This is a genomic window from Wenyingzhuangia gracilariae, from assembly GCF_056387575.1.
Genome location: NZ_CM150748.1, coordinates 1,845,485 through 1,937,500 on the forward strand (window position 1 = coordinate 1,845,485; position 92,016 = coordinate 1,937,500).

91 protein-coding genes and 2 rRNA genes (2 of these 93 only partly in view) are annotated in these 92,016 nt (G+C 32.1%); 37 read left to right on the plus strand and 56 right to left on the minus strand.

The features are described from left to right. The 8 genes from ACY2IJ_RS08050 to ACY2IJ_RS08085 form a co-directional block, all read right to left on the minus strand. Window positions 1–497: the beginning of a glycoside hydrolase family protein gene (locus tag ACY2IJ_RS08050; protein WP_476723848.1), read on the minus strand. 940 nt of this gene lie to the left of the window's left edge; 497 of the gene's 1,437 nt are visible here — the first part of the coding sequence; its start codon is at window positions 495–497; its stop codon lies off the left edge, out of view. A gap of 332 nt (window positions 498–829) precedes the next feature. Next, on the minus strand, window positions 830–1,597 hold the full coding sequence (gene trpA, locus ACY2IJ_RS08055) for a tryptophan synthase subunit alpha (protein WP_476723849.1): 768 nt from the start codon (window positions 1,595–1,597) through the stop codon (window positions 830–832). Then, complete coding sequence (gene trpB, locus ACY2IJ_RS08060; protein ID WP_476723850.1) at window positions 1,590–2,795, minus strand: tryptophan synthase subunit beta; 1,206 nt, start codon at window positions 2,793–2,795, stop codon at window positions 1,590–1,592. Before trpB ends, trpA begins: the two co-directional genes overlap by 8 nt. A 404-nt stretch (window positions 2,796–3,199) precedes the next feature. Then, complete coding sequence (locus tag ACY2IJ_RS08065) at window positions 3,200–3,829, minus strand: phosphoribosylanthranilate isomerase (RefSeq protein WP_476723851.1); 630 nt, start codon at window positions 3,827–3,829, stop codon at window positions 3,200–3,202. Between the two features lie 90 nt (window positions 3,830–3,919). After that, on the minus strand, window positions 3,920–4,702 hold the full coding sequence (gene trpC, locus ACY2IJ_RS08070) for an indole-3-glycerol phosphate synthase TrpC (protein WP_476723852.1): 783 nt from the start codon (window positions 4,700–4,702) through the stop codon (window positions 3,920–3,922). Window positions 4,703–4,790: 88 nt separating this feature from the next. Then, window positions 4,791–5,780: an anthranilate phosphoribosyltransferase gene (gene trpD, locus ACY2IJ_RS08075; protein WP_476723853.1), complete on the minus strand. Its 990-nt coding sequence runs from the start codon at window positions 5,778–5,780 to the stop codon at window positions 4,791–4,793. 24 nt (window positions 5,781–5,804) lie between these two features. Beyond that, window positions 5,805–6,392, minus strand: a complete 588-nt coding sequence (locus tag ACY2IJ_RS08080) for an anthranilate synthase component II (RefSeq protein WP_476723854.1) — start codon at window positions 6,390–6,392, stop codon at window positions 5,805–5,807. Between the two features lie 88 nt (window positions 6,393–6,480). Beyond that, complete coding sequence (locus ACY2IJ_RS08085) at window positions 6,481–7,875, minus strand: anthranilate synthase component I family protein (RefSeq protein ID WP_476723855.1); 1,395 nt, start codon at window positions 7,873–7,875, stop codon at window positions 6,481–6,483. A gap of 291 nt (window positions 7,876–8,166) precedes the next feature. Here ACY2IJ_RS08085 and ACY2IJ_RS08090 point away from each other — a divergent pair, with 291 nt between their 5' ends. After that, complete coding sequence (locus ACY2IJ_RS08090) at window positions 8,167–8,553, plus strand: DUF805 domain-containing protein (protein ID WP_476723856.1); 387 nt, start codon at window positions 8,167–8,169, stop codon at window positions 8,551–8,553. Window positions 8,554–8,620: 67 nt separating this feature from the next. Here the strand turns inward: ACY2IJ_RS08090 and ACY2IJ_RS08095 are convergent, their stop codons facing one another. Then, window positions 8,621–9,370, minus strand: a complete 750-nt coding sequence (locus ACY2IJ_RS08095; RefSeq protein WP_476723857.1) for an RDD family protein — start codon at window positions 9,368–9,370, stop codon at window positions 8,621–8,623. Window positions 9,371–9,393: 23 nt separating this feature from the next. Between ACY2IJ_RS08095 and ACY2IJ_RS08100 the strand changes: the two genes are divergently transcribed. From ACY2IJ_RS08100 to lpdA, 12 genes are all read left to right on the plus strand, one after another. Continuing rightward, a complete protein-coding gene (locus ACY2IJ_RS08100) occupies window positions 9,394–10,371 on the plus strand; it encodes a stage II sporulation protein M (protein WP_476723858.1) in 978 nt (325 codons plus the stop codon). Further along, a complete protein-coding gene (locus ACY2IJ_RS08105; protein WP_476723859.1) occupies window positions 10,368–11,060 on the plus strand; it encodes a hypothetical protein in 693 nt (230 codons plus the stop codon). The genes ACY2IJ_RS08100 and ACY2IJ_RS08105 overlap by 4 nt, the downstream gene beginning before the upstream one ends. Next, window positions 11,060–12,301 (plus strand): DUF4350 domain-containing protein, encoded by a 1,242-nt coding sequence (locus ACY2IJ_RS08110; protein ID WP_476723860.1) that lies wholly within the window; start codon window positions 11,060–11,062, stop codon window positions 12,299–12,301. The genes ACY2IJ_RS08105 and ACY2IJ_RS08110 overlap by 1 nt, the downstream gene beginning before the upstream one ends. Continuing rightward, the gene (locus tag ACY2IJ_RS08115) at window positions 12,289–13,263 is read left to right on the plus strand and encodes an AAA family ATPase (protein ID WP_476723861.1); all 975 of its coding nucleotides are present in this window, start codon (window positions 12,289–12,291) and stop codon (window positions 13,261–13,263) included. The genes ACY2IJ_RS08110 and ACY2IJ_RS08115 overlap by 13 nt, the downstream gene beginning before the upstream one ends. Before the next feature lie 4 nt (window positions 13,264–13,267). After that, window positions 13,268–14,629: a DUF58 domain-containing protein gene (locus ACY2IJ_RS08120; RefSeq protein ID WP_476723862.1), complete on the plus strand. Its 1,362-nt coding sequence runs from the start codon at window positions 13,268–13,270 to the stop codon at window positions 14,627–14,629. A 6-nt stretch (window positions 14,630–14,635) separates the two neighbouring features. Continuing rightward, on the plus strand, window positions 14,636–16,681 hold the full coding sequence (locus ACY2IJ_RS08125; protein ID WP_476723863.1) for a M3 family metallopeptidase: 2,046 nt from the start codon (window positions 14,636–14,638) through the stop codon (window positions 16,679–16,681). Window positions 16,682–16,796: 115 nt separating this feature from the next. Beyond that, window positions 16,797–17,483, plus strand: a complete 687-nt coding sequence (locus tag ACY2IJ_RS08130; RefSeq protein ID WP_476723864.1) for a response regulator transcription factor — start codon at window positions 16,797–16,799, stop codon at window positions 17,481–17,483. After that, on the plus strand, window positions 17,470–18,756 hold the full coding sequence (gene porY / locus ACY2IJ_RS08135) for a PorY family sensor histidine kinase (RefSeq protein WP_476723865.1): 1,287 nt from the start codon (window positions 17,470–17,472) through the stop codon (window positions 18,754–18,756). Before ACY2IJ_RS08130 ends, porY begins: the two co-directional genes overlap by 14 nt. Before the next feature lie 65 nt (window positions 18,757–18,821). Continuing rightward, window positions 18,822–19,598, plus strand: coding sequence for a DUF2490 domain-containing protein (locus ACY2IJ_RS08140; RefSeq protein WP_476723866.1), 777 nt, complete (start codon window positions 18,822–18,824; stop codon window positions 19,596–19,598). A gap of 69 nt (window positions 19,599–19,667) precedes the next feature. Continuing rightward, complete coding sequence (locus tag ACY2IJ_RS08145) at window positions 19,668–20,099, plus strand: DUF6146 family protein (protein ID WP_476723867.1); 432 nt, start codon at window positions 19,668–19,670, stop codon at window positions 20,097–20,099. Beyond that, window positions 20,092–20,754, plus strand: a complete 663-nt coding sequence (locus ACY2IJ_RS08150) for a CPBP family intramembrane glutamic endopeptidase (RefSeq protein WP_476723868.1) — start codon at window positions 20,092–20,094, stop codon at window positions 20,752–20,754. The genes ACY2IJ_RS08145 and ACY2IJ_RS08150 overlap by 8 nt, the downstream gene beginning before the upstream one ends. A gap of 112 nt (window positions 20,755–20,866) precedes the next feature. Next, entirely contained in the window at window positions 20,867–22,270 is a 1,404-nt protein-coding gene (gene lpdA / locus ACY2IJ_RS08155; protein ID WP_476723869.1) for a dihydrolipoyl dehydrogenase, read from the plus strand. A 75-nt stretch (window positions 22,271–22,345) separates the two neighbouring features. Here the strand turns inward: lpdA and ACY2IJ_RS08160 are convergent, their stop codons facing one another. After that, window positions 22,346–22,897 carry a YbhB/YbcL family Raf kinase inhibitor-like protein gene (locus ACY2IJ_RS08160; protein ID WP_476723870.1) on the minus strand — a complete coding sequence of 184 codons (552 nt, stop codon included), beginning with the start codon at window positions 22,895–22,897 and terminating at the stop codon, window positions 22,346–22,348. Between the two features lie 133 nt (window positions 22,898–23,030). Here ACY2IJ_RS08160 and ACY2IJ_RS08165 point away from each other — a divergent pair, with 133 nt between their 5' ends. The 3 genes from ACY2IJ_RS08165 to ACY2IJ_RS08175 all read left to right on the plus strand — a co-directional run bounded on the left by ACY2IJ_RS08165 (window position 23,031) and on the right by ACY2IJ_RS08175 (window position 24,521). Beyond that, window positions 23,031–24,029 carry a Gfo/Idh/MocA family protein gene (locus ACY2IJ_RS08165; RefSeq protein ID WP_476723871.1) on the plus strand — a complete coding sequence of 333 codons (999 nt, stop codon included), beginning with the start codon at window positions 23,031–23,033 and terminating at the stop codon, window positions 24,027–24,029. Beyond that, a complete protein-coding gene (locus tag ACY2IJ_RS08170) occupies window positions 24,029–24,250 on the plus strand; it encodes a CDGSH iron-sulfur domain-containing protein (protein WP_476723872.1) in 222 nt (73 codons plus the stop codon). The genes ACY2IJ_RS08165 and ACY2IJ_RS08170 overlap by 1 nt, the downstream gene beginning before the upstream one ends. Window positions 24,251–24,311: 61 nt before the next feature. After that, complete coding sequence (locus ACY2IJ_RS08175) at window positions 24,312–24,521, plus strand: CDGSH iron-sulfur domain-containing protein (RefSeq protein WP_476723873.1); 210 nt, start codon at window positions 24,312–24,314, stop codon at window positions 24,519–24,521. Window positions 24,522–24,580: 59 nt separating this feature from the next. On the opposite strand, the gene ACY2IJ_RS08180 is transcribed toward ACY2IJ_RS08175, so the two are convergent. The 6 genes from ACY2IJ_RS08180 to argH form a co-directional block, all read right to left on the minus strand. After that, window positions 24,581–25,684, minus strand: a complete 1,104-nt coding sequence (locus ACY2IJ_RS08180) for a hypothetical protein (protein ID WP_476723874.1) — start codon at window positions 25,682–25,684, stop codon at window positions 24,581–24,583. Between the two features lie 33 nt (window positions 25,685–25,717). Then, window positions 25,718–26,611, minus strand: a complete 894-nt coding sequence (locus ACY2IJ_RS08185) for a hypothetical protein (protein ID WP_476723875.1) — start codon at window positions 26,609–26,611, stop codon at window positions 25,718–25,720. Window positions 26,612–26,679: 68 nt separating this feature from the next. Then, window positions 26,680–27,321 (minus strand): response regulator, encoded by a 642-nt coding sequence (locus tag ACY2IJ_RS08190; protein ID WP_476723876.1) that lies wholly within the window; start codon window positions 27,319–27,321, stop codon window positions 26,680–26,682. Then, window positions 27,318–28,643: a sensor histidine kinase gene (locus tag ACY2IJ_RS08195; RefSeq protein WP_476723877.1), complete on the minus strand. Its 1,326-nt coding sequence runs from the start codon at window positions 28,641–28,643 to the stop codon at window positions 27,318–27,320. The genes ACY2IJ_RS08190 and ACY2IJ_RS08195 overlap by 4 nt, the downstream gene beginning before the upstream one ends. 96 nt (window positions 28,644–28,739) lie before the next feature. Beyond that, window positions 28,740–29,768: a helix-turn-helix domain-containing protein gene (locus ACY2IJ_RS08200; RefSeq protein WP_476723878.1), complete on the minus strand. Its 1,029-nt coding sequence runs from the start codon at window positions 29,766–29,768 to the stop codon at window positions 28,740–28,742. A 154-nt stretch (window positions 29,769–29,922) separates the two neighbouring features. Beyond that, entirely contained in the window at window positions 29,923–31,203 is a 1,281-nt protein-coding gene (gene argH, locus ACY2IJ_RS08205; RefSeq protein ID WP_476723879.1) for an argininosuccinate lyase, read from the minus strand. Window positions 31,204–31,340: 137 nt separating this feature from the next. Between argH and ACY2IJ_RS08210 the strand changes: the two genes are divergently transcribed. Then, complete coding sequence (locus tag ACY2IJ_RS08210) at window positions 31,341–31,775, plus strand: RrF2 family transcriptional regulator (protein WP_476723880.1); 435 nt, start codon at window positions 31,341–31,343, stop codon at window positions 31,773–31,775. A gap of 50 nt (window positions 31,776–31,825) precedes the next feature. Then, the gene (gene ric, locus ACY2IJ_RS08215; protein WP_476723881.1) at window positions 31,826–32,545 is read left to right on the plus strand and encodes an iron-sulfur cluster repair di-iron protein; all 720 of its coding nucleotides are present in this window, start codon (window positions 31,826–31,828) and stop codon (window positions 32,543–32,545) included. 83 nt (window positions 32,546–32,628) lie between these two features. Here the strand turns inward: ric and ACY2IJ_RS08220 are convergent, their stop codons facing one another. After that, window positions 32,629–33,690 carry a M20 family metallo-hydrolase gene (locus tag ACY2IJ_RS08220; protein ID WP_476723882.1) on the minus strand — a complete coding sequence of 354 codons (1,062 nt, stop codon included), beginning with the start codon at window positions 33,688–33,690 and terminating at the stop codon, window positions 32,629–32,631. Window positions 33,691–33,913: 223 nt separating this feature from the next. After that, entirely contained in the window at window positions 33,914–34,693 is a 780-nt protein-coding gene (gene argB / locus ACY2IJ_RS08225; RefSeq protein WP_476723883.1) for an acetylglutamate kinase, read from the minus strand. 195 nt (window positions 34,694–34,888) lie between these two features. On the opposite strand from argB, the gene ACY2IJ_RS08230 reads away from it, so the two are divergent. The 3 genes from ACY2IJ_RS08230 to ACY2IJ_RS08240 all read left to right on the plus strand — a co-directional run bounded on the left by ACY2IJ_RS08230 (window position 34,889) and on the right by ACY2IJ_RS08240 (window position 37,440). Beyond that, window positions 34,889–36,301, plus strand: a complete 1,413-nt coding sequence (locus ACY2IJ_RS08230; protein WP_476723884.1) for a hypothetical protein — start codon at window positions 34,889–34,891, stop codon at window positions 36,299–36,301. Window positions 36,302–36,313: 12 nt separating this feature from the next. Beyond that, window positions 36,314–36,847, plus strand: coding sequence for a hypothetical protein (locus ACY2IJ_RS08235; protein ID WP_476723885.1), 534 nt, complete (start codon window positions 36,314–36,316; stop codon window positions 36,845–36,847). Between the two features lie 128 nt (window positions 36,848–36,975). Then, the gene (locus ACY2IJ_RS08240; RefSeq protein WP_476723886.1) at window positions 36,976–37,440 is read left to right on the plus strand and encodes a hypothetical protein; all 465 of its coding nucleotides are present in this window, start codon (window positions 36,976–36,978) and stop codon (window positions 37,438–37,440) included. A gap of 74 nt (window positions 37,441–37,514) precedes the next feature. Here the strand turns inward: ACY2IJ_RS08240 and ACY2IJ_RS08245 are convergent, their stop codons facing one another. From ACY2IJ_RS08245 to ACY2IJ_RS08280, 8 genes are all read right to left on the minus strand, one after another. Further along, window positions 37,515–38,474, minus strand: a complete 960-nt coding sequence (locus tag ACY2IJ_RS08245) for an N-acetylornithine carbamoyltransferase (RefSeq protein WP_476723887.1) — start codon at window positions 38,472–38,474, stop codon at window positions 37,515–37,517. A gap of 107 nt (window positions 38,475–38,581) precedes the next feature. After that, the gene (locus ACY2IJ_RS08250) at window positions 38,582–39,709 is read right to left on the minus strand and encodes an aspartate aminotransferase family protein (RefSeq protein ID WP_476723888.1); all 1,128 of its coding nucleotides are present in this window, start codon (window positions 39,707–39,709) and stop codon (window positions 38,582–38,584) included. Window positions 39,710–39,784: 75 nt separating this feature from the next. Then, the gene (argC, locus tag ACY2IJ_RS08255; RefSeq protein WP_476723889.1) at window positions 39,785–40,762 is read right to left on the minus strand and encodes an N-acetyl-gamma-glutamyl-phosphate reductase; all 978 of its coding nucleotides are present in this window, start codon (window positions 40,760–40,762) and stop codon (window positions 39,785–39,787) included. A gap of 125 nt (window positions 40,763–40,887) precedes the next feature. Then, window positions 40,888–42,084, minus strand: coding sequence for an argininosuccinate synthase (gene argG / locus ACY2IJ_RS08260; protein ID WP_476723890.1), 1,197 nt, complete (start codon window positions 42,082–42,084; stop codon window positions 40,888–40,890). A gap of 194 nt (window positions 42,085–42,278) precedes the next feature. Further along, entirely contained in the window at window positions 42,279–42,893 is a 615-nt protein-coding gene (locus ACY2IJ_RS08265) for a GNAT family N-acetyltransferase (protein WP_476723891.1), read from the minus strand. 439 nt (window positions 42,894–43,332) lie between these two features. Beyond that, on the minus strand, window positions 43,333–44,946 hold the full coding sequence (locus ACY2IJ_RS08270; RefSeq protein WP_476723892.1) for a mechanosensitive ion channel family protein: 1,614 nt from the start codon (window positions 44,944–44,946) through the stop codon (window positions 43,333–43,335). A 260-nt stretch (window positions 44,947–45,206) separates the two neighbouring features. Further along, window positions 45,207–47,243, minus strand: coding sequence for a YgiQ family radical SAM protein (locus ACY2IJ_RS08275; RefSeq protein ID WP_476723893.1), 2,037 nt, complete (start codon window positions 47,241–47,243; stop codon window positions 45,207–45,209). Window positions 47,244–47,370: 127 nt separating this feature from the next. Then, window positions 47,371–48,594, minus strand: coding sequence for a hypothetical protein (locus tag ACY2IJ_RS08280; protein WP_476723894.1), 1,224 nt, complete (start codon window positions 48,592–48,594; stop codon window positions 47,371–47,373). A gap of 149 nt (window positions 48,595–48,743) precedes the next feature. On the opposite strand from ACY2IJ_RS08280, the gene ACY2IJ_RS08285 reads away from it, so the two are divergent. Continuing rightward, on the plus strand, window positions 48,744–49,190 hold the full coding sequence (locus tag ACY2IJ_RS08285; RefSeq protein ID WP_476723895.1) for a hypothetical protein: 447 nt from the start codon (window positions 48,744–48,746) through the stop codon (window positions 49,188–49,190). A gap of 54 nt (window positions 49,191–49,244) precedes the next feature. Here ACY2IJ_RS08285 and ACY2IJ_RS08290 read toward each other — a convergent pair whose 3' ends face one another. The 4 genes from ACY2IJ_RS08290 to ACY2IJ_RS08305 form a co-directional block, all read right to left on the minus strand. Continuing rightward, window positions 49,245–50,201: a hypothetical protein gene (locus tag ACY2IJ_RS08290; protein WP_476723896.1), complete on the minus strand. Its 957-nt coding sequence runs from the start codon at window positions 50,199–50,201 to the stop codon at window positions 49,245–49,247. 230 nt (window positions 50,202–50,431) lie between these two features. Beyond that, window positions 50,432–51,466, minus strand: coding sequence for a glucosaminidase domain-containing protein (locus ACY2IJ_RS08295; RefSeq protein WP_476723897.1), 1,035 nt, complete (start codon window positions 51,464–51,466; stop codon window positions 50,432–50,434). After that, the gene (locus tag ACY2IJ_RS08300; RefSeq protein ID WP_476723898.1) at window positions 51,463–52,380 is read right to left on the minus strand and encodes a 1-aminocyclopropane-1-carboxylate deaminase/D-cysteine desulfhydrase; all 918 of its coding nucleotides are present in this window, start codon (window positions 52,378–52,380) and stop codon (window positions 51,463–51,465) included. The genes ACY2IJ_RS08295 and ACY2IJ_RS08300 overlap by 4 nt, the downstream gene beginning before the upstream one ends. 72 nt (window positions 52,381–52,452) lie before the next feature. Further along, window positions 52,453–54,372 carry an ABC-F family ATP-binding cassette domain-containing protein gene (locus tag ACY2IJ_RS08305; RefSeq protein WP_476723899.1) on the minus strand — a complete coding sequence of 640 codons (1,920 nt, stop codon included), beginning with the start codon at window positions 54,370–54,372 and terminating at the stop codon, window positions 52,453–52,455. Window positions 54,373–54,489: 117 nt separating this feature from the next. Between ACY2IJ_RS08305 and ACY2IJ_RS08310 the strand changes: the two genes are divergently transcribed. Next, the gene (locus ACY2IJ_RS08310) at window positions 54,490–54,879 is read left to right on the plus strand and encodes a DUF983 domain-containing protein (RefSeq protein WP_476723900.1); all 390 of its coding nucleotides are present in this window, start codon (window positions 54,490–54,492) and stop codon (window positions 54,877–54,879) included. Here ACY2IJ_RS08310 and ACY2IJ_RS08315 read toward each other — a convergent pair. After that, the gene (locus ACY2IJ_RS08315; protein ID WP_476723901.1) at window positions 54,874–55,266 is read right to left on the minus strand and encodes an SPOR domain-containing protein; all 393 of its coding nucleotides are present in this window, start codon (window positions 55,264–55,266) and stop codon (window positions 54,874–54,876) included. The two genes, ACY2IJ_RS08310 and ACY2IJ_RS08315, sit on opposite strands and share 6 nt — an antisense overlap. Before the next feature lie 32 nt (window positions 55,267–55,298). After that, complete coding sequence (locus ACY2IJ_RS08320) at window positions 55,299–56,339, minus strand: NAD(P)/FAD-dependent oxidoreductase (RefSeq protein WP_476723902.1); 1,041 nt, start codon at window positions 56,337–56,339, stop codon at window positions 55,299–55,301. 115 nt (window positions 56,340–56,454) lie between these two features. On the opposite strand from ACY2IJ_RS08320, the gene ACY2IJ_RS08325 reads away from it, so the two are divergent. Continuing rightward, the gene (locus ACY2IJ_RS08325) at window positions 56,455–57,501 is read left to right on the plus strand and encodes a LacI family DNA-binding transcriptional regulator (RefSeq protein WP_476723903.1); all 1,047 of its coding nucleotides are present in this window, start codon (window positions 56,455–56,457) and stop codon (window positions 57,499–57,501) included. Between the two features lie 88 nt (window positions 57,502–57,589). Continuing rightward, complete coding sequence (locus ACY2IJ_RS08330) at window positions 57,590–57,991, plus strand: acyl-CoA thioesterase (RefSeq protein ID WP_476723904.1); 402 nt, start codon at window positions 57,590–57,592, stop codon at window positions 57,989–57,991. Window positions 57,992–58,056: 65 nt separating this feature from the next. Here the strand turns inward: ACY2IJ_RS08330 and ACY2IJ_RS08335 are convergent, their stop codons facing one another. The 14 genes from ACY2IJ_RS08335 to mraZ all read right to left on the minus strand — a co-directional run bounded on the left by ACY2IJ_RS08335 (window position 58,057) and on the right by mraZ (window position 74,209). Beyond that, on the minus strand, window positions 58,057–58,506 hold the full coding sequence (locus ACY2IJ_RS08335) for a GatB/YqeY domain-containing protein (protein ID WP_476723905.1): 450 nt from the start codon (window positions 58,504–58,506) through the stop codon (window positions 58,057–58,059). 88 nt (window positions 58,507–58,594) lie between these two features. Then, on the minus strand, window positions 58,595–60,730 hold the full coding sequence (gene ftsZ / locus ACY2IJ_RS08340; RefSeq protein ID WP_476723906.1) for a cell division protein FtsZ: 2,136 nt from the start codon (window positions 60,728–60,730) through the stop codon (window positions 58,595–58,597). A 27-nt stretch (window positions 60,731–60,757) separates the two neighbouring features. Next, window positions 60,758–62,122 carry a cell division protein FtsA gene (gene ftsA, locus ACY2IJ_RS08345; RefSeq protein ID WP_476723907.1) on the minus strand — a complete coding sequence of 455 codons (1,365 nt, stop codon included), beginning with the start codon at window positions 62,120–62,122 and terminating at the stop codon, window positions 60,758–60,760. Window positions 62,123–62,128: 6 nt separating this feature from the next. After that, complete coding sequence (locus ACY2IJ_RS08350) at window positions 62,129–62,845, minus strand: cell division protein FtsQ/DivIB (protein WP_476723908.1); 717 nt, start codon at window positions 62,843–62,845, stop codon at window positions 62,129–62,131. Next, the gene (gene murC, locus ACY2IJ_RS08355; protein ID WP_476723909.1) at window positions 62,842–64,185 is read right to left on the minus strand and encodes a UDP-N-acetylmuramate--L-alanine ligase; all 1,344 of its coding nucleotides are present in this window, start codon (window positions 64,183–64,185) and stop codon (window positions 62,842–62,844) included. The genes ACY2IJ_RS08350 and murC overlap by 4 nt, the downstream gene beginning before the upstream one ends. Beyond that, complete coding sequence (gene murG / locus ACY2IJ_RS08360; RefSeq protein WP_476723910.1) at window positions 64,176–65,273, minus strand: undecaprenyldiphospho-muramoylpentapeptide beta-N-acetylglucosaminyltransferase; 1,098 nt, start codon at window positions 65,271–65,273, stop codon at window positions 64,176–64,178. Before murG ends, murC begins: the two co-directional genes overlap by 10 nt. Before the next feature lie 8 nt (window positions 65,274–65,281). Beyond that, the gene (locus tag ACY2IJ_RS08365; protein ID WP_476726547.1) at window positions 65,282–66,490 is read right to left on the minus strand and encodes an FtsW/RodA/SpoVE family cell cycle protein; all 1,209 of its coding nucleotides are present in this window, start codon (window positions 66,488–66,490) and stop codon (window positions 65,282–65,284) included. 10 nt (window positions 66,491–66,500) lie between these two features. After that, window positions 66,501–67,835, minus strand: a complete 1,335-nt coding sequence (gene murD, locus ACY2IJ_RS08370) for a UDP-N-acetylmuramoyl-L-alanine--D-glutamate ligase (RefSeq protein WP_476723911.1) — start codon at window positions 67,833–67,835, stop codon at window positions 66,501–66,503. Beyond that, entirely contained in the window at window positions 67,836–69,050 is a 1,215-nt protein-coding gene (mraY, locus tag ACY2IJ_RS08375; protein ID WP_476723912.1) for a phospho-N-acetylmuramoyl-pentapeptide-transferase, read from the minus strand. Further along, window positions 69,050–70,516, minus strand: a complete 1,467-nt coding sequence (locus ACY2IJ_RS08380) for a UDP-N-acetylmuramoyl-L-alanyl-D-glutamate--2,6-diaminopimelate ligase (protein WP_476723913.1) — start codon at window positions 70,514–70,516, stop codon at window positions 69,050–69,052. Before ACY2IJ_RS08380 ends, mraY begins: the two co-directional genes overlap by 1 nt. A 1-nt stretch (window position 70,517) precedes the next feature. Then, window positions 70,518–72,512, minus strand: coding sequence for a penicillin-binding protein (locus ACY2IJ_RS08385; protein ID WP_476723914.1), 1,995 nt, complete (start codon window positions 72,510–72,512; stop codon window positions 70,518–70,520). A 9-nt stretch (window positions 72,513–72,521) separates the two neighbouring features. After that, window positions 72,522–72,845, minus strand: a complete 324-nt coding sequence (locus ACY2IJ_RS08390) for an FtsL-like putative cell division protein (RefSeq protein WP_476723915.1) — start codon at window positions 72,843–72,845, stop codon at window positions 72,522–72,524. 1 nt (window position 72,846) lies between these two features. Continuing rightward, a complete protein-coding gene (gene rsmH / locus ACY2IJ_RS08395) occupies window positions 72,847–73,749 on the minus strand; it encodes a 16S rRNA (cytosine(1402)-N(4))-methyltransferase RsmH (protein ID WP_476723916.1) in 903 nt (300 codons plus the stop codon). Continuing rightward, window positions 73,736–74,209: a division/cell wall cluster transcriptional repressor MraZ gene (gene mraZ, locus ACY2IJ_RS08400; RefSeq protein ID WP_476723917.1), complete on the minus strand. Its 474-nt coding sequence runs from the start codon at window positions 74,207–74,209 to the stop codon at window positions 73,736–73,738. Before mraZ ends, rsmH begins: the two co-directional genes overlap by 14 nt. Before the next feature lie 221 nt (window positions 74,210–74,430). Between mraZ and ACY2IJ_RS08405 the strand changes: the two genes are divergently transcribed. Genes ACY2IJ_RS08405 through ACY2IJ_RS08415 form a run of 3 tightly spaced genes read left to right on the plus strand, consistent with a single transcriptional unit; the run spans window position 74,431 to window position 76,518 of the window. After that, on the plus strand, window positions 74,431–75,198 hold the full coding sequence (locus ACY2IJ_RS08405) for an alpha/beta fold hydrolase (RefSeq protein WP_476723918.1): 768 nt from the start codon (window positions 74,431–74,433) through the stop codon (window positions 75,196–75,198). Then, entirely contained in the window at window positions 75,198–75,812 is a 615-nt protein-coding gene (yihA, locus tag ACY2IJ_RS08410) for a ribosome biogenesis GTP-binding protein YihA/YsxC (RefSeq protein WP_476723919.1), read from the plus strand. Before ACY2IJ_RS08405 ends, yihA begins: the two co-directional genes overlap by 1 nt. A 16-nt stretch (window positions 75,813–75,828) precedes the next feature. Continuing rightward, complete coding sequence (locus ACY2IJ_RS08415; RefSeq protein ID WP_476723920.1) at window positions 75,829–76,518, plus strand: RluA family pseudouridine synthase; 690 nt, start codon at window positions 75,829–75,831, stop codon at window positions 76,516–76,518. A 3-nt stretch (window positions 76,519–76,521) separates the two neighbouring features. On the opposite strand, the gene ACY2IJ_RS08420 is transcribed toward ACY2IJ_RS08415, so the two are convergent. Together ACY2IJ_RS08420 and ACY2IJ_RS08425 are read right to left on the minus strand one after the other, a co-directional pair. Beyond that, window positions 76,522–76,926 carry a hypothetical protein gene (locus ACY2IJ_RS08420; protein ID WP_476723921.1) on the minus strand — a complete coding sequence of 135 codons (405 nt, stop codon included), beginning with the start codon at window positions 76,924–76,926 and terminating at the stop codon, window positions 76,522–76,524. A 71-nt stretch (window positions 76,927–76,997) separates the two neighbouring features. After that, window positions 76,998–77,411 (minus strand): BrxA/BrxB family bacilliredoxin, encoded by a 414-nt coding sequence (locus ACY2IJ_RS08425; protein ID WP_476723922.1) that lies wholly within the window; start codon window positions 77,409–77,411, stop codon window positions 76,998–77,000. Between the two features lie 214 nt (window positions 77,412–77,625). Here ACY2IJ_RS08425 and ACY2IJ_RS08430 point away from each other — a divergent pair, with 214 nt between their 5' ends. The 8 genes from ACY2IJ_RS08430 (at window position 77,626) to arsB (ending at window position 85,567) form a co-directional block, all read left to right on the plus strand. Beyond that, complete coding sequence (locus ACY2IJ_RS08430; protein ID WP_476723924.1) at window positions 77,626–78,369, plus strand: TerB family tellurite resistance protein; 744 nt, start codon at window positions 77,626–77,628, stop codon at window positions 78,367–78,369. Between the two features lie 107 nt (window positions 78,370–78,476). Beyond that, window positions 78,477–81,881 carry an isoleucine--tRNA ligase gene (gene ileS / locus ACY2IJ_RS08435; RefSeq protein WP_476723925.1) on the plus strand — a complete coding sequence of 1,135 codons (3,405 nt, stop codon included), beginning with the start codon at window positions 78,477–78,479 and terminating at the stop codon, window positions 81,879–81,881. A 5-nt stretch (window positions 81,882–81,886) separates the two neighbouring features. Then, entirely contained in the window at window positions 81,887–82,273 is a 387-nt protein-coding gene (locus tag ACY2IJ_RS08440; protein ID WP_476723926.1) for a TraR/DksA family transcriptional regulator, read from the plus strand. 78 nt (window positions 82,274–82,351) lie between these two features. Next, window positions 82,352–82,948 carry a lipoprotein signal peptidase gene (locus ACY2IJ_RS08445; RefSeq protein WP_476723927.1) on the plus strand — a complete coding sequence of 199 codons (597 nt, stop codon included), beginning with the start codon at window positions 82,352–82,354 and terminating at the stop codon, window positions 82,946–82,948. Window positions 82,949–83,022: 74 nt separating this feature from the next. Beyond that, on the plus strand, window positions 83,023–83,352 hold the full coding sequence (locus tag ACY2IJ_RS08450; protein ID WP_476723928.1) for an ArsR/SmtB family transcription factor: 330 nt from the start codon (window positions 83,023–83,025) through the stop codon (window positions 83,350–83,352). A gap of 45 nt (window positions 83,353–83,397) precedes the next feature. Beyond that, window positions 83,398–83,856: a DUF6428 family protein gene (locus ACY2IJ_RS08455; protein ID WP_476723929.1), complete on the plus strand. Its 459-nt coding sequence runs from the start codon at window positions 83,398–83,400 to the stop codon at window positions 83,854–83,856. 25 nt (window positions 83,857–83,881) lie between these two features. Further along, window positions 83,882–84,514: an arsenate-mycothiol transferase ArsC gene (locus ACY2IJ_RS08460; RefSeq protein ID WP_476723930.1), complete on the plus strand. Its 633-nt coding sequence runs from the start codon at window positions 83,882–83,884 to the stop codon at window positions 84,512–84,514. Between the two features lie 6 nt (window positions 84,515–84,520). Continuing rightward, window positions 84,521–85,567 (plus strand): ACR3 family arsenite efflux transporter, encoded by a 1,047-nt coding sequence (gene arsB, locus ACY2IJ_RS08465; protein WP_476726548.1) that lies wholly within the window; start codon window positions 84,521–84,523, stop codon window positions 85,565–85,567. Window positions 85,568–85,644: 77 nt separating this feature from the next. Here arsB and ACY2IJ_RS08470 read toward each other — a convergent pair whose 3' ends face one another. From ACY2IJ_RS08470 to ACY2IJ_RS08495, 6 genes are all read right to left on the minus strand, one after another. Beyond that, complete coding sequence (locus ACY2IJ_RS08470) at window positions 85,645–86,481, minus strand: IS3 family transposase (RefSeq protein WP_476726549.1); 837 nt, start codon at window positions 86,479–86,481, stop codon at window positions 85,645–85,647. Then, window positions 86,478–86,987 carry a transposase gene (locus ACY2IJ_RS08475; protein WP_476723931.1) on the minus strand — a complete coding sequence of 170 codons (510 nt, stop codon included), beginning with the start codon at window positions 86,985–86,987 and terminating at the stop codon, window positions 86,478–86,480. The genes ACY2IJ_RS08470 and ACY2IJ_RS08475 overlap by 4 nt, the downstream gene beginning before the upstream one ends. Window positions 86,988–87,052: 65 nt before the next feature. Then, window positions 87,053–87,805 carry a GDSL-type esterase/lipase family protein gene (locus tag ACY2IJ_RS08480; protein WP_476723932.1) on the minus strand — a complete coding sequence of 251 codons (753 nt, stop codon included), beginning with the start codon at window positions 87,803–87,805 and terminating at the stop codon, window positions 87,053–87,055. Window positions 87,806–87,809: 4 nt separating this feature from the next. After that, window positions 87,810–88,574, minus strand: coding sequence for an arginine deiminase-related protein (locus ACY2IJ_RS08485; RefSeq protein ID WP_476723933.1), 765 nt, complete (start codon window positions 88,572–88,574; stop codon window positions 87,810–87,812). Between the two features lie 43 nt (window positions 88,575–88,617). Beyond that, entirely contained in the window at window positions 88,618–89,040 is a 423-nt protein-coding gene (locus ACY2IJ_RS08490) for a LexA family protein (protein WP_476723934.1), read from the minus strand. Next, on the minus strand, window positions 89,037–90,305 hold the full coding sequence (locus tag ACY2IJ_RS08495) for a Y-family DNA polymerase (protein ID WP_476723935.1): 1,269 nt from the start codon (window positions 90,303–90,305) through the stop codon (window positions 89,037–89,039). Before ACY2IJ_RS08495 ends, ACY2IJ_RS08490 begins: the two co-directional genes overlap by 4 nt. Window positions 90,306–90,524: 219 nt before the next feature. Here ACY2IJ_RS08495 and ACY2IJ_RS08500 point away from each other — a divergent pair, with 219 nt between their 5' ends. Further along, complete coding sequence (locus tag ACY2IJ_RS08500; protein ID WP_476723936.1) at window positions 90,525–91,427, plus strand: DUF72 domain-containing protein; 903 nt, start codon at window positions 90,525–90,527, stop codon at window positions 91,425–91,427. Window positions 91,428–91,597: 170 nt separating this feature from the next. Here ACY2IJ_RS08500 and rrf read toward each other — a convergent pair. Both rrf and ACY2IJ_RS08510 read right to left on the minus strand, forming a co-directional pair. Continuing rightward, window positions 91,598–91,707, minus strand: a 5S ribosomal RNA gene (rrf, locus tag ACY2IJ_RS08505). 151 nt (window positions 91,708–91,858) lie between these two features. Further along, a 23S ribosomal RNA gene (locus ACY2IJ_RS08510) occupies window positions 91,859–92,016 on the minus strand; it runs 2,635 nt beyond the window's last position.

The window sequence follows — 92,016 nt, forward strand, 5'->3', positions numbered from 1 at the left end:
CCTATTAAGAAAATATCTTTTTCTCTTTGTCTTGCTTCAAGGCTAGTATCTCTCTGATCTCCTATAATAATTACATTAGGTTTAATCCTAATATGCACATTAGATTTTAAATTGACAGCTCCTAACGTATAAGTTCCTGATTTAATGATGACCCTACCTCCTCCTCCATTACTTGCTTGATCTATAGCACTCTGAATTCTTTGTGTAGCATTATATCTAGGAAATTGTTTCACTACAAACTTAGGCAGTCCATTAATAATTGCTTGCGAAGGCCCTTGATAACCTACCCCACTAGCTACAAACACATTAGAAGTAAAATTAGCAATTACTCCTGTAGCTGCCGCAGTAACTTTTTGTTCCCCTTTCCTAATATTTTCTATAGAAAATAATGGTTGAGTTTCCTCAGAAACAATTTTATGTTCTTCACATGAAATCAAACTAAAAACTACACTTAAAAAAAACAGAATCATTTTTGATTTTAAGAATTTGACACTCATGATTATTGCATTTAAATAATTAATAATAACGAATGTAAATAACTTTTAAATACAACAATCAATTATATCATAATACGACTGCTTAATATCAAAAAAAACCTGATTATAATTAACAAAAAACCATTAAACAACTCTTAAATATAGCAAATCATTAAAAAAAAGATTTATTTTGTTTTTTTAGTATTTCAGAAAAACTTATTGAAAATTTAAAATGGTTTCAATAAGTTTTTGTTTTGCGTTAGGGATTGCACATTTGTTTGAGCTCTTTTAGATGCTGAACTTGTTTCAGGATCTAAAAAGCGAGTGGTAAAAGCCCGACCGTAGGGAACGCTCTAACCAATAATATTTTTCACAAATTTATCAATGGTATTTACACCGTTGGTTCCTATGTGTTTTACAAATGCAGATCCTATAATAGCTCCGTTTACATGTTCGCAAACTGTATTAAAGGTTTCTTTACTAGAAATTCCAAAACCTGCAATTAACGTACTTTTTAGGTTGTATGATTTAATTCTGTTAAAATAAGCTATTTGCTTGTCCGAAATACTTCCTTTGGCTCCTGTAATGGATGATGAAGCTACTACATAAATAAAAGCATCGGTCATGGCATCAATTTTACGAATGCGTTCTTCTGATGTTTGTGGTGTGATTAAAAACACGTTAGACAATCCGTATTTAGCAAACAAAGCTTTGTATGTGTTTTCATATTCAATCATAGGCATATCTGGCAACACCAAAGTCTCTATTCCTACAGATTGACATTTTTCACAAAACTTTTCTGCTCCGTAACGCACCATTTGATTAAAATATCCCATAGCAATTAACGGAATGTTTACTTGATTTTTAATACTTGCTAGCTGATTGAAAATAAGATCTAAATTGATTCCATTTTTTAATGCTATAGAACTTGTTTCTTGAATGGTAGGTCCATCTGCCATAGGGTCTGAATAAGGCAAACCTACCTCTAAAAAATCTACTCCAGCAGCTTCTAATCCTTTAATTACAGTAACGGTATCGTTTAACTGTGGATATCCTGATGTGAAATAAACAGAACACAATCTGTTTGGTTTTTTCTTAAATAATTGGGTTAATTTACTCATCTCCTCTTGCTTGTCTTTTACCTAATTCTGTAATATATGTTTCCAAATCTTTGTCTCCCCTACCCGAAAGGTTGATGACAACAACTTGGTCTTTTTGTAAATTCATTTTTCCTAACACCGCCAAAGCATGTGAACTTTCTAAGGCAGGAATAATTCCTTCTAATTTGGTCAATTCAAAAGCAGCATCTAAGGCTTCTTGATCGGTTGCGTTTAAAAAGGTTCCTCTTTTACTTTCGTACAAATGCGCATGTAACGGTCCTACTCCCGGATAATCTAAACCTGCAGAAATAGAATATGGCTCTACAATTTGACCGTATTCATCTTGCATTAAAATGGTTTTAGAACCATGAATAACCCCTACTTGCCCCAATTGAGATGTGGCTGCACTTTCGCCAGAATTTACTCCCATACCCGCAGCTTCTACAGCTACTAATTGTACTTCTTTATCATCCATATAATGATAAAAAGCTCCGGCAGCATTAGAACCTCCACCTACACATGCAATAATGGTATCTGGGTTTTCTTTTCCTGTTTGTTCTTTTAACTGCCATTTAATTTCTTCTGAAATAATGGCTTGCAAACGAGCTACCATATCTGGATACGGATGTGGTCCTACTACAGATCCTATTAAATAATAGGTTTCTTCTGGGTGTTGAATCCAATCACGAATAGCTTCGTTGGTGGCATCTTTTAAGGTTTTACTTCCACTTGTGGCAGCTACTACTTTAGCTCCTAGCATTTGCATACGTGCTACATTGGGTGCCTGACGTTTGATGTCTACTTCTCCCATAAACACAATACATTCCAAGTTCATTAATGCACAAACTGTTGCTGTAGCTACTCCGTGTTGCCCTGCTCCTGTTTCTGCTATAATTCTTTTTTTACCTAAATGCTTTGCTATTAAAATTTGCCCTATGGTATTGTTTACCTTGTGAGCTCCTGTATGGTTTAAATCTTCTCTTTTTAAATAGATATGAGCTCCGTATTTGTCTGATAAATTAGGTGCGTAGTACAATGGTGTTGGCCTACCCACATATTGTTTTAACAAATACAAATACTCTTTTTGAAAAGCTTCAGAATTAATGATATCCAAATAACTACCTTCTAATTCCTTTACATTTGGATACAGTAATTCAGGAATATAAGCTCCTCCAAATTGTCCGTAATATCCGTTTTTATCTACTTGAAATTCTGACATAATTTATATAGTACTGAGTACTGAGTATTGAGTGTTGAGTACAGTAGCTACGCTCACTTTGTACTTTGTGCTAAATACTCTGCACTAATTATTGTTTCTATTTTATTTTTTTGGTCATCGAGCTGAATCGGAATGCAATAGTTCTCAACTCTGCTTGAACACCGTTTACATTTCTTTTTTACCTTTTTATTTCTTGACTTCTCGACTACGCTCGAAGACCTTGTATTTATATTTAGTGAACGAATCTGTTAAAATATTAAGTCGATTAAACAACTAAACGAATAACAAATTAATACTATTTTATTTTCTTGGTCATCGAGCGGAGTCGAGATACAATAGTTCTCGACTCCGCTTGAACACCGTTTACATTTCTTTATTACCTTTTTTATTTCTTGACTTCTCGACTACGCTCGAAGACCTTTTATTTCATTAAAAAAATGCTGCAACAAGGCCACATCTTTTACAGCAGGTTCCGTTTCAAATTTGCTATTAATGTCTAAAGCATAAATAGGCAACTCAGTTTTTAAAATTTCTTTTACTTTTTCTATTTCATCAACTCCTATACCTCCACTTAAAATAAAAGGTTTGGTTGATGGGTATTGTTTTAGCACCGACCAATCAAACGTATAACCATTCCCTCCTTTGTCTTTTCCCTTGGTATCAAACAGGAAGTAATTTACAAAAGGTTCGTAATTTTTTAGTACAGAAAAATCAAACTCGTCTTTAATTGAAAAGACTTTAAATAACTCAATATCTAAATCGTGACTGATTAGTTCTTGACAATAGGCTACCGATTCTGATCCGTGTAACTGCACTGCTTTAAAGCCGTGTTGTTTTACTTTTTCTAACACAAAACTTATAGGAGCATTTACAAACACTCCTGTTTTTTTGATGTTTTCATCGATATCAGGAATAATTCCTTCAAAATTACGTGGCGATTTTGGATAAAATATAAACCCCATATAGTCTGGTTGTAAGCCAGCTACTGCTTTTATATTCTGATCGTATTTCATTCCGCAAACTTTGATTTTCATATTTTTAAAGTACTGAGTACTGAGTATTAAGCATTGAGTACCGTAGTTACGCTATTTTTGTACTCTTTACTATTTACTTTGTACTATATTTTACATTTGTCCAATAAACTCTTTACAAGCCTGCCCTGGATTGTCTGTTTTCATAAAATTTTCTCCAATTAAGAATCCTTGAAAACCATATTGTTTCAATCCCATAATAATTTTAGGATCGCTAATTCCACTCTCTGAAACTTTTACACAATTGTCTGGAATTTTAGAAGCCAATTCTATAGAATGTTCTAAATCTACCTTAAACGTGTTTAAGTTTCTGTTGTTAATTCCGATGATTTTATCGTTTGCATCAATTTTATCTAATTCCTCTTGGGTATGAACTTCGTACAACACATCCATTCCTAAATCTGTTGCTAATTGACCGTATTGTTTTAACTCTTCTTTAGTTAAACAAGCCGCAATTAATAAAATAACATCGGCACCAATAGCTTTGGCCTCTACAATTTGAAAACCATCTACAATAAAATCTTTTCTAAGAATTGGTTTTACTTCATTAATACTTCTAGCTTTCATTAAATCTACCATGGTACCCCCAAAAAAGTGGGTATCTGTTAAAATAGATTGTGCAGCTACATTGGCATCTAAATATCCGTTAGTTACCTCTAAAATATCTGCCTTATCGTTTATAATTCCTTTAGAAGGAGATTGTCTTTTAAATTCTGCAATAATTCCTGTAGACCCAACCTCTAATAATGATCTTTTTAAAGAAAGTGGTGTTCTTTTAAAATTAGGACTTTCTACTAGTTTTTTAACCTGTACTTCTGCCTTTATTTTTGCAACTTCTTTCTTTTTGTAGGCTACAATTTTCTCTAATATTGTCATCTTATTACTTATTACTTAATTACAAATTTTTAACTAATTCGTATTGTTCTCGACTCCGCTTTGTTCTCGACTCCGCTCGAACACCTTTTTATAACTCTAATAAAGTTTTTAAACTTTGTTTGGCTTTTCCTCCCATTAAACTATCTTCTGCTTGCGCAAACGCTTCTTTAAAAGATTTGCTAGCATCAAAAGTTCTTAAAGCAAATGCTGCGTTTGTTAACACTACATTGTTTTGTGCCTGGGTTCCTTTTCCCTCTAAAATATGGGTAAAAATTTCAGCAGCTTCTGGCACTGTGTTTCCTCCATATATATCAGATTGTTGAATTTGGTCTAAATGAAAATCTCTAGGGTGTAATATTTGTTCGTTATTTTTGCTGTAAATTTTAAATGGCCCTGTTAACGAAATTTCATCATAACCATCTAAAGCGTGTACTACTGCAAAATTATCAGAAGTTTGACTTAAAATATTTTTATACAACCTACCTACCTGCAAGTTAAACACTCCTACCAACTGATTTTGAGGCATACTTGGATTTACCAAAGGCCCCAGCATGTTAAAGAATGTTTTTACCGCCATTTCTTTTCTTACAGGTCCAACAGCTGCCATTGCAGGATGAAATAAAGGAGCGTGTAAAAAGCAAATATTTGCTTTGTCTAACTGGTTTTTTAAAATACTTTCTTCTTTGGTAAATTGATATCCTAAATGCTCTAGCATATTAGAAGAACCCGATGCAGAAGACACCCCATAGTTACCATGTTTGGCCACTTTATGACCTGTACCTGCAACTATAAATGAAGTTAATGTAGAAATATTAAAGGTGTTTTTTCCGTCTCCTCCTGTTCCACACAAATCGATGGTATTGAATTCAGACAAATCAACTTTTAATGCCAATTCTAACAATGCTTCTCTAAAACCTGCCAACTCGTTAACAGTAATGGGTCTCATTAAAAACACTGTTAAGAAAGATGCTATTTGTGAATTATTAAACTCTCGATTGGCAATTCTAATTAAAATTTCTTTAGCTTCTTGCTGACTTAGCTTTTCGTATTCAAATAATCTTGCTAATATTTTCTTCATTTTATTCCTTGGGCCTTTTATGATCTATGATACCTTCTTTTTTGCATTTTCTATAAACTCACGAACCATTATTTCACCATCGGGTGTTAAAATAGATTCTGGATGAAATTGCACAGCACTAATATTAAAATCTTTGTGTTCTATAGCCATCACCCCTCCATCTTCATCTACACAAGTTACTTTTAAATTGCTAGGAATTGTTGCAGGATCTGCAATCCAAGAATGGTATCTAGCTGCTGAAAAGAATTGAGGCAACTGTTTAAAAATTACAGCATTTTCATCTACAACTTTCATTTCTGTTGCTACTCCATGGAATACATTGTCCATGTTGATAATTTTCCCTCCAAAAACCTCGGTAATAGCTTGCAATCCTAAACACACACCAAAAATTGGTTTTTTACCAGCATATTCTGCTATTACTTCTTTTAAAATTCCTGCTTCATCTGGCACTCCTGGTCCTGGAGACAACATAATTAAATCATACTCTCCAACAACCTCTAAAGGAATTTCATCATTTCTAAAAACATCTGGAGTTTCTCCAGTAATTTCTTCTACCATGTGCACTAGGTTGTAGGTAAAAGAATCGTAATTATCTAATATTAATATTTTCATATCTATTTAGTACTGAGTACTGAGTATAGAGTATTAAGCACTGTAGCTATGCTAACTTTGCACTTTGTACTTTTTACTCGGCACTAATTTATATTTTCTCTGCCAACACCAAAGCTTTCTTTAATGCTGCTAACTTATTATTTACTTCTTGCAATTCTCCCTCTTCGGTAGAATCCATTACAACTCCGGCTCCTGCTTGGTAATACAACGTATTGTTTTTACTTACAAAAGAACGAATGGCAATGGCTAGGTTTACTTCTCCAGACAAACCAATTACACCAACAGCCCCACCGTAAAAACCTCTGCTTTGAGATTCGTACGTATCTATTAACTGCATGGCTTTGTATTTTGGAGCTCCACTTAAAGTTCCTGCAGGAAAGGTATCACCCACAATTTTTAAAGGATCTCCTTTTATTTTTCCTACTACGGTAGATACTAAGTGAATTACATGACTAAAGTACTGCACTTCTTTAAATACTTCTACCGTAACATTATCGGCATGTTTACTCATATCGTTACGAGCTAAATCTACCAACATTACGTGTTCTGCCGTTTCTTTTTTATCGTTTGATAATTTTTCTCCTAACAAATGATCTTCTTTTGCATTCCCTGTTCTTCTGAACGTTCCTGCAATAGGGTTGATGGTTGCAATTCCTTTTTTAACTTTAATTTGTGCTTCTGGTGATGATCCCATCAAACGGAAACTACCATAATCAAAATAAAACAAATAAGGTGATGGGTTGATAGAACGCAAAGCTCTATACAAGTTAAAATCATCTCCTTTGTATTTTTGTTGAAACTGTCTAGACAATACAATTTGGAATACATCTCCGCGTTTACAATGTGCTTTTCCTTTTCTTACATATTCTTTAAATTCTTCATCTGTACAGCTTGATGTTTCTGTTGTTTCATCGTATGAAAAATCTTGTGTTTGATAGGTTGGATTGTTTACAATAGTGATGATTTCATCAATATTAGATTCCTCTCCTTCTGGCACATTTTCTATCACAATCATTTCATCATTAAAGTGATTGATCGCAATTACGTATCTAAAAAAACTATAGTGTAAAAACGGAATGGCAGATTCTGCTTGTTTTGCTTGTAATTTGATGTTCTCAAAGTACTGAACCGCATCATAAGTTGTATACCCATACAAACCGTTAAACGCTTTGTATTCTGCAGGAGAATCTGTCTGAATTAAATCAGAATAGTACTGAAATATTTCGTGAAAATTTCTTTGCAACGGTGCCGTACTCAACACTTCGTCTCTATAACTTAAACTTAAAGAATGATTTTCTGCTTTTATATGAACCAAAGGATCTATTCCTATAAAGGTATAACTATCTTCTTTTGAATGATAATCAGACCCTTCCAACAAAACGGTGTTGGCAAAACGATCTCTAAATCTTAAATATAATCCAACAGGTGTTACCGTATCGGCCATCTGCTCTTTAATAACTGTCTTAAATTGTAATTTGTTCATAAACTTTTTGCTTATACACTATAAAAAAAGGCTTATCGTGAGATAAGCCTTTATATATTTATTTGATTAAAATACACAATGATACTCACGCTTAATTAATTAAGAGTGTGCCACCACCAAGTATTTTTTGTATCTAATTTCATTGACACAAATTTAACATAGATTTTTGAATTTGCAAATTATTTATATTGTATTTACAAACTCCTTTTAAATTCTATAATTAAGTCGTAAATAGTTTTTTTTATGTTCTACGCATTTTTGTATTTTCACAAAAAATTAAACTATAGAAAAATGAATTGGTATTTAAAAGTTTTAAAACAGTATATAGATTTTAACGGAAGAGCAAGAAGGAAAGAATATTGGATGTTTACTTTAGTTAGCTCTCTTATTAGTTGGGCTATTCAAGGCATATTCGCTCTAATATTTGGTATGGAATTATCAACAAAACTAGGCTATGTATATTCTCTATTTGTCTTTGTACCTAGCATTGCTGTTGGAGCAAGAAGACTACACGACATCAACAAAAGTGGTTGGTTTCAACTTCTTTGGTTTTTACCTTTAATTGGTTGGATTTGGATTATTGTTCTCTTAGCTAAAAATGGAAATGAAGGTCCTAACCAATATGGACCCGATCCTAAAAACCCTACAGATGAGTTGAATGAAATTGGTGTTGCATAAGCAACTATTAATTTTACAAAAATTAAAAAAGCCTCTTTAAAAATTTTTAAAGAGGCTTTTATTTTTATTACATATTTTGTGTGTAATAATTGTAATCTTTAATAACCATATCTATAAAATCGGTACTTGTTTGGTCTTCTATGGGTTGTTGATTAATGACCGCTATAATTTTTTCTTTTAGCTTTAACAACAAAGCATGATCTGTATTTGCTTTTGCTCTAAGAAAATGTTCTTTAATAATTCTAACATCGTTGTCTGACAACTTAACTACCGATGCATAAGTTGGTTGGTAATTAGAAACTAAATTTTCTTCTAAAATGGTGTGGCTAATATTTATTTTATTTCGCAAGCTAACCACTGCCGTTCCAGATGCAATTCCTCCTAAACGTTGAGATTTTTTAGTGCTCCCAATAAACACCAAAGCAATAACTCCAGAAAACATATTTAGATCTACAATACGCATCACCCATCTTATAAAAAAATCGATGAATCCTGTTTGGTAACCATCAATTTTAAGCACCTTAAGCTTCATTAGCTTTTTCCCAATTGTTTGTCCGTTTAGCATCGTTTCTAATACCAACGTGTAAAAAATTACAGGAATTAAAAACACTATAACCACAGCAATTACCGACCATTGATCGTTAGTCTTTAAATACTTTCCCAAATTTAAAAGCCCAAAAAACAAATAAGCAAAAACAGCTATGTAAGCTGATTTGACTAATACATCTATAAACCAAGCTGCCATCCTATGATTCAACTCCGCAGTCTTAAAATCTAAGTTTACATTTTGGGTCGTGGTAATTTGTATTTCTGCCATTAAAGCTAGTAATTTGATACTCTATGAGAGAGATTGCATTTATTAAACAAAATAAAGAAAAATGGTTGCGTTTTGAAAGCGCAATCAAAGAAAAAAACATAGCGCATCCAGAAGAATTGTCTAAACTTTATCTGCACTTAATTAATGACTTAGCTTTTGCTCAAACATACTACAAAAAAAGCAAGTTGGTGGTGTATTTAAATCATTTAACCATTTTAGCTTTTCAAAAAATATACAAATCTAAAAAGGAGGACAAAAACAGACTTTTACAGTTTTTCTTAATTGATGTGCCTTTGTTGCTCTATACCTATAAAAAATATATTTATTATTCATTCATCATTTTTGGATTGTCTGTAGGAATTGGTCTTATTTCTGCTATTTATGATGATAGTTTTGTTCGTTTAATTCTTTCTAATGGGTATGTAAATCAAACTTTAGAAAACATTAAAAACGGAAATCCAACAGCCATTTACAAATCGGGTTCTAATTGGGGAAGCTTTATTGGAATTACTTTTAACAACCTGTATGTAGGTTTAAAAGCCTTTGCTTTTGGAATTACCGGAGGAATAGGAACGGCTTATGTACTGCTGCAGAACGGAATTATGTTAGGAGCTTTTCAATACTTTTTTGCAGAACAAGGTGTGTTACTGCAAAGTGTAAAAGGAATTTGGATTCATGGTGCCATGGAAATTTTTGCCATTGTGATAGAAGGAGCCGTAGGTCTAATTTTAGGAGCCAGTATTTTGTTTCCTAAATCTTTAAAAAGAATAGACTCTTTTAAAGAAGGAATGCGAAATGGAATTAAAATCATCATCAGCACCTTTCCTTTTACCATTGCTGCTGGTTTTTTAGAAGGATTTGTATCTAGGTACGGAAATAGCATGCCTACTATTTTGGCCTTTGCCATTATTATAGGAACCTTAAGTCTTATTTCTTACTATTTCTTAATCTATCCACATAAAATAGCTAAAAAAGTAACTTTAGATTCCTCTATGCTATGAGATTCATCAACAAACCCATCAACCTAATTTTGTTAATGTTTGTTAGCGTATCCAAAGCTACAAACGATAGCATTGCAAAGGTTTCTAGAAAAATTCCAGAAAACTACAAAGAAGCCTATACTTCATCAGATTATAATTATAAAGAACAAGAACCTTCTTTTTGGCTTGAATTTAAACTATGGTTGGCACAACTTATCTACAATCTTTATAAAAAATTAGGTTTAGGAGGTACAAGTATCTATTACACCAAACTTGTTTTTTACTTTTTAATAATTATAGCTGCCATTTATATAATTGCACGCATGATTTTTTACAAAGAAGGTACTTGGCTTTTTAGAAAAAAACAAAACAATACTTTAACGTATGAAAACGAAGTGGAAGAAATTGAATCTGCCAATTTTGATATTCTTGTAAAACAAGCACTGGCACAAACCAATTACAGATTGGCTGTTAAGTATTATTATTTATGGGTGTTGCAAAAATTATCGGAAAAAGAAATTATAGAACTTAGCAATCTTAAAACCAATGCCGATTATCAACTAGAAATAGAAGACACTTCTTATAACACTCGTTTTAAAAGTGTTTCTTATTACTACAATTATATTTGGTATGGTGAGTTTGTGATTGATCAAGAAGCGTATCAAAAAATTGAAATTAGCTACCAACAATTACTAAAAGACCTTGCCTAATGAAAAAGAAAGGATTTATTATTCTAGGAATTGTAATTGTATTGTTGGTCATTCTTATAGACAGTCTTAGCCCCAAAAAAATTATTTGGGATAAAACCTATAACGAGCAAAACAAAAACCCTTTTGATGTAAAAGTATTTTACGATCAATTAAACAAAGTATTTACTTCTCAAAAAATTGTTACGCTTAAAAACACGTTTTACGAATTTCAACAAGAAAACCCATCTATTAAAAAAGAACAAAACAACTTATACTTTAATATTGATGAGGCTTTTTTGCCCGATAAAGCCTCTAGAAACCAACTATTAAAATTTATTGGAAACGGAAACACAGCCTTTATTAGTGCCAATACTTTTGCTGATGAATTGTTAGATAGTCTACATCTTTTAAAAAGCTTTAAAAGCAAAGAGTTAAACAACGTAGATTCTTTATACATCAACCTACATCACTCTAAGTATTTTTTAAAAACTGAAAAGAAACTCAAATTTTATCAAGGATATTTTAAAGACAGTACACATCTTACATCTCTAGGAACTGTTAGTTACGCTCCTAAAAATGAACCCTTTAAAATTCTCACTAATTTTATTGAAGTTCCCTATAAAAAAGGACGATTCTATTTACACACACAACCCAAAATTTTTAGCAATTATTATTTGCTAGAAATGCCAAACACACAATACATAAATCAGTTACTTTCTATGTTTCCTGATGCAATTATTGCTAACAAAACAACTTTTAACACTCTGTATTTTGAGAGCAATTACAAAGGAAATCCAGACTTAGAAAATAGCCCTTTACGATTTATTAAAAAACAGAAAGAACTTTACTTTGCTTGGATATTAATACTTGTAGGAATTGGCTTGTTTTTATTGATAAACGCAAAAAGAAAACAAAGAATTATTCCTATAATTCCTAAAGTAAGAAACACCAGTTTAGACTTTGTAGAAACCATTTCTGTTTTATATGAAGAAGCCGATAATTTTCAGCCGATGATTCATCATAAAATAAATATTTTTTATAAAAACATTCGTCAAAAGTACAATCTGATTACCGACAACACCAACGAGAAACTGGCCAAACAACTAAGTTTAAAATCGGGTTACGATTTGCAAAAAACCAAAGAATTAATCCGTTTTATCAACACCCTTAAACATAGAGACAGTTCCTCTATAATTCTCTTAAAAAAATTAAATAAAGAAATAGAAGACTTTAACAAAAATACAAACGCATGGAAGAATTAGAATTTAGCAACCGAATAGATTTAACCGAACTACACCAAGGAATTAACACCATAAAACAAGAAATTTCTAAAGTTATAGTTGGTCAAAAACACATGGTTAATTTGTTATTAACCGCCTTGTTGTGCGAAGGACACGTGTTAATAGAAGGTGTGCCTGGAGTTGCCAAAACAGTAACAGCAAAACTGTTGGCCAAAACATTGTCTATAGACTATCAAAGAATTCAGTTTACTCCAGATTTAATGCCATCGGATGTGTTAGGAACTTCTATTTTTGATTTGAAAAAATCGGAATTTGAATTTAAAAAAGGACCTATTTTTTCTAACCTTATTTTAATTGATGAAATTAACAGAGCTCCTGCAAAAACACAAGCTGCTTTGTTTGAGGTAATGGAAGAACAACAAGTAACTATTGATGGAACTAAGTATGATTTAGAATCGCCATATTTTGTAGTTGCTACGCAAAACCCTGTAGACCAAGAAGGAACTTACCGATTACCCGAAGCTCAACTAGACCGATTTTTGTTTAAAATTACCGTAGACTACCCTAACTTAAACGATGAAATAGAAATCATCAACAGAGAGCACCAAGCAACACAACCTAAATTAGATTTTGTTTCGGAAAGCATTAGCAAAGAACAAATATTGGCTTATCAGCAACTTGCAAAACAAGTTATTGTAGAACCAAACCTAATTAAATACATTGCAGATATTGTGGTGAGTACTCGTAGCAACTCCTTTTTGTATTTAGGAGCCTCGCCAAGAGCCTCTATTGCCTTGTTAAAAGCATCCAAAGCATTTGCTGCCATTAACGGAAGAGATTTTGTAACTCCTGAAGATATTAAGCAAATTGCCGTTCCTGTATTGCAACACCGAGTAATTGTAACTCCAGAAAGAGAAATGGAAGGAATTACGGCTGCTCAAATTATTAACGATAGTATTCAATCTACCGAAATACCAAGTTAATTCTATGCAAGAAACCTCTTTTCTAAACAAACTAAAAAAGGCTTATCAAAGCATTTATCTAAACAATTTGTTCTTTTACCTATTGTCTGGATTTGTGGTTTTGTTTGTTCTTAGTTTTTTCATCAAAGAACTCTACCTCCTTAGCCAACTGCTATTTGTAGTTTTTATAGGAATTGTTTGTTTTGATATTTACTTAGTTTTTAGAATTCAAAACGGAATTGAAGCCACCAGAACACTGCCCGAAAAATTATCTAACGGAGATCAAAACACCATCAACATACAACTAAAAAACAACTATACTTTAGATGTTTTTATAGAAGTTATTGATGAACTTCCTGCTCAATTTCAAATTAGAAATTTTAACCTAAGCACCAAACTAACGGCACAAAGTTCTAAAACCCTTTCATACAATGTAGTTCCTACAGAAAGAGGAGCATACCATTTTGGACACACCCACATTTTTGTGCATTCTGTTTTAAATATGGTCACTAAAAAATATGTTTTAGGACAAGAAACAGTTACCAAAACCTATCCTTCTTTTTTAAAATTAAAGCAGTTCGATTTAAAAACCATCAACAGTTTATCTTCTGCATATGGAATTAAAAAAGTAAGACGAATTGGAAATTCTTTTGAATTTGAACAAATTAAGGAATACGTACAAGGCGATAATATTAAAGACATTAACTGGAAAGCAACGGCTAAAAAAAACCAGTTAATGGTCAATCAGTTTATAGATGAAAAAGCTCAGAACATTTACATGTTAATTGACAGAGGACGAACCATGAAAATGCCTTTTAACGGACTTAGCTTGTTAGATTATGCCATTAACACATCTTTAATTGTTAGCAATGTAGTTATTCAAAAACAAGACAAAGCAGGTTTGTTTTCATTTTCAAAAAACATCAATGACTATGTGTCAGCAGAAAGAAGAAATCATCAATTAGGTATGATTTTGGAAGCCTTGTACAATGTAAAAACAAATTACGAAGAAACCGATTTTGGAATTTTATACAGTGCCATTAAACAAAACATAAGACAACGTAGCCTGCTATTGCTATACACCAATTTTGATAGCATGGATGCATTGGAAAGGCAAATGAGTTATCTTAGAGCCATTAACAAAAGTCATATACTTATTGTTATTTTCTTTAAGAATACAGAAATTTTAGAACTTGCTAACAAAAAAGTAAGTACAGAACAAGAAGTCATCAAAAAAACGGTCGCAGAAAAATTTATTTACGACAAAGAATTAATGGTTTTAGAGTTAAGTAAATACGGAGTAAACTCTATTTTAACAACTCCCGAAAACTTAACCATAGACTCCATTAATAAGTATATAGAAATTAAATCTAAAGGATTAATATAAAAGAACATGAGCAACCCACTTTTACAAGCATTTAACACCCCTTACGGTACAGCTCCTTTTGAGCAAATAAAAAACGAACACTACAAACCTGCTTTTGAACAAGCCATTAAAAAGGCCAAAGAAGAAATTGATGAAATTACCAATAATAGCGAAGCCCCTACTTTTGAAAACACCATTAAAGCTTTAGATTTTTCTGGTCATACCTTAAGTAGAATTTCTTCTATTTTCTTCAATTTAAACTCGGCAGAAACCAACGATGAAATGCAAAAAATTGCACAAGAGGTTTCTCCAATTTTAACCGCTTTTTCTAATGATGTTAGTTTAAACGAGGAATTGTTTAAACGTGTAAAAGCTGTTTATGAACAACGTACTTCTTTAGACTTAACTATTGAGGAACAAACATTGTTAGAAAAAAAATACAAAGGTTTTTCACGCAATGGTGCCAATTTAAATAATGCCGATAAAGAAACGTTAAGAGCAATAGACACGGAGCTTTCCAAACTATCTTTAACCTTTGGTGAAAACGTATTGGCAGAAACCCAAAACTACGAACTACATATTAGTAATGAAAAAGACCTAAGTGGTTTGCCAGAGGGGGCTATTGAAGATGCTGCACAAACAGCCAAAGAAAAAAACAAAGAAGGTTGGGTGTTTACCTTAGACTTTCCTAGTTACATTCCTTTTTTAACCTATGCAGACAATAGAGAGCTACGTAAAGAACTAGCCATTGCTGCCGGAAAAAAAGGATTTCAAGACAACAAAAACAATAACGAAAAAATTGTTTTAAAAATTGTTGAATTGCGTGCCAAAAGAGCAGAATTGTTAGGTTATAAAAGCCATGCTCATTTTGTTTTAGAAGAACGTATGGCTGAATCTGCTGATAAAGTAACCGATTTCTTAGAAAACATGTTGCAAAAAGCAAAACCTAAAGCTTTAGAACAATACAATCAACTAAAAGACTTTGCTCGTAAAAAAGATGGAATTGAAGATTTTCAGAAATGGGATGGTGCTTATTACAGTGAAAAATTAAAACAAGAACTATTCGACTTTGATGAGGAAATTTTAAAACCTTATTTTCAATTAGAAAACGTAATTAACGGTTCTTTTGAAATTGCCAAACGCTTGTACGGATTGCAGTTTAAAGAGGTAAACAATATAGAAAAATATCATAAAGATGTTAAAACCTATGAAGTTACCGATGAGAAAGGCAATTTTATAGCGGTTTATTATGCTGATTTTCATCCTAGACCAGGAAAAAGAAACGGAGCTTGGAAAACAGGCTACAAAAGCCAATGGATTTTAGATGGCGAAAACTCTAGACCTCACATTTCTATTGTTTGCAATTTTACCAAACCTACAGCAAGCAAACCAAGTTTGTTAACTTTTAACGAAGTAACTACTTTGTTTCACGAGTTTGGACATGCTTTACACGGTATGCTAGCCAACACCACCTACCCTAGCTTATCTGGAACTTCGGTTTCTTGGGATTTTGTGGAATTACCAAGCCAAGTCATGGAAAACTGGTGTTTTGAACAAGAAGCTTTGGAATTATTTGCCAAACATTACAAAACAGGAGAAGTAATTCCGAACGAATTGATTCAGAAAATTAAAAAAGCATCAAACTTTTTAGAAGGGCTACAAACGTTAAGACAATTGAGTTTTGGTCTTTTAGACATGGCATGGCACAGCCAGAGGCTGTTTAGTAATGACAGCAACAACGTGAAAAGCGTGAAAGAATTTGAGACCGAGGCTTTTAAAAGCACGCAATTATATCCTGATGTAAAAGAAAACTGTATGAGTACTGCTTTTTCTCACATCTTTCAAGGTGGCTATTCGGCAGGATATTATTCATACAAATGGGCAGAAGTTTTAGATGCGGATGCTTTTGAATATTTTAAAGAAACAGGCATTTTTAATAGAGACACCGCTACAAAATTTAAAGACTTTGTACTTAGCCAAGGAGGGACACAAAAACCGATGGACTTGTACAAACAATTTAGAGGTCACGAACCCAAACCCGATGCTTTGCTAAAAAGAGCAGGATTGTTGTAAACATAATATCACACACTAAAAAAGCTGTTTATACTTGCTATATAATCAGCTTTTTAATTTTAATACAATGCTTAAATTCCCATTTCTTTCCAGATTCCAATATCAACTTTAAAGCATGAAAATTTTAATTATTGAAGACGAGCCTGAATTATTAGATAACATTAAGAATTCTTTAGAAAAAGAACAGTTTTTGGTAGAAACTGCATCGGATTACAATACGGCTATAAATAAGGTATTTGTTTATAATTACGATTGTATTTTATTAGATATTATGTTGCCTAATGGGAGTGGATTGGATATTTTATCTCTATTAAGAAAAACAGGAAAAGGCCAACATGTAATTATCATATCAGCAAAAGATTCTTTAGAGGACAAACTAACAGGGTTAGAATTAGGTGCTGATGATTATTTAACAAAGCCTTTTCATTTAGCAGAATTAAATGCCCGTATTAAAGTCGTACTTCGCAGAAACAATTTAGATGAAAAAAATATTCTTCAGTTTTACAACACACAGTTAAATCTAGATGAACGATTACTTACTATTGATGACAAAAACATCCCTTTAAACAGAAAAGAATTTGATATTCTTACTTATTTTTTCCTGAATAAAAATAGATTAATCACCAAAACTGCATTGGCAGAACATGTTTGGGGAGACCAAATAGACCAAGTAGATAATTTTGATTTTATTTATTATCAAATAAAAAATATCCGAAAAAAGCTACAAGAATCTAAAGCTCAAATAAAATTTGAAGCTGTTTATGGAGTAGGATATAAAATAGTAGAAAATGAAACTCCTTAATCAATCTCTTAAGTACCTTTCTGGCTCTATACTCATTATTATTACATTATGGGCGGTTGTATTTTACTTAAACATGTTGCAAGAGATAAAAAAAAGCATTGATGAAGGCTTAGAAAACTATAAAAGAATCATCATTCAGAATGCTAAAAAAGATCCCACTATCTTAACCAAAACTTACTTTGATGAAAGTTTTTTTACCATTCATAAAATAAACAAAAAAGAAGCTTTTACAATTAAAGACCAGTACAAAGACACGTTATTGTACATGCAAGATTTTGATGATGAAGCACCAGAATCTGAACCTGTTAGAATGCTAACAACTGCCTTTACAATTAACAACAATTACTATTTGTTAAACATTGCCAACTCTATGGTAGAGGAAGACGATTTAATTAAAGAATTATTGTATGACATTGTGGTACTCTACTTATTTTTGGTTTTAAGTATTATATTGATTAACAATATTATGCTTAAAAAACTATGGCATCCGTTTTATAGTTTTTTAAATCAGTTAAAAATTTACAAGCTAGGAAACACCCAAAAACTCCCCAAAATAACAACGGAAACAAAGGAGTTTATGGATTTGCAAAGAGCCGTAAATACTTTACTTGAACAAAATTTAGCTGTTTTTGAACAACAAAAACAATTTATAGGAAATGCCTCTCACGAGCTACAAACTCCTTTGGCAATTACCACCAACAAATTAGAATTACTTTTAGAAGATGAACAACTTAACAAACAACAAGCAAATACGGTTTCTGATGTTTTTAGAAGCATTCAAAAACTTGTTCAGCTAAATAAATCTTTATTGCTATTGTCTAAAATAGACAACAAACATTTTTTAAATAATAAAATCGTCAATATAAACAAAACTACATATGACATTCTAGCCCATTTACAGGATTTTTCTTCATATAAAAACATTTCTATTTCCTGTAAAGAAACTGCTCAATTATCTATAGAAATAGACATTGCCTTGGCCAATATTATTGTTTCAAATTTAATTAAAAATGCTATTATTCATAACACCAATAATGGCTCTATTGAAATCTTTATTGACACCAATTCTTTCACCATAAAAAACGCAGGTATAAACAAATCTTTAGATGCTAATCAAATTTTTAATCGCTTTCATAAATCTACTAACAAAACAGATGGTTCTGGCTTAGGATTGGCTATTGTAAAAGCAATTTCAGATTTATATGGTTTTTCAATTGTTTATTCCTTTAAAGAAAATTCACATTTCTTTAACATTAATTTCACTATTAGTTAACAATTCCCTATTCTTTCCATAATTCAATTATTTCTTTGTTGTATAATTTAAAAATTATACACAAAATGAAATATTTTAATTGTAAAACGACCACCATTCTTTTTCTATTTTGTTTAAAGCTAACTTGTTTTTCTCAAATCACCCCTCCTGGTTTAGGGGTGGATGTAAACACAGTTAGCTGGTTTGCATTGGGACTTAAACAAAACTTAAACAAGAGTAAAACAGTTTCTTCAGCAACTTATATAGGACACAGTTCCTCTAGTACTATTGATAATTCTAATCCTTTTGACAAGAGTGCTCTTTATGTTATAAATCAAGAAATTAGTCATCATTTTAAAGAGCATTGGAAATATTCTGGAGCTTTGAGTTATAGATGGCAAAATTTTTACCATTTAACCCTCCCTTATGATAGAGATAAATCTTTATCTAGGCAAGAAATAAGGACTTACGCCCGTTTTTCTTATTTAACAAAAATCCGTCAATTAGATTTTTCTTTGACCTATAGACCTGAATTTCGTTGGTTTTATAATAGTAATTTTACTCCCTATCATGAATCATTTCAATTTAGATCTAGGATTGCAGGAAAACTTAGTAAATCGTTAAGCCCTAAACAAAAGATAATTTTTACTACAGAATTATTATTTGCGACAAGTCGGGCTGAAAAATGGAGTTCGTTAGAATATCATGAAAGTAGATTTTCTTTATATTATTCGATGTTATTCCCTAAACAAAAAGCAACCTTTAATATAGGTTATATGAATAATTTATTAGGGACACAATTTTCTAAAGACACTCATTATTTAGCTATTGATATTATGTTAAACAACCTATTTCATATCTAAAAAAGCAAGAGCTGTTTATCCAATTGATAAACAGCTCTTTTTTTGTAATTTTAAAGAAAATCGTAGATTATGTTTTCTAAAATTTTAAAAACTCTTTGTGTATTTATATTTTTAATTACAGCATTTCATTGCAGTTCTTATCAATCAATTCATCAAAAAGAAATTCCCAAAGACATTAGTGTAACAGACACCATTAAAATTGTTCACAAAGCATCTAACTACGAAATTATTATTTTAGACCAAGGTTTTAACTTTTGGTTAATGAGCACTGCCAAACAAAGAGGATTTTATAGTCAATCTTATTTAGAAATAAAAAACAATCAGTTGGTAACTACGTGGAATGCACGTGTAAATCAACCCTTAATTTATTCTTCTGATTTGTATACCATGCAAATTAATTACGACTCTACTATAGATTATGGATACGAAGTAAATTATCTGTTGTATAATTACTTTGTTTATTTCCAACAAAAGTATCGTCAAAACTTATCTAATGGTTAGCAAACTTATTGCCTCTTACAAACAACCCAGTCGTACTCAAAAAAGAATTATAGAATTTTTATTCTTATTTGTTTTCTATCCTATTTTTTTAGGCATCAATTCTATTCCGTTAAACATTCGTTTAAGTTTTGCTCCTTTTATTTTTTGTTACCTAATTTTTTTAAGCTACAAGCACAGGGCAAGTTTGTTTAAAAAGCGACAACAAATCAAACCCAAAAACTTTTGGTTAAAAGCCACTTTTCGTTTAATAGTTGTAGCTATAATTACTATTTTATATGTTTTGTATATTGATAAAAACTTGCTTTTCAAATCTGTTTTAACACAAACTGATTTATGGTTAAAAATGATTTGTATCTACTTATTTTTTTCTGTAATTCCTCAAGAATTTATCTACAGAGTCTTTTATTTTAAACGATATCGATTTTTATTTAAAAACAAACACACTTTTTTTATAATCAATGCCTTGGTCTTTTCCATTGCCCATTTAATGTTTAATAGTGTTTTGGTATTGTTTATTACCTTTATTGGAGGTTATATTTTTGCGTATACCTATCAAAAAACAAAATCGTTCTTTTGGGTAAGCATAGAACATTTTATATACGGTAGCTGGTTGTTTACTGTGGGAATGGGTAAAATGATTGGTTTTCCTATTTAACTACGTATTAAAAAATCAACAAAAAGCACAAAAACGTTATTTGGTATATTTTGATTTAAACACTTAACCTTTATTATTTACTTTTGTTATACACAAGAAAAAACACACTTTCATGAACAAGTACGATGTAACCGTTATCGGTTCTGGACCCGGAGGATATGTAGCAGCTATACGTTGCGCACAATTAGGATTAAAAACTGCTATTATAGAAAAGTACAGCACTTTAGGTGGTACATGTTTAAACGTAGGATGTATTCCTTCTAAAGCTTTATTAGATTCATCTCACCATTATCACGATGCCTTGTCTCATTTTGACAAACATGGAATTGGTGTAGACAATGTTACTTTAGATTTTCCTAAAATGATTGAACGCAAAGGTCAAGTTGTTTCTCAAACTTGTGCTGGAATTGATTTTTTAATGGACAAAAATAAAATTGATGTTTATGAAGGTCGTGGAGAGTTTTTTGACACAACACACATCAACATTCATAAAAATGATGGTTCTGTAGAAAAAATTGAATCTGCAAAAACCATTATTGCTACAGGATCTAAACCAGGATCTCTTCCTTTTATTAATATTGATAAAGAAAGAGTCATTACATCTACCGAAGCTTTAAAATTAAAAGAAGTCCCAAAACACTTAATTGTAATTGGTGGTGGAGTCATTGGATTGGAATTAGGACAGGTTTACAAGCGTTTAGGAGCAGAAGTTTCTGTAATTGAATACATGCCTAAAATTGTTCCTGGAATGGATGGAATGTTGTCTAAAGAATTGCAAAAATCTTTAAAGAAACAAGGCTTAAAATTCTTTGTAAGTCACAAAGTAACCTCAGTAACCAATACTGGTGATGGAGTAAAAGTTACTGCAGACAATAAAAAAGGAGAAGAAGTAGTTTTTGAAGGAGATTACTCTTTAATTTCTGTAGGTCGTGTTCCTTTTACCAAAGGATTAGGACTAAACAATATTGGAATTAAAACTACCGAAAGAGGACAAATAGAAACCAACGAACACTTACAAACCAACATCGAAAATATTTATGCTATTGGTGATGTAGTAAAAGGTGCTATGTTGGCTCACAAAGCAGAAGAAGAAGGAACCATGGTTGCGGAATTGATTGCTGGTGAAAAACCACACATTAACTACAACTTAATTCCTGGTGTAGTATATACTTGGCCAGAAGTTGCTGCTGTTGGTAAAACAGAAGAACAATTAAAAGAAGAAGGTATTGCTTACAAATCTGGTTCTTTTAACATGAGAGCTTTGGGTAGAGCAAGAGCTTCTATGGATACCGATGGACAAATAAAAGTTTTAGCAGATGCTACTACCGATGAAATTTTAGGTGTTCATATGATTGGAGCAAGAGCTGCAGATATGATTGCAGAAGCTGTGGTGGCTATGGAATTTAGAGCATCGGCAGAAGATGTTGCTAGAATGTCTCATGCACACCCAACCTATACAGAAGCTATTAGAGAAGCTTGTTTGGCTGCTACTGGAGACAGAGCAATTCATGCTTAAAAATTAAGATAAAAACCTAAAAAATCCCTCTTGAAAATATCAAGAGGGATTTTTTTATACGAACAATTAGCGTAATTATCTTTTATAATACGTCACTATACTAGCTTTAGCCAAAGTGTTGTTCCACAAATAAAAACCAACTGTAGCAGGATTGGTATTGGCATTTAACCCTAACTTATCTGTTTTTAAGGCATGTACTGTAATTATGTATTGATGCATTCCATGTCCTTCTGGCGGACAAGGACCTCCATAACCAGGTTTTCCATAATCTGTAATACTTTGCACAGCACCTTTGGGAGCTAATTTTAATGCTATACTTCCAGCATTGCTTACCAACTCATTTACATTGGCAGGAATATCAAACACTACCCAATGCCACCATCCACTTCCCGTAGGAGCATCAGGATCGTACATGGTAACTGCAAAACTTTTAGTTCCTTGGGGAGCATTGCTCCAAGACAATTGTGGCGATTCATTTTTACCTGTACATCCAAATCCATTAAATTCTTCTGTAATGGTTGCTTGCCCTCCTAAAGTTTTACTGGTTAATGTAAATGTTTTTTGAGCAAATAATGTAGTTCCCAACATTAGGAAAAACAAGCTTAATTGATACGTTTTGTTCTTCATTTCATTTTATTTTTATCAAGTTTAAAGTTAACAATTCAAGCCTAAAGAATGGTGTTTGTTCTTATGTAAAACCACACCAATCCTATTTTTAATTTTATCTTTACTACAAACTTCATCTTTTAAAAAACATTCTATGAATACAAAAATAGCTTGGGGAGTATTAAGCACAGCAAATATTGCTATTAACAAAGTAATTCCGGCCATGCAATTAGGTACTTATTCCGAAATTAAAGCCATTGCATCTAGAAATATTAAAAAAGCTACCCAAATTGCACAATCTTTAAAAATTCCTACAGCATATGGTAGTTATGAAGAATTGTTAGCAGACTCTACTATTCAAGCTGTTTACATTCCGCTACCCAACCATATGCATGTAGAATGGATTTTAAAAGCCTTAAAAGCAGGCAAGCATGTGTTGTGTGAAAAACCTATTGGATTAAACGCAAATGAAGTTATCAATCTGATAAACGAAACTAAAAAACATCCCCAATTAAAAGTAATGGAAGCATTTATGTATCGTTTTCATCCGCGTTGGAATGTTGTAAAAGAACAAATTAAGAGTGGAGCAATAGGTCAATTAAAAAACATTCACAGTTGTTTTACTTATTACAATGTAGACCCAACAAACATTAGAAATATTGCAGAAATTGGAGGAGGGAGCTTGTTAGATGTAGGGTGTTATTGCATTTCTTTATCTAGATTTTTGTTTGAAGAGGAACCTATAAAAGTAAGTGCAAATATAAACTACGATCCTGTATTAAAAACAGACTATATGGTATCGGCTATATTACAATTCCCTAAAGGTACCGCTACATTTACCTGTTCTACCCAACTTTTAAAAAGAGAATATGCCGAAGTTCTTGGAACTAAAGGAGGAATAGAAATTCCACACTCTTTTATTCCAAACAAAGACAATAATAGCAAAATCACCTTAATAAACTCACTAGAAAACAAAGATCTTAATTTTGAAAAATGCAATCAATACACACTGCAAGGAGATGCATTTTCTAAAGCCATTTTGGACAACACAAAAGTACCCACTCCTTTACAAGATGCTTTAAATAATATGATTGTAATTGATCATTTATTTAAAAGTTCTAAAGAAAATAAATGGATCCATATTTCTAAATAATGAAAACACCAATTCCCACACCCAAAGCTTGTTATCTTATTAAAGATAAAACCTATGCATATTGTACTTGTAATCACAGCATAACCAAACCTTATTGTGATGGTAGCCATAAAGGAACACAACACAAACCTTTGCTGTTTAAAGTACCTAAAAATGAAAAAACATTCTTGTGTACTTGTGGCAGTACCCAAAACGCTCCTTACTGTGATGGATCACACTAATTTATAGTCTTTCTAAAGTTATTTCTGGTTAGTTTTAATACTTAACAAAAACAACTTATAAATGCCTGTAATAGAATTAAAAAAAGGAAAAACTTATAAATATTGTACTTGTGGACATTCTGCTGTTATGCCCTTTTGCGACAGCGCACACGCAACTAAAGGAGGTGGAAAACCTATTTTATTTACTGCTGAAAAAGATGGTGATGTTGCCTTATGTGGTTGTGGAAAAAGCAGCAACAAACCTTATTGTGATGGAAGTCACAACTCATAAATAAAAAAGCCTATGAAGAAAACTTCATAGGCTTTTTGTCCCCTTGTTCACCTAAAACATTAATTAACTTTATCTAAAATTTCCTCTGTATTTGCCTTTAAAAATGCACTACTTGCATTGTACAATCCTTCTGCGTATTTTTTACTGTCTACTTTTATCCAGGTTGCATTTTTAGAAAATCTGTTTTCCACAGTTACTAATGTCATTCCCCCTATTTGCTGATAGTTATTAGAAAAAGAAGTTGGCACTACCGTTTGTTGCCTTTGGTAAGCTCTTATCTTGTCTTTTTTCATCACTCCCTGAATCTCAATAGACTTTTTAATTCCTCCGTTGTATTGACCTATAGCACTTGCTGCTATTTTTGCTTTTCCGTAAACAACATCTACAGAAGAGGTAATATTTTTTGATGTCATAGCTCCTTTAATACCTATACTCCCAAAGACCCCTAATTTGGTTGGTTCTTTAGGTGATTGTACTGTGTAATTATTAGCCAATCTTAAATTTGTATTTATTTTTACTTTGGCTACTTTGTCTAAACTTCCTAAATTAAAACCTTTAGATGCAATTTCAGAAAACATAATATACACGTTAACATCTATCACCAAAGCATTGTCTAACTCTTTAGAAATAACGGGAGTTTTAAGACCTTTAAAAACTTGATTTAACTTTTTTGATACCTTAGATCTGTTTTTAAATAAATATGAATATCCATTAGGAACACAAGTTAGCACTCCTGGCAATTCAGATTCTCTTACAAAAGGTCCTGTTGCTTTTTCCCACCCCTCAAAAGTTTCTATTTTGCTTGCTTCATCAGCAGTAATTATTTCATAACCTTTAGATGTAAAATCATTTACAAATTCCTTATATAGTAAATCTGTTTTTTCCTGAATGTCATCTTTTTGAACACCATCTAATCCAACAGCGGCTCTTGCTGTAGCAGATCCTACTTTTTTACCTCTGGTTCCATTGTATCCGTTTTTATAATCAACGGCTTCTTTATAAACCTCGTAGTAAATATTAAACGATTTTATAAATACTTTTTTAGTTTCTTTTTTTGCTTTCTTTAATCCAAACTCTCTGGTTTTTAGTTTTACCTCTGAAATTTGTTGAGCATTTGCTAATGAAATAGTCAACATAGCAATTAATAGTAATCTTGTTTTCATGTTTTTAGTTTTAGTTGTTGCTTATTGTTGTTTTTACACCCCTATAATCTGACCTGTAAATGTAGTTTCTGTTCCATCTTCTGCTTTCATTACCAAGTCTTTAAACGTTACATCTATTTTAGATTCATCGTTACTATTAGTGGTTACCGTAACGGTTCCCGATTGTGCAAACCAATTTTTAGAATCGTGGCTATAAAAAACAATGGTTGCTTTTCCTTCTCCTGGAGTAACGTTAATTCCTTCAGATGCTAAAACTGTGTAAGTTCCTGTATTGATCGATTTCATTAAATCGAAATAAAAGGTTAAAGCAGCACTGCTTGATTGACATGGCTTGGAAATAATATGAACAGTAGATACCAAGGGTTTGCTTTGTGATACTGGTGCACATTCTATATTATCATCTGTAAAAAAGTAATAAGATTCTATTTTGTTTTCTCCAGGATTTTCTGTTACAATATCTGTTACTACAGTTATTAAAGAAGCATATAACGTATTGGTTGATGTTTTAAAAACATTGATTTCGTTTATAAAATTTTCTGCCGTTAAAGACAACGCATAAGACACATCGTTTTTAGCATCTTTCCAAACATATTCTTTTCCGCTTATAGTAAAAACAGGTAACTCAATTTCATCTCCATCATTTTTTGCTGGATTGGTGTCTATTAACAACATTCCAGAACTTGAAAATGTAAACGTTAATTTTTGATTGGTTACAAAAGGAGCATTTTCTATAGCCGTTTCTGTGTTAAACTGAACTACTTGGGTAGGATATTTAGATTTTAAAAGGTTTATAAACTCTGTTTGCGCTGTGGTTAATTCTTTGGTGTCTATGGAGTTGTCAGACTCATCAGATGAACAACTTGTTAACACACTTAAAAATAGACTTAAGAATAAAAATGGTTTTAAAAAAAATGGTTTTTTCATCATAATCGTTAATTTTAGAAACAAAGGAATGGCTTAAAACAACGTTTGTAAATACGGTATTTACCGTATTTTTAATACAAGCCCATTTCATAAGTAAACCTTATAAGACCTGCTACGTTATGTACATTTATTTTTTTCATTAAATTGGTTCTGTGCGTATCTACAGTTCTTGGGCTTATGCAAAGGTTTTCTCCTATTTCTTTATTGGTAAACCCTTTAGAAAGTTCTTTTAAAACCTCTATTTCTCTTTTAGACAACTCTTTTACTATTTTTTGATTTTGATTGGCTGTATTCAGTATTTTTGATTGACTAGATGTAGAATCTGTAAAATTTTGTTCAAAAATTTTATCTCCTTTTTGTACTTCTATAATTGCATCTATTAATACAGATGATGTGGTTGTTTTTAACAAATAACCATGTACTCCAAAATCGTACAACATTTTTACAATTGATTTTTCTTGATACATAGACAACATAATAACTTTAGTAGAAATGTTGTGTTTTAAAATATATTTTGCACAATCGATTCCATTTATTTCTGGCATTTCAATATCTAACAAAATAACATCAACCTTATTTTGCTCTAAAAAATCAATTGCTTCTTTTCCGTTACTAACAATGGCTACTACTTGTATTTCTGTTGTTGTTGCTAAGCTGTTTTTAATACCTTGTGCCATTAACGGATGATCATCGGCTACTAAAACTTTTATCATTTCCATGGAATTTTAACCGTTATTATTGTTCCTTTTCCAAGATTAGACTCTATTGAAACTTTTCCTTGTAACAAGGTTGCTCTTGTTTGAATATTGTCTAATCCTACTCCTTTTTTTAATTCTAAAACAGGAAAACCTACTCCATCATCTTCTACCTTTAGCAACACATTGGTTTTGTTTTTTAACAACAAAAAAGAAACTCTTTTGGCTTTGCTGTGTTTGATGATATTTTGAATAAGTTCTTGAGATATTCTGTATAAATTGTGTTCTATCTTAGAATCGAATCTATGATCTACATTAAAATCATTAAACTCAAAACCAATATCGGTATACTGAAAACTAGATTCTAGCAAATCCATCAGTGCAAATTTTAACCCTAGGTCTGTCAATGCTTTTGGCATCATTCTATGAGATACATTTCTTAAATCTTGGTTTATGTAGGACAATTCTGAAACAATGGTTGTTCGTTTTTCTTCGGATAAATCTTTTACATTATTTCTCATGCACAAAATAACCGTTCCTATTTTTTGCACAATACCATCATGTAATTCTTTGGCTATTCGTATTCTTTCTTCTTCTTGGCTGTTTAACATTTTTTGCAAATACAATTGCTCTCTTTTTTGGTTCTGTTCTAAGACCAATTTGTGCTTGTAACCTATGGCTAGTGAAAAACAAATGTTTTCTAAAATTAAACCTATGTAAAAAACTGTAAATCGTATTTCATTTGTTTCATTGCTCCCCAAAACATGATGCAACAAAACCCCTGTCATAGAGCTTATAAACAAAATAAAAGAACCCCAAATAATATAACTTTTACCTATAAACGAAAACTTAAACAAAGCTATATACCCAATAATTGTAGGCACAAAAATGGCAGGTATAAAAAACAGATGAAATGTGTTAAAAATATAGCTGTTATTCTGGGTTATTAAAGATAGAACTTGTGCTACAGTTCCCACAAAAACAATAAAAATTAAGGGATAGAAAATGTATTGAGTCCATTTTTTAGATTTGCTCCTAATTCCTACAAATTCAAACGCAAACACAAAATACATAGCATTGTAAAGAAACTTAGAATACACATCAAATTTTTCTAAACTACTTTGAATTGGAGCTATAATTTGCGCAGTAATATTGTTTTTGGCCAAACAGATGTAACCAAAAATGGTTAAAAACGTATATAATGAATAATACAAATAAGCCTTGTCTTTGTTCTGAAAAAACAAAAACAAATGATAAATGGATAATATAAAAAGTACTCCTAGAACAAATTCTAAAATACCATTTTCATTAGGATGACTAAGTAGCTCTACCAAATTCATAAAATACAATGAATGGTAAAAGTATTTTATGAAAAACAATCCTATTTACAAAAGTTAGAAAAAGATGTCTCAAAAAATAGGATTGAGACAGTTCAACTACGATAAATACTGAGAAGGAGTCTGTTGTGTCTCATTTTTAAAAGCTCTGTAAAAAGAAGCTCTACTTTTAAATCCAGAAAGTTCAGAGATAGCTTCTATAGTAATGGTATCTGATTTTTCTTTTAAAAGAACTTTAGACTCTTCTACTCTGTAATGATTTATCAATCTAGAAAAAGATTGTTGCATTTCTTTATTAATAATTGAAGAAACTAATTGCTGAGAGGTATTTAAATCTTTTGCCAAATCAAAAATGGTATAATCTGGATTTAAATACGTTTTATTACTTTTTAAAAACTCCATAATATCATTTGCGTGTAACTCTCGTTTGCTGATCTCTATTTTGGAGTCTGGTATGTTGTTTAAATCCAATAATTTTAAATCTTTTAAAAAAATAGCATAGGTGTCTTTGTTAAAAATTACTCGGTATTCAAAAGCAAAATAAACAATAAAAAAGTTGATGCAAATAATTACCAAAGGCAGTACAATATACTCTACCAAATACATTGGAATTGTCGCATATAAAATCAAACTTATAATGTTTAACACCCAAACTAGGGTAATAAAATTTTGAACAAAGCCTACTTTAAGCGTACTTCTTGTAGAAAACACATCTTTTATTTTATTCTTAAACTTAAAAACTCTAATAGCAGCTATTGTAAAATAAACTTGTTGCATTACAATAAACAACAAATTAATTACCAATTGTCCTAAAGGAAACTCTTCGTTTTTAAGGCCTTCTAGAAATTGAATCTTTAAGTTTTCAGGCAAACTAAAAAACTCTAAAAACTGATAAAAATTATAGCAAATAATCAATCCTGTTACCCAAAACAAGCCATAGGTTAGTTTTACTTTTTTACCACACATTAGGCTTGTATAGTAAAATACTAAGGGTGCAAACAACAGAGAGGTTCCTTGCACAAAAAAGAAAAGGCTTCCGTATAAAAAAGGAGCATTGGCACTACCCCCTAACAGATTAATTGTATTAGAAATAAAATTAAACCCTGGTATTAAAATAATAAGAGCCAAAAGTTTATTCAGTATATTCTCTTTCCTAAATAATAGAAAAAAGAAAAACAAAATTTGAATGCTTGCTATGCTATTTAAAAACTCCATGTATCAAAAAAAAGAGGAAGATAAACCATCTTCCTCTTTTTAACAAATGTTGTTTTTTATATTTATTTTAAAAACATGCTTCCATTTTTTCTTTGATCAAATCTAATCTTAAATTTCCTACGGAACCAATATGGGTGTGATTTACATTTAAATCTGGTTTAAATTCTCCATTCTGAATTTTAACACCTACAATTTTATAAGCATCTCTAAAAGGAGTTCCTGCTTGTACCAAAGCATTTACTTCTTCTACACTAAAAATGTATTTGTACTTATCATCTTCTACAATGTTTTCTGTGATAATGATGTTTTCTAAAGAGAACACCATCATATCTAGACAAGATTTTAAGGTAGATACCGATGGAATTAATCCTTCTTTTACCAATTGTAAATCACGGTGATATCCGCTTGGTAAATTGTTGGTAATTAACGTTAACTCGTATGGCAACGCTTGTAATTTGTTACACTTTCCACGAATCAATTCAAACACATCTGGATTTTTCTTGTGAGGCATAATACTAGAACCTGTTGTTAATTCATCAGGAAAGGTAACAAAACCAAAATTCTGACTCATATACAAACAGATATCCATACTCATTTTTGCCAAAGTTGCTGATAAACTTGCAATGGCAAAAGAAATAGATTTTTCTAATTTACCACGTCCCATTTGAGCCGCTACTGAGTTTACTTTTAAGTTCTCAAAACCTAATTCTTTAGTAGTCATTTCTCTATCAATAGGGAAAGAAGAACCGTATCCTGCTGCAGAACCTAAAGGATTTTGATCTGCAACTTTGTAAGCCGCATCTAAAAAGTACACATCATCAATTAAACTTTCAGCGTAGGCAGAAAACCACATTCCAAAAGAAGATGGCATAGCCACTTGTAAATGCGTGTAACCAGGTAATAGGTGATTTTTATATTTTTCAGCCAATTCAATCAATAAATCAAACAATTTTTTAGCCCAATCTTTTAATTCCAAAATGGCATCTTTAGAATACAAATGCACATCTAACAAAACCTGATCATTACGAGAACGTGCTGTGTGAATTTTCTTTCCTGCATCTCCTAACTTTTCAGTTAACAACCACTCTACTTTAGAGTGTACATCTTCAAAAGAATCTTCAATGGTAAACGTTCCATCTTCAACCGTTTTTAAAATGTTGTTTAACTCGGCTACCAAACCTTCTAATTCAGCATCTGTAATAGTCCCAATAGCATTTAACATTCTGGTCTGAGCAATGTTTCCAAGTACATCGTACTTCGCCAATTGCAAATCCAATTCTCTATCGTTTCCTACAGTAAAAATGTCAATCTTTTTGTCGGTTGCATAACCTTTGTCCCAAAGTTTCATCTTGATTCTTTTTGTGTGTGGGCAAAGATAGTTTTTTAGGTTGTAATGTTAAAAGTGAGAGGATTTAAAATTTATATCGGACAATTTAGTCCGTTATTTGTTTTATTCTTATATTTGTACAACACAAAAAGAGAAGTATGTTTTCTAAAGCTTGCGAATACGGTATTAAAGCTACGTTACACATTGCCAACCAAACTAATTTAGGAGCAAGATGTAGTGTAAAAGATATTGCACAAGCCATTACATCTCCCGAAGCTTTTACTGCTAAAATATTACAGTCTTTAGCCAAAGGTAAAATCATTACTTCTATAAAAGGAGCCAGCGGAGGTTATGTAATAGAGGCTGAAAAACAAAAGAATGTAACTCTATTAGAAATTGTAACTGCCATAGATGGTCCTAAAATATATAGTGGTTGTGGGTTGGGCTTGCATCAATGTAACGAAGACAAGCCTTGTCCTATCCATCATGAATTTAAAGCCATAAGAACCAATTTAAAAGAAATGTTAGAGAATACTAGTATCCTGAAATTGAGTTTAGGCTTAGCTGAAGGATTAACTCATTTAAAGATTTAAAAAATTTAAATATAAATCGGATAAAAACATCCAATTAAAACAAAATCATTATGATAACTGCACAACAAATTATAGGAGAATTGGTAGCTCAAAACTACCGAACAGCCTCCATTTTTAAAGCTCATAAAATTGATTTTTGCTGTAATGGAGACAGAACCATTGTACAGGCTTGTGAGAAAAAGAAACTGAATGTTCAAAAAATTCTAGAGGAACTAAACAATCTACCCAACTCTTATATTGATAACACTACAGATTTTCAATCTTGGGATCTTGATTTGTTAGCTGATTATATTCAGAAAAAACATCACCGATATGTAGTCGCTAAAATTCCAGAAATTAGTCAATACCTTAAAAAAGTAGCTACTGTACACGGACAACATCATCCTGAATTGTTAGAAATTAGAGATTTATTTTTAGCCTCTGCAGAAGAATTAACCGCTCACATGCAAAAGGAAGAAGCGATTGTATTTCCATTTGCTAAACAAATTGCCATGGTTCAAGGAAATCCTATTGAAAAACCTTTTTTTGACACTTTAGAAAACCCGATTGATTGTATGAAACACGAACACGACAATGAAGGGGAACGCTTTAGAAAAATAGCCGCTTTAAGTAATGATTATACACCACCTAAAGAAGCTTGTAATACATACAAAGTAGTATTTGCCATGCTAAAAGAATTTGAAGAAGATTTGCATATGCATATCCATTTAGAAAACAACATTCTATTTCCAAAAGCCATAGCCCTAGAAAAAGAAATTGAGTATGTTTAGACAAACACTCAATGATTAATTTTTACTATAAACACAAAAGCCCAAACATTAAATGTTTGGGCTTTTAAATAATTCCTAATTAATTATACTATACCTCTTAATAAATCAATATAAAAAGCAACTCCATCATACACTTCTTGTACGTAAATAAATTCATCTGCTGAATGAGAACGTAAAGAATCTCCTGGTCCTACTTTTACAGATTGGCAAGTTAACCTACATTGATCTGACAAAGTTGGAGAACCATAAGTCTTCTTCCCTAAAGCAATTCCAGATTTTACAATGTCGTGATTTGGATCTATAGATGATGAATTTAATCGTAAAGAACGTGGAATAACATCACACTCAGTATTTTCTGCTATAATTTCTGCAATTTCCGCATTGCTATATTGATCGGTTACTCTACAATCTACCACAAAAGTTAATTCCGAAGGCACCACATTATGTTGATTTCCTGCATTGATTTGAGAAACCGTCATTTTTACCTCTCCTAAAAATGGAGACACTTTTGGAAACTTATAAGAATTGATCCACTCTAAATCTTTTAATGCCTTAAATATTGGATTTTGATGATTCGGAATGTGTGCTGCATGCCCAGGAGTTCCCGTAACTTTTCCATCAAAAACCACCAAACCTTTTTCTGCAATAGCCAAATCTAACAAAGTAGGTTCTCCCACAATGGCCACATCTATTTTAGGCATGATGTTTTGCATGTAGGCAATTCCGTTCTCACCAGAAATTTCTTCCTCGGCAGTGGCTGCCAACACAAAATTGTATTTTAAATTTTCTTGATTGTAGAAATACACAAAAGCAGACATTAATCCTACCAAGCATCCTCCAGCATCATTAGAACCTAAACCATATAATTTATCCCCTTCTATTTTGGCCTCAAAAGGATCTCTTGTGTATGCTTGATTTGGTTTTACCGTATCGTGATGTGAGTTTAATAAAATTGTAGGTTTGCTCTCGTCAAAATATTTATTGGTTGCCCAAACATTATTCAAATCTCGTTTTACTTCAATTCCTCTTTCCTTTAACCATGCTGATAAAATTTCGGCTGTAGATTCTTCTTCTTTAGAAAAAGATTGGGTTTGAATTAAGGTTTGTAATAATTCTAGTGCTTCTTTTTGTAGTGTTTCTATCATACTATATTTTGCATCTCGACTCCGCTCGATGATCTTTTTCAATTAATTATTTTATATAAAAACAGATACCGTTCTTAATTTGCATATACTAAAACGAATCTCTAACAAACTGTTCGATGAATTCTACAGTTAGATGTTTTAATATATCGCTTATAAAATCCTATTTTCATCTCGACTCCCCTCAATGACCAACCTAGGTGTTCGAGCGGAGTCGAGAACTAGTTTACAAAGTCAACGTTGTAAACAATTGTTTTTTATTTTTAATTACCGTTGGGTTTCCTATAATTACTTCTGACACTCCTTGTCCTAAAGCATTGAAACAGTTTTCCATTTTAGGCAACATTCCATCTGCAATAATTCCATCCGCTTTTAACTGTGCATATTTTTCTGAGTTGATGTCTGTAATAACAGAATCATCATCATCTACAGAAGTTAACACTCCATTTTTCTCAAAAGTATACACCAAAGAAACATCATATAAATCTGACATTCCTACAGCGATGGTACTTGCAATCGTATCTGCATTGGTGTTTAACAACTGCCCTTTTCCATCGTGCGTAATGGCACAAAAAACAGGAGTCATTCCACCATTGATAAACGTAGCAATATTTTGTGCGTTGATGCCATCAACATCACCAGCAAAACCGTAATCTATATCTACCACCTTGCGTTTGTGAGCCTGAATAGAATTTCCATCTGCACCAGAAAGTCCTAAAGCATTACAATTTTTACTTTGCAACGTTGCTACGATGTTTTTGTTTAACAAACCTGCATACACCATGGTTACAATTTCAATAGTTGCTTCATCAGTCACTCTACGTCCGTTGATCATTTTGGCTTCTATACCTAAATCACCTGCCAATTGAGTAGCACGTTTTCCACCTCCGTGAACCAATATTTTATTTCCTTCTAAAGCAGCAAAATCCGTTAAAAAACTTTCCAATGCCTCTGCATTGTTAATTACGTTTCCTCCTACTTTTACGATGGTTAGTTTTTTTTTCATATTGATGGTAAAATTATTAATTGATTTATATATTCGTAGAAAAAAATTTTAACTAAAATTTAAAATTGTTATGAAAACAAAGAAACAAAGAAACAAAGAAACAAAGAAACAAAGAAACAAAGAACGTGGTATCTTATACATTTACTAATACTCAGTCATTTTTTATTTAGTACCTCCTGTTCTAAAAACAATGAATTGATAGAAGGTAAACCTACAAAAGTATCAAGTATAAAAAACTTACAATTTGTAGACAACAAAATTTCTTTTAATAATAAAAATGAATTCCTTAAAGAAATAGAATCTATAAAACTATTAACTCCAGAGAAATATTATAATCAATATGTAAAACCTAATATACAATCTGGCTTTATACCACTTAAGCCGTATTTTGAAAACGATGATGAAAGATTAAAATATCTTGAAAAATTCTATTTAAACAACGAAGATGAAATAGTCTTTGAAGAAACAATCATACTTGATCCAAATTTTCAAGTTTTACTAAATAAAAATAGAGAATTAATAATTGACAATAAACTATACCGTTACACATCTGAAGGTGTATATATACAACCAATAGTAGACCATAATAATTCTAGAAAATCTTTAATTAAAGAGGCTAAAAATAATGTAACTTTTATTAAACTTAATCTTCAAAATAATATAATTTCCGATTACAGCCAAATAGGCGAGATTAAGAATGAGACTAAGCATCCATTAACATCTATGAGAACTAGTAATGATAGTGAAATGACATTTGAAAACTCATCCAATTTAGATTATGACGAGGAAAGAAGAAATAGTTTATGGGAGAAAAAAATAGGAATTAATCACACAACATATGTTTACACACCAAACAATAGAAGAGTTAAAATAAAATATTGGGACAACAACTATCTTTTATTTAGCTCTACTGGAATGGAGGTTAGATTTCAGAAAAAAAGAAAAGTTTGGAGATGGACTTTTTGGGAAAAATCATACCCTTCAAAAGTCCAGTTAGGTATCAACAACATGAGTCTTATTAGAAAAAAACCATCTATATATAACTTCAACAACGATTGGAGTAACGATACATATCAATTTGAGTATTATAATAGATATTATGACTCTTATGGTAAAGAAGTCTCCAAAGAAAGAATATATAGTTTTCCTTTAAATACAGCAAATGTAGATATCCCGAACAACATCATTAACATCAATCTTAAAGTCCCTCTTTTTAATGAAATTCATTTAGATTATACAAAAATAGATTTATATAAATCCATTAATAATTTAGCTCAACAGCAATTAAAAAATGGGATAAAGCAACTATCTAATGTCTTAAAAAACACATCTGAACCAGCTTTTAAAATACGTAATCAAGATAGTTGGAATCAACTATATACTATTGGTAATATAAAACATATTAAATCTGGCGACAATAGTATTAAAAAATATATAGACTTAGGATTTATGATTGGATATTCTCACACCCTAGGAGGTAATTTTAGTTTTAGTAATTTTTCTTTTTCAAATTACAAAACAATTCAAGAAATAAAAAGTTTTGATATTTATGGTGCAGCTTTATATAATGGTAGGTGGTACGGTAAAAGAATTATTGGTTCAAATTAATTTTAAATTATCATGAAAAACTATAATAAAATTACATTTATTTTATGTTTTTTCACTTTGCTTTCTTACTCACAAGAAAGCAAAGTTGAAAAAAATATTTATGGAGGTCAAATAGGTGTATACGGAATATGGACATACAATGAAACTCAACTTATACACAATACAGTATTAAGAACAGAAATAGGAACAGATATTGGTTTTGGTAAAAACTTTTTTATAGCAAATCCATCTATAACTATTGAGCCTAAATGGTACTATAATATTAAGAAAAGACAAATCAAAGGAAAAGACATTAAAAACAATAGTGCTAATTTTATAAGTCTTCAGACTAAATATTATTTAGATAATATTATTAAAAACAATCAAAGAGAAGAATACAACCTAAACAATATTCTAAAAAGTAATATCACTTGGGGAATTAGAAGAAATATTAACAATTCCCTAAACTATGAAACAGGTTTTGGACTTGGTATTCAACGTAATTTTAAGACTAACAATTTCGAATCTTCAATCAATATTCACTTAAGATTTGGTTTAGGATGGTAATAAAAAAAATATTCATCTACACAATAATCATTAATTGTTTAATTTCCTGTTTTTTTCAAAAAAACATATACACTTCTTTTGATTATAATAGTAACAATAAAACTATTGATTTTAGACAAGGAAAATGGTTGATTTCAAATCAAAAAATCATTAATACTGATTCTGATAACTTATTTAAAAATCACCCTTTAAATTCTTTTTTAAAGGGTCGATTAATGCAAATTGAGACATTAAAGAACAACAAAGGTCAATATGTTTTTCCCTTTCCTATCAAAGAAAAGCTATCTAAAAAAGATCTTAAAATAATTAGAGAACTAACAAAACATGATTATATCATTGTGCCTTCCGTTAAAAACATTTTCAACCAAAATATTACGAAGCAAAAAATAGGAATTCATGAAACTCGTTCCAATGAGATTCAGTTTAATATTCGTATTTATGATTTAGCCAATTCAAAGTTAATATACAACCTTTCATGCTTTGCTGTAGAAGTTGAATCTTCTGATAAAAAAAATAATTTTATAAGTAATTTTAACACCCACTATTTAGCAAAAAAAATTTTAAAGGAAATTAACAAAAATTCCATTTATTAAATTGATACACAAACATAGTCGAGGTATATAACAAATATACTTCGACTACGTTCTGTAACCACCTATCGATGACCTTATTTTAAATTCTCTAATATCTTTTTTAATACAACTTGTGCAGAATACGTTCTGTTGTTAGCTTGTTTGATAACGATTGAATTTTCAGAATCTATAACCTCATCTGCCACAATTACATTTCTACGAACTGGTAAACAGTGCATAAATTTTGCATTGTTTGTTACGGCCATTTTATCAGCTGTAATCATCCAAGAACTATCTGTGTTTGCTACTTTTCCGTAATCTTTATAAGATGACCAGTTTTTGGTGTAAATAAAATCTGCTCCTTCAAAAGCTTTCTTTTGATCGTACTCAATAGTAGCTCCTTTGGTTCTTTCCGGGTTTAATTCATACCCTTTTGGATGAGTAATCACAACTTCAAAATCATCTTCGTGAGCCAAGGCCATTTCTGCAAAAGAATTTCCTACTGCATGAGGCAAAGCTCGTGGATGCGGTGCCCAAGACAACACTACCTTTAATTTCTTTTTGGCAGGTTTGTGCTCCTCAATCGTAATAGCATCTGCTAAGGCTTGTAATGGATGCCCCACGGAAGATTCCATGTTTAAAATAGGCACGGTAGCATATTTTACAAAAGCAGACAATACTTCTTCTGCTTCGTCTTTTTCTTTGTCTTCTAATCCTGCAAATGCACGAATCGCAATCACATCACAATATTGAGAAATTACCTCAGCTGCTTCTTTTACATGTTCTGATTTTCCCTGATCCATAATACGACCATCTTCAAACTCTAACTGCCATCCTTCCGAACCAAAATTCATTACAATAGGCTCCATTCCTAAGTTTAATGCTGCTTTTTGAGTACTTAAACGCGTACGCAAACTGTTGTTAAAAAACAACAAACCAATGGTTTTGTTTTTTCCTAAAGCCTGATCTTTTAATGGATTCTTTTTGATTTCAATCGCTTCTTTTACCGTGTCTTTAATACTTGGTAAATCGTGAATGGATAAGTAATGTTTCATATAAATATGGGATTCTTTGAATCTTGTAATTGTTTATTTCTTTCTTCTTAACAAAAAAGAGTTCTTGATTGCTCAAGAACTCTGTAAAATTACTAATAATAAATATCTTATAATAATTCTTTCAGTGCTTTCACAAACACATCAATATCTGCTTTGGTTACATTTAAAGGTGGTAAAATACGCAACAAGTTTTTGTTGTTAGCTCCTCCTGTAAATATTTTATAATCGTAAATTAATTTCTTTCGCAATTCTCCTACTTCGTAATTAAATTCCAATCCAAGCATTAGTCCTTCTCCTTTTACTTGCTTTAAACCCGGAAGGTCTTTTACTACTTCTTTAAAGTATGTGTTTACCTCTGCAACATTTTGCATTAGTTTTTCTTGCTTCATTACATCTAACACTGCAATACCCGCAGCACAAGCCAAGTGAGAACCACCAAAAGTAGTTCCTAACATTCCGTACCAAGGCTCAATATGATTGGCAATTAACACACCTCCAATAGGAAAACCATTCCCCATTCCTTTTGCCATTGGAATTATATCTGCTTTTACTCCATGGTGTTGATGTGCAAAGAATTTACCAGAACGTCCGTAACCAGATTGTACTTCATCTAGAATAAGACATACATTATTCTCTTGTGTAATTTTTCTTACTTCTTGTAAAAACTCCGTGGTTGGCATATCTAACCCTCCTACTCCTTGGATAGGTTCCACAATTACCGAAGAAACATCTCCTTTGGCAATTTCTGCTTTTACCAACTCAATATCATTCAACGGTAAAATGGTAACCGGATTGTGTGCGTTGATAGGAGCAATAATTTTTGGATTGTCTGTAATAGAAACGGCTCCAGAAGTACGTCCGTGGAATCCGTTTTGAAACGCAATAACTCTAGATTTTTGATTGTAGAACGATGCTACTTTAATTGCATTTTCATTGGCTTCTGCTCCACTAGAACATAAAAACAAAGCATAGTCTTCTCCACAACCAGACAATTCTCCTAATTTATCAGCCAATTCTTGCTGTAAAGGATTTTGAATAGCATTAGAATAAAAACCAATATTACTCAACTGATTTTCTAAAGCTACTTTGTAAGTTGGATGTGTATGACCAATAGAAATCACACCGTGACCTCCGTATAAGTCTAAATATTTATCTCCTTTATCGTCCCACACATAAGCTCCTTGTGCTTTTACAGGAGTTACGTTGTATAATGGGTAAACGTCAAATAATTTCATTTTTTCTTAGTATTAAGTACTGAGTACAGAGTACAGAGTATTCTTATTACTTTGTACTGTATACTTTGTACTATTTTAGAATGCACTTCCTTTTAAATTCAAACCTAAAGTTTCTTCAAAACCAAACATTAAATTCATGTTCTGAATGGCTTGTCCTGAAGCTCCTTTTAGTAAATTATCAATAGCAGAGTAAATTAAAATTTGATCTCCGTGCTTGATAATAGAAATAGCACATTTGTTGGTATTTACTACTTGTTTCATATTTACAGGTGCATCCGTAATGTGTACAAAAGGTGCCTCTGCATAATAATCTGTATATATTTTTTTAGCTTCTTCTAAAGTTCCATCGAACTTAGTATAAATAGAAGCAAAAATTCCACGACTAAAGTTTCCTCTGTTTGGAATAAAGAACAATTCTCCTGTTTTTCCTTCTTGCAATCCTTCTAAGGTTTCTCCTATCTCCCCTAAATGTTGGTGTGTAAAAGGTTTGTACACAGAAAAATTATTATCTCTCCAAGGAAAGTGAGAAGTAGCACTTGGCGAAACTCCTGCTCCTGTTGCTCCTGTAGTTGCGTTGATGTGAATATCACTCCCTAATTTTTTAGCTTTTGCTAAAGGCAACAAAGCAAACTGAATACAAGTGGCAAAACAACCAGGATTGGCTATGTATTTTGCTTTTTTAATTTCCTCTCTTCTAACTTCTGGCAATCCGTACACAAACTCTTTCCCTTCAAAAACCATATCGGCATTTAAACGGAAGTCGTTACTTAAATCAATAATTTTAGTGTTGTCAGAAAACGTATTGTTTTGTAAAAAAGTAGTAGAATTTCCGTGTCCTAAGCACAAAAACAACACATCAACCTCTGGGTTAATGGTATCTGTAAAATCTTGCTCGGTATCTCCTAACAAGTCTGCATGTACTTTGTATAATTTGTTTCCGGCATTAGAAGTACTGTATACAAAATCTAACGTTAACTCAGGATGATTCATAATCAATCGAATCAATTCTCCTGCTGTATATCCTGCTCCTCCTACTATTCCTGCTTTTATCATTTCATTTTAGTTTTTAAAGTTATACAATCTCGACTACGCTCGATTACCTAACAACTTTTAAACATTTTTGTTTCTAGTTAAACCGATTGAACAAAAAACGATTTATTCTATGAACAACTTTTTAATTATGCCTCTAACAAATTTTTATTTACGTGGTAAAAGATTTTGTTTTGCATACCGTATATTTTTATAAATCCTTTGGCATCTTGACTAGACCAAGCATTGTTTTCTTCACCGTAATCTGCAAATCCAGAAGCCATTAAATCGTATTCAGAATTAATTCCTGTAACTACAAAGTGATATGGACGTAAAGTTACATACACATCTCCACTTACTGTTTTTTGAGAATCTTCTAAAAACTTTTCTATGTTACGCATTAAAGGTTCTAAATACTGACCATCGTGAAACAAGGTTCCGTAAGTCGTTCCCAATCCTTCTTTGGTAATTTGTTGTGCTTTAGATAACGTATGCTTTTCTAACAAATGGTGTGCTTTAATAATTACCGTTGCAGCAGCAGCTTCAAAACCAACACGTCCTTTAATTCCCACAATGGTATCTCCAACGTGAATATCTCTACCAATAGCAAAAGCAGATGCAATTTCTTCTAACTTTAAAATATTGTTTACTGGGGTGTCTTTCACTCCATTAAAAGCCACTAACTGACCTTTGTCAAAAGTTAAGGTTACCTCTTCTTCATCTTCTCTTTTTAATTGACTTGGATATGCTTCGCTAGGCAATGCTTTTTGAGACTTTAACGTTTCTACTCCACCTACTGATGTTCCCCAAATTCCTTTATTGATAGAATATTTAGATTTTTCCCAGTTCATATCTACCCCGTGAGATTTTAAATAATCTATCTCAGTTTGACGAGATAATTTTAAATCACGAATTGGCGTAATAATTTCAATTTCTGGTGCTATGGTTTGGAAAATCATATCAAAACGAACTTGATCATTTCCTGCTCCAGTAGAACCATGGGCAATGTATTTTGCTCCTACAGATTTTGCATATTTTACTACCTCTATAGATTGAAACACACGCTCTGCAGATACAGACAACGGATACGTATTGTTTTTTAATACGTTTCCATACACCATGTATTTAATGGCTTTGTCGTAGTATTTTTCTAAAATATCTTTATTTTCATGAGATGTTACTCCCATTTCATAAGCTTTTTTCTCAACGGCAGCCAATTCTTCTTTGGTAAAACCACCCGTGTTTACCAAAACCGAATGTACTTCTAGCTTTAATTCGTTGATTAAATATTTTACACAATACGAAGTATCTAAACCTCCACTATATGCTAATACTACTTTATCCATGATATTTATATATTTTAATAGGTATTCAAGCATCGTCAAGAACCATTTATCTTAACTACTATTGATGACCAATTTACCTTAAACAGTAATGATTTAATATTCAGTCCGCAAAAATACGGAATGTGAATGAAACATTAAAAATTAACCAATGAAAACACTAATTCAGATTTGAACTAGATTTTTTTAACAAGTTTTTAGCTTTTTTTATGAAAAAATTTATCTTTCAATTTCGCTAACTTGGCTTTAAACTCAAAACTAGGTTCTTTTACGGTTTTTTTGCGATCAACTTCTTTTGGATCGTGTAACATTCCTGTACACAAACACATTTTACGCTCGTTACGTTCTAAAATATCAAAGTTTTTACAAGATCTACATCCATTCCAAAAAGCTTCATCTCTAGTTAACTCAGAAAAAGTAACAGGTTTATAACCTAGTTCGTAGTTAATTTTCATAACTGCCAAACCAGTAGTAATTCCAAATATTTTAGCATCTGGATACTTTTCTTTTGAGTGATTAAAGATTTTTGTTTTGATTTTTTTTGCCAATCCTTGATTTCTATAATCTGGATGTACAATTAACCCGGAATGAACTACATAAGATTTGTTCTCCCAAGTTTCTATATAGCAAAAACCAGCAAATTTAACGCCGTCTAAAGCAATTACTGCATCACCACTTTCTAGCTTTTTTTTTATATACTCCGGAGTTCTTTTTGCAATTCCTGTACCTCTAACTCTTGCAGAAGTTTCAATCGTATCGCAAATAATATCAGCGTATTTAAAGTGTGATTTATTAGCAGTTATAATTTTCATTATTGTGTTTTAATTTTTTGTTTCGTGTTTGATATAAATTAGAGTGAAAAAGTTTGAATACCCTGTAACAACAGGCTATTCCCTAATTCGTCGCCTACGAATAAACACAATAGCAGCGCTGCAGATGATAAAATCTGTAGCGTATAAAAACATGATGTTAACTGCCTGATGCATAATTATTAATAAAAATAGGGTGCAAAAATACAATTATAAATTCATATACAGAAAATAATTATACAGGATTCCTAAAAAACAATTGCAAAAAAAAATCGCTGTTGAGTAACCAGCTCAACAGCGAAAAAATAATCAACATGAATATAATTAAATCAATTAATTATGAAACAATGACTTTAACAAAACAAAATCTATTTATTTCAAACATATTCAAATATAAATATATTTTTTTATTAAATCCATAAAAATAAAGCAAAAAGAAAGCTTACTTATTAAAACTAGATTCAATTTGATTTAGAATATTATTAATTTTTTCTGTGTTTGTATCGTAAGCCCCACTTAATTCTTTCTTTTCCGGAAACTGTTCAATCATAACTGTTTGAGATGGGAAGGCAAAATCTACTCCCAAATCGGCAGCTAGTTTTAAAATGGTCATATGCAATCTATGTTTAGACGATTGCTCTACTCCCCACTCTAAGGATAAAAAATAAGTGTTTACTAAAATTTCCAAAGCAGAATCTCCAAAACCAACAAACTCAACATTGTAAGATTTTGTTAAAGTTTCTGGATGCAATTCTATAATTTTTCGAACTCCCACTACAAAAGCTTCAATCAATTCTGGAGGTGTATCATATCTTATTCCCAATTTGGTTTGATACCTTCTATATTGTCTCAGCCCTTTATTGTTAATCACAATTTCTGACAACTTACTGTTAGGAATGGTAAAAATAGAGGTATCTACCGCTCTAATTCTTGTAGACCTAAACCCAACTTCTTCTACAGTTCCTTCTACTCCACCTCCTTCTATCCAATCTCCAATTTGAAAAGGTTTGTCTAAGAAAATCATAAACGTACCTATTAAATTCTTAACCGTGTCTTGAGATGCCAATGCAACAGCCAAACCTCCTATAGATGCCCCTGCAATTACCGTAGTTGTGTTTACTCCAAAAATGGTTAGCATTTTTAAAATTCCTACAAAAACAACAATTACTTTAAGTAGTCTGCTTAAAATAGGTGCTAACTGATCATCTAACTTACTATCTGTTTTAGAAGTATAAGAAACATACACCTCTATAAGCACACTTACAATTTCTAGGAATACGTAAATCCATAAAACAATTTGTCCTATTTCTAATCCTTTGATTAAAAAAGAATTGATATTGATATGAAACTGAAGTACAGGAATGTATAACTCTACCAAGTAAAACACAATTAACAATGCCGATGGTCTTGCCAACTTATCTAACGTTTTACTTAAAGAATCGTGTGAAAAGCGAATAAATACATTTTCTAATCTTTTTAGTAAAAAAAAGATAGCCTTGTTTAACAACCAAAACAACAATCCCCCTATACATAGAAAAACAAAAATCCCAACATATTGCCACAATTCTATTCCTAAAAACACTTTATGCCCGGCATTGGGTATTATTTTTTTAATGAATTCTGTTCCGGCTGGGAATACATTTTTATAGATTGCAAATATTTGCTGATTTGTTTCTTGACTATAATACCATTTTCCGTTAATTTTTTCTAAATACACCTGAGGCAATTGCTTAGGAAACAAAACATACCTACTTTTAATTTCTACTCCAGAAATAGTATCTAAATATTTTGGATTGGTAGGCAACTCATCCATTTCCACCCTTAAGCCTTTTCCGTCTAAAACTTGTTTAATTTTTACAGCAATGTCTATAGATTTTTCTAAAGATTCTCCATAAACTGTTTTTGCAGCTTTTTCTTGATTGTAACTTTCTGGCTGTAAAAAATGTAAATGTGTAAAAATGGTTTTGTAAGGACTAGATAAATCTACTTTTACATCGTCGTTTTGGGCTATTAGTGATGTACTTACTAGCAAAAAAAACAATACTATTTTTTTCATAATCAATGGGTCTTTTTTTAACTATTCAAAAATAGCCATTTGCTTCTGATTACAATAAAAAAAGCTCCTAACATAATGCTAGGAGCTTTAAACTAACCAAATCTTTAATCAATTATCTTGAGTATGATTAAAAAATTACAAATTTACTAACCAAAAAACTTTGTAATCTATTCTAAGACCCAAACAGATACAAAAGGTTTAATTTTAATTTAAAAAAAATCAAAAAAAAATGCCTTATGAATTTCACAAGGCATTTTGTACTATCTTCTTCTTTTTTTAGGCTTTCGCTTTTTAAAAGATTCTTCTGTTTTTTTCTTTTTATCTAAAACACTTACAAACCCATCTTGATTTCTTTTTCCTCTGGTAGGTTTGGATTTTTTATTGATAATTCCCTTAGGAACATCTACCGTATCATCAAAAGTATTTTTAGCTTTAAAATCTTTTTTATACGCATTGGTACCTCCTTTAGGCAACAACTTATTTAACAAATCGTGTCTTCCTATTTTAGTTAATGATTTACGAATCCACGCTTGATTTTCTTTTTTATACCAAAAGAAAAAACGGTGCTGTTCTTCTTTTTCTTTGGCTGTTTTAGGAGTATCCATTTTTTCTAATGTATACGGATGGTATCCACTGTAATAAATAACCGTTGCCACTGTCATAGGAGTAGGTGTAAAACCTTGTACTTGCTCTAATTGGAATCCCATATCTTTGGTTTCGGCAGCCATGTTTGCCATGTCTTCTATATCTGACTGTGGATGACTTGATATGAAATAAGGTATTAATTGCAAGTTCAGTTTCTTTCTTAAATTGATTTTATCAAAAATCTTTTTAAAATCATGAAAGTTAGAAAATGACGGCTTACGCATCAACTTTAAAACCTTATCTGATGTATGCTCGGGAGCTACTTTTAATCGTCCCGATACGTGGTTGGTTATTACTTCTTCTGTATAATCTTCTAACTCTTGAGGATCGGCATTTTTGTTAAAATCTGGCACTAACATGTCGTAACGAATTCCGGATCCAATAAATGATTTTTTAATTTTTGGATGCTTGTCTACTGCCTGATACAAATCTGTCATAGCAGCATGAGACGTATCTAGGTTAGAACAAATTACTGGGTTGATACAAGAAGGAGCTACACACTTGTCGCAAATTTCTTGCACCTTTCCTTTCATTTGATACATATTGGCTGATGGCCCTCCAATATCAGACAAATACCCTTTAAAATCTGGCATGCTAGCTACCTGATCTACTTCTTTTAAAATAGACTCTTTACTTCTACTGGCAATAAACTTTCCTTGATGTGCCGAAATGGTACAAAAACTACATCCTCCAAAACATCCTCTGTGGGTATTGATAGAAAACTTTATCATTTCAAACGCAGGAATAGGCCCACGTTTGTTGTATTTTGGATGTGGTAAACGTGTGTAAGGCAAATCAAAAGAAGCATCTATCTCTTTTTCCAACATGGTTGGATACGGTGGATTGATGACCAACAAATCATCTCCTACTTCTTGCAAAATTCTACCTCCATAGGTTTTATTAGACTCTTGTTCTATGGTTTTAAAGTTGGCTGCAAATGTTTTTTTATCATCCAAACAAGCCTCATGAGAACTCAACCATTTATCTACCCAATTTTTATTTTTTTGTAAAGATTCCTCTTTGGGTTGCAAATAAGCGGTTTGCTTAATTGTTTTTAAGGAACTAAACGGAACTCCTTTTTGCATTAGAGTTACAATTTCTTTTAAAGGTTGTTCTCCCATTCCGTACACCAAAATATCGGCACCCGATTCTTTTAAAATACTTGGTTTTAATTTATCTGACCAATAATCGTAATGGGTAACTCTTCTTAAAGAAGCTTCTATCCCTCCAATTAACACAGGTGTGTCTGGATATTTTTCTTTTAATATTTTAGAGTAAACAGTTGTTGCATAATCGGGTCTAAAACCAATATCTCCATTTGGAGTGTAAGCATCTTTGTCTCGCTTACGCTTGCTGGCAGTATAATTACTTACCATAGAGTCCATAACACCAGAGGTAACTCCAAAAAACAATTTGGGTTGCCCTAGTTTTTCAAAGTCTTGTAAATTATCATTTACGTTGGGCTGTGGAACAATGGCTACACGCAAGCCATAGCTTTCTAACAAACGACCAATTACGGCAGGTCCAAACGATGGATGATCTACATAAGCATCTCCGCTAAATAGAATAACATCCAATTCATCCCATCCTCGTATCTTACATTCCTTTTTAGTGGTTGGTAACCAGCTCGATAGTCTTAACTCTTGTTCCATTTTGCAAAGATACAGGGAATAGATGGATTTTTTATGATAATATTTTTAGACATTAAAAAAATAATTAAAACACAACAAAAAACCGAGTTAAAAACTCGGTTTTAAAAACTAAATATGTAAAGGATTTTTAGTGAGCTATTTCATATGCCAAAACCTTAAATTGATATGGAGTAATGTTTAGTTGAATTTCTTTTTCTACCTCCATTTCTTCTAAATGGTATTGTATCATTTTTTTAGCAGATGGTATAGAAATGTACAAAAACTCTTCATAATAATCTATATTACTTGTTACCGATCCATGATCTTTAGATTCTGTATCCATAGTTACATCTATCTTTCCACTATACACAATTTCTTTTGTATTTACGTTGGTAACATTTAACAAACCACTTTTGGTTACACTTATTACCAAATCTCCTTCTTTAGACATTATACATTTAAACAAATCTGTAGTTTCATAAATAGGGCTTATTTTATCGTTGGTAATATCAATAAAATAAACTCCTTTACTAGCAGTATACCCTACAAATAAATTAACGTTGCTTGTAGCTAACAAACTTCCAAACCACACATTGTCTGCAAACGTATCTGGATAATTAATTATTTTTTGCGCTCCATTGTTTTGTACAACTAAAATACCCGTGTTAGAACCAAAAACAGCTGTGGTATTGTTCCCTGCACTTCCATGAATTCCTGATGTACTTAAACTTTGTTCTGTTGTAGAAATCACTATTCCTTCTTGGTTGATGATTTTTACTTTTTCTGGCAACGTTCCTCCAGTACCTAATTCTGTAACTGCAATGTTTCCGTTTTTAAAAATTACCATTGCTCCATGATGAGCTGCAGAACCTGTTGCAAGATTTCTAACTGGAGATGCTCCATTATGAATGCTATTTTCGTTAAACAAACTTAAAGAAGCATCACCATCATTATACACTGCCACAAATCCTTGTTCTGATTTAAAGTGTGTTGGTTTTTCACTAGCAAAACTAATGGCAGCCAAGCCTGGCTCACCTAAATCGTGACTATGATCTCCGTGTGCTATTTCGCCTCCTAAATTAAATGTCTCTGTAAAGTTGTAATTTCTATGCGTAATTACTCCATATCTTCCAGACTCTGTAGCATATACACTCCCTTTTGCATGAGTTGCTTGAAATGTCTGAATTTCATCTTCAAAAGGGTGGATGAAATTCAACGTTTTAGAATCTGCATCAGAAATTAATAAAGATACATTCTCATGTTCTTCATGATCGTGATTGTGATCATCATCCGCTATTTGGTCATCATCATTAGAACATGCTCCCAACAATAGGAAAGCAAATACAATGGGTAAAAATTTAAATTGTTTCATGTTATTAATTTGTTTTTATTTTTTGGCAAATATAAAACAAGAAGCTTTAAATGCAACATTGTTGCGTTTAATTATTTTTAACCTAAAAAAAAAACTTTTTAAACATAGTTAGGTCTAAAAATTAAATAACATTATAAAACATTAACATTATGAAATTAATAGCACTTGCGTTAGGATTCTTATTTACAATTAATTTAAACGCACAAAAAAGAAATCATCAAAAACCCAATTTTACAACCGAACAAAAAACACAGTTGCTTGTTAAAAAAATGACTATGGCTTTGGATTTAACGGAAAAACAAGCAAATAAGGTAACTCCTATTATAGCTACAAAGGTTCGTAAAATGGAAGAAATGATGAAGGACAGAAAAGCAAACAAAGAAAGTCACAAAAATTTATCTTCCGATGAAAGATTTAATTTAGAAATGAACAGATTGGACGAAGAAGCTAAGGTTCAAAAATTAATGAAAGACATTTTAAGCAAAGAACAATATGCTTCTTGGAAAGAAATGCAAAAAAGACATAGTCATAAAATGAAAATGAGACATGCTAGAAAAGAAGGGTTTAAAAGAAAGCATCATCAAAAAGAAGCTTAAAAAATAAAAGGTCGACTATTAAATAGTCGACCTTTTATTTTGCTATTAACTTAGTTATTTATTGGTATTAGGCCTATAAGCTTCTGGAAACTCAAGTGCTATATCTGTATGATTTTCTATAGTTAAATTTAAAGAGGTTTCTAATGTTTCTTCATAAAACATTATATAATCTAAACTGCAACCTTGGGCACGTCCGGCAATAGTAAATGTATACACTTCTCCTTCTTTTAGATTATATAGAGCCTTAGCATTAACCCCTTTACCTTCTTTATTGTGTGCTTCTATCATATGACAAGACCCCCATTTTCTTACTCCTCTACCCCAAAACTTTTTAGTTTTTTTTAAGTCCTCGGTTACAATATGGTTTCCCGAAGTAAAATCTCCTTCTAACTTAACCCAACAGTCATTTCTTTTATCTCCTTTAACATACCCATTATCTGCACAATGACTAGACTCTACAGTACAAGATTCTAAGGGCTGTAACATTCTCATCACCAATCGGTATTTGGCAGTTTTAGGACACACAAACGTGTATTTTAAAGGTGATGTGGGAGTTCCTCCATTTAGGTTATTTCCTGTAAATTCTAAATAACTATTCTCTATTGCAGGCAAATCAGTATCTTTTATATTTGCATTTACATTTTCTGGATAATACCCATCACCTCCCTTAGTTCTTAGTTTCCATTGATCTAAATTAGATTTGGTAATTTCAGGTTGAAAAACAATGTAATTCTCTCCATATTTTATACCTTCTGTCAAATCCGGAACCTCTTCACACTCACAAGTTTCTTTATTCAATGTAAATCCAGCATCACATACATTATCACATTCCTCAACAGGATTTTCTTCACACTCGCAAGTTTCTTCATTCAATGTAAATCCGGTATCACATACCTTGTCACATTCTTCTACTTTAGTCGGTGGCACAAATTCATCTTCAGAATTGGATGCACAATTAAACAAGACAATAAACATTATAAGATACACAAACGGATGTAGTCTAATTTTCATTTTTTTTAGGTTTTGGTTAGTTTAATTATTAATACAGCATAAAACTAACTACTAAAATAAACTTTTAACAATACGTATGATTAAATTCTAACGACACATTAACTACAGTATACAACAATTAATAAGTGCAACCAATGATTTTGAAATTGATCTAGTTGAGTTTTTGAATAGAACTTATTTTTAAACAACAGACACTTTAAAAAATAGACAATAACTAGAGTAGTATATATTTACTCTACTCTTAACTCCTGACCTATAGACAGTGTATTGTCTTTTAAATTATTCATACTTTTTAAAGCTTCTACAGATATATTGTATTCTTTAGAAATTGAATACAAGGTTTCCTTTTTTTCTACAATATGGTAATTACTTCTTTTAGCATCACTTCTTAATTTAAGTTCATCATCAATATGAATAGTATTGCTATCTAAATTATTTAAAGCTTTAATTTCGGCTACTGAAATTCCATATTTTTGAGAAATACTATATAACGTATCTTCTTTTTTTACAACATGTACTCCTTTTCTATTTAGTTTTTTTCTTCGTTTTTTTTCTTCTTTAAAATCATGTACAATTTCTTTGACCTCCACTTTTTGTGTTAAATGGTCTGTATCTATTTTTCCTTTCAGCACCATTTTATCATATTTGTGCAATTCGTATTTTTCTATAAACGAAATCAACTTGTCTGGATATTTTGGATCTGTAGCATACCCGGCTTTTTTTAAGCCTTTAGCCCAAGCTTTGTAATCATCTTGCTTTAGTTTAAACAAACTAGCATATCTAAACCTGGTCGTTAAAAACAAAGAATGATCTTGGTATGAGGTTGCCGGAAACTGATATTTTCTAAAACACTCTCCTTTGGCATCATCATCATGGTAAACTCTTTGTCCTTTCCATCCTTTATGACATTTAATCCCAAAATGATTGTTAGATTTTGCAGACAATTCACTTTTTCCACTTCCAGATTCTAAAATACCTTGAGCCAAAGTAATACTTGCCGGAATTTTAAATTTTCGCATTTCATCCATTGCCAACGGTGCAAAATGCTCTACATATGCCAATGTTGTTTCGTTTAAATAAGTATTGGCCTCTTTTTTGGTTTCTTTTACTGCTTTTTCTACTTCTTTTAAAGCTTCTTTACTTGGTTCTACCATTACCTCTTGACGAGTGTCTACATTTATCACTTTTGTATGTTCTGTAACTTTTTTACTAGAACCACAAGCAACCATTAAACATGTAACCGCCACCGCTACAATTTTTCTCATTGAATAATTTCTTTATTTTTTTGTTTTAACAACACATTCATTCCTTTAATACCTTGAAGTCCTCCGGTGTGTATTGCCAAAATTTTACTTCCTTGTTTGAATTGTTTTTTTTGAATTGTATCCAACAAACCAAACATCATTTTTCCTGTATAAATAGGATCTAAAGGAATGTTTGTCTCTTTTTTAAATTGGTTGATAAATGTAATCAATTCATCAGACACCTTTCCGTAACCTCCAAAATGATAATCTGATACTATTTTCCAGTTTTTTTTATTGGGTTGTAAACTTAAAATTTCATCATAAATCCAATTTCCTTTTAACGATGGAAACACCAAAATATTTTGAGAACTTAAACTACTATTAATAATTCCTGTAACAGTTCCACCAGTTCCCATAGCACAACAAATATGTGTAAATTCTTTGTCTTTTTCTGATAAAATTTCTTCACAACCTTTAATTGCCAAATGATTTGTTCCTCCTTCTGGAACAAAATAACTATTGGGATATTGATGTGCTAATTTTGCTAAAAATGATGTTTTCTTTTTTTGTTGGTAATCTGAACGAGATACAAACAAAAACTCCATACCAAATTGATGAGCTTGAAGCAATGTTGAATTTTGAGCAAATGTTTTTTGTAAATCTACTCCCAATTCCTCTCCACGAATTATTCCTACAGTTTTAAAACCAAATTCTTTACCAGCAGCAGCTGTTGCCAAAATATGATTGGAGTAAGCTCCTCCAAACGTTATTAAACATTGTTTGTTTTGATGTTTAGCTTGTTGTAAATTGTACTTTAATTTTCTGAATTTGTTTCCAGAAATAAAAGGATGCAACAAATCTTCTCTTTTTACATACAACTCTACTTCTTTTTCTTGTAAAAGAGGAAGGTTGATTTGTATGTTTTGGGAAATCATAAATATTGTATTTACATCTCGACTCTGCTTAACAACCTTGATGATGTTCGATCGGAGTCAAGAACAGATTAACTATCCTTCCTTGGTTGAAATTTCATCATCCAATTCAAACAATTCCTCGGTTAAAGCATCTAGCTCGTCTTTTTTAGCTTGGTATTTTTCAAAAAAAGTTCCATCAGCAGCATGTTTCTCGTAATCTTCTGCCAACAAATCATCCATTTTTTTGATTTCTTTTTCAATATCAGTAATAGATCTTTCTATTTTGCTAAATCTATTCTTTAATTTTTTAAGTTCTTTTTCTGCTTCTCTACTTAATTTTCCGCTTTTAGGTTCTATAGATTTTTCCGAAGCAACAACAGTTTTCATTTCTGCTTCTCGCATATCTTCTAACTTGTGTTCTTCTAAAAAATAATCTAAATCTCCTAAATATTCTTTTATTTGCTTGTCTTTAAAATAAAATACTTTCTCGGTTAATCCTTGTAAAAAATCTCTATCGTGAGATACTAAAATCAATGTTCCTTCAAAGTTTTCTAAGGCTTGTTTTAACACATTTTTAGAGGCAATGTCTAAATGGTTGGTAGGTTCATCCATTACCAAAACATTAAACGGATCTAACAACATTTTACACAAAGCCAATCGGTTTCTTTCTCCTCCAGACAATACTTTTACTTTTTTGTCTACATCATCTCCTTTAAACAAAAAAGACCCTAACATATCTCTAACTTTAGCTCTATTGCTATCATTAGCTGCATTTTCCATGGTTTCTAACAAAGTAACTTCACCATCCAAATGTTCTGCTTGGTTTTGAGCAAAATAGCCTATTTCTACATTGTGTCCTAGCTTTAAATTCCCTTGATAATCGGTTTCCCCAACCATCATTTTTGCCAAGGTTGATTTTCCTTGTCCGTTTTGTCCTACAAATGCAATTTTAGAACCGCGTTCTATCATCATGTTTACATCAGACAACACATGCTTGTTTCCGTAACTTTTGGCTACATTTTCTGCCTCAACTACTATTTTACCTGGCTCTTTAGAAATAGGGAAACGTACATTCATTACAGCATTGTCTTGTCCATCAACTTCTATTCTCTGAACCTTGTCTAATTGTTTGATTAGCGATTGTGCTAAAGAGGCTTTGGTGGCTTTGTAACGGAATCTTTCTATCAATTCCTCTTTGGCTTTTATTTCTTTTTCTTGATTTTTTTGAGCTTGCAATTGTTTTTCGCGAATTTCATCACGCAATAACATAAACTGAGAATAGGCTTTTTTGTAATCGTAAATTTGCCCTAAAGAAATTTCTATGGTTCTGTTGGTTACATTGTCTAAAAACATTTTATCGTGAGAAACCAACACCACAGCACCAGCATAGTTTCTTAAAAAGTTTTCTAACCAAATAATAGATTCAATATCTAAGTGGTTGGTAGGTTCATCTAACAATAAAATGTCGTTTTGCTGCAATAGTAATTTTGCCAATTCAATACGCATTCTCCATCCTCCAGAAAACGTGTCGGTTAGTTTTCCAAAATCATCTCTATTAAACCCTAATCCTTGTAATATTTTTTCGGTTTCACCTTGGTAATTGTATCCTCCTAACAATTCATAACGAGTCGTTTTTTCTTCTAATTCGTGCATTAAGTTTACGTAGTAATCACTTTCGTAATCTGTTCTTTCTGCCAACTCGTTGTTAATTTTTTCTAACTCAACCTCTATTTGTTTTATTTCTTCAAATGCCTGATATGCTTCTTCTAAAATGGTTCTACCAGGAATAAAATCAATATCCTGACGCAAAAAACCAATTTGTATGTCTTTGTCAAAAGCTAAAGTTCCACCATCGCTAGGAACATCTTTAGACAACACCTTTAACAGGGTAGATTTTCCTGCTCCATTTTTACCTACCAAACCTACTCTATCTCCTTTTTCTAATTTAAATGTAATCCCCGAAAAAAGGTCTGTACCATTAAATGTAACTGTTAAATTGTGAACGTTAACCATATGTAACTTTTGTTGCTTATATCTGTAAAATTGGAACTATATTTGCTATTGAAAGTAGAACCTTTACTGCATTTTTTATTTTTAAAACAATGCAAAAATACCATAAATAAATAGACCATGTCTACAAATAAAAGCAAACTATATAGCATATTTACATCTAAATGTCCACAGTGTAGAGAAGGAGCGTTTTTTGAAAATAAATTTTCTTTTAACATTTTAAAAACTACACAAACCAAAAGCCATTGCCCTAATTGCAATTTAAAGTACATGAGAGAACCTTCGTTTTTTTACGGAGCTATGTATGTTGGTTACGGACTAAGTGTAGCAATGGCTGTAGCTATTTATATTGTTAGCACTGTATTTTTTGGTTTAACCATGAGAGAAAGCTTGGTAGCCATTGCCATTGGTTTATTTGTACTTGCTCCTTGGAGCTTAAGACTGTCTAGAGTTATTTGGATTCACTTATTTATTAAGTATGCCAAAGACCCTAAAAAAAGAATTTTATAAACCATAGAATTTTTGCTCAATCTTTTGATTTTTAAATTGAACAACAAAAGCATCTTTCACCCCTAAATCTATAAGAATTTTCAAAAATTCACTAGCTTCTTTTTGGGTTTCAAACTGACCTAAAACGTAATGATTTAATCCGTTTTCTGTAATTTTGGTAATTGTAGCGTTAAAACTAATATCTAAATTTTTATAAGCACCTATTTGCACTCCATACAAACTTGTATTTTCAAGTTTTGGTGTTTGTTTTTTTGTTTCTGTTGTAACAACAGAAGCTTTATTTTGTTCTACTGGAACTTCTTCTTTTTTAGAAGAACAACTTACTACTACAACAACAATTCCTAAAATTAAACTTCTTTTCATTCCTTTACCTGTGTTTAGTAACATCTTTTTTTTGTTTAAAGATATAAATCTCTACATTAATTAAACCTTTCTATATCAATTTCTTTAGGTAGTTTTTGGTTCTTTTCTAAATGATTGTACAGCTGCTTTGCTACCGTAGGACCAATCATTACACCACGAGTTCCCATACCATTTAATACGATTAAATTTTTATGGATTGGATGTGTTCCTACCAAAGGTCTTCTATCTTTTACCGTGGGTCTAATTCCACCAAACTGATTCACAATTTTATAAGGAACATGAATCATTGCATCTAACTTTTCTGTCAATTCTTTTCTTCCTTTTTCGGTAGCATTTAGCGTTTTATCTGTCCAGTTAAATGTGGCTCCAATCCAATAAACATCATCACCTACAGGCAATATAAAAAGGCTAGATTTAATTTGCTGAGTTAATTTTAAACCTGGTGCTTTTACAAACAACATTTCTCCTTTGGTACCTGTTAAAGGCAAGTAATTAAAAAACGGATTTTCTTTTAATCCGTAACCTTCTGCAAATATTATTTTTTTGGCTGTTATGTTTTGATAAGCTACCGTTTCAGGATTTATTATCAGTTCATCATGTACAAACGGCAATTCTAAAAACTGATTCCTCTTTTTTAAATAAGCTATATAATCATTCAACACCTTTTGTATAAGAACACGTCCGGTTCCTTTAACTTGTCCAAAGCCTTCAAAGTAATTAATTCCTTCTATGGGTTCTTTAAGAATTTTAGGATTCATATACTTTTCTAACAAAGGGTTGTCACAAGCCATAAACCAATTGTTTTGGTCTTCTATGGATTTAAACACTTTTAACGTATCAAAAAAAGAAAGATAATCGTCTTTTAATTTTTTACGGATGTCTTTGTAAAACACCAGCAACTGCTCCAATTGTTCATCGGCATTCCAAACAGGAGTAAAACGTTTTAAAATTACTGGGTTAAAAACCCCTGCTGCTACTCTAGACGATACCTGAGAAGCATTGTCTAAGACCACAAAAGAATGATTATGATCTTCTAACTCTTTTACCATAGCCATACCAGCTAAGCCAAAACCAACAATTATATAATCTACTTGCATAGGGCAAATTTACAATTTTAAGAAATCAATGAATATTAAAATACAACTTATTAATTATGAGTATATTTGCTTTTAGAATCTAGAAATTCACTCCTTTTTTTAGAAATAAACATTTATGAAAAAAAAACTTACTATTAAAGACATAGCCAAAGAACTAAACGTTTCCATTTCTACAGTTTCTAAAGCACTGAACGACAGTCATGAAATTGCAGAAGTTACCAAAAAACGTATTCAGGCTTATGCCAAGGAGTTTAATTACAAACCCAATTTTAATGCACTAAGTTTAAAAAATAAAAAAACCAAAACCATAGCTGTTTTAATTCCTAACATGTTAAAATATATTTATGCACAAGTTTTTAATGGAATTGAACAAGTGGCCAATGAGCTAGGTTATAAAATTATTACCTGTGTATCTAACGAAAAAACCAACAAAGAAATAGAAATATTAGAAATGCTATCTAATGGTAGTATTGATGGTTTTATTATCTCTCCTGCCTTAGAAACTAGTATTAATAAAGAATACACACACTTTCAAAATGTTTTAGATGAAGGATTTCCTATTGTAATGTTTGATAGAGTTCCTAAAGAAATAGATTGCGACAAAGTAATGATTAAAGATCATAAAGCTACTTTTAATGCGGTGGAACATTTAAAAAACACAGGTTGTACAAACATTGCTTTTATTTCTACCAACAAAAAGTTAGCTAGTACTAAAAAAAGAAAAAAAGGATACTTAAAAGCTTTAGAGGAATTTAAGCTACCTGTAAACGAAGAAATTATGGTTGATTTGACAGAAATTAACTATAAAGAATACGAGAAAGCATTGACACCAATGCTAGAAAACAATCAAATTGATGGAGTAATAACCACCAACGAAGCTACCGGAATTGCCATTCAAAAAGTAGCTCAAAAATTAGGATATAATATTCCTGGAAATTTTTCTGTTATTGCGTTTTCAAATGGAATTTTAGCCAGACATGCAAGCCCACAAATGACCACTATTAGTCAGCATGGAGAAAAAATGGGAGCCAAAGCAGCCAAACTTTTAATTCAACGAATTGAGGAAGATATTGAAAACCCAGAATACGAAACTAAAATTATTAAAACCGATTTGGTAATGAGAAACTCGACCAAGTCTTTCTTAAAATTAAACTATAAATAATCTTCTATACCTTAACAGTTTTAATCTATAATGTAAAATTGGTAGTATACAAACCAAAGCGTACCTTTATTTTTAAAGATTAAAACTTATGAGATTTCATACTAGAAAATGGGTAAAACCCGAAGATTTAAATGCAAACGGAACCTTATTTGGAGGTAAACTTTTAGCCTGGATAGATGAAGAAGCTGCACTGTATTCTATTATTCAGTTAGAAAACAGCAGAGTTGTTACCAAATACATGTCCGAAATAAACTTTTTAAGTTCTGCCAAACAAGGAGATATTATTGAAATAGGAATTGAAGTCGTTAAATTTGGAAAATCATCCTTAACACTAAATTGTGAGGTTCGAAATAAAATGACCCGAGAAACCATTATTAAAGTAGATAATATTATTATGGTAAACCTTGGTAGTGATGGCAAACCTAAACCACACGGAAAAACAGAAGTAGAGTTTGTTAAAGACCGATTAAAAGCAGAAAACCTTGCTTAATAAGCATAAAAAAAACCGTTTCTAAGAGAAACGGTTTTTTTTATGTTATAAATAACTATGACTTGTTAAGACAATAGTTGCTTAATAACCACAGAAATTGCTTTCCCATCGGCTTTACCTGCCAATTCTTTAGAAGCAACTCCCATTAATTTACCCATATCTTTTATAGAAGATGCTCCTGTTTCAGAAATTAATTTTGTCAACGCTGCTTTTAATTCGTCTTCAGACATTTGTGCTGGCAAAAACTGAGAAATAACCTCTGCTTGAGCCAATTCTGGTTCTGCCAAATCTGCTCTTCCTTGTTCTGTATATAATGTTGCAGAATCTTTACGTTGCTTTACCAACTTTTGCAAAATTTTAAGCTCTGTATCTTCTGTTAGTTCTTCTTTAGCCCCACTTTCTGTTTGTGCTAATAAAATAGCCGATTTAATAGCTCTTAAAGCTTCTAAGGCAACTGTATCTTTTGCTTTCATGGCTTCTTTCATTTTCACCATAATGTCTTTTGATAAACTCATTTTATTCTTTTTTTGATGGTTGGATTACAAAATTATTAAAAAAAACCAACCTATTCAGATTGGGTTTTAGTACCTATACTTTTTATTACTAATCTACATTGTCATGTAAAAAAGAGTTGTTCTTTCTTATGGTTACTTCATTATTGTTAGACACATCTACAGAAGTTCTAGATATTTTATCTACATCTTGTTTGCTATGTAGCTCCAAACCTAATCTTTTGTATGCAGGTTCTTTTTCTATATCTTCTATCAAATCTTCATTAAAAGCTGCGTTTTTAAAACGATGACTGTATTTTTTAAATGTGCTTTTTCTTTTTTCTGCACTTCTTTGCAATTCAGATATTGTAACATTTAAAGGAGATACTTTGTCCTCATTATCATCATGAATTACTGTTTTTGCGACAGATTGTTCTCTAACTTCAAATTTAATTTCTTCTGGTTCATTCACCCCTATATTAGCTACCTTTTTCTCAATTTTTAAAGAAGATGCTTTGCTAATTGTTGGTTGTATATCAAAATCCTCTAACGTATATTTTTTTCCTCCATTTGGAGTTGCTTCTACCTTTATTTCTGGTTCATTTGTAGAAACATTGGCTTTCACCTCTTGCTCTACTTCTGCAAAATCATCTTCATCTTCTAAAACAAACACTGTTTTCTTAATCGGTTCTTCCTTTTGTTCAAAAACAACTTCTTCAGCATCAATTACAGGCAAATCAAAAACATTAAAAACTTCTTGTTCTGCTGTTGTTTCAGCTTGTATTTTAACCTCTTCGGCATCTACCACTGGCAAATCAAAAACATCTACCACATCGTTTTTAACTTCTACAGCTTGTTCTACTGGCAAGTCAAAAACATTCACCTTTGCCTTAGGCTCTTCTTCTATTACAGAAAATAAATCTGGAGTTATATCATTAATAATAAAATCATCTTCCGAAACATTTTCTAAAACTTCTTCTTCTTGTTTTACTTCTTCACAAACTACATCTATTTGCTCTATAGCCGATGTTGTCACCACCAATTCTTTCTCTGTGTCTTTTTTAGAACTTGTAAACGTTTCTGGTTCTTCATCTTCTAACAACTGATGAACTACTTTTTTTTCTGCAACAATTGGTTCATCAACAATACGAGTCATTCTTGGTCTAACTACAGATTGTTCCTCTTCAAAATTATAATGAGCAGTTTGTTCTGTATTTAGTGTGTGGTATACTTTTTTAACCTCTGTATTGGTAATATCTTTTTGTTGATCTATAGCAAAACCTGTAGCAACAACTGTTACTGCAATTGCATCTCCCAACTCATCATCTTCTCCAACTCCCATAATAATGTTGGCTTCGTAACCAGCTTCTTCTTGAATAAAATCGTTGATTTCTCCAATTTCATCTAAAGTTACTTCCTCGGTTCCAGAAACAATTAACAACAATACGTTTTTAGCTCCTCTAATTTTATTATCATTTAACAAAGGAGAGTCTAATGCTTTTCTAATGGCATTTTGAGCTCTGTTTTCTCCCACTTCTTTTGCAGATCCCATAATGGCAGTACCACTATTAGACAATACTGTTTTGGCATCATGTAAATCTATATTTTGTTTGTAGTGGTGTGTAATTACCTCTGCAATTCCTCTAGATGCTGTAGACAAGACCTCATCTGCTTTAGAGAACCCTGCTTTGAACCCTAAATTCCCATATACTTCTCTTAATTTGTTATTGTTAATAACAATTAAAGAGTCTACGTTTTCTCTTAATTCATCAACCCCTTTTTGCGCTTGTTTAGAACGCATTCTTCCTTCAAACTGAAACGGCATAGTAACAATCCCAACTGTTAAAATGTCCATTTTTTTAGCAATCCCAGCAATAATTGGTGCAGCACCTGTACCGGTTCCACCTCCCATACCTGCAGTAATAAAAACCATTTTAGTTTGAGAAGTCAACACTTTTTTAATTTCATCAATGCTTTCTTCTGCTGCTTTTTCTCCAACATCAGGGTTGGCTCCAGCTCCCAATCCAGAAGTTAAACTAACTCCTAATTGAATTTTATTGGGTACAGGGCTATTTTGTAACGCTTGTGCATCGGTGTTACAAATCACAAAATCTACTCCTTTAATGTCTTGGGTAAACATGTGATTTACGGCATTGCTACCTCCTCCTCCAACTCCTATTACTTTAATAGAATTGGATTGAGATTTTGGCATATCAAAAGCTACGTTGTTAAATGGTGTATCACTCATAATTATGGGATTTTTATGGGTCAATTTTTATTCTGCTTCGTTTAAAAAATCTTTTAGTCCAGAGGTAAACTTATCTAGCCAAGATTTTTTAGGTTCTTTTTTCTTTACTTCTTCTTTTTCTACCTCTTTAGGCTGCTCTTCCACAACTTCATTTTCTACAACATCTTCTTGTTTAGGTTCTACCCTTTCAAAAACAGGTGTTTCCTCGACTACTTCTTGTTTTTCTTCAGGTAATTTTTCCAAACCTTTCATTAACAACCCTACGGTAGTTGCAAATATTGGGCTTGACAATGCTTCATCTGATCCTCCTGCTAAATGCTCATTAGGATATCCTATTCGGGTATCCATTCCTGTAATATATTCTACTAACTGCTTTAAATGTTTTACCTGAGAACCTCCTCCAGTTAATACAATTCCAGCAATTAATTTTCCGTTTTGTGTATCGTGTCCATAGTTTTTAATTTCTAAATACACTTGCTCTATAATCTCCGTAACTCTGGCATGAATTACTTGAGACAAACTTTTTAATGTAATTTCTTTAGGTTCTCTACCTCTTAATCCAGGAATAGAAACAATCTCGTTGTCTTTATTTTCTCCTGGCCAAGCCGATCCAAATTTTACCTTTAACAATTCTGCTTGTTTTTCTATAATCGAAAAACCTTCTTTAATATCTTCTGTAATTACATTTCCTCCAAAAGGAATAACGGCTGTGTGTCTAATAATTCCATCTTTAAAAATGGCCAAATCGGTAGTACCTCCTCCTATATCTATTAAAGCAACACCTGCTTCTTTTTCTTCATCATTTAGCACTGCCTCTGCAGATGCCAATGGTTCCAAAGTAATGGCAGACAAACCTAAGCCCGAACTAGTTACACACCTCCCAATGTTTTTTATTTGGGAAACTTGCCCAACTACTACATGAAAATTAGCTTCTAATCTACCCCCATACATTCCTATTGGTTCAGAAATATCTGCTTGACTGTCTACTTTATATTCTTGTGGTAATACATGAATAATTTCTTCACCTGGCAACATAACCAATTTATGTACCTGGTTGATTAAATTCTCTATATCTTGCTCATCAATTACTTCTTCAGCATCTTGTCTAGTAATATAATCACTATGATGAATGCTTCTTATATGGTGCCCAGCAATTCCAACAGTAACTGTATCTATTTTTAATCCAGATACATTTTCTGCCTCTTCAACAGCTTGTTGAATAGACTGAATTGTTTGTGTAATGTTATTTACAACTCCACGTTTTACTCCTAGGCTTTTTGCTTTTCCTATTCCCAAAACTTCAATTTTACCATACTCGTTTTCACGACCAATCATGGCAGCAATTTTAGTGGTACCAATATCTAATCCTATAGCAATACGGTTATTTTCCATCCTTACTTATTTTGAGCAAACAACTTGATTGTTGTACTGTAAATCTATTTTTTTAAAAGTGGCAGACAAACTATCTTTTTCCATATAGGTGCAAAACACTTTTAATTTTTTAATTTTCTGATTTATTTGATTCAAATCACCTAACAAAACTTTTTGTTGATGGTAACGAGTTTGAAACCAATATCCTTCTTTATCTTTTTGAATTGATACCACTAATTTTTGCAAAAAATCATCTGAGTCAATTTTTTGAATTAACGGAAACACTTCTTGGGCTTTGATAAAACCATTTTTATTGTTGATAATTGGAACTCTTGCCGAATAATTATTAGACAAAGGCATTTCTAAGCCCTTTGCATCTAAATAAACTACATTTTGTACATTAAACATTCTAACCAGTGGCCTTCTTTGTTCTACACTTACTTCTATCTGCCCTTTAATCCCAACAGAAACCTGTGCAGATGAGACCATTGGGTGTGCCTGCACTTTGTTTTCTAATTCTTGTAAATTTATTAAGGTTTTAGGTTGATTTATAACGTGCTTGCTTTTTTGTATTAACAAGTTATTAACCATTTGATGAGTTAAAAATAAATTATCCTGATTATTAAACTTAATATCTACATTAGAAACCGTTCGCATTGCATTTCTTTTGGATGTAAACCCTAAAATAAGTGCTACTACGAATAACAACAAAACTGTTTTTATGTACACAAAGTATTTTTTCATGATGTTAACAATTCTTTAGTTACTTGTTCTACCAATACTCCTATATCTCCTGCTCCTAGCATAGCTACTACTGTAGCATCTGTTTTTTTAATTGTATTTATTACTTCTTTTTTGGTCTGCAAAGATTTGTTATTATTGTTGATTTTATCTAACAACCAATTTGAATTTATTCCTTCTATAGGCAATTCTCTGGCAGGATAAATATCTAACAAAACCACCTCATCAAACTTAGAGAGACTGCTTGCAAAATCATCTGCAAAATCTCTAGTTCTAGAAAACAAATGAGGCTGAAACACCACCAATATTTTTTGATTTGGATACATTTCTCTAACCGCACTTTCTACAGCTGCAATTTCTGTTGGATGATGTGCGTAATCATCTATCAACACAAAATTTGCTTCTTTTATTTTGTAAGAAAATCGTCTTTTTACTCCTCTGTAAGTAGCTAATGAAGTTTTAATTTCTTCCAAAGACAATCCGTGTTTTTCTGCCATAGCTATAGACACCAATGCATTCGATACATTGTGCCTACCTGGCAAATGAAACACTACATTTTCTACAAAACCACTTGGTGTTTTTACATCAAACACAAAAGATCCGTTTTCTATTTTTACGTTTAAAGCCTGATAATCTGCCTCTTCTTCTACCCCATATGTCAATCCATGAATTGGCAAACCTTTTTTTACAATCAACAAATCAGACACCTTATTCGCAAAATCTCGAAAAGAAGTTTCCAAAGCTTCTTTTTCTCCATAAATATCTAAATGATCTGCATCCATATTGGTAATACATGCCACGTTAGGTGCCAATTGTAAAAAGGAACGATCAAACTCATCTGCCTCTACTACTGATATTTGATCACCTCCTAAAATTAAATTGGAATTGTAATTTTCTGTAATTCCTCCTAAAAAAGAAGTTGCTCCTGTATTACACACATGCATAATGTGACCTAAAATAGAAGAGGTTGTTGTTTTTCCATGTGTACCTGCTACTGCATAACAAGTAGTATTTTTGGTAATTTCTCCTAAAATAGCCGCTCGCTTTATCACCTTAAATCCGTTGTTGTTAAAATACGCTAGTATTTTACTATCCTTAGGAATGGCAGGTGTATAAACCACCAATGTATGTTCTGCTTTTAGAAAAGAAACATCAATGGTTGTAATTTCATCAACAAAAGAAATAGACACACCTTGACCATCCAAAGCATCGGTAACCACAGATGGTGTTTTGTCGTAACCTGCTACTTGCTTGCCATTTTTCACAAAATAACTAGCAATAGCACTCATTCCAATACCACCTATACCCACAAAATATATGTTCTGTATTTCTTTTAATTCCACTTGGCTATTTTTTCTATTTCTTCTACTATTTCTACTGTTGCATTAGGTTTAGCCAATGCCTTTATATTTTCTGACAATTGATTTGCCTTTTTTTCTTTTTGAAGCAAACATTTTATTTTAGTCATAAAATGTTCTTTATCTGTTTCTTTTAACAAAATAGCTGCATTTTTATTTACTACAGCTGATGCATTTTTTGTTTGATGATCTTCTGCCACGTTAGGAGATGGAATAAAAACAACAGGCTTTCCTACAATACACAATTCAGAAACCGAACTTGCTCCAGCTCTAGACACAATGATATCTGCTGCTGCATATGCCAAATCCATTTGAGATAAATAGGCATGTGTTTGCACTCCTTGTAAACTATTGTGTTTTTTATACTCTTCTATATAAAACTTACCCGTTTGCCAAATAATCTGCAATTCGCTACGCAACAAATCTTTTAAATTCGTTTCTATAATTTGATTGATAGCTCTTGCTCCCAAACTTCCTCCTAACACTAACAATGTTTTTTTAGAAGCATCTAGTTTAAAATGCTGAACTCCCTCTTCTCTTTTTGATGAAATCGTCAACAAATCTTGCCTTACCGGATTTCCTGTAAATACTATTTTATGTGCAGGAAAAGAAGATTCCAAACCTTCATAAGCCACACAAACTTTGTCTACCTTTTTGGCCAACAACTTATTGGTAATACCAGCATAAGAGTTTTGTTCTTGTATTAAAGTTGGCACTCCTCTTTTAGCCGCTACATACAACACTGGACCGCTGGCAAAACCTCCTGTACCTATAGCTACATCAGGTTTAAAAGCACGAACAATAGCTCTTGCTCTCCTAACACTGTCTAATACTTTTAAAGGAAATAATAAATTTTTAGCAGACAAATTACGTTGCAAACCAGAAATCCACAGTCCTTTAATTTGGTAACCTGCCTGAGGAACTTTTTCCATTTCCATTTTATCTTGAGCCCCTACAAATAAAAATTCAGCATTTGGATAACGATTTTTTAATTCGTTAGCAATTGCAATTGCAGGATAGATGTGTCCACCTGTTCCTCCTCCGCTAATTAATATTTTTTTAATGTTACCCATACTTTATATTATACTTCTTCTAATTCTTCTTTTGGGTACAAATTTTCTAAAGGATCTTCACTTTGCTCTTCTAATTCTTGCTCTGTTAATTTTGCCGATGCAGATACACTTAACACCATCCCTATAGCCAAACAAGTCATCCATATAGAAGTACCACCACTACTTATTAAAGGTAAGGTTTGCCCTGTAACCGGCCCTAAATTGGTAGCTACCATCATATTAATTACTGCTTGAAATACAATAGGAAAACCAACCCCTACTACCAACAACTTTCCAAACACCGTTCCTGCATTTTTAGTAGCTACATACATTCTAAATGTTAACATAAAATAGGCCAATAGAACACCACAAGCTCCTACCAAACCGTATTCTTCTACAATAATGGCAAAAATAAAATCTGATGAGGATTGTGGTAAAAAGTTCTTTTGAACACTTTTACCAGGTCCTTTACCTGTTATTCCACCTGTAGCTATGGCTATTTTTGCATTTTCCACCTGGTAACCTTCTTTGGACTCTTTGTCCGAAAAAGATTCTATTCTGCTCATCCAAGTATCTACCCTGTTAGGCATTAAACCAGGAAATGCCTTTGCTGTTAACACAAACAATAGTAAAATTAATACTCCTGCCCCTACAATACCCGCTAAATACTTTAACGGATACCCTCCTACAAAACAAAGAATTAAAACCATTAAGAAAACAATGGCTGTGGTAGAAAAGTTAGCCGGAAGAATAAACATTAAGACCAATGCAATGGGAACCCACAATCTTACCAAACTTTCTTTAAACCCTATTTCTACTTCTTTATTTTTGGCTAAGTATCTAGCTGTGTATACCATAATTACCAAACCAGCCAATGTAGATGTTTGAAAACCTACACCTATAATAGGAATACGAATCCATCTGGCAGCATTAGCTCCCCCAATGGTAGTTCCTTGTGCCAACGTTACAATTAGCAAAACAATTACAATGGGAATCATAACCACAGAAACTCCGCTAAAATAACGGTAAGGTACTCTGTGGATAAAAAACATAATAGCAAACCCCATTAGCAACAATACTGCGTGCTTTACTAAAATACCTATAGTAGTACCGTTACCAGCTACATACACCAAGTTTGTACTAGCACTGTAAACTGGCATGAAAGAAAACAATGCCAATACAGCAACTAGTGCCCATATAAAAAGGTCACCTTTAATGTATGATTTTATGTAACGTATTAATTTCATTCTATAAGTTTCTTACAGCATCTTTAAACTTTCTACCTCTATCTTCATAATTTTCAAACAAATCAAAACTAGCACACGCAGGAGATAGTAAAACTGTTTCTCCTTTATCGGCTAATTTGTAAGCTATTTTAACTGCAGCATCAGCACTTTCTACCTCTTCAATAAAATCTACAATACCTCCAAATGCTGCTTTAATTTTAGTATTATCTAATCCTAGGCAAATAATAGCTTTTACCTTTTCTCTAACCAACGGATATAGCTCTGTATAATCGTTTCCTTTATCAACTCCACCTACAATCCAAACTGTTGGATTATTCATACATTCCAAAGCATAAAAGGTTGCGTTTACATTGGTTGCTTTAGAATCGTTAATATATTCTACTCCATTTACTTTTAATACATGCTCTAATCTATGTTCTGCTCCTTCAAAACTTTCAAGAGACTCTAAAATTGTTTGTTTTCTTGCCTTTAGCAATTGTGCAGCCAAAGTAGCCGCCATAGCATTCTTAGTATTGTGTTTACCTTGCATTGATAATTTTGAAATGCTCATTCTAAATTCTTTTTTTCTAATATTAATCACTATATCATTTTGGTCTACATAAGCTCCATATTCTTGTTTTGTTTCTAAAGAAAATGGTACTAATTGAGCCTTTGGGTTGTATTTTTTTATTCCCCGCACAACCACAGGGTCATCTGCATCATAGATCAAATAATCTGATGATTTTTGATTTTTTGATATTCTAAATTTTGAAGCAATGTATTTTTCAAAATTGTACTCATATCTATCTAAATGGTCTGGAGTAATATTGGTAATGATGGCGATATGTGGTCTAAAAAATGCTATACCATCTAACTGAAAACTACTCAACTCCAAAACGTATTTATCAAAATTTTGATTTGCTACTTGTTTGGCATAGCTATCTCCTATATTTCCTGCAATTCCAACATTATAACCCGCTTGTTTTAACAAGTGATATGTTAACATTGTTGTTGTGGTTTTTCCATTAGAACCTGTAATTCCAATAACTTTAGCATTGCTGTATTTTGCTGCAAATTCAATTTCTGAAACTACCGGAATTCCTGCTGCCACAATGCTTTTAATAAATGGAATATGATCTGGAATTCCTGGACTTTTTACCACTACAGTGGCATTCATAATTAAATGAGTTGTGTGTTGGCCAGATTCAAAAGCAATTCCTTCTTTTTTTAATTGATTTAAGTACTGTTCTTTAATTTCAGACTTATCAGATACAAAAACATCCATTTCTAACTTTTTAGCTAAAATGGCTGCTCCTACTCCGCTTTCTCCTGCCCCTAAAACAACTACTCTATCCATCTATCTCATTTTTAAGGTTACAACAGACAACACAGCCAACAAGATTCCTATAATTAAAAATCTTGCTACTATTTTACTTTCGTGATATCCTTTCTTTTGGTAATGATGATGTAAAGGAGCCATTTTAAAGATTCTTCTACCTTCACCAAACTTTTTCTTTGTGTATTTAAACCATCCTACTTGTAGAATTACAGACATGTTTTCTGCAAAAAAGATTCCTGCCAATACAGGAATCAACAGTTCTTTACGAACTGCAATAGCAATTACTGCTATAATTCCTCCAATGGTTAAACTACCTGTATCTCCCATAAACACTTGTGCCGGATAGGTATTGTACCATAAAAAACCAATCAATCCACCTGCAAACGCACTGATATAAACTGTCATTTCTCCTGAATTTGGAATGTACATTACATTCAAATAATCAGAAAACACAATATTTCCGGACACCCATGCAAAAACCCCCAGAACTGCTACAATAATGGTAGAACTTCCAGCTGCTAATCCATCAATTCCATCTGTTAAATTGGCTCCATTAGAAACTCCTGTTACAATAAAAATAACTACTGGAATAAAAATAAGCCAAGCGTAACTAGACAAATCATCTCCTACCCAATTTAAAACAGAGGCATAATCAAATTCATTTCCCTTTAAGAAAGGAATGGTTGTTTTTACTGATTTATGAGCTTGTCCAAACAAATGTGTGTTGGCTATTTTTTCTGAAAAAGGCAATTCAGATTTCATAGTTACCGATGGATGAAAATAAAACATCACTCCTACAAACAATCCTAAACCAACTTGCCCCAAGACTTTAAACTTTCCTTTTAATCCTTCTTTGTCTTTTTTGAATACTTTAATGTAGTCATCTATAAAACCTATAACCCCCATCCATAAGGTAGTTACAATTAGAATTAATACATAAATATTATCTAACTTGGCAAATAAGAACACCGGAATTAAGGTGGCTAGAATAATAATAATTCCCCCCATAGTTGGTGTACCTGCTTTTTGTACTTGTCCATCTAAACCTAAATCTCTAACTGTTTCTCCTATTTGTTGTTTTCTTAAATAGTTGATTAATCTTTTTCCGTAAATAGTAGACAATAGCAATGAAACCATAAATGCCAAAGCAGAACGGAATGTGATAAACTGAAACAAACTAGCTCCTGTTAATTGATATTCATTTTCTAAAAAATCGAACAAGTAATACAACATTATTTTTTTAGTATTTCAAAGGTTTCTATTAGTGTTTCTTTATCGTTAAAATAAAATCGTTCTCCATTAATTTCTTGATAGGTTTCGTGTCCTTTTCCTGCCACCAAAACCACATCGTTCTTTTTTGCCAATTTACAAGCAGTTTTAATGGCTTGTTTTCTATCTTCTATAACCAGAACTTTGGCCGAAAAATCTTCTGTAATCCCAGCCTCCATATCTTCTAAAATAGCAGTAGGATTTTCTGTTCTAGGATTGTCTGACGTTAAAATAACTTGCGTACTTAATTCAGCAGCAATGGCTGCCATTTTAGGTCTTTTGGTTTTATCTCTATCACCACCACAACCTACTACCGTAATTAAATTCACGTTAGGCTGTGCAATATCTTTAATAGTACTTAATATATTTTTTAAAGCATCGGGAGTGTGTGCATAATCTACCACGCTTACAATACCTGTATTAGATACTTGATATTGAAACCTACCATCTACACTTTTTAATTGACTTAAAGCTGTTAACAATTCCAAATCATCAACCCCTAATTCTTTGGCTACTCCATAAATAGCCGCTAAGTTAGAAGCGTTAAAACCTCCAACCAATTGCACCCAAACCTCTTGATTGTTAATTTGCAATAACATTCCAGAAAAACTCTTTTCTAAAATTCTTACTTTGTAATCTGCCAATGTTTTTTGGGAATAGGATTTTTTAACTGCCTTGGTATTTTGCAACATAATATTCCCATTCTTATCATCTACATTAGTTAATGCAAAAGCTTTTTTTGGCAAATTATCAAAGAATGCTTTTTTAACATCTCTGTACTCGCTAAACGTTTTGTGATAATCTAAATGATCGTGTGTAATATTGGTAAAAACTCCACCATTAAAATCTAATCCATAAGTTCTAGCTTGATGAATTCCGTGAGAACTCACCTCCATAAAACAATATTCCACTCCACTTTTTACCATTTGAGCCATAAACTGATTGATTGCTAATGAATCTGGCGTGGTATGTGTTGCCGAAAAAACCTCTTGATCTATTACTACTTTTACCGTAGACAACAATCCTGTTTTGTACCCCAACTCCTGAAACAACTGACATAGTAAACTAGCCACTGTTGTTTTTCCGTTGGTACCTGTAACCCCTACTAACTTTATTTTTTCTGAGGGATGTTCGTAAAAATTAGCTGCCAATTGAGCCAAAGCTATATTGGCATTGGCTACAACTATGTATATTGTGGATGAATGAATTTTTTCTGGTAACTCTTGACAAACAATAACATTTGCCCCTAAGGCAATTGCCTTGTCTATATACAAATGTCCATCTACATGTACTCCTTTTTGAGCGACAAACAAAGTATTAGATACTACCTTTCTAGAATCAAAAGCAATAGCTGTTACTTCTACCAACTGTTGATTCCAGTTTTTAGAGGCTAGTACCTTTACATTATGTAAAATTTTATTTAATTCCATATTAATACAATACTACTTGTTGTCCCTTTTTTATAGCTACCCCTTGTTTAATAGATTGCTTTTTAACAAAACCTAAATCTCCGTTAAGCGCTACTTTTAATCCTTTATTTTCTAACACCGAAATAGCATCCATTACTGGCATACCACTAACATTCGGCATTTTACTTTCTGTATTTAAATTTTCTTTTTGAAACTGTTTGTTTGACTGTTCTAGCAAGGCTAATTGAGGAGTTCCTAAAAACACTTCTTCCTCTTGCAAATCGCTAGTATATATTTTTTGAGCAATTGCTTTAAACACAGGAGCTGCCACTGTGGCTCCATAATACCCTTTTCTTTTATTAGGTTTATTTACCACTACAATGCATGAATATTTAGGATTTTCTGCCGGAAAAAAACCAGCAAAAGAAGAAACATATTGTGTATTTTCTGTCCAATATTCAGTTTGACAAGTACCTGTTTTACCTGCCATTGAAAATTTAGGAGAATACAATTTTTCTCCTGTTCCTCTTACAACTACATTCTTTAAAATTTCTTGCAACTTAGAAATGGTTTCTTCAGAAGCTATTTTTGGATTTAAAACTTCAGGGGCAAAAGATTTTTCTACCTCTCCGTTGTTTTTTAACTCTTTAATAAACTTTGGTTTTACCATTACTCCATTGTTAGCAATAGCATTGTAAAAGGTAAGCAATTGCAGAGCCGTTACTTTTACACCATAGCCCCAAGCCATCCAAGGCAAAGACAATCCATTCCAGCTTTTTGGATCTCCTCTTTTAACATATTTTGGATCGGGTATAAACGGTTTTCCTTCCCCTTTAATTGGTACTCCTATTTTACTACCAAAACCTAATTTGTTAATTCCATCTACAAACTGCTGAGGATTGCTACTATAAGATTCCATGACCATTTTTGCAATTCCGACATTAGAAGAAACTTCTATTGCTCTAGCCAAAGATATTTTCCCATACCCTCCTCTATGAGAATCTATAATACTTCTTCCATAAACCTTAATTCTTCCTTTTTCTGTATCTACAACATCTCCTGTATCTACTTTTTTATCTTCCAACCCTACTAACAAACTAGCCAATTTAAATGTAGAGCCAGGTTCTTGTGCCTCATAAATTGCATAGTTTCTTTTTTCATAATACCCACCATTCACACCATTTTTTCCCAAATTCGCAATAGCTCTAATTTCACCTGTTTTGGTTTCCATCACTACCACACAACCATGATCCGCCTCAAAATTTTCTAACTGCTCTAACAAAGCATGATGAGCTACATCTTGTATATTCACATCAATGGTTGTAATTACATCACTACCATCTTGTGGTTCTTGTTCATTTTTATCGTTGATAGGTTTCCACTGTCCTTTGGCTATTTTTTGCTTTTTTCTCCAACCGTGCTGTTCTCTTAAATATTTTATATAAGCACCTTCTACTCCTACATTACCTCGATAATCGGCATAACCAACAGTTCTTACTCCCATCTCCCCTAAAGGTCTAGCTCTTACATTTCTTTGCTCGGTAATTAACCCACCTCTATATTGACCCAATCTTAAAATTGGAAATGTTTTTAACCTTGCATAATCTATATACCCTAGGTCTTTAGCCAAAAACAAATAACGATTCTTACGTCTTTTGGCGGTTCTTAAATAGTTTTTATAATACAATGATGGTTTTCCAAATAAAACAGACAAAGAATCACTTAATGCATTGATGTTTTTTTCAAACACATCATTTTTAATAGACACCAAATCCAATCGTACTGTATATTTAGACATGGTTGTCGCCAACAAATCTCCATTGGTAGCATATATATTTCCTCTATTCGCAAAAACAGTATCTGTTTTAATTGTACGCTGAGCAGATATTTTACGATAATGAGTTCCTTCTACAGATTGAATATACCCCACACGTATAGCCAATACAATAAAAAGCAGGGTTAGCATTAACACCAACCAGCCCAATCTATCTACAATACTTTTTTTTGTGGTACTCAATTGTACTATTTATTTAGACGTTTTTACAACAATTTTTACAGGAGGTTCTTCCGATGCTTCCAAACCCTGCTCCGCTACTTTTTCTTTAATGGTAGACTCCATTTTTAAATGAGTTACCTTAGTAGCACTATCAATATACTCTGCTTTTAAGGCTCTTATCTTTTTAGTTAAAACTGCAATTTTTATTACTTTTTCATCGGTTCTATGTGCACAAGTAATCATTACTATAGACATCATTAACACAACAAAAATGACCCTCCAATTCTTAAAAGAGTCTGTTTTCACTAAAAAATCTCCTTTTAACAACCCCGATACAAATTCTCCAACTCCCATATTAGGTCTTTTTCAATTTTGCAATCCTTAGTTTAGCACTACGCGCTCTATTGTTATTTTTTATTTCTTCTTTACTAGGAACAATTAACCCACCTACTTTTACCATAGGCACGCTAAAATTTCCATAAAAATCTTTTTCTGGCTCTCCTTCAAACAATCCTTTCTGAATAAACCTCTTAACCAATCTATCTTCTAAAGAGTGATACGAGATAACACTCAACCTACCATCTTCTGTTAAAATTTCAGGAATCTGAGCTAAAAACTCTTTCAATACCTCTAACTCTTGATTTACTTCTATTCTTAGCGCTTGAAAAATTTGAGCTAAAATTTTATGTTCTTTTGCTTTTGGTAAAAACTGGGCCAACACTTCTTTCAACTCAAAACTGGTTTCAATCTTTTGTTCTGTACGAGCTTCTACAATTACCTTTGCCATTGCTCTCCCATTTCTTAACTCACCATATTGAAACAAAAGATTGGCTAAATCTTCTTGTGAATACTCATTAATAATATGGTAGGCACTTACCTCAGACTTTTGATCCATTCGCATATCTAGCTGAGCATCAAAACGAGTAGAAAAACCTCTCTCTGCCTGATCAAATTGATGAGATGAAACTCCAAAATCACCCAAAACACCATCTACTTTTCTAACACCATAAAACCTTAAAAAACGTTGTATGTATCTAAAATTTTGAGGTATTAAAGTAAACCGATCATCATCCAAAGCATTTTCATGAGCATCAGGGTCTTGATCAAAAGCAAACAACTTTCCTTCTTCTCCTAACCTAGATAAAATCTCTCTAGAATGTCCACCTCCTCCAAAAGTCACATCTACATACACCCCATCTGGCTTTATTTCTAAAGCATCTACACTCTCTTTTAACAACACTGGACTATGATAACTCATTCTCTTCTGTATTTAAACCTCCCATAACTTGCTCTGCCAACTCAGCAAAATCATCTAAAGCTCCATTAATTGCATTTTCGTACAATTCTTTATCCCATATCTCTATAATAGATACTGCTGATGACAACACTACTTCTTTTTTTATTTTAGAATATGCCAACAAATCTTTTGGCAATAACAATCTTCCAGAAGCATCTAACTCTATATTTTTTACACCCGCAGTAAACAATCGAATAAAATCATTGTTTTTTTTCACAAAACGATTCAGTTTTCCAACCTGCCCCATCACCTTGTTCCATTCTTTCATTGGATACAACTCCAAACAAGGCTGAAACACAGAACGCTTTAACACAAACCCCTCATGCACAACACTTTCTAGCTGTTTTTTTAATCCAGCCGCAAGCATTACACGACCTTTCGTGTCTGTCTTACATTCATATGTTCCTATTAATGATTCCACCTTTTTCGTTCTATTTTTCAAAAATATAAAATATTTTACCACTTTTTACCACTTTACCCCACATTGTTAATAAGTTTTCCCACAAACAAGCCAAATGCTTACATTTTAAATATCAACTAGTTAAGAACGCTATTCTTTGCAAAACAGCTATATTTAACAATTCGTGTTTTTTTATCAAAAAAAGTTTACATTTGTGCCAAACCTAAGCCTAGAAAATAAGCATGGAATATAACGTTAAAACGGAGGGAGAGTTTAAGTACATTGAAGCTGGAGAAGGTAAAACAATTATTGTTTTACACGGTTTAATGGGAACTCTTGATGATTTTGCGGGTGTGGTAAAACACTTTTCTAAAAACGGATACAGAGTCTTAGTACCTGAATTACCTATATATACATTACCTATAATTAAAACCAATGTTAAGAACTTAGCTAAATTCGTAAAAAACTTTATGGAATTTAAAAACGTTCCTAACGCTATACTATTAGGAAACTCCCTTGGAGGTCATGTTTCTTTATACATTACCAAAGCTTTTCCTGAACTGGTAAATTCTTTAGTACTTACGGGTAGCTCTGGTTTATATGAAAATGCCATGGGTGACACATACCCAAAACGAGGAGACTACGAATATATAAAAGCCAAAACAGAGGCTGTGTTTTACGATCCAAAAACAGCTACCAAAAAAATGGTTGATGATTTATTTGAAACCGTAAACGATAGAAACTGTGCAATTCGTATTTTAGCATTAGCTAAAAGTGCCATTAGACACAATATGGCTAAAGATTTGCCTAACATGAAGATACCTACTTGTTTGGTATGGGGAAAACAAGACAATGTTACACCGCCAGATGTAGCAAATGAGTTTAATCAATTAATGCCAAATTCAGAATTATTTTGGATTGATAAATGTGGACATGCTCCTATGATGGAACACCCAGATTTATTTAACGAAATTGTTGCTGCTTGGTTTGAAAAAAACAATTTGAAATAATGCAGATTAAATCTGCCGAATTTGTCATCAGTAATTCTGAGGTATCTAAATGCCCTACAGAAAACATTCCTGAATACGCATTTATTGGAAGATCTAACGTTGGTAAGTCTTCTTTAATAAACATGCTTACGGGTAGAAATAAGCTTGCAAAAACATCTAGTACTCCAGGAAAAACACAATTAATCAATCATTTTAAGATTAATAAAAACTGGTTTTTGGTAGATTTGCCTGGTTATGGTTACGCACGTGTTTCAAAATCAACAAAAAAAGAATTTCAAAGTTTTATTACCGACTATTTTAAGCAACGTAAAGAACTGGTTTGCACATTTGTATTGATAGATTCTCGTCATACACCTCAGAAAATAGATGTAGATTTTATGGAATTTTTAGCAGAAAATGAAATTCCTTTTGCTATTATATTCACCAAAACAGACAAATTAAAACCTAAAGCCATTACCCAAAACATAACCAAATACAAAGAAGTTATGTTAAAAGGGAATTGGGCATATTTCCCTACTTATTTCACTTCATCATCTAGCAACAAAAGTGGAAAAGAAGAAATTTTAAGTTTTATTGATCAAATTAATAGTGATTTTAATACTGGAAATCTATAACTAGTATTACTTGTTTATGCACTCTACAAAACAAAATTTAAAAGTTTTATTTGAAGACAATCACATTGTAGTGGTTAACAAACGTTCTGGCGATATTACACAAGGTGATAAAACTGGCGACAAACCTTTAAGTGATGTTGTTAAAGAATACATTAAAGAAAAAGAAAACAAACCAGGGAATGTTTATTTAGGTGTGGTACACCGATTAGACAGACCTACTTCTGGAATTGTAATTTTTGCAAAAACCTCTAAAGCTTTAGAAAGATTAAACAAAGCGTTGCGAGATAAAAAAATTCACAAAACCTATTGGGCCGTAGTGAACAAAATTGATATTCCTGCAAAACAAACCTTATCTCATCATTTGGTTAAAAACCCTAAGAACAACAAATCTAGCATTTGCAATCCCAATACACAAGGAGCTAAACACGCTATCCTCCACTACCAAATTCTAAAAAAACTAGATAATTTTCAGCTATTAGAAATTGAATTAGAAACCGGTAGACACCATCAAATTAGAGTACAACTTTTTTCTTTAGGATGCACCATTAAAGGAGATTTAAAATATGGTGCCAAACGAAGTAATAAAGATGGAAGCATTCACTTGCATGCTCGTAAAATAGAATTTATCCATCCGGTAAAAAAAGAACCGGTAACAATAATTGCTCCGGTTCCTGATGATGCTATTTGGAAAGCTTGCGAAGGTTAAACCTTAAGGAATTCTCATCATATTATTTTGAGCTCGCTGGATTTGCTGTTGCATTATCTGATTTTGATGATTTTGCTGTTCTTGAAATAAATTTTGATGAAACTGATTTATAAACCAAGAATCAAGCTCTCTTTTCTTTTTCTTCTTTTTTTCTTTTTTCTTCTTTTTGGAATAAACTGTCAAATCCTTTGATACTTCCACTCCAGGAATTTTCAATTCAAGTGTTTTACCAATAGTATCTTTTAATTTAAAAAAAGTACTACTCTTTAAAACCACAGAGTCTTTTAGCACTTTTTTTTGACCTATTTCACTCTTTAATCTTACAGATGTCCGTTTCTGGTTTTTAAAACTTTGCGAAAAACCCAAAAAACTATTAAACAAGAAAACAACTATCAACCACTTTTTCATTTTTATTTTTCAACAAAAATAAAAAAGCCTGACTAAGTCAGGCTTTTTATACATTTTATTTTACTTATTGTTTATGAACAATACTCATCATAGGCTCCAGACAAGTTTGCTGCAATAGCTTCTGCCGAATGCCCTTCAATGTGATGACGTTCTAACATGTGTACCAATTGACCGTCTTTAAACAACGCTACCGCTGGTGATGATGGAGGAAAAGGAATCATAAATTCACGTGCTTTTTGAACTGCTGGTCCATCAACTCCTGCAAACACAGTTCCTAAGCTTGTTGGTAATTTTGCGTTTTGTAAAGAAGCAATTACTCCTGGTCTTGCCGTTCCTGCAGCACAACCACAAACTGAATTTACCACTACCAAAGCAGTTCCTTCTTTTGCTAAAAACGATTCAACATCTGCAGGAGACTTTAAAGCCTCTACTCCTGCTTGTACTAATTGAGCCTCCATTGGAGCTGTTAATTCTTGTGGATACATATCTATATACTTTTTTAAATTCTACATAAACGATTCTTAACTTGGAATCGATGTGCAAATTTAGACAATAAATATTCCAAAACCTTACAGTATGACACTTTATCGAAATTCGTAAAAAACAAACCTCCTCTACATACTTTTACTGACAGATCTTCCGATTCCAATAAAGGCAAGATTCTTGTTTTATTTAAACTTTAAAATTAAAAAACAGAAAATGAAAAAATTCGCAAATTGGATTGGAGCCGGAATTGGATGGGCTGCAGGAGGACCTATTGGTGCTGCGTTAGGTTATTTAATTGGCTCTGTATTAAAAGGAGCTTCTACAGATTATTCTGAATTTCAAACCAATAACAATAGCTATACTAACCAAACAACACAAGCAGGAGACTTTGAAATTAGCTTACTATTTTTAGCCGCTGTAGTTATTAAAGCCGATGGAAAAATTTTACAGAAAGAATTAGACTATGTTCGCAACTATTTTGTACAGATGTATGGAAAAGATAGGGCCAACAATGCTTTTAAATTATTTAAAGGAATTATTAACGACACCACACTATCTACACAAGAAGTTTGTACTCAAATAAGAAACCATATGACTGCCGAGTCTCGTACTCAACTGGTTCATTTCTTATTCGCCATTGCAGATTCAGATGGTCATGTAGCTGATGTGGAAGTACAAACCATTCAAACAATTGCTAATTATTTATACATTAGCCAAGCTAGTTTTAACTCTATAAAAGCAATGTTTTATAACAATGCAGAAGCTGCTTATCAAATTTTAGAAATTGATAAAAATGCGACTAACGATGAAATTAAAAAAGCATATAGAAGATTGGTCAAACAACATCACCCTGATAAATTAAGTCATTTAGGTGAAGAGCATTTAAAAGGAGCGCAAGAAAAATTTCAGAAAATTCAAGAAGCTTACGATACCATTAAAAAAGAAAGAGGAATTTAAAACTCTTTCTTTTTTTGTTCCTAAAAACCTCAAATACAAGCAAAAATCCTATTGTGATTCATCAATTAAAAGCGTATTTTCGCAAACCTAAATGAATACCCAATAAAATGAGTACAAAATTCAAAGAACACAAAGGATTAAGTTTAACGAACATTGCTGCAGAAACATTAAAATTTTGGCAAGAAAACAACATCTTTCAAAAAAGTATTGATGCTAGAGAAGGAAAAGAACCTTACGTGTTTTTTGAAGGACCACCATCTGCAAACGGACTACCTGGAATTCATCACGTTTTAGGAAGAACCATTAAAGATGTTTACCCTCGTTTTAAAACCATGAAAGGGTTTAAAGTACAACGTAAAGCTGGATGGGATACACACGGTTTACCAGTAGAATTAGGTGTAGAAAAAGAATTGGGAATTACCAAAGAAGACATTGGTACAAAAATTACGATTGAAGAATACAATGCTGCTTGTAAAAAAGCAGTAATGAAATATACCGATATTTGGAACAACTTAACAGAGCGTATTGGGTATTGGGTAGATATGGAAGATCCGTACATTACCTACAAACCTAAATACATGGAAACTGTATGGTGGTTGTTGGGTCAGATTTATAAAAAAGACTTAATTTACAAAGGATATACCATTCAGCCTTATTCACCTAAAGCTGGAACAGGATTAAGTTCTCACGAAATTAATCAACCTGGAGCTTATCAAGATGTTACAGATACTACTATTGTTGCTCAGTTTAAAGCAATTACAAAAACACTTCCTGCTAGTTTACAAAACTTAGAAGAAGTACATTTATTAGCATGGACAACTACTCCTTGGACTTTACCAAGTAACACAGCCTTAACCGTAGGGCCAAAAATTGAGTATGTTTTAGTAAAATCATACAATCAATATACTTTTGAACCTATCAACGTTGTCTTGGCTAAAAACTTAGTTGCAAAACAATTTGGAAAAAAGTTTGCTGCTGTAACAACTGAAGAAGAACTACAAGCTTATAAGCAAGGAGATAAAAAAATTCCGTTTTTAGTTGGAGAAACCTTTTTGGGTAAAGATTTAGAAGGAATAAAGTACGAGCAATTATTACCTTGGGCACTACCGTATGAAAATCCAGAAAATGCTTTTAGAGTAATTACAGGAGATTTTGTGACTACAGAAGACGGTACAGGTATTGTGCACACAGCTCCTACTTTTGGTGCAGATGATGCTTTTGTAGCAAAAAATGCAACACCAGAAGTACCACCAATGTTGGTCTTAGATGACAACGAAAACCCAGTTCCTTTGGTAGACTTACAAGGGAAATTTACCAAACACGTAGGCCCTCATGCAGGAAAATATGTAAAAAACGAATACTATAATGATGGCCAAGCTCCAGAAAAATCTGTAGACGTAGAAATTGCCATTCAGTTAAAGGAAGAAAACAAAGCCTTTCATGTAGAAAAATACAAGCACAGTTACCCACATTGTTGGAGAACAGACAAACCTGTATTGTACTACCCATTAGACTCTTGGTTTATAAAAATTACGGAAGTTAAAGACCGTATGCACCAATTAAACGAAACCATTAACTGGAAACCAGAATCTACCGGAACGGGTCGTTTTGGAAACTGGCTTAAAAACGCAAACGACTGGAACCTATCTCGTTCTCGTTATTGGGGAATTCCATTACCAATTTGGAGAACCGAAGATGGTACAGAAGAAATATTGATTAGTTCTGTTGCAGAATTAAAAGTTGAAATTGAAAAAGCTCGTGAAGCGGGTATTAAAAACCCTACTTCTTTTGATGCTTTTGAAGTTGGAAACATGTCCGAAGAAAATTACAATCAAATCGACTTGCATAAAAACATAGTTGATGAGATTACTTTAATTTCTCCTAAAGGACAACCTATGAAACGAGAAGCAGACCTTATTGATGTTTGGTTTGATTCTGGTGCCATGCCCTATGCACAACAACATTATCCTTTTGAAAACAAGGAATTAATAGACAACAAAGAGTTTTATCCTGCTGATTTTATTGCAGAAGGAGTAGATCAAACTCGTGGATGGTTTTACACCTTGCATGCAATTAGCACCATGGTTTTTGACAATGTTGCCTACAAAAATGTAGTATCTAACGGATTGGTTTTAGACAAGCATGGTAAAAAAATGTCTAAGCGTTTAGGTAATGGTATTGATCCTTTTTCAACCATGGATCAGTACGGACCTGATGCTACACGTTGGTACATGATTTCTAATGCCAACCCATGGGACAATCTTAAGTTTGATTTAGAAGGAGTAGATGAAGTAAGACGTAAGTTTTTTGGAACACTATACAATACATATTCTTTCTTTACTTTATATGCCAATATTGATGGATTTAAATATACTGAAGCTGACATAAAACTAGAAGATAGACCTGAAATTGATCGTTGGATTTTATCGGAATTAAACACCTTAATTCAAAAAGTAGATAAATTTTACAATAGTTACGAAGCCACCAAAGCCACACGTGAAATTCAAGACTTTGTAACCGAAAACTTATCTAACTGGTTTGTACGTTTAAGCAGAAGAAGGTTCTGGAAAGGCGACTACGGTACTGATAAAATATCTGCTTACCAAACACTATATACATGTATGCTAACAGTTGCAAAACTTGGAGCTCCTGTTGCCCCATTTTTCATGGACAATCTTTACAAAGATTTAACCTCTGCTACACAAACAGAAAGTTTTGAATCTGTACATTTGGCCGAGTTTCCAAAAGCTGATAATACTGTTATTAATAGTGACTTAGAGCGTAAAATGCAAAAAGCACAACAAATATCATCAATGGTATTGTCATTGCGTAAAAAAGAAATGATCAAAGTACGTCAACCATTACAAAAAATAATGATTCCTGTATTAGATCATCAACAAAAAGAGGATATAGAAGCTGTTAAAGAATTAATTTTATCAGAGGTAAACGTTAAAGAAATAGAATTGCTAGACGATGCTTCGGGTGTGTTGGTTAAAAACATCAAACCTAATTTTAAAGTTCTAGGACCTCGTTTTGGTAAAAATATGAGATTCGTAGGTGCTGAAATTCAAAAATTTACGCAAGAAGACATTGCAAAACTGGAACGTGAAGGTAAAATTAATGTTAAGATTGAAGAAAATTTAGTAGATTTAACGCTAGAAGAAGTTGAGATTAGCTCTCAAGACATTGAAGGTTGGTTGGTTGTAAACCAAGGAGGTTTAACCGTTGCTTTAGATGTTACTATTTCTGAGGAATTAAGAAACGAAGGAATTGCAAGAGAATTAATTAATAGAGTTCAAAACTTAAGAAAAGATTCTGGTTTAGAAGTTACTGATAAAATTAAATTATCGATTCTTAACAACGAAAGTTTAACAAACGCTGTAACTGCTAATCAAGATTATATTAAGAGCGAAACGTTAACTGAAGAATTAGAATTTGTAGCCGAATTAGCAAATGGTTTGGCTATAGAGTTTGACGATATTAAAAGTAAAATTGATATACATAAAATTTAAACGTTATGGCAACAGATGAAAAAGTAGTATATAGCGATGCTGATTTAGCAGAGTTTAAAGAGATTATTTTAAAGAAAATTGAAAAAGCTAAGAAAGATTTAGAAATCTTACAAAGCTCTTATAAAAACGGAAGTTCTAACAATACAGACGATACTTCTCCTCAATTTAAAGCTTTTGAAGAAGGTTCTGAAACCATGTCTAAAGAAGCAAACGTACAGTTAGCAATTCGTCAAGAAAAGTTTATTCGCGATTTAAAAAATGCTTTATTGCGTATTGAAAATAAAACTTATGGTATTTGCCGTGCTACAGGAAAATTAATACAAAAGCAAAGATTACGTTTGGTTCCACATGCAACCTTAAGTATTGATGCAAAAAACGCTGAAAGAAAATAAAAAAGAACAATGTTCTTTTAATTGCCATATAATAAAAGTTTGTAATTTCGGTTGCAAACTTTTCTTTTTAAAATCCCTATGAACACAAAAAAATCTATTCTATTAATTATCGTTGTTTTGCTAATTGATCAAATCAGTAAAATATACATTAAAACTAATTTTCAATTAGGTGAAGAAATTTATGTTTTTGATTGGTTCAGAATTCATTTTATTGAAAATAATGGGGCTGCTTGGGGAACAGAATTAGGTGGAAAAACTGGTAAATTAATCCTTACTTTATTCCGTTTATGCGCTATTGTGGGAATTGGAATTTGGTTGCGTAACTGCATAAGAGACAAAAATCACAATTTGTTAATTATTGCTGTGTCTTTAATTTTTTGTGGAGCTTTAGGAAACATAATAGATTCTGTTTTTTATGGAATTATTTTTAACGATTCTTATGGGCAGGTTGCCACTTTTACAACCTCTAACCCCTACGGTACTCTTTTTCACGGAAAGGTGGTAGACATGCTTTATTTCCCTATTTGGCAAGGCACACTACCAGAATGGCTACCTATAATGGGAGGTAATTTTTTTACTTTTTTTAATGCCATTTTTAACATTGCCGACTCTGCAATATCTATTGGGGTTATGATTTTATTATTCTTTAGTAAAACAATCTTCCCTAAAAAATAATTTTAATAAAAATGCCTTTCTGTTTTTGTACAAACATAATTAATCGTAATATTGCAATATATAATTTAACATAGATGGGTTTAGTTAAAACTGAAAAATTTACCGTAGAACAAAACAGAATAGCATTGTTAGCTAAAGCTTTTGGGCATCCTGCTAGAGTGGCAATTCTACAACACTTATTCAAGATTAATTCTTGTGTTTGTGGAGACTTGGTGAATGAAATTGGATTGGCACAACCCACTATATCACAGCATTTAAAAGAACTAAAAAACTTAGGACTAATTAAAGGTAGTATTGAAGGAACTAGTGTTTGCTATTGTATAGACTCACAAAACTGGTTAGATATGAAAGAAATTATGTTTGAATTTTTAAATCAAGACTTAACAGAAAAGAACTGCTGTTAAAAAAATTTGCCATCATTAATCGTAAAAACGCAATATATAAATATTATGAAATTATCAGAAGTAAAAAAAGAATTAAACAGATTAGAAACCATCGCTTTTGAATTGCCAAATGGAGAATTGGTTCCTAGTCATTTTCACGTTACAGAAGTAGGAAAAGTAAGCAAACACTTTATAGACTGTGGTGGAACCGTTCGTAAAGAAGAGGTTGTAAACTTTCAGTTATGGAATGCAGATGATTATGACCACAGATTGCATCCAGAAAAATTATTAAACATCATTGAATTATCAGAAAAAACGCTGGGTATAGAAGATTTAGAAATTGAGGTAGAGTACCAAGCAGAAACTATTGGGAAATTTGGATTGGACTTTAACGGAAAAAACTTTTTACTAACCTCTAAACAAACAGATTGTTTAGCGAAAGATAGTTGTGGTATTCCAGAACCTAAAGAAAAAGAAATTCCTGTAACAACTAACAGTTGTACTCCAGGAGGAGGTTGTTGTTAATTATTAAAAATTAAACCATAAAAAAATGATCGCTACAAAATCTAATGTATTTACTAACATTGCAGAAACTATTAAAAGTTTACAACCCGAAACTATTTCGGCAGAACGTAAAGAAGCTCTACAACCTTTAGTTGATTTTATTCAGTCTAAAGCAGAAAATAAAGAAGACATTCGTATCAACTTTATTTGCACACACAATTCAAGAAGAAGTCACTTGTCTCAAGTTTGGGCTCAAGCCACAGCATCTTATTTTGGAATTAAAAACGTGTATTGTTATTCTGGTGGAACAGAAGCTACGGCTCTTTTTCCTAAAGTAGCAGAAACTTTGGAAAGTAATGGATTTCAAATTCAAAAACTTTCTGAAACAGACAATCCTGTATATAGTATTAAGTATAGCCAAAATGCACATCCTATTATTGGTTTTTCTAAAAAATTAGATGATACTTTTAATCCAGAAGGAGAGTTTGCTGCAGTAATGACTTGTTCTCAAGCAGATGGTGGATGTCCTTTTATTGCAGGAGCAGAAAAACGTATTCCTATTACTTTTGAAGATCCAAAAGCGTTTGACAATACACCTCAACAGACTGAAAAATACAACGAAAGAAGTTTACAAATAGCAACAGAAATGTTCTATGTTTTTTCTCAAGTAAAATCTTAAAAAATCATTAAAATGAAAAAACTAGGCTTTTTAGATAGAAACCTAACACTGTGGATTTTTACAGCCATGATTATTGGTGTAGGTATTGGATATTTTGCACCAACTTTTCCAGACCTTATAAATTCTATGAGCAGTGGAGCTACTAATATTCCTATTGCTATTGGGTTAATTTTAATGATGTATCCTCCTTTAGCTAAAGTAAACTACTCGCTATTGCCAAAGGTATTTAGAAACACCAAAATACTTTCTATCTCTTTAATTCTTAACTGGATTATTGGACCTGTATTGATGTTTGTATTGGCCATCACTTTTTTACGTGATTACCCTGAATACATGGTCGGATTAATTTTAATTGGTTTAGCCCGTTGTATTGCCATGGTTTTGGTATGGAATGACCTTGCGGATGGAAGTAGTGAATATGGAGCTGGTTTGGTTGCTTTAAACAGTGTTTTTCAAGTATTTGCATACAGTTTTTATGCATGGTTGTTTATTACAGTATTACCTCCTTATTTTGGTTTTGAGGGTGCTATTGTAGACATTTCTGTAGCAACCATTGCGGAGAGTGTAGCTATTTATTTAGGTATTCCTTTCTTATTAGGAATTTTAAGCAGAGTGCTTTTAGTAAAATTAAAAGGAGAGGAATGGTACAATACCAAATACATTCCTACAATATCTCCATTAACTTTAATTGCATTGTTATTTACCATTGTGGTGATGTTTTCTTTAAAAGGAGAATTAATTGTACAAATTCCTATGGATGTATTGATTATTGCTGTTCCGTTGTTGTTATACTTTACGTTAATGTTTATTATTGGTTTCTTTTTTACCAAAGCAACAGGGGCCGAATATGATAAAACAGCATCGGTAGCATTTACAGCAGCAGGAAATAATTTTGAATTGGCCATTGCTGTAGCTATTGCCGTTTTTGGATTGAATTCAGGACAGGCTTTTGCAGGAGTAATAGGTCCTTTGGTAGAAGTACCCGCATTAATATTACTAGTTAAAGTATCTTTTTGGTTAAGAAAAAAGTATTATCCAAAAATTACAAACTAGTCTACATGAGAAAGAAAAAGAAAACAAAAAAAGGTGAGCAAATTGGACAGCCCCCAAAAAGTTGGACGGTTAAAAAATTAATTATTGATATGAGCTCGATATTTTATCGGGCTCATTCCATTTAAAGCTACTGATATTCTATCATTATTATAATAGCAAATATATTCATTAATTTCCTTTTCTAATTGCTCAATCGAGTTCCATTGTTTTAGATAAAACAGCTCAGATTTTAAAGTTCCAAAGAAATTTTCAATAATAGCATTATCTAAACAATTCCCTTTTCTAGACATACTTTGAATCATCTTGTTCTTTTTTAAGATATTCTGATATTTTTCCATTTGATATTGCCATCCTTGATCCGAATGTAATAACACATTTGCTGCTTTATACTTTTTAAAAGCTTTCCCCAGCATTTGAGTTATTTGTCTAAAATTAGGACTCCTAGAAATTTGATAACTAATGATTTCTCTACTACATAAATCAATAATTGGAGACAAATAAAGTTTTTGACCTTTAACTTTAAACTCTGTAATATCTGTAGCCCATTTTTGATTGGTTTTAGAAGCCTTAAAATTCCGTTTAAGTATATTGGGAGCTATTTTACCTTGACTTCCTCTGTAAGAACGATACTTTTTAACTCTAATCAAAGATTTTAACCCTATGGACTTCATTAGTCTTAATACTGTTTTATGATTGATGATAATCCCTCTGTTGTTTAGTACTAAAGTGATTCTTCTATAACCATACCTACCTTTGTGTTGATGGTAGATTTGAGTAATAAACCTTTTTATAAATTCATATTTATCAGGCTCTTTACTTTTTTGTAAATGATAATAAAAACTACTTCTAGCCATCTTTGCATGATGTAACAATACCGACAAATCATGCTTATGCCTTAACTCATTTATGACTATTGCTTTTTCTCTCTGGCTTGAGCTAAGGCTTGTAACTTTTTTAGCAAATCAAGTTCTGCTTTTAAAGATTGATTCTCTTTTAAAAGCTTTTCTTCTCTAGTTAATGGTATAGATTTATTTTTTCTAGACTTGGATTTCATTCCGATAGGTCTTCCTTTGGGTTGATTTTTAAGACCTTTCAAACCTAAGGATTTATATCTTCTTTGCCAATTAATAATACTAGCACCACTTCCAATATCAAATAGAATACATGCTTGCTCTAACGAAAGATGTTCTTTTTCTATTCGTTGTAAAACATCAAGTTTAAATGATGATGTATATTGTTTATTTATCTTTGGTAACAAACCTTGAACTCCTTTGTGTTCATATTGCCTACACCAAAGAGAAAGAAGAGAACTATCAAAACCTAGCTCTTTACTCAAACTAGTTATAGAGTGTTCTCCTTTAAGAACCAACCTTACACATTCTTGTTTAAAGTCTAATGTGTATTTTACTTTTCTAGACATAAAAATACCCCCAAATTGTGTCTAACATTTTGGGGGCACTCTAGTTATAGGAGGTTTTTTATTATTTACAACCCTACTTCTTTTAAAAAAGTTTTTGCCATTAAAATGTATCCATTAGCATTAGGGCGTATAGGATCTTGATAGTAACAACTTTTTTCATGTTTTTGTAATACCGAATGAAGGTCTATTATTTTTACAACTGCATTATGCTTTGTTCTTAAAATAATATCTCTAAAAACTTGAACCACTTCCTCATCATATTTTTCATAAGGATTTCTCCAAGAATAAGTATTAGCATTTTGTCTAACCCATCCATTTTGTTTGGCTACATTTAAACGAAAAGGTGGTGGGGTCATTAAAATTACTTTTATGTGTTTCTTTTCCATTTTATCTAAAAACAAATTTAGTCCTAATTTGTATTTATCAAACAATTCTTTAGATGGTTTCCCTGACACTCCACAATTAATACCATAACAAAACACAGCTATATCTGGTTGTAATTTTGATTTAGAAAACAAACCATCTAGCCTATTAAACAAATAAGCTCGATCTTTTTTATACTCTATTCTGTACTGTTCTTCTGTTAGGTTTGTAATCGTTTCTGCACCTTTTCCCCAGTTTAAAAAAGTCAAGTTTAAGTTTGCATAATTTTCATTTACATATTTTTGTATAAACTCCACATACCCATTTTTCTTGCCATGGGTGGTACTATCTCCAATACAGGCTATAATTTGATTTTTAGACAAACTATACTCTCCTTTATCTTTACATGCATTAAAGACTATTAGAATAAACAACCAATGTTTGAATCGCAACATACATCTAAAATAAAATATCATTTAACTTTATTCCTGCTATTTCTAAAAACGGAAGGTCAATCGTTTTTATTTCTACATCAGAAATTGCTTCCTTTTGTTGCTCTGTAAACAAGTTGTAAGCACTCTGTAAAATTAGCAAACAATTTTCCGCTATCATTTTTGCATTAAACACATTTTTTTCAACTTGTTCTTTACTAAAATTCACAAGCTGTATATCCTTATTTTTTAACAGAATCATCAACTGTTTTTTTAATTTTTTATCGTTTACATAATCCAAACACATTAATAATTTACTACCCGTAAAAAAAGCAACATCACTAGTTAATAAATGTTCAGGTAGATCAAACGAAAAAGGACTTAGTTCAAAATCTTCACAATATTCTTCAAACAAAGACTCATCCGATTTTTGATTTACTCCACAAACACCAATTTCTGATTCACAATGTGCTATCAAACTTTTACTTCCATAAAAAAACACTTCTTCTTCAGCTGCTTCAGTATAATCTATTACTTCTTTATCTTCCAATTCTACAACCTCATTTAACGTTTCATAAAAACGTTCTACACCTTTAACTGAAGAAACAGCAATAGCATCATTCTTTTTAAAAAACAATTCTGAAAGCGATACTGGAATAAAGGTTTCTAAAACCTCAAAATCTTGAATTTCTAAAAGACGATTAAACTCCACCTTTACCAATTCTTTTTCAGCATTGGGTAAGTATTTCTGTTCTGTTTCAAACGTCCAATTCCTAAAATCTAATACAATCATTTTAATAAAATATAAACTCTAAAGTAGTTAAAATAAACCAGCATTAAACCTCTTTTACCACATAGGTCACAATACCCCAAATAACCAATTCTTGATCTTCTTCTACTTTTATTTCTTTAAACTCTTTGTTTTCGGGTACCAAATACACTGCTTCTTTTGTTACTCGTAATCGCTTTACGGTAAACTCACCATCTAACATACAAACTGCAATTTTACCATTTTCAGGCTGTAAACTTCTATCAACTACCAACAAATCCCCATTGGCCATTCCAGCATCTCTCATAGAATCTCCATCAACTTTTGCAAAAAAAGTAGCTGTTTCATTTTTTATCAATTCTCTATCTAAAGAAATTCTTTTCCCTTCAAAATCGGCAGCAGGAGATGGAAAACCCGCTTTAATACCAGCCTCTACAAAAGGAACTTCTACAAAACCTTTAGACCTATATTCGTAAAATTTCAAACTCATTTTCTACAGTTTACTTTAATAATATCACTAAAATTGGTGGTGTATTTAGGAGACAAATGTTCTTGTCTCATTTTCCAAGTTTTTTTAAGATCTTGATTGGCCAACTTTAACTTGCCTTTTCCTAATTTATCATTCAATGCATCTATCGTGTGCATTAACACCTGATGTTTAGGATTTTCATCGCCAAACATTCTTGTTTGATGTTCCTTTGCTGGTTTTAATCCCATTACTACAACACCCGCTCTTTTATAAGCATAGCCTTCTTTATAAATTTCTTTTAATTTCCGAATCGTCAATTTAGTTATTGTTATGCTAGAACTTGTTTCAAAACCAAAAGACACCATTCCATTTAATTTTATATACTCCTTACCAAACCTATTAGAGCGTAAAAACAAATACGCTGCAGAACATTCACTGTTTTGTTTTCTTAGTTTTTCTGCACAACTATTTGCAAAAGTTGCAATACGTTCTTCCAAATCTTTCAAACAAGTTAGCTCCGTAGGAAAACTTCTTGTTACAGCAATCACTTTTTTATCTTCATCTACCCCTTTTCCAAAAGCAATGGTAGCTTTTCCTTCTAAATCTTTTTTCAATCGCAAACCAACCACAGAAAATCGTTTTCTTACCAACGTATCAGACAACAAAGTAAATCCATAAGCCTTTTCAATCCCCATAACTTTTAACTGCTTACTTAACCCCCTTCCAATTCCCCAAACCGATTCTATAGAAGTCCACTGCAACGCTTTAATACGTTGTTCCTCCGTAGCAATAACATATACATTCCCTATTCTATCCGAAAATTTTTTTACAATATTATTGGCAATCTTTGCCAATGCCTTACTAGTTGCAATTCCAACACTCACAGGCAAACCTAATTGCTGTAAAATTTCTTTCTCTATTTTTTCACCTACCAAAGCAGCATCTTTAGCTGTACAATTCTCTAGTTTAAAAAAAGCCTCATCAATAGAATACCTTTCAATCACATCAACATGTTGCTCTATAATTGCCAACACACGTCTGCTCATATCCTCGTACAAACTGTAATTCGATGAAAACACATAAACTCCATCTTTCTTAAATTGTGCTTCAAACTTAAACGCAGGAGCCCCCATTGGAATAGTACTACATTCTTTTACCTCTTTACTTCGCGCAATTACACAACCATCATTATTCGACAAAACCACTATCGGTTTCCCTATCAAATCTGGTCTAAAAACACGCTCACACGATGCATAAAAACTATTACAATCTACTATTCCATACATAATTCAAAGATACTCATAAAATAAGTTTTCTAGCTGCACAATTCTTTATCGGGCATTACCTTCCTTACACTCAGGTCAGGCTTTCACTACTCGTTTTTTAAAAGCTAAACTTCTTTTAGCTTTTAAAAGAACTCAAACATACCGTTCAATCCTTAATGCATTACACAAATCTAAACTCTCAATACTAAAAACTAATCTTTAAACAATTATATTTACCCTATGCAATTCGGAAAAGTACCCAATCCAGAAAATATAGATTTTACACTACCCAAAGATCATTTATGTACTCAAAAAATATTTGATTCTTCTTTTATTGGAAAAACACAATTCTCTATCGGATGTGCCAAATGGAACAAACAAGATTTAAAAGATTTTTATCCAAAAGGAACTAAAGACGAATTAAAACACTACAGTTCTCAATTCAATAGCATAGAACTAAATGCTACCTATTACAAACTATACCCTAAAGAACAATTTCAAAAATGGTACAATAAAACACCTAATCATTTTAAATTTTATCCTAAAATACCACAAGACATTTCTCATTACCACCAATTGCACCACAATTGCTATCCCATTGTAGAAAGCTACTTAAACAACATTTCTGCATTAAGAAACAAATTAGGTTCTGTATTCCTTCAAATGAATGAAAACTTTGCTCCAAACAATTTCAACTATTTAGAAGATTTTATACAAACTTGGCCTATAGAAATCCCATTATCTGTAGAGCTAAGACATCCCAATTGGTTTCACAATCCTATAATTTCCCAAAAATTATATCAACTCTACCATCAAAATAACATCAGCAATATTATTACAGATACAGCAGGAAAAAGAAATTTATTACATATGAGTTTAACCAACTCTAAAGTATTTATTCGTTTCGTTGGAGCCAATCATTCCTCAGACTTTCAAAGATTAGACAATTGGATTGACAGAATAGAAAGTTGGGTGAACAAAGGAGTTAAATCCATTGCGTTCTTTGTACATCAAAATTTTGAAATCGAATCAGTATTACTCACAGCCTATTTTATTAAAAAACTAAATAAAAGACTGGAGTTAAACTTAAAGGTTCCTAAAACTTTAGATGATATTAATAGTGTTCAAACTAGTCTTTTCTAAAAGCTTGTAATCTAAGTATAAAAGGTCATCAAAGGCTGTATTGAGCTAAGTCCAAGAATACTCACAACCCTTCACCTTCAAACTCTATACCCCAAAAGCCATCACTACAATGTTAATGAAGGTTCTGTAAAACAAAAAATCCCGATTCTAATAAAGAATCGGGATTCAAAAAAAGGCGATGACATACTCTCCCATCTAACGATAGTACCATCTGCGCTAATAGGCTTAACTGCTCTGTTCGGAATGGGAAGAGGTGAGCCCTATTGCAATAATCACCTTAAGATTATTCAATTACAAACTAGTCAATTAATAATTACGATTTTTTTTCATAATTGTACATTGCCAATTGTAAATTGATTATGTGTTAACATATTGATACCAATATTATACTTTTTTTATTACTCGATTGTATACGTTATTAAAGCCCGCAAGTACATAAGCCTATGGGTTATTAGTAATACTCGGCTATGACATTACTGCCTTTACACCTGTATCCTATCAAGGTCGTGATCTACAACCACCCTTTAAAGAAATCTCATCTTGTGGTGGGTTTCGCGCTTATATGCTTTCAGCGCTTATCCCTTCCCAA

Coding starts and splice junctions, on each gene's coding strand:
- trpA (WP_476723849.1), bottom strand. CDS start 1,597: ATGAGTAAATTAACCCAATTATTTAAGAAAAAACCAAACAGATTGTGT.
- trpB (WP_476723850.1), bottom strand. CDS start 2,795: ATGTCAGAATTTCAAGTAGATAAAAACGGATATTACGGACAATTTGGA.
- ACY2IJ_RS08065 (WP_476723851.1), bottom strand. CDS start 3,829: ATGAAAATCAAAGTTTGCGGAATGAAATACGATCAGAATATAAAAGCA.
- trpC (WP_476723852.1), bottom strand. CDS start 4,702: ATGACAATATTAGAGAAAATTGTAGCCTACAAAAAGAAAGAAGTTGCA.
- trpD (WP_476723853.1), bottom strand. CDS start 5,780: ATGAAGAAAATATTAGCAAGATTATTTGAATACGAAAAGCTAAGTCAG.
- ACY2IJ_RS08080 (WP_476723854.1), bottom strand. CDS start 6,392: ATGAAAATATTAATATTAGATAATTACGATTCTTTTACCTACAACCTA.
- ACY2IJ_RS08085 (WP_476723855.1), bottom strand. CDS start 7,875: ATGAACAAATTACAATTTAAGACAGTTATTAAAGAGCAGATGGCCGAT.
- ACY2IJ_RS08090 (WP_476723856.1), top strand. CDS start 8,167: ATGAATTGGTATTTAAAAGTTTTAAAACAGTATATAGATTTTAACGGA.
- ACY2IJ_RS08095 (WP_476723857.1), bottom strand. CDS start 9,370: ATGGCAGAAATACAAATTACCACGACCCAAAATGTAAACTTAGATTTT.
- ACY2IJ_RS08100 (WP_476723858.1), top strand. CDS start 9,394: ATGAGAGAGATTGCATTTATTAAACAAAATAAAGAAAAATGGTTGCGT.
- ACY2IJ_RS08105 (WP_476723859.1), top strand. CDS start 10,368: ATGAGATTCATCAACAAACCCATCAACCTAATTTTGTTAATGTTTGTT.
- ACY2IJ_RS08110 (WP_476723860.1), top strand. CDS start 11,060: ATGAAAAAGAAAGGATTTATTATTCTAGGAATTGTAATTGTATTGTTG.
- ACY2IJ_RS08115 (WP_476723861.1), top strand. CDS start 12,289: ATGGAAGAATTAGAATTTAGCAACCGAATAGATTTAACCGAACTACAC.
- ACY2IJ_RS08120 (WP_476723862.1), top strand. CDS start 13,268: ATGCAAGAAACCTCTTTTCTAAACAAACTAAAAAAGGCTTATCAAAGC.
- ACY2IJ_RS08125 (WP_476723863.1), top strand. CDS start 14,636: ATGAGCAACCCACTTTTACAAGCATTTAACACCCCTTACGGTACAGCT.
- ACY2IJ_RS08130 (WP_476723864.1), top strand. CDS start 16,797: ATGAAAATTTTAATTATTGAAGACGAGCCTGAATTATTAGATAACATT.
- porY (WP_476723865.1), top strand. CDS start 17,470: ATGAAACTCCTTAATCAATCTCTTAAGTACCTTTCTGGCTCTATACTC.
- ACY2IJ_RS08140 (WP_476723866.1), top strand. CDS start 18,822: ATGAAATATTTTAATTGTAAAACGACCACCATTCTTTTTCTATTTTGT.
- ACY2IJ_RS08145 (WP_476723867.1), top strand. CDS start 19,668: ATGTTTTCTAAAATTTTAAAAACTCTTTGTGTATTTATATTTTTAATT.
- ACY2IJ_RS08150 (WP_476723868.1), top strand. CDS start 20,092: ATGGTTAGCAAACTTATTGCCTCTTACAAACAACCCAGTCGTACTCAA.
- lpdA (WP_476723869.1), top strand. CDS start 20,867: ATGAACAAGTACGATGTAACCGTTATCGGTTCTGGACCCGGAGGATAT.
- ACY2IJ_RS08160 (WP_476723870.1), bottom strand. CDS start 22,897: ATGAAGAACAAAACGTATCAATTAAGCTTGTTTTTCCTAATGTTGGGA.
- ACY2IJ_RS08165 (WP_476723871.1), top strand. CDS start 23,031: ATGAATACAAAAATAGCTTGGGGAGTATTAAGCACAGCAAATATTGCT.
- ACY2IJ_RS08170 (WP_476723872.1), top strand. CDS start 24,029: ATGAAAACACCAATTCCCACACCCAAAGCTTGTTATCTTATTAAAGAT.
- ACY2IJ_RS08175 (WP_476723873.1), top strand. CDS start 24,312: ATGCCTGTAATAGAATTAAAAAAAGGAAAAACTTATAAATATTGTACT.
- ACY2IJ_RS08180 (WP_476723874.1), bottom strand. CDS start 25,684: ATGAAAACAAGATTACTATTAATTGCTATGTTGACTATTTCATTAGCA.
- ACY2IJ_RS08185 (WP_476723875.1), bottom strand. CDS start 26,611: ATGATGAAAAAACCATTTTTTTTAAAACCATTTTTATTCTTAAGTCTA.
- ACY2IJ_RS08190 (WP_476723876.1), bottom strand. CDS start 27,321: ATGATAAAAGTTTTAGTAGCCGATGATCATCCGTTAATGGCACAAGGT.
- ACY2IJ_RS08195 (WP_476723877.1), bottom strand. CDS start 28,643: ATGAATTTGGTAGAGCTACTTAGTCATCCTAATGAAAATGGTATTTTA.
- argH (WP_476723879.1), bottom strand. CDS start 31,203: ATGAAACTTTGGGACAAAGGTTATGCAACCGACAAAAAGATTGACATT.
- ACY2IJ_RS08210 (WP_476723880.1), top strand. CDS start 31,341: ATGTTTTCTAAAGCTTGCGAATACGGTATTAAAGCTACGTTACACATT.
- ric (WP_476723881.1), top strand. CDS start 31,826: ATGATAACTGCACAACAAATTATAGGAGAATTGGTAGCTCAAAACTAC.
- ACY2IJ_RS08220 (WP_476723882.1), bottom strand. CDS start 33,690: ATGATAGAAACACTACAAAAAGAAGCACTAGAATTATTACAAACCTTA.
- argB (WP_476723883.1), bottom strand. CDS start 34,693: ATGAAAAAAAAACTAACCATCGTAAAAGTAGGAGGAAACGTAATTAAC.
- ACY2IJ_RS08235 (WP_476723885.1), top strand. CDS start 36,314: ATGAAAAACTATAATAAAATTACATTTATTTTATGTTTTTTCACTTTG.
- ACY2IJ_RS08245 (WP_476723887.1), bottom strand. CDS start 38,474: ATGAAACATTACTTATCCATTCACGATTTACCAAGTATTAAAGACACG.
- ACY2IJ_RS08250 (WP_476723888.1), bottom strand. CDS start 39,709: ATGAAATTATTTGACGTTTACCCATTATACAACGTAACTCCTGTAAAA.
- argC (WP_476723889.1), bottom strand. CDS start 40,762: ATGATAAAAGCAGGAATAGTAGGAGGAGCAGGATATACAGCAGGAGAA.
- argG (WP_476723890.1), bottom strand. CDS start 42,084: ATGGATAAAGTAGTATTAGCATATAGTGGAGGTTTAGATACTTCGTAT.
- ACY2IJ_RS08265 (WP_476723891.1), bottom strand. CDS start 42,893: ATGAAAATTATAACTGCTAATAAATCACACTTTAAATACGCTGATATT.
- ACY2IJ_RS08270 (WP_476723892.1), bottom strand. CDS start 44,946: ATGAAAAAAATAGTATTGTTTTTTTTGCTAGTAAGTACATCACTAATA.
- ACY2IJ_RS08275 (WP_476723893.1), bottom strand. CDS start 47,243: ATGGAACAAGAGTTAAGACTATCGAGCTGGTTACCAACCACTAAAAAG.
- ACY2IJ_RS08280 (WP_476723894.1), bottom strand. CDS start 48,594: ATGAAACAATTTAAATTTTTACCCATTGTATTTGCTTTCCTATTGTTG.
- ACY2IJ_RS08285 (WP_476723895.1), top strand. CDS start 48,744: ATGAAATTAATAGCACTTGCGTTAGGATTCTTATTTACAATTAATTTA.
- ACY2IJ_RS08290 (WP_476723896.1), bottom strand. CDS start 50,201: ATGAAAATTAGACTACATCCGTTTGTGTATCTTATAATGTTTATTGTC.
- ACY2IJ_RS08295 (WP_476723897.1), bottom strand. CDS start 51,466: ATGAGAAAAATTGTAGCGGTGGCGGTTACATGTTTAATGGTTGCTTGT.
- ACY2IJ_RS08300 (WP_476723898.1), bottom strand. CDS start 52,380: ATGATTTCCCAAAACATACAAATCAACCTTCCTCTTTTACAAGAAAAA.
- ACY2IJ_RS08305 (WP_476723899.1), bottom strand. CDS start 54,372: ATGGTTAACGTTCACAATTTAACAGTTACATTTAATGGTACAGACCTT.
- ACY2IJ_RS08310 (WP_476723900.1), top strand. CDS start 54,490: ATGTCTACAAATAAAAGCAAACTATATAGCATATTTACATCTAAATGT.
- ACY2IJ_RS08315 (WP_476723901.1), bottom strand. CDS start 55,266: ATGTTACTAAACACAGGTAAAGGAATGAAAAGAAGTTTAATTTTAGGA.
- ACY2IJ_RS08320 (WP_476723902.1), bottom strand. CDS start 56,339: ATGCAAGTAGATTATATAATTGTTGGTTTTGGCTTAGCTGGTATGGCT.
- ACY2IJ_RS08325 (WP_476723903.1), top strand. CDS start 56,455: ATGAAAAAAAAACTTACTATTAAAGACATAGCCAAAGAACTAAACGTT.
- ACY2IJ_RS08330 (WP_476723904.1), top strand. CDS start 57,590: ATGAGATTTCATACTAGAAAATGGGTAAAACCCGAAGATTTAAATGCA.
- ACY2IJ_RS08335 (WP_476723905.1), bottom strand. CDS start 58,506: ATGAGTTTATCAAAAGACATTATGGTGAAAATGAAAGAAGCCATGAAA.
- ftsZ (WP_476723906.1), bottom strand. CDS start 60,730: ATGAGTGATACACCATTTAACAACGTAGCTTTTGATATGCCAAAATCT.
- ftsA (WP_476723907.1), bottom strand. CDS start 62,122: ATGGAAAATAACCGTATTGCTATAGGATTAGATATTGGTACCACTAAA.
- ACY2IJ_RS08350 (WP_476723908.1), bottom strand. CDS start 62,845: ATGAAAAAATACTTTGTGTACATAAAAACAGTTTTGTTGTTATTCGTA.
- murG (WP_476723910.1), bottom strand. CDS start 65,273: ATGGGTAACATTAAAAAAATATTAATTAGCGGAGGAGGAACAGGTGGA.
- murD (WP_476723911.1), bottom strand. CDS start 67,835: ATGGATAGAGTAGTTGTTTTAGGGGCAGGAGAAAGCGGAGTAGGAGCA.
- mraY (WP_476723912.1), bottom strand. CDS start 69,050: ATGTTGTATTACTTGTTCGATTTTTTAGAAAATGAATATCAATTAACA.
- ACY2IJ_RS08380 (WP_476723913.1), bottom strand. CDS start 70,516: ATGGAATTAAATAAAATTTTACATAATGTAAAGGTACTAGCCTCTAAA.
- ACY2IJ_RS08390 (WP_476723915.1), bottom strand. CDS start 72,845: ATGGGAGTTGGAGAATTTGTATCGGGGTTGTTAAAAGGAGATTTTTTA.
- rsmH (WP_476723916.1), bottom strand. CDS start 73,749: ATGAGTTATCATAGTCCAGTGTTGTTAAAAGAGAGTGTAGATGCTTTA.
- ACY2IJ_RS08405 (WP_476723918.1), top strand. CDS start 74,431: ATGGAATATAACGTTAAAACGGAGGGAGAGTTTAAGTACATTGAAGCT.
- yihA (WP_476723919.1), top strand. CDS start 75,198: ATGCAGATTAAATCTGCCGAATTTGTCATCAGTAATTCTGAGGTATCT.
- ACY2IJ_RS08415 (WP_476723920.1), top strand. CDS start 75,829: ATGCACTCTACAAAACAAAATTTAAAAGTTTTATTTGAAGACAATCAC.
- ACY2IJ_RS08420 (WP_476723921.1), bottom strand. CDS start 76,926: ATGAAAAAGTGGTTGATAGTTGTTTTCTTGTTTAATAGTTTTTTGGGT.
- ACY2IJ_RS08425 (WP_476723922.1), bottom strand. CDS start 77,411: ATGTATCCACAAGAATTAACAGCTCCAATGGAGGCTCAATTAGTACAA.
- ACY2IJ_RS08430 (WP_476723924.1), top strand. CDS start 77,626: ATGAAAAAATTCGCAAATTGGATTGGAGCCGGAATTGGATGGGCTGCA.
- ileS (WP_476723925.1), top strand. CDS start 78,477: ATGAGTACAAAATTCAAAGAACACAAAGGATTAAGTTTAACGAACATT.
- ACY2IJ_RS08440 (WP_476723926.1), top strand. CDS start 81,887: ATGGCAACAGATGAAAAAGTAGTATATAGCGATGCTGATTTAGCAGAG.
- ACY2IJ_RS08445 (WP_476723927.1), top strand. CDS start 82,352: ATGAACACAAAAAAATCTATTCTATTAATTATCGTTGTTTTGCTAATT.
- ACY2IJ_RS08450 (WP_476723928.1), top strand. CDS start 83,023: ATGGGTTTAGTTAAAACTGAAAAATTTACCGTAGAACAAAACAGAATA.
- ACY2IJ_RS08455 (WP_476723929.1), top strand. CDS start 83,398: ATGAAATTATCAGAAGTAAAAAAAGAATTAAACAGATTAGAAACCATC.
- ACY2IJ_RS08460 (WP_476723930.1), top strand. CDS start 83,882: ATGATCGCTACAAAATCTAATGTATTTACTAACATTGCAGAAACTATT.
- ACY2IJ_RS08475 (WP_476723931.1), bottom strand. CDS start 86,987: ATGTCTAGAAAAGTAAAATACACATTAGACTTTAAACAAGAATGTGTA.
- ACY2IJ_RS08480 (WP_476723932.1), bottom strand. CDS start 87,805: ATGTTGCGATTCAAACATTGGTTGTTTATTCTAATAGTCTTTAATGCA.
- ACY2IJ_RS08485 (WP_476723933.1), bottom strand. CDS start 88,574: ATGATTGTATTAGATTTTAGGAATTGGACGTTTGAAACAGAACAGAAA.
- ACY2IJ_RS08490 (WP_476723934.1), bottom strand. CDS start 89,040: ATGAGTTTGAAATTTTACGAATATAGGTCTAAAGGTTTTGTAGAAGTT.
- ACY2IJ_RS08495 (WP_476723935.1), bottom strand. CDS start 90,305: ATGTATGGAATAGTAGATTGTAATAGTTTTTATGCATCGTGTGAGCGT.
- ACY2IJ_RS08500 (WP_476723936.1), top strand. CDS start 90,525: ATGCAATTCGGAAAAGTACCCAATCCAGAAAATATAGATTTTACACTA.